Below are 114,642 nucleotides of genomic sequence, written 5' to 3'. Positions count from 1 at the left end.
CTGCCGTGGCGGGCGCGGCCGTTGCTCCTACGAGCAGCAGGCCGAACACCGCGCCGACGAGAGGCTTCTTCATGTGGGGGTCCTCTCCCGTGCTTGCTGAGACCGATGGGTGCTTGCTGAAACCGACGGAGTGCCAGTTTTGACATGTGCATTGTGGGGGTGTCGGCGTCAGCGGACAACAGTGCGTTCTGAGCGAACGCGGAGCGGTCCAGGGGGAGTCCGGAGGGGGCCGAGAAAAAACTGCGGAGTTTTTTCGGCGCCGAGCGATGAGTTCCGAGAAGGCCCCCGGTCAACCCACCGAGGAAGACCGATCCGAGGAGGACCCATGGGGCTGCCGAACATCGTCACGCGTGAGGAGTGGCTCGGCGCGCGCCAAGAACTGCTCGCCAGGGAGGAAGCGGCGGTCCGCGCCCGCGACGAGCTCAACGCCCGCCGCCGCGAACTGCCCATGGTCGAGGTCCAGAAGCTCTACGTCTTCGAAGGGCCGGACGGAAAGACGGAACTCCTCGACCTCTTCGAGGGCCGCCCCCAACTGATCGTCTACCACTTCATGTTCGGCCCCGACCAGAACGCGGGCTGCCCCGACTGCTCGGCCTTCGTCGACCAGATCGGCCACCTCGCCCATCTGCGCGCCAGGGGCACGGAGTTCGCCGCAGTGTCGCGCGCGCCGTTCACCAAGCTCCTGCCGTTCAAGGCGCGGATGGGCTGGACGGTGCCCTGGTACTCCTCATGTGCGAGCGATTTCAGCCAGGACTTCGGCTTCGCATCGGACACCGGGCCCGGCGACGACCAGCCCGGGATCAGCTGCTTCCTGCGCGACGGTGACCGCGTCTACCACACGTACTCCGCGACGGGCCGGGGTCTCGACGGCATCGGCACCACAACGAGCCTGCTCGACCTGACCGTGCTCGGCCGGCAGGAGGAGTGGGAGGAACCGCGCGGACGCGCGGCGGCCCTCGGAGCCCCGGCGGGCAGCGCCCGGGTGCGCTATCACGACGAGTACGTGGACTGAGGGCGCAGGTGAATTACGTGGCGAGGCCGCCGGGACCAAATGACGTGGCGACGCCGCCGGGACCAGAGGTCAGGCGGCGTCGGGAGCGGTTGCGCCCACCGAGCGGGACCACGCGGGCGTCGTGCCCGTGACCCGGCAGAGCGCCAGGTAGAGGGGTATCGGCGGGGTGTACGGAACCGTGCCGTCGGGCCGGTGGATGAGTCCCGGCGTGCGTCGGGCGTCCGGCACCAGGGCGCCGACGGTGTAGCGGGCGGGGGCGGGCCACTCCAGGGCCACGTCCGAGTCCGAGGGGACGATCCACCACCAGCGGTCGTCGTCCGCGTACACGCACCCCATGCGCGGCAGTCGCGCGACCATGGCGCGGCCGCAGGCCTCGGGGACCGCCACGGCGTCGCAGCCGAGCGGGGCCGTCATGCCGTCGGGGACGGCGAGCTTGACCGGAGGCGTGGCCACCGGCGTGGCCAGCGTCTTCTGGCGCTGCCGGGAGTACCGGACCAGCGCGTCGAGATCCATGGTCCGCGTCGTCACCACACCCATCCAGCTCCCGCCCCTGTACCCGTGCCGGGGCTGCCCGCAGGGCCGAAGCCGGTGCCGAACCCCGTGTCGAACTCTGATCCGAACTGCTGGGTGTCGAAGCCGGTGCTCGGGCAGCTGCCCGAGCCGGTGTCGGCTCCGAAGGCGTGAGTTCCGCCGCCGCCGAGCGGTCCCGGCACCGCGCCGAGCGGGCGGCCCTGGGCGTCCGGGCAGCCGGCGCTCTCGACGCCGGTGGTGAGGTCGCGGGCGAGGTCGGCCCAGACGAGGAGGCCGGGGCCGGTCTCCTGGGCGCCCCATGCCGTGCTCATCGCGGCCACGAGCATCAGGCCGCGGCCGTGCTCCTCCTCCGGGGCGGCTCGGCGGCCGGGCTGCGGCGCGCCGGGGACCCAGCCCTCGTCGCGCACGGCTATCCGGACCCGGTCGTGACCGTCGTGGAGCTCGCACACTATTCGGCGGCTCGCGGTATGGACGATCGCGTTGGTGACCAGTTCGGAAACGACCAGGGCGGCCGCGTCGCAGGTGTCGTCGCACACGGCCCAGTCGCGAAGGTGGGCGCGTGTGAGCTTCCGGGCCTGGGCGGCAGAACCCGGGTGGGGAGCCAGTTCGAAGCTGCTGCGGCGCACGGACGCGGCGCCGGAGCGCGCGTCGGAGTCGTTACCGAGCGTTGCTTCGCCGACTTCTGTTCCTAATGGCGCGGACGGAGTCACGCTTGCCACTATCGCCCCGTCGCGAACACTTGGCAAGAGCCACTCTGAAAAGTGCAGAGTGCAGTGTGCTGTGGCGCCCGGCCATGGCACACTGCTGACGGCGGTGTGTCACAAGGCGCCCGCCGAGGCGAAACTGCCGAAGTTCGCGGGTGAGCCGCCCGCGGCGACAGGGTGTCCGGCCTGCCCGGCCTCCCCGTGTCCCGCGGACACGCACGCGGGACACACGCGCAGGACACGCACGCAGGACACACAGCACCACAGGGAAGACTGGGAGGTAGGGGGCGTGAGCGAACCGCGGTCCGCGCCGACGGTTGGCCAGGTCGTCCTCGGCCGGCGCCTCCAGGACCTGCGCGAGCGGGCCGGACTCAAGCGCGAGGAGGCCGCGAAGGTCCTGCGCGTCGCCCCCGCCACGGTCCGCCGCATGGAGATGGCCGAAGTCGGCCTGAAGATCCCGTACCTCCAGCTCCTCCTGAAGTCCTACGGCGTCACCGAGGAGGAGGCCGACTCGTTCGTCGCGCTCGCCGAGGACGCCAACAAGCCCGGCTGGTGGCAGCGTTACCACGACATCCTGCCCGGCTGGTTCTCGATGTACGTGAGCCTGGAGGGCGCCGCGAGCGTCATCAGGTCGTACGAACCCCACTTCGTCCCCGGTCTGCTGCAGACCGAGGACTACGCGCGCGGAGTGCTGCGCTCCGGAGCCGTCGGCCGCACGCTGGTCGAGGACCCCGACGTTATAGAGCGGCACATCGCACTCCGTATGCGGCGCCAGGAGCTGATCACCCGCGAGGACGCCCCGCGTCTGTGGATGATCATGGACGAGACCGCGCTGCGCCGTCCCGTCGGCGGACCCGACGTGATGCGTGCCCAGGTCGACCGGCTCCTCGAGGCCACGGAGCTGGCCAACGTGACGCTGCAGATCGCCGAGTTCGCCTCCGGTCCGCACCCCGGCACGTACGGCCCCTTCGTGCTGTTCCGATTTGCCATGCCCGAACTGCCGGACATGGTCTACAGCGAGTACCTGACCGGTGCGGTCTACCTCGACGCGCGCCCCGAGGTGGCCACCCACCTGGAGGTCATGGACCGCATGGCGGCACATGCCGCGACCGCGAACCGCACTAAGGACATCCTCCGGGATTTCCGGAAGGAGCTGTGAATGGACCGGATCAAGGCCCGCATACGAGGTGTCGACGGAGAGCCCGTCTACAACGGGATGCCCGCCCGTGAACTCGGCACCGAAGGCTGGCACAAGCCGTGGAGCGGCGGGAACGGAGGCAACTGCGTGGAGGCGATGAAACTGGCCGACGGCCGCGTCGCGATGCGCCAGTCCGCCGACCCGGACGGCCCCGCCCTGATCTACACCCCGGGCGAGATCAACGCCTTCATCGAGGGCGCGAAGGCAGGGGTGGCGGACTTCCTCCTCTCCTGACGCCTTCACCTCACGGGGGCCTGTTTCTACGGGGGACAGGTACGGGGGGACAGGCACCGGGTGACAGGTGCTGGGTGACAGGTACTTGAGTCAGGCCGTCATCGGGCGGTCGTACGGGCCTATCGGCGCGGGAAGCCGTGTCGAACCCGTGAGCCAGCGGTCCACCGCGGCGGCCGCGGCCCGGCCCTCGGCGATCGCCCACACGATCAGCGACTGCCCGCGGCCCGCGTCACCGGCCGCGAACACACCCGGCTCCGATGTCCCGAACCGGGCGTCCCGCACCAGAGCGCCACGCCCGTCCACCTTCAGACCGAGTTCGCCGACCGGACTGCCGTCGCCCCGCTCGGGTCCCGAGAAACCGAGGGCGAGCAGCACCAGATCGGCCGGCAGCACCCGGGACGTACCGTCTTTCGGCCGCCGGCCCGCATCGACCTCCACGAGATGCAGTTCCTTCACCCGGCCCTCGTCGTCCCCCGTGAACCGGAGCGTGGACGCCGCGAACAGCCGCGCATCGGCGTGCGCCACCGGAGCCGTCCGCAGCTCTCCTGCCTCTTCGTGCGCGGCGGTCAAGCGGTAGATCTTCGGATACGTCGGCCAGGGCTCCGTCAGTTCGTCGCGCTCGGCGCCCGGCTGCGCGTAGATGTCCAACTGCGTGACGGACGCGGCCCCTTGGCGCACCGCCGTACCCAGGCAGTCGGCGCCGGTGTCCCCGCCCCCGACGATCACGACGTGCTTGCCGGCGGCCGACAGGGGAGAGACGTCGAGGTCGCCCTGGCAGGCCCGGTTCGCCAGCGGCAGGTACTCCATCGCCTGCCGTATGCCGGTCAACTCCCGCCCGGGTACGTTTAGTTCACGCCAGGCGGTGGCGCCCACCGCGAGGATCACGGCGTCGTAGCGGGACCGCAGTTCCGCCGTGGCCATGTCCCGGCCCACGTCCACCGAGGTGCGGAAGCGGACCCCCTCGGCCTCCAACTGCGCCAGCCTGCGGTCCAGATGGTGCTTCTCCATCTTGAAGCTGGGGATGCCGTACCGCATGAGCCCGCCCGGCAGGTCGTCGCGCTCGAACACCGCGACCGTGTGCCCGGCGCGCGTGAGCTGCTGCGCCGCCGCGAGCCCCGCCGGACCCGAGCCGACCACCGCGATCGTGCGGCCGGACAGCCGGTCCGGGGGCTTGGGCGGCGCGAGACCGTCCTGCCAGGCCCGGTCGGCGATCGCCACCTCGACGTTCTTGATGGTCACCGCGGGCTGGTTGATCGCCAGGACGCAGCCCGCCTCGCACGGCGCAGGGCAGAGGCGTCCGGTGAACTCGGGGAAGTTGTTCGTGGCGTGCAGCCGGTCGCTCGCCGCCCGCCAGTCGCTGCGCGAGACCAGGTCGTTCCAGTCCGGGATCAAATTCCCGAGCGGACACGCCTCGTGGCAGAACGGGACGCCGCAGTCCATGCAGCGGTCGGCCTGTGACTCGATGATCGGGAGGAGCGCCCCGGGCTCGTACACCTCGTCCCAGTCACGGACCCGGTCCTCGACAGGGCGGCGTGGCCACTCTCTGCGGGAGTGGGTGAGAAAGCCCTTGGGGTCGGCCATCGCCGTCTCCCTCTGCCCCGTGCGCGTGCGGTGCCCTTCTCGCCACGATACGTCTGTATTACCTGGTCCGCAGGGGCGCGGGGGGCTTCGGCGTGCTTCGGCGTGCTTCGGCGTGGGAGTGTGGTGGGCCGGTATCGGGGGTCGGCTCCGCTCAGGTCAGCGCGAGGATGAACGCCGCCGCCGCGGCCAGCGACGCACCGCCCCTGATGTGGTTCCACACCAGCCACTCGGACACGTAACGACGCCACACCTCGGCGCTCTCCGGGGCGGCCGGGTCGATCTTCGCGAGCGCCTCGTTGCGCGGGACGTTCGCGACGACCGTCACGCCGAACGAACCGACCAGCTGGAGCGCGCTGCCGACCAGCAGCTCAACGGTGCCCTGCTCGGGCCAGAGCACGAACGTCACGACCGCGAGCACCGCGCACAGCACCGCCGAGCCCATGAACACCAGCATGAACGCGGGCGTGACGGCGGCGATGTTGATCGCCTGCATCGCCGAGATGCCCCGCTCCGGCGGCAGCGCCGCGAGCCCCTTCATCACGAACGCCGAGAACGCGACGAAGACGCCGGCCGTCACGGCGCAGGCGAGCGCACCCAGGACGGTGAGGACGAAGTACGGTCCGTCGATCATCACAATGCCCCCCGTATGCGAGCCGTTCGGCGTCGCGCGTCAGGCCGAAGATCCTGCCGCACAGGACAGGCTGCCGCCACCGGGTAACGCCCACCAACCACTTCCGTCACGCGTCCTGCTTCACGCTTCTGGCGAGCGCCACGTCCGCAGCACGGCCTCCACCGGCCCCTCGATCCTCCGCCGCGCCTCGGCCCGCCGCACCCCGCTCATCAGCAGCGCGTCGTACGGCGTCTCCGTGTGCCGCACCCCGGCCCGGACCGCCGCCGTCACCGCGGCCTCCGACAGCGCGCGGCCCGCCGCGCTGCGCCCCACCCGGCCGCTGCCCCGCAGCGACGCGTGCGCCGCGACGGCCGCCGCCTGGTCCGGCGGGCAGCCGGGGAAGAGGCGCAGGATCTCCCGCGCGAACGCGGCCGTGAAGCGTTCGTCCCGCGCCGCCCTGCGCGCCGCGTCCCGTGCCCGGCGCCGGGCACGGGCGTCCGCGTCCGCCAGGCACCGCTCCTCGGCGCGGGCCAGCGCCGCCTCCTCGACGAGGATGCCCTGACGCTCGTAACGGCCTCGCCTGCGGTGGAAGCGGACGACCACCGCGGACAGTGAACTGCCTTCCCTGGCGCGGCGGGTGAGTGCCCAGTCGCCGCGCGGGAGGTAGACGAGATGCCCGAGGTCGGCGCAGTCCAGACAGTGCGGTGCGGCGTCTTCCATCGTCAGGAGGGAGAGGGGGCCGGTGTGGCACTCCGCGCAGAAACGGCGTTTCAGGGGCTGAATGACGACGGGGCCGGCGAGTCGGGCGTGGGGTGTTGGGGGCTGGGTCCGGGGCGGAGGGACGCGTTCGGGTTCGGCCGGGGCGGTCATACGCGGTTCATTCCCCTCGTGCGGGCGGGAACGCGTCGCGGGACCCAGGGCCGGGCGGCGACCCTGGCGGGAGGCATCATGAGGTGCGTGCGACTTGAAGCGATCACCTGGGAACGGCTCGGCGACGCCCTGGCCGAGCGGCTGCTCGAACTGGAGCCCGGAGACGGCAGCCCGTGGCCCCGGATCGCTTTCGACGGGCCTCCTGCCGCCCGCCCCGGCGACCTCGCAGAGCTGGTCGGGGAGGCGCTGCGCGTACGCGGACGGCCGTCGCTCGCCGTCGGCACCGGCGGCTTCCTGCGGCCCGCCTCGCTCCGCTTCGAGTACGGACACGAGGACGTGGAGTCGTACTACAGCGGCTGGTTCGACACGGCGGCGCTGTGGCGCGAGGTGTTCACGCCGCTCGAACCGGGCGGCACGGGACGGGTCCTGCCCGACCTGTGGGACCCGGTCGCCGACCGGGCGACGCGCAGCCCTTACGTCGAACTGCCGCCCGGCGGCGCCCTGTTGCTGCACGGGCCGCTGCTCCTGGGGCACTGGTTCCCGTTCGACCTGACCGTGCACGTGCGGCTGTCGCCGGGCGCGCTGGCGCGGCGTACCCCCGAGGGCGAACGGTGGACGCTTCCCGCCTTCGAGCGCTACGAGGCCGAGACGGATCCGGCCACCGTGGCCGACGTGGTGGTGCGGGCGGACGACCCGCGGCATCCGGCGTGGGGCGGCCTCCCGGACTGACAGGGCGGGCGCTGTCGCGCGCGGGTGCGAGCCTTGGGCGGCGCGGCGAGAATGGGTGGCGCCGGGACCTGCGGCGCCGCCGCGCCGCGCCGGCCGCCAGGCACCGGGAGGTAACCAGATGACCACCGCCGGAGACATCATGCACCGCGGTGCGCAGTGGATCCCCGCCCACGAGACCCTGGACCGCGCGGCCCAGCTCATGCGCCAGCTGAACGTCGGCGCCCTGCCCATCAGCGACGAGAACGAGCGGCTGTGCGGGATCCTCACCGACCGCGACATCGTGATCGGCTGCGTGGCCATGGGCCACGACCCCTCGAAGATCACGGCCGGTGAACTGGCCAAGGGCACGCCCCGCTGGGTCGAGGCGGATGCCGACGTCGGCGAGGTCCTGCAGGAGATGCAGGGCCACCAGATCCGCCGGCTCCCCGTCATCGAGGACAAGCGCCTCGTCGGCATGATCAGCGAGGCCGACCTCGCGGCCCACCTGACCGAGGACCAGCTCGCGGCTTGGGTGGAGAGGGTTTATGCGAAAGGTTGACCAGTGACACCCGGTGGTGCGGGTGGTGAGGTCACAGCCACCCGTTGCGCCGGAACGCGCGGTGCAGGACGAAACAGATCGACGAGACCACGCCGATGAACAGCGGATACCCGTAGTGCCATTGCAGCTCCGGCATGTGCTTGAAATTCATGCCGTACAGGCCGCAGCCCATCGTAGGCACCGCCACGACCGCGGCCCACGCCGTGATCTTGCGCATGTCCTCGTTCTGCGCCACCGACACCTGGGCGAGATGCGCCTGGAGGATCGAGTTCAGCAGTTCGTCGAAGGCCGCTATCTGCTCCCCGGCCCGCAGCAGGTGGTCGTACACGTCCCGGAAGTACGCCTGTATCTCCGGCGCCACCACCTGGAACGGGCGGCTCGCGAGCTCCTCGATCGGCCGGGCGAGCGGCACCACGGCCCGCTTCAGCTCGAGCAGCTCGCGCTTCAGCTGGTAGATGCGGCCCGGGTCGGCGCGCTCCCCGTCCTCGGAGAACACGACCTCCTCGACCTGGTCGATGTCGGCCTGCACCGCGTCGATCACCGTCAGGTAGTCGTCGACCACGTGGTCGGCGATCGCGTGCAGCACGGCGGCCGGCCCCTTGGCGAGCTGCGCCTGGTCGGTCTCCAGGCCCTCCCGTACATGGCCGAGCGAGCCGTGCCTCCCGTGCCGCACGGTGATCACGAATTCCCGGCCGACGAACACCATCAGCTCGCCGGTGTCGACGATCTCGCTGGTCGCCGTCAGCTCCGCGTGGTCCACGTAACAGACCGTCTTGAACACGGCGAACAGAGTCTCCCCGTACCGCTCGATCTTCGGCCGCTGGTGCGCGTGCACCGCGTCCTCGACGGCCAGCGGGTGCAGGTCGAACAGCTCGGCGATGTCCGCGAACTCCAGCTCCGTGGGCTCGTGCAGCCCCAGCCACACGAAGCCGTCGGAGGACTCGCGGACCCGGTGGACCGCCTCCTTCAGATCGCCGCCGGCCTCCTCGCGGACCCCGTTCCGGTACGTCACGCACTTGACGACCGCAGAACCCAGCGGTGAGCGGACGGGGTGGCTCAGGTCGACACGGGGCTTCTGCCGTCCCAGGCGCGCCACTTTCTTGAGGCCTCCGACTTTCGTCAGGCCTCCGACCTTCCGCAGGTTGCCTGCCATCGACATGCGGGGCTCCTCGCGCGGTTCGACTCGGTGCTTCGGTGCTTCGGTGCTTCGGTGTATCGGTGCTTCGTGTTTCGGCGTGCCAGTGTGCCAGGTCATTCTGAGAGGGCTCCTGCCCCTGGGGGAACGGAGCACTCCCCTTCGGAAACGCGCGGAAACTTCTTACCCGGACCAAGCCTGACAACTGGGATGATCCCGGTATGACGCGATCCGAGGGCTATCTCCTGGACAACCAGCAGCGTGAGGCGGGCCGGCGCTTCGACGCCTTCTCGACGCTCTTCGACCCCACGACGTTCCGGCACATCGAACGACTCGGCATCGGCCCCGGCTGGCGCTGCTGGGAGGTCGGCGCGGGCGGCACCTCCGTCGTGAACTGGCTGGCCAAGAAGGTCGGCCCCACCGGCAAGGTGCTCGCGACCGACATCGACATCTCCTGGCAGACGTCCTCCGCCCGCCCGCCCGTCGTGATCCGGCAGCACGACGTGGCCGCCGACGAACCGCCGATCGAGGGCTTCGACCTGGTCCACGCCCGGCTCGTCCTGGTCCATGTCCCCGACAGGGAGCGGGCGTTGCAGTCGATGCTGCGGGCGCTGCGGCCCGGCGGACGCCTGCTCATCGAGGACGCCGACCCCGCGCTCCAGCCGCTGGCCTGCCCCGACGAGCACGGCCCCGCCGAGGAGCTGGCGAACCGGGTCCGCCGAGGTTTCCGCAAGCTGCTCGCCGAGCGCGGCGCCGACCTCTCGTACGGCCGCCGGCTGCCGAGGTTGCTGCGCGAGGCGGGCCTGTGCGAGGTCGAGGCGGACGGGTACTTCCCGCTGACGTCCAGCGCGGGCGGCGCCCTGGAGACCGCCACCATTCAGCAGATCCGCGAGGCCCTGGTCCGTGAGGGGCACGCCACGGACGAGGAGATCGACCGGCACCTGGCCAACGTCGCGACCGGCACGATGGACCTGGCGACGGCACCGCTGATCTCGGCGTGGGGGCGGAAGCGGGGGGTGTAAGAGTTTGGTGGGAGTGTGCTCTCGCGGCGGCGTGCGTTCTGGGGTGGGCGTGCGTTCTGGGGTGAACGTGCGTTCTGGGACGGGCGTGCGTTCTCGATGGTTCTACGGCCGCGGGGCCGGTCGCCCTCACGGTGTCGGTGGCCGCCCGCCCACCCTCGCCACCGCCAGTGCCCCAGCGCGGCACCCCGCCTCCGCCGCCTCCCGGGGCCCGGCGCCGCCGAGCCGGGCCGCGAGGAACGCCCCGGTGAACGCGTCCCCCGCCCCCGTGGAGTCCCGCGCCACCGCCGGCACCGCGGGCACCCGCGCGCGTACCGCACCGCCCTGCGCCACGACCGCGCCCGCCGCCCCCGATGTGACGACGAGCAGCGGGAACCGGCCGCTCAGCTTCGCCGCCGCCACCTCCGCGTCCCCGGCGCCGCTCAGCAGCTCCGCCTCGTCCCTGCTCGGCAGCAGGACGTCCACGCCCTCCGCGAGCGCCAGGAACCGCTCCGGACCCAGCTCGGCGAGAAACCCCGCCGACGCCGGATCGACACTGACCGGCACCCCACGCGCGCGTGCCGACGTCAGCACCGCCTCGATCAGCTCGCGGCCCGTGCCGGAGAAGAACAGATAGCCGGACAGATGCAGCCACCCGACCCCGTCGAGGTGGTCCGGCGTCCAGTCGGCGGGGGAGAGCTCCAGCGAGGCCCCGCTGTCCGTGAGGAACGTCCGCTCGGCCCCGGCCCCCGTGTCCACCAGCGAGATCACCGTGCCGGTGGCGGCCTCCGGGTCCACGACCAGCCGGGGACGCACCCCCGCACGCGTGAGCGCCGCCTCATGCCAGGCCGCCGCATCCGCCCCGACCTGCCCGAGCAGCGCCACGTCCGGCCATCCGCAGTGGGCCGCCCAGCACGCCACGTTCGCCCCCGCGCCGCCCGGCAGCGTACGGATCTCCGCCGCCGTGTCCGTGCCCGCCGCGAGCGGGGAGGCGTGCCGGGCGAGGATGTCCGTGACCACGTCCCCGATGACCAGCAGCGTTCCGCTCACGGCCGAGCCCAGGCCGCCGCGACGCGCGCCGCGAGGCGTACGTTGCCGCGTACCGCCGCGAGGTTGGCCTCCAGGGAGGCGCCGTCCGTGTGCCGCACCAGATAGTCCAGGAGGAACGGTGTGACCGCCTGGCCGGTGATGCCCTCGGCGTCGCACGCGCGGAGGGCGTCGTCCAGTACGCGCGCGTGGAGCGCGGGATCGAGCTGCTCGCCGGCGGGTACCGGGTTCGCCAGGATCAGCGCGGCCTCGGGCCCGCCCAGCGCGTCCTGGGCCCGCATCACGGCGGCCACCTCGGCCGGGTCGTTCAACGTCCAGTCCACCGGGTGGCCCGAGTCGGCGAGGTAGAAGCCGGGGAAGCGGTCGGTCCCGTACCCCGCCACCGACACCCCCAGCGTCTCCAGGCGTTGCAGCGTCGCCGGTACGTCCAGGATTGACTTGACGCCCGCGCACACCACGGTGATCCGCGTCCGCGCGAGCAGGCCCAGGTCGGCCGACTCGTCCTGCGTCTCCGTCCACCTGCGGTGCACCCCACCGAGCCCGCCCGTCGCGAACACCCGTACGCCCGCGCGTGCCGCGAGCATCGCCGTGGCCGACACGGTCGTCGCCCCGCTGGCACCCGTCGCCACGGCGAGCGGCAGGTCGCGGTGGCTCAGCTTCCGGATGCCGTCCTCCGTCGCGACCCGCTCCAACTGGCCCTTGTCCAGGCCGATGTGGGGCTGTCCGTCCAGGACCGCGATCGTCGCCGGGACCGCGCCCTCCGCTCGCACCAGCTCCTCCAGCTCGCCGGCGACCCGCAGATTGCGCGGGCGCGGCAGCCCGTGCGCGATGATCGTCGACTCCAGGGCGACGACCGGCCGGCCCGTCGCGACCGCTTCCCGCACCTCTTCGGACACCAGCACCATGGGCTTGCCTCCTGACTGGGGGGTCTCAACTCATCCCTGGCGGGGAGCGCGTCCCGGCAAACCCTCACCGTGTCCGGGTGAACCCTTGCGGGGCCCCGGCGAATCCATGGGCCGCCCCGGCGAAGCGTGCCGCGCCCAGGCGAACCCATGAGGAGCCCTGGCACACCCTTGCGGCAGCGCGGTGCCCCCACCAGCCTGAGGGCATGACAGACCACACGGCACGTCTCGACCATGTCGTCCTCTGGGTCAGCGACCCGGTGGCCGCCGCGGACTTCTACGAGCAGGCCGTCGGCCTCGAACCGCTCAGGCTCGCCGAGTTCAAGAACGGCAGCGTCTCGTTCCCGTCCGTACGGCTCAACGCCGAGACCATCCTCGACCTCGCGCCGCTGTCGATGGCGCCCGGCATGACCATGCTGCCGGGCGCCGAGAAGAGCTCCGGCCACCCGGTGAACCACGTATGCATCGCCCTGTCCGAAGACGGCTACGACCGCCTGCGCGCCCGGCTGGAGGAGCGTGAGGTTCCGGTGTCCGACCACGCCCGCCACTCGTACGGCGCCCGCGGCCCGGCCGTCCGCAGCTTCTACTTCAACGACCCCGACGGGAACGTCTTCGAAGCGCGCCACTACGTAGAGGCCTGATACGGGCCTGAGCTCCCCCTGCGCGTGTTCTCGACGAGCCGTCCAGTCCGGGCCGTCACCGGGCTACGGGTCGTCCAGTGAAGCGTCGGCTCCGCACTGTCTAGAGTCACCGGTCATGACCACGAACGATCACGCCACCGTCGCCGATCACGCCACCGCTACCGACCAGGCCACCGCTTCCTTCGCCGTGCACGTCCCTGATGTCGAGCTCGAACCGGAACCGCTCGACCCGGCGCAGATCGTGTCGGGCGCTCCCGTCGTCACCGGCAAGGTGCTCTGGGAGTCCCCGGACGGCAAGCAGCTGCGGGGCATCTGGCAGATCACGCCGGGCGTGGTGACGGACACGGAGGCGAACGAGCTGTTCGTGGTCGTCTCCGGGCGCGCGACCGTCGAGGTCGAGGGCGGGGCGGCCTTCGAGGTGGGGCCGGGCGACGCGGCGTTCCTACGCGAGGGCGACCGTACGACGTGGACCGTGCACGAGACCCTGCGCAAGGCGTACCACATCACGCTGCCGTGATCAGTCGGTCGCGGGCCTGCGCGTGAAAAGGGCGAGCCCGGCGAGCGGCAGCAGGAGACAGGCGGCGGCGAGCGTGAGCCAGCCGTAGCTCGCCGTCGCGACGATCAGGCCCGCGGCGGCGCCGCCGACACCCGCCGCCGTGTTCATCGTCAGGTCCGACAGACCCTGCGCGGCGGCCCGCGCGGCCTGCGGCACCGAGTCGGTCAGCAGGGCCGAACCGGAGACGAGACCCGCCGACCAGCCGAGTCCGAGAAGGAAGAGGCCCGCAGCGGTCTGCCCGTGGTTGTCGCCGGCCGTGCCCGCGAGGAGCGTGGCGCAGGCGAGCAGGCCCACGGAGAGGCCGATCACCGAGAGCCGTCCGAGCCGGTCCGAGAGGCGGCCCATCACCGGTGAGAACGCGTACATGCCCGCGATGTGCCCGCTGATGACCAGGCCGATCAGGTCGATGCTCGCACCGTGGTGGCCGAGGTCGATCGGCGTCATCGACATGACCGACACCATCGCCGTGTGCGCGATGGCGACGGTCACCAGGGCGAGCCGGGCGCGCGGCGACGCGGCCACCGCGGCGAACCCGGCCCGGATCGACCGCCCGGCCGCCGATGATTCCTCCGGGGGCGCCAGCGCGCGGGCCGCCAGGAGCGGGTCGGGGCGGAGCAGAAGCTGCACCATGACGGCCGAGACGAGGAAGACCCCGGACGCCCACACGAAGGGGCCCGCCGCCGCGGGGATGCCGAGGCCCGAGACGCTGCGGCCCGCGGGCGCCGCGATGTTGGGTCCGAGCACCGCGCCGATCGTCGTGGCCCACACGACGTTCGAGATCGCCCGCGCCCGTCGCTCCGGCTCGGCCAGGTCGGCGGCGGCGAACCGGGCCTGGAGGTTGGCCGACGACGCGGCGCCGAATCCGGCCATGCCGATGAGCAGCAGCGGGAAGTTCCCCACCACGGCCGCCAGTACGACGACCCCGGCCCCGATCGCGCCGATCAGATACGCCATGACCAGGCCCGGCCGCCGTCCCCGCGAGGTCATCAGGGCCGCGAGCGGGACGGAGAGCAGTGCGGTCCCGGCGACCGTCGCGGTCGGCGCGAGTCCGGAGAGCGCCTCGTCGCCGCTGACCTGCTTGGCGAGGACGGCGGCGAGCGCGACGCCGGTCGCGACGCCGAGGCCGCCGAGTATCTGGCTCGCGACCAGCACGGCGGTGACGCGGCGGCGGAGCACGGGCAGGCTCTCGGACGTTATGGGTATCTGAGGTCGGCGGCGCGCGGCCGAATCGGGTGTGATCACGGGCGCAGTGTGTCAGCCGGTACCCGCAGCTGAACACCACGCGTTGTGGCGCGCGCTCAGAACAGCGGCTGCGGAAGGACTCCTTCCAGCGCGAGGAGCTGTCGTTTCGTCTCAAGGCCGCCGCCGAAGCCGCCGATTCCGCCGTCGCTCTCCACGACGCGGTGGCACGGCACGACGACCGGCAGCGGATTGGCGCCCATGGCCATGCCCACGGCCTGCGCCGCCCCGGGTTGGCCGACGCGTCCCGCCAGATCGCCGTACCCCACGACCGAGCCGAACGGGACGCCGGCTGCCAGCTCGCGCAGGACCTGGCGGTTGAAGCCGGAGATCAGCGACCAGTCGAGCGGGAGGTCGAAGTCGCGGCGCTCACCGGCGAAGTAGGCCTTGAGCTGACGTATGGGCTCGGCGAGCAGCGGTGAGCCGGGATCCTCGGCCGGCTCGGTCCCGAGCCGCGAACCGAGCCGCTCGACCGCCCGGTCGCGCACGGCGGGGGTGGCGTGGAAGACGACGTTCACCAGGCCGTCGTCCGTCGCGGCGAGGAGCAGCGGCCCGATGTCGGTGCTGACGACGGCCCACGCGACCGTGACCCCGGCGGCACCGTCGCCGGAGGCGCTGTCCCCGGCGGTTTCCTGCCCATTGGCGTTCATGCGGACCACCGTACGGCGGGCCACTGACAACGCCGGGCGCCGCCCGCGTCACGGGCAGCCGGACGACCCGTCGCCCATGCCGCCGCCCGCGCCATCAGCGGCAGACCCGCCCGCCGCCCGCCGCACTCGCCTCCCGCCTAGTCCCCGTACCCCGCGACCGTCGGCCTGTCGTCCACGGCCTTGCGTACGACGTCGGGGACGTTCGTGATGAGGCCGTCCACGCCGAGACGGGTCGCGCTGCGTGCGGACGCCGCGTTGTTCACGGTCCAGGCGAAGACCTTCAGCGGCTTGTGGTGCGGGCCCTTGAAGGCGTGCACCTCGGCGACGTAGGTCTCCGAGAGCGTGCCGGTGTCGGAGTTGATCCCGTCGGCGAACTTCGCGTACGTGGGCAGCTTGTTCACCGGCGGGGTGCCGAGGACGGCCGTCCTGATGTCCGGCCGGCGCTCGTGCACGGTCCGCACGCTCGCGGCGCTGAAGCTCTGGACGATCAGCCGGTCCCTGACGTGGCCGGGCGTGAGCCAGCCGGTCTGGCCGAGCACGCGCAGGATGTCGCCCTCGATGCCCGGGTAGTCGTTCGGGTTCTTGATCTCCAGGAGCAGCTTCTGGTGGTTGTGGTCGAGCCGCTTCAGGTACTGGGCCAGGGTCGGGATGCGTACGCCGGTGAACCGGGCGCCTCGCCAGCTCCCGGCGTCGAGCTTCGCGATCTCCGCGGCCGTGAAGTCGCCGACCTTCCAGGGAGCGCGGCGCGGGAAGACCTGCTCCACGTTCGTCGTGCGCTTCAGGTCCGCGTCGTGGATGACGACGAGGCGGCCGTCCTTGGTGCGCTGCACATCGTTCTCGACCCAGTCGAAGCCGAGCGCGCGGGCCTTGTCGATCGAGGCGAGGGTGTTCTCGGGCGCGTACCCGGAGGCGCCGCGGTGCGCGACGACGAGGGGCACGTCGTGGTGGTGGGCGGCCTCGGCGGCGGTCGGGACGACCAGGACACCGATGTATGCCGCCAGTGCGGCGATCGCGGCGGCGGTTCGTGCGAACACGTGTACTCCTCTACTCCTCGCGTCGAGGGGGCGACGCCTGGCTGGAGCTGCGGTCGAATGCGGAGGAAAGCGACAGTCGGCTGCCGACGGGGACAAGTTGTCGGCAATAAGGAAGAGGGAAGAGTGGGCGGTCGGGTGCCAGTGAGATGGCACGCGCCTGGCGTCGACGGGCGGCAGGCGGTCGAGTGCCCACGGAGGGCGAGCGGTCACGTGCCTACGGAGGGCATGTGAAGAGGATGACCACTCATCGGACGGAGTGGTGGGAGGACGTGGACCCCGCGGTCGGGTGTCGTGAGGCTTTGCCGGAAAATCGGTCTGGCGTTCCCCTGGAGGAGCTTTACTCTCTGCTCCAGTACGCGGCCGCTCCAGTGGCCGTCGACGGGGGGCGCACACGCAAGGACCGGGCTACACAGAGCCGGGCTACATCAGGGTGGAAGGGCTGCTGCGAATGCAGGGCACGGTCGACGGATTCAGCTACGGACTGGTCACACCGCTGGCGGCCTTCTTCATGGCCTGCCTCGGCGGGGCGCTGGGCCTGCGCTGCACCACCAGATCCCTGCTCGTCACCCAGTCATGGCGGCCCGGCTGGCTCGCACTGGGCTCCGCGGCCATCGGGTCCGGGATCTGGACGATGCACTTCATAGCGATGATGGGCTTCACGGTGCAGGGGACACCGATCCACTACGACAAGATGACGACGTTCGCGAGCCTCGCCGTCGCCGTCGTCATGGTGGGCGTCGGGATCTTCATCGTCGGCTACAGGGGAGCGACGGGCGTCTCCCTGTTCACGGGCGGCACGATCACCGGCCTCGGCGTCGCGACGATGCACTACCTGGGCATGGCCGGAATGCGCCTGCACGGGACGCTCCAGTACAACACCTTCACCGTCGCCGTCTCCGTGGTGATCGCGATGGCCGCCGCCACCGCCGCCCTATGGGCCGCCGTCCAGGTCCGCGGCTTCGCCTGGAGCGTCGGCGCGAGCCTCGTGATGGGCCTGGCGGTCACCGGTATGCATTACACGGGGATGGCCGCGCTCAGCGTCCAGGTGCACGCGCACGAGGCCGGCGGCCCCCCGGCCGGCGAGACCCCCGCCGAACTCCTCCTGCCCCTGATGATCGGCCCCCTCTGCTTCCTCCTCCTGGCCGGCGCCGTGGTCGTGCTCGACCCGATGATGCTCACGGGCCGGCCCGACCACAGGGACGCCGCCGAGGCAGCGGACAGGGCGGGCCGGGCCGCCCGCCCGCTCCGGCGGACCGGCTGACCGGTCCCGGTTGTCAGTGCGGGGTCGTACGGTGGATTCCATGCGGCCCGTATCCAAGATCGAACGCACGGTGGCGCCCTTCGAGGTCGTCAGTCCCTACCAGCCCAGCGGCGACCAGCCGGCGGCCATCGCCGACCTGGACCGGCGTATCACCGCAGGTGAGAAGGACGTCGTCCTCCTCGGTGCGACCGGAACAGGCAAGTCCGCCACCACCGCGTGGATGATCGAGAAGCTGCAGCGCCCCACCCTCGTGATGGCGCCGAACAAGACGCTGGCAGCCCAGCTGGCCAACGAGTTCCGAGAGCTCCTGCCGAACAACGCGGTGGAGTACTTCGTCTCGTACTACGACTACTACCAGCCAGAGGCGTACGTCCCGCAGTCGGACACCTACATCGAGAAGGACTCCTCGATCAACGAGGAGGTGGAGCGCCTGCGCCACTCCGCGACGAACTCGCTGCTCACCCGGCGCGACGTCGTCGTGGTGGCCTCCGTCTCCTGCATCTACGGCCTCGGCACGCCGCAGGAATACGTGGACCGCATGGTGTCCCTCAAGGTCGGCGACGAGATCGACCGGGACACCCTCCTGCGCCGCTTCGTCGACATCCAGTACACGCGCAACGACGTGGCGTTCAGCCGCGGCACCTTCCGCGTGCGCGGCGACACCATCGAGATCTTCCCGGTCTACGAGGAGCTCGCCGTCCGCATCGAGATGTTCGGCGACGAGATCGAGTCCCTCTCCACCCTCCACCCCCTCACCGGCGAGGTCATCAGCGACGACCAGTCGCTGTACGTCTTCCCGGCCACGCACTACGTGGCGGGCCCCGAGCGCCTGGAGCGCGCGGCCAACGACATCGAGAAGGAGCTCGGGGAGCGCCTCGCCGAGCTCGAGAAGCAGGGCAAGATGCTCGAGGCCCAGCGGCTGCGGATGCGCACCACGTACGACCTCGAGATGCTCCGCCAGATCGGCTCCTGCTCCGGCGTGGAGAACTACTCGATGCACTTCGACGGCCGCGAGCCCGGCTCCCCGCCGAACACGCTCCTCGACTACTTCCCCGACGACTTCCTCCTCGTCATCGACGAGTCGCACGTCACCGTGCCGCAGATCGGCGCCATGTACGAGGGCGACGCGTCCCGCAAGCGCACCCTTGTCGACCACGGCTTCCGGCTGCCCTCCGCCCTGGACAACCGCCCCCTGAAGTGGGAGGAGTTCCAGGAGCGCGTCGGCCAGACGGTGTACCTGTCGGCGACCCCCGGAAAGTACGAACTCGCGCGCGGTGACGGCTTCGTGGAGCAGATCATCCGCCCCACCGGCCTCGTCGACCCGGAGGTCGTCGTCAAGCCCACCGAGGGCCAGATCGACGACCTGGTGCACGAGATCCGCACGCGCGTCGACAAGGACGAGCGCGTCCTCGTCACCACGCTCACCAAGAAGATGGCCGAGGACCTCACCGAGTACTTCCTGGAGCTCGGCATCCAGGTGCGCTACCTGCACAGCGACGTCGACACGCTGCGCAGGGTCGAGCTGCTGCGTGAGCTGCGCGCGGGCGAGTACGACGTCCTCGTCGGCATCAACCTCCTCCGTGAGGGCCTCGACCTGCCCGAGGTCTCCCTGGTCGCGATCCTCGACGCCGACAAGGAGGGCTTCCTGCGCTCCGGTACGTCACTGATCCAGACCATCGGCCGCGCCGCGCGCAACGTGTCCGGCCAGGTCCACATGTACGCGGACAAGATCACCCCGGCGATGGAGAAGGCCATCGACGAGACCAACAGGCGCCGGGAGAAGCAGATCGCGTACAACACGGAGAAGGGGATCGACCCCCAGCCGCTGCGCAAGAAGATCAACGACATCGTCGCGTCCATCGCGCGCGAGGATGTCGACACCGAGGAGCTTCTCGGCAGCGGGTACCGCAAAGGCGCGAAGGACGGCCAGGGTGCGAAGGCGCCCGTGCCCGCGCTCGGCAAGGCGGCCGCGAAGAAGACCGGCGGCAAGGCGGCGAAGGCCAAGGCCGCTCAGCCGGTACCCACCGACCGCCCCGCGGCCGAACTCGCCGAGCAGATCGAGGAGTTGACCGACCGGATGCGGGCGGCCGCCGCCGATCTCCAGTTCGAGATCGCCGCACGGCTGCGCGACGAGGTGTCGGAGATGAAGAAGGAGCTGCGCCAGATGAAGGAAGCGGGGCTGGCCTGACCCGTCGTGCGGGGCGCGGCGAGCGCGCCCCCCCACGCCTCACGGCGCGCCGTACGGACGATGTGTTGCAAGACCGCCACAAAGCGCCGGCCGGGGTGCGTCACTGTCAGTGGCCGTGCGTAGGGTTTCCTCAACCGTCCGGACGGGCGGTGAAGAGCACAGTTCGAGAGGGGACGGACGCGTGACGGCCAACTTTTCCAAGGGTCCCGGTGTCAACCTGAGCAAGGGCCAGGCGATCAGCCTGGAGAAGCAGGGCGGCGGCACCCTCACGGCCGTGCGGATGGGACTCGGCTGGAAGGCCGCTCCCCGTCGCGGCCTCTTCGGCTCCCGCACCCGTGAGATCGACCTCGACGCCTCGGCGGTCCTGTTCGCGGACAAGCAGCCCGTGGACGTCGTCTTCTTCCGCCACCTCGTCAGCGACGACGGCTCCGTGCGCCACACCGGTGACAACCTCGTGGGCGGCGCCGGTCAGGGCGGCGACGACGAGGCGATCCTCGTCGACCTCCAGCGCGTCCCGGTCCACATCGACACGATCGTCTTCACGGTCAACTCCTTCACCGGCCAGACCTTCCAGGAGGTGCAGAACGCGTTCTGCCGCCTGGTCGACGAGACGACGGGCAGCGAGCTGGCCCGCTACACGCTCGACGGCGGCGGCCAGTACACCGCCCAGATCATGGCGAAGGTGCACCGCTCCGGCGCCGGCTGGCAGATGACCGCCGTGGGCACCCCGGCCAACGGCCGCACGTTCCAGGACCTCATGCCGGCGATCCTGCCGGGTCTGTGAGGTAGCGGGGGAGCGCGGCGCGGGCGGACGGGACGAGGGAGAGAAGGCGATGACGGCCGAGCTGGTCCGGGGGCAGAACCACCCCCTCACCCAGACCCGTCTGGAGATCCGGGTGTCGGCGGGGCGGCCCGTGCTGGCGGGCGTGACGCTCGGCGACGACCAGGGCAGGGTGCACGGCCGTGACCAGGTCGCCCACCCCGGCGCGCCCGCCCTGCCGGGGCTCGAAGTCCCCCGGCAGGCGGCGGCCGACCACCGCCTCGCCGTCGACCTGGACGCCGTACCCGAGACCGCGCACCGCGTCAGCGTCCTGCTCGCGCTGCCTCAACTCCCGGGCGGACCGGACAGGTTCGGCGCCGTCGCGGCCCCCTTCGTCGCCGTCACCGGACTCGACGGCACCGAGGTCGTCAGCTACACCGTCACCGGCCTGGACGCCGAGTCGGCGGTCGTCGCCCTGGAGCTCTACCGCCGCCAGGGCGCCTGGAAGGTACGCGCCGTGGGCCAGGGCTACGCGGGCGGCCTCGGCGCACTTCTGACGGACCAGGGGCTGCCCGACGCGGATGCCCTCTCGGGCGAGATGCACGCGGCGGTGGCGCGCGGGCTGGCGCGTACGGTGGCGGCACCTCCGCCGCGAGCGGTGTCTACTGGGGCGAGTGCGGGGGCGGCGACCGGGGCGAGCGCCTTGGCGGACGGGGGATCGGGAGCGTCCGCTTCCGCCACCCCATCGGCGGCCACTCCACCGGCAGCCAATGCCCCCTCGGCCACCCCACCGGTGGCCGCCGCGCCGTCGGCCACCCCACCGACCGACCCCCCATCCGCGAGCGCGCCCCCGCCACTGCCGGAAACCCACCCCTCGGGCCAGCCCCCAAGCCACCCCTCAGCCCACCCCTCAGCCCCCATCAACTACACCCACCCCCGCCGCCAGGCCCCCGCTCCTCCGCCGCCCGCCCCCACCGCTCCACCCGCCGCCCCCGGCAAGCCCGCCGCCCCCGTCGCCGGAGACGCGACCGGCTGGTCCATGGACGAGCGGCTCTACAACCAGGTGTGGGGCATGTTCGAGGACCTGGCCCGCACGGTCGCCGCGTACCGCAGCGCCATCGACTTCGCCGACTCCCGCATGGAGCAGGAGCTCGACAAGGCGCTGTCCGATCCCCGCAGCCGCGTCGGTGGACAGGGGGACGCCGCGCGCGAGGCTGCCCAGGCCAAGCACCGCAAGCTCGTCGAGCAGGCCAGAGAGGTCCTCGACCGTGACCTCGCGCAGCTCGCCGCCGAGTCGGCCGTCGTCGAGCCCGCGCTGCCCCCGGCCTACGCGGGCTGGGACAACCCCGTCTGGCACGCGTACCGCAGCCCCATGGAGATCCCGATGGCGATGCGCCTCGGTGACCTCCGGCTGCCGGAGACCCGCGACACGGGCCTGAGCATCCCGATGCTCGTGCGGCTGCCCCTGGAGCGCGGCATGTGGATCGACAGCGGGCGCTCTGGCGGGGACGCGATGACCGAGTCCGGCGAGCGGCGCCGGCTCGCCATGCGCAGCGCCGTCGAGCACGCGGCGCGGCTCCTCGCGGTCTATCCGGCGGGCGAGTTCGCCGTCCATGTCATCGACCCTGCGGGGTCCGCCGCGGGCGAGCTCGCCCCGCTGGTGCGGGCCGGAGTGCTCGCGGGACCGCCGGCCGCCGGGGCCGCGGGCGTCTCCGACGTACTGGCCCGGCTCACCCAGCGCGTGGACCTCGTACAGATGGCGGTCCGCGCCCGAGCGGCTGACTCGCTGCCGCCCGACCTGGACACCGCCGAACAGCTGCTGATCGTCAACGACTTCCCGCACGGATTCGACGACCGCGCGGTGACTCAGCTGCGCTACCTCGCCGACGAAGGACCCGCCGTCGGCGTCCACCTCCTGATGGTCGCCGACCGTGAGGACGCCGCCGAGTTCGGGCCGGTCCTCGATCCGCTGTGGCGGTCGCTGCTGAGACTGACCCCGGGACCCGACGACCACCTCGCCGACCCCTGGGTCGGCCACGCCTGGACCTACGAGCCACCGAGCGTCCCGCCCGGCAGCGCGATCCTGGAGCAGGTCCTCGCGGACGTCGCCCGAGCACGACGGGGGCTGGGCCTCTGAACGAGCTGGGCCTCTGAACGACGGGAGCGGAGACCCAGAGCGATGGGCGCAGAGCCCCAGAGCGATGGGCGCCAGAGCGAGGGACGCTGAGGCCCAGAGCGAGGGACGCTGAGCCCCCGAAAAGCCCCTGAGCACGGCTTTTGAACGTGCCTTTACCAAACCCTTTACGTTCCATGGGTATCTCCCGTACGCTCGATGGAGCGGAGGGGAGTACTCCCATACGCGGCGTTCCCGTCAATACGGACCGGCATCGGTCCCGGGGCGCCGGCCCGAGGCGAGCTGAGGCCGCCCGGGTGGAAGAGACCTCCGGCAGCGACGACGCTGACCAGTTGCCGTACGACGCCGGAGGCGCAATGGACGTATCGATGACCCTTTGGGTGCTGACCATTCTTGGTCTGGTCGCCCTGATCGCGGTCGACTTCTTCATCGGGCGCAAGCCCCACGACGTATCGATCAAGGAAGCGGGGATCTGGACGGTCGTCTGGATCGTGCTGGCGGCGCTCTTCGGCGTGGGCCTGCTGATCTGGGGGAGCGCGCAGGCCTCGGGCGAGTTCTTCGCCGGATTCATCACCGAGAAGTCGCTGAGCGTCGACAACCTCTTCGTCTTCATCCTGATCATGGCGAAGTTCTCGGTGCCGTCACAGCTCCAGCAGCGCGTCCTGCTGTTCGGTGTGCTGATAGCCCTGGTGCTGCGCGCCGTCTTCATCGCGGCCGGCGCGGCGGTCATCGCCAACTTCTCCTGGGTCTTCTACCTCTTCGGCGCGTTCCTCATCTACACCGCCTGGAAGCTGATTCAGGAGGCGATGTCGGACGACGAGGACGAGGAGTTCGAGGAGAACCGCCTCCTCAAGTCCATCGAGAAGAAGTTCGGCGTCGCCGACCGCTACCACGGCACGAAGCTGTTCATCCGGAACAACGGCAAGCGGATCCTGACGCCGCTGATGGTCGTGATGCTCGCGATCGGTACGACCGACGTGCTGTTCGCGATGGACTCGATCCCCGCGATCTTCGGCCTGACGCAGGACCCGTACATCGTCTTCACGGCCAACGCGTTCGCGCTGATGGGTCTGCGCCAGCTGTACTTCCTGATCGGCGGACTCCTCAGGAAGCTGGTGCACCTCAGCTACGGCCTGTCGGTGATCCTCGGCTTCATCGGCGTGAAGCTCGTCCTGCACGCGCTGCACGAGTCCGGGGTGCACGTGCCGGAGATCTCCATTCCGGTCTCGCTCGCCGTCATCTGCGGTGTCCTGGTGGTCACCACGATCACCAGCCTGATCGCCTCCAAGAAGCAGGCGGAGAAGTCGAGCGCCGTCGACGGTGACCAGACCGAGGACGCCGCCCGCAAGGACAGCATCCAGGCCTGACACTCGCTCACGACCCACACCTGACGGCGGTTCACGACACGTGGCCGCCGTCAGGCACGTCGTCCGAAGTCGCGCCCCCGCCACCCCCGGTGCACCATCAAAGGCATGATCACTGGGGTCCGAAGACTGGTCACGCAATGGACGACCGTCGTCCCCGTCCTCGCGGTCGTGCTCCTCGTCTTCACCTGGGGGCGCTCGCTGCCGGGCCCCGTCGTCGGAGTCGTCTCGCTCGTGCTCGCCGCGTCCGTGCTCTCGGCCGTCCACCACGCCGAGGTGGTGGCCCACCGTGTCGGTGAACCCTTCGGCTCCCTCGTCCTCGCGATCGCCGTCACCGTCATCGAGGTGGCCCTGATCGTCACTCTTATGGTCGACGGCGGCGAAAAAGCGGAGACGCTCGCCCGTGACACCGTCTTCGCCGCCGTCATGATCACCTGCAACGGCATCGTCGGAGTGAGCCTGCTGAGCGCCTCGTTCCGACATCGGGTGGCCGTCTTCCAGTCCGAAGGCACCGGCGGCGCGCTCGCCACGGTCGCCACCCTGGCCACGCTCTGCCTCGTCCTGCCGACCTTCACCAAGACCAAGCCCGGCCCCGAGTTCTCCACCTCGCAGCTGATCTTCGCGGCCACCGCGGCGATCGTCCTGTACGGGATCTTCGTCATGAACCAGACCGTGCGGCACCGCGACTACTTTCTGCCGGTCACCAAGCAGGGCAAGGTCATCGACGCCGACGACCACGCGCACGTGCCCACTACGCGTATCGCGCTGACCAGCCTGGGACTCCTCGGGCTCGCCCTGGTCGGCGTCGTCGGTCTCGCCAAGGGCGTGTCCCCGACGATCGAGTCCGGGGTCGAGGCCGCCGGGATGCCGCACACCGTCGTCGGCGTGATCATCGCGCTCCTCGTCCTGCTGCCCGAGACGATCGCGGCCCTCCGCGCAGCCCGCCGCGACCGGGTCCAGACGAGCCTCAACCTCGCGCTCGGCTCCGCGATGGCGAGTATCGGACTGACCATCCCGGCCGTCGCCGTCGCGTCGTTCTGGCTTTCGGGCCCGCTCGTCCTCGGACTCGGCTCGACGGAGATCGTGCTGCTCGTCCTGACGATGATCGTGGGCACGCTGACCGTCGTCCCCGGCCGCGCCACCCAGCTCCAGGGCGGCGTCCACCTGGTGGTGTTCGCGGCGTACGTGGAGCTCGCCGTCACCCCGTAGGAGCAGCGCTGATACGGCCCGACCAAGCGGGCACGCTCCGTGATAGACCGAGAGGGAGCAGCAGTCCGACGCACGGAGGTCCCCTGTGCCCCGCACCCTCGCCAACGCCCCGGTCATGGTCCTGAACGGGCCGAACCTGAACCTTCTCGGCCAGCGTCAGCCGGAGATCTACGGCTCCGACACCCTCGCCGACGTCGAGGCACTGTGCGCGAAGACGGCCGCCGCGCTCGGCGGGACCGTCGACTTCCGGCAGTCCAACCACGAGGGCGAGCTGGTGGACTGGATCCACGAGGCGCGGCAGAACCACGTCGGCATCGTGATCAACCCGGCCGCCTACTCGCACACGTCCGTCGCGATCCTCGACGCCCTCAACACCTGCGACGGCCTCCCCGTCATCGAGGTGCACATCTCGAACATCCACCAGCGCGAGGAGTTCCGCCACCACTCCTACGTGTCCCTGCGTGCGGACGGCGTGATCGCCGGATGCGGAGTCCAGGGGTATGCGTTCGCGGTGGAGCGCGTGGCCGCCCTGGCCGCACCCGGCGTCGCGACGGTCTAGGACGACGGGTTCGTGAACACGCCCGGCCCAGCCGGGCGTTCACCCATCGGCAGCTACTACCAGCCCCGCTCGCGCCACTCCGGCAGATGCGGCCGCTCGGCGCCGAGCGTCGTGTCGTTCCCGTGGCCCGGGTAGACCCACGTCTCGTCCGGGAGCGCGCCGAAGATCTTCGTCTCGACGTCGTCGATCAGGCTCGCGAAGGCCTCCGGGTCCTTCCACGTGTTCCCGACGCCGCCCGGGAAGAGGCAGTCCCCGGTGAAGACGTGCGGGTGGCCGTGCGGGTCGTCGTAGACCAGGGCGATGGACCCGGGCGTGTGGCCGACCAGGTGGCGCGCGGTCAGCGAGACGTGGCCGACCTGAATGGTGTCCCCGTCCTCGACCGGGACGTCCGTCGGCACCGGGATGCCCTCCGCGTCGAAGCGGCCCGCGTACGTGCGCGCGCCCGTGACCTCCACGACCTGCGCGAGCGCCTGCCAGTGGTCGCCGTGCTGATGCGTCGTGACGACGGACTTGATGCCGTCGGCCCCGATCAGCGTCAGCAGGGTCTCCGGCTCCGCGGCCGCGTCGATCAGGAGCTGCTCGCCGGTGTCCCGGCAGCGCAGCAGATAGGCGTTGTTGTTCATCGAGCCGACCGCGACCTTCGAGATCATCAGGTCCGGCAACTCGTGCACGTCCGCAGGTCCGCCGACCTTCACCGCTCCGCTGTACGTCATGAACTCAGCCTATAGCGGGGGTACGACAGGCAGGGGGCCGCCCGTGACGGTGAGCGCGGAGCCGTCGCGCCGTCCGCACAGCCAGCCGAGCAGTTCCGCTGAGGGTCCTGTGACGGTGACCGGGCCGGCCCCGGAGTCGCCGCCCGTCGTCCACGTACGGCCGTCGTCCGACGTCAGCCCGGTCGCCGGCATGTCCGCGTTGCCCGCGAAGCGGTCGGCCAGGAAGTCCGTCTCGCGCGTGACGAACTCCGGAGGGAGGTCCTCCAGTTCGTAGCCGATCCCGAGGTCGACGTGGTGCAGCTCCACCTCGATCCAGCGGCGGAACGGGATCCGGCCGGCCGAGTCCTTGACCCCGTTGCGCAGCTCGACCGTGCGCGTCCAGTCGGTCTGGGCCTCGGCGGCGCGATCGAAACCGCCCGCGCTCGCCCTCAGGTCGTCGAGGTGTTCGCGCAGGTCCCGCGGGGCGTCGCGGTCGATGTCGGCGTCGCGGGCCTCGGCGCTCGCGTACATCGGCCGGCCGGCGAACACGTTCTCCAGCGCGTCCGCGTTGCGGGAGAGGTGCGCGAGGACGTGACCACGGGTCCAGCCCGGAAGCCGTGACGGCTCGGCCAGAGCCGCGTTGTCCAGCGTGCCGACAGCACTGAGGAGCCGGTCGGTCGCTTCACGTACAGAGGCCAGGTCGTGCACATGATCGCTCATGGCGCCGACGATAGTCCGGCCACTCGATCGGGTGAAGGCGGCCTACCGTGGCCGAGAATCGAATGTACGTGCTATACGCTCGGATGCGGCATCGGGCATTCTTGGTGGTCGGGGTTTGTTACCAACCATGGAAACCAGTCCATCGCTGACGGTGGCCCCCTCTAGTCTCGAAAGACGGCCTCGAAGGCAGTCCTCTCGGCTTCCGGGCCCCGCCCCTTGTTGCTTCTTGCTGCTTCTTCAAGGGTTGTCTCTCTCAAGAAAGGTGCGGACCGGCGTGGCCGACCGTCTCATCGTCCGTGGCGCGCGCGAGCACAATCTCCGTAACGTCTCGCTCGACCTTCCGCGCGACTCGCTCATCGTCTTCACGGGTCTGTCGGGGTCCGGCAAGTCGTCGCTCGCCTTCGACACGATCTTCGCCGAGGGGCAGCGTCGCTACGTCGAGTCGCTCTCCTCGTACGCCCGGCAGTTCCTCGGCCAGATGGACAAGCCGGACGTCGACTTCATCGAGGGCCTCTCGCCGGCCGTCTCGATCGACCAGAAGTCGACCTCGCGCAACCCGCGCTCCACGGTCGGCACCATCACCGAGGTCTACGACTACCTGCGCCTGCTCTTCGCGCGCATCGGCAAGCCGCACTGTCCCGAATGCCGCCGGCCGATCTCGCGCCAGTCGCCCCAGGCCATCGTCGACAAGGTGCTCGACCTGCCCGAAGGCAGCCGCTTCCAGGTCCTCTCGCCGCTCGTGCGCGAGCGCAAGGGAGAGTTCGTCGACCTCTTCTCCGACCTCCAGACCAAGGGCTACAGCCGCGCCCGGGTCGACGGCGAGACCATCCAGCTCTCGGACCCGCCCACCCTGAAGAAGCAGGAGAAGCACACCATCGAGGTGGTCGTCGACCGCCTCACGGTGAAGGAGTCCGCCAAGCGCCGCCTCACCGACTCCGTCGAGACCGCCCTCGGCCTCTCCGGAGGCATGGTCGTCCTCGACTTCGTCGACCTCGCCGAGGACGACCCCGAGCGCGAGCGCATGTACTCGGAGCACCTGTACTGCCCGTACGACGACCTGTCCTTCGAGGAGCTGGAGCCGCGCTCCTTCTCCTTCAACTCACCCTTCGGCGCCTGCCCGGACTGCACCGGTATCGGTACGCGCATGGAGGTGGACCCCGAGCTGATCGTCCCCGACGAGGACCGGTCGCTCGACGAGGGCGCCATCCACCCCTGGTCGCACGGGCACACCAAGGACTACTTCGGACGCCTCGTCGGAGCGCTCGCCGACGCGCTGGGATTCCGGACCGACATCCCCTTCGCGGGCCTGCCCCAGCGCGCCAAGAAGGCCCTCCTCCAGGGCCACAAGACCCAGATCGAGGTCCGCTACCGGAACCGGTACGGCCGCGAGCGGGTCTACACGACCCCCTTCGAAGGCGCCGTCCCGTTCGTCAAGCGGCGCCACAGCGAGGCCGAGAGCGACTCAAGCCGCGAGCGCTTCGAGGGCTACATGCGCGAGGTGCCCTGCCCCACCTGTGAGGGCACCCGCCTCAAGCCGATCGTCCTCGCCGTCACGGTGATGGAGAAGTCGATCGCCGAGGTCTCCGCGATGTCGATCAGCGACTGCGCGGACTTCCTGGGCGAGCTGAAGCTCGACGCGCGCGACAAGAAGATCGCCGAGCGCGTCCTCAAGGAGGTCAACGAGCGGCTGCGCTTCCTCGTCGACGTAGGCCTCGACTACCTGTCGCTGAACCGCGCGGCCGGCACGCTCTCCGGCGGTGAGGCCCAGCGCATCCGCCTCGCCACCCAGATCGGCTCCGGCCTCGTCGGCGTGCTCTACGTCCTGGACGAGCCGTCCATCGGCCTGCACCAGCGCGACAACCACCGGCTGATCGAGACCCTCGTCCGGCTGCGCGACATGGGCAACACGCTCATCGTCGTCGAGCACGACGAGGACACCATCAAGGTCGCCGACTGGGTCGTCGACATCGGCCCCGGCGCGGGCGAGCACGGCGGCAAGGTCGTGCACAGCGGCCCGTTGAAGGAGCTGCTGTCCAACCCCGAGTCGATGACCGGCCAGTACCTGTCGCGCAAGAAGTCCATCGCGATGCCCGACATCCGGCGCCCCGTCGACCCGACCCGCCGGCTGACCGTGCACGGCGCGCGCGAGAACAACCTGCGCGACATCGACGTGTCGTTCCCGCTCGGCGTCCTGACCGCCGTCACCGGAGTCTCCGGGTCCGGCAAGTCGACGCTGGTCAACGACATCCTGTACACGCACCTCGCCCGCGAGCTGAACGGGGCGCGGAGCGTTCCCGGCCGGCACACGCGCGTGGACGGCGACGACCTCGTCGACAAGGTCGTGCACGTCGACCAGTCGCCCATCGGCCGCACCCCGCGCTCGAACCCGGCGACGTACACCGGCGTCTTCGACCACGTCCGCAAGCTGTTCGCCGAGACCACCGAGGCGAAGGTCCGCGGCTATCTGCCGGGACGTTTCTCCTTCAACGTCAAGGGCGGCCGCTGCGAGAACTGCTCCGGCGACGGCACGATCAAGATCGAGATGAACTTCCTGCCGGACGTCTACGTCCCGTGCGAGGTGTGCCACGGAGCGCGGTACAACCGCGAGACGCTGGACGTCCACTACAAGGGCAAGTCCATCGCCGAGGTCCTGGACATGCCCATCGAGGAGGCGCTCGGCTTCTTCGAGGCGGTCCCGGCCATCTCCCGCCACCTGCGCACGCTGCACGACGTCGGCCTCGGTTACGTCCGGCTCGGCCAGTCCGCGCCGACCCTCTCCGGAGGCGAGGCCCAGCGCGTGAAGCTGGCCAGCGAGCTCCAGAAGCGCTCCACCGGCCGTACGGTCTACGTGCTCGACGAGCCGACGACCGGCCTGCACTTCGAGGACATCAGCAAGCTCATCACCGTCCTGTCGGGCCTCGTCGACAAGGGCAACACGGTGATCGTCATCGAGCACAACCTCGATGTCATCAAGACGGCCGACTGGGTCGTCGACATGGGCCCCGAGGGCGGGAACGGCGGCGGCCTCGTGGTCGCCGAGGGCACCCCCGAGGACGTCGCGGGCGTACCGGCCAGCCACACCGGCAAGTTCCTGCGCGAGATCCTCGGCGCCGACCGCTTCAGCGACGCGACGGTGCCTGCGGCTCGTACGGGTACGGGCACGGCTACGGCTACGAAGAAGGCGGCGCCCAAGAAGGCTGCCTCGGCCAAGAAGGCCGTCGCCGCCAAGACGGTCGCCGCGAAGGCTCCGGCCAAGAAGGTCGCCACGGCCAACACGACGAAGGTGGCGGCGAAGAAGACCGCCACCAAGTCCACGCGGGCCCGCAAGGCCTGACGGCGAGTTCGTAAAAAACACGCGGCGCCTCACGGGAACTCCCCGTGGGGCGCCGCGCGTTCATCTGACAGCCGCCCTGACAGGAACTTTGACAACTGGATAGGGACAACTGGGCAGGGGATATAGGGGCAACAGCCCCTAGAGCGGCGGGAGTTCGGTCATGTACGGGGGTTCCGCGCCCGCCCGCGAGCACGTGACCGCCGCAGCCCGCGCGGCGAAGCGCAGCAGCCGGTGCCACGCGTCCGCACCGAGGCCCGCCACCGCCTCCACGGACAGCGCGTCCCACGCGGCGAGCCCGTGCAGCAGCGCCGCGTTCACCGTGTCACCCGCGCCGATCGTGTCCACCACGTCGACCGGCTCACCCGGCACGTCGTACCGCGCGCTGCCCCGAGTGGAGACGGTCAGACCGGCTCCGCCCCGGGTCATCACGACGGCCGCCGGACCCGAGGCCAGCCACTCCTCGGGCGTGCCGCCCAGCCACTCGGCGTCGTCCTCGGACAACTTCAGCAGACCGGTCGAGGGCAGCCAGCCCTTGAAGCGCGCCCGGTACGCGTCCGGGTCGGGGATGAGACCGGCCCGGATGTTCGGGTCGAGCGCGGTGAACACGCCCTCCGCCGCGGCCACCCGCATCAGCTCCTCGTACGCGCTGGCCCCCGGCTCCAGGACCAGCGAGCACGTACCGAACGACACCGCGCGCGTGCCGGCCGGGAGCCGGTCGGGGAGGGAGAAGAGCCGGTCGGCCGTGCCCTCGACGTAGAACGCGTAGCCGGCCGAGCCGTTCGCGTCGATCGAGGCGACGGCGAGGGTCGTCGGTTCGGCGCCCCGCTGGACGTACGACACGTCAACGCCGGCCCGCGCCAGGCCGCCGAGCAGGGCCTCACCGAACGCGTCGCGTGACACCCGTGAGCAGAAGGCGACGGGGGAGCCGAGCCGCCCGACGGCCACCGCCGTGTTGTAGGGACCGCCACCGAGTCGGGGCGCGAGCGCGGGCAGGCCACCGCCCCCGTCACCGTCTCCGCCACTGGCTCCGCGTCCGCCACTGCCGTCGGTGCCCCCGGCCTGCGGCACGAGGTCGATCAGGGCCTCTCCGGCGACGACGATCACGGGCGGGTCCTTTCGCGGGGTGGCCAGAGGGTGCGGTGAGCCGAGGTGCGGGTGAGCCAGAGGCTGTGCGTGAGCCAAAGGCTAGGCGCTCACCAGTTCCCCAGGGTCCCGGGAGGGTGTCGTCGGCTCTCCAGGGTCCCGGGAGGCGTCGTCCGGCCCACCGGTATCGTCGGACCGTTACCCGTTCCGTCACCGAATGTGCGCCCTTCCGCGCCCCACCGCCCCTTGGAGTCCTCATGTCCGGCACGCCTCCCACCCGCCGAACCGTGCTGCGGGGCGTCGCGCTCGCCGGGACCGCCGGAATCGGGATCGCCGCCTGTTCGCCCGGTGGGTCGAGCGCGCCGACCGCCGCGCCGACGGCCCCGGTCGACCTCGGCAAGGCCGACGAGGTGCCCGTGGGCGGCGCGAAGCTGTACCAGAACGAGAACGTGGTGGTCAGCCGCCCCTCCGCCGACAAGTACGCCGCGTTCAGCACGATCTGCACGCACCGGCAGTGCCCGATCACCATGCTCGAGGGCACGGAGCTGACCTGCCCCTGTCACGGCAGCAAGTTCGACGCCACGACCGGCAAGGTGCTGCACGACCCGGCGACGGTGCCGCTCGCGAAGCTGTCGGTCGAGGTGAAGAACGGCAAGATCGTCGCGGGACCGGCTGCCTGACCCGGAGCCCGCGGCCGGCAGCCCGCGGCCTGACCCGAACCGTCAGTCCCAGTCCCAGCCGATCCCGACGATGCCCGCCCGCACCTGCGGCTCCACCAGGTGCACCGAGCGGTGCAGGTCACTGAGGGGCAGGTCCCTGCGCCCGCCGCGCGGGGCGGCGGGGGAGTACTGGGCGAGGCGCTGGCAGCGCGCGGGCAGTTTCCCGTCCGCGAACCTGACCTGGAGCGCGTACTGGCCGCCCGCGGCGTCGAAGGCGTGCAGGTACTCCGACGAGGGGCCCGCCGTGCCGTCCTCGAACCCGTAGCGGAAGAGGAACGTGTCGCCCGAGCGCAGCCGGGCGTCGAAGAGCAGTTCCGCCACGACGACACCCGTCTCGCGGTGCCGGCGCACGCGTCCCGTACGGCAGTTCTCCAGGGCGCGCACCGAGATGTGGCGGGTCCGGCATCCCGGGTCGCCGTGGTGGACGGCGACATAGCGGTCCACGCCGTCCACGTGGGCGCGCACGATGTGCTGCGAGTCCAGACCGAGGAGTTCGCGGCTGACGCCGATCCGCACCCGCTCGTGCAGGCCGACGGTGCGAAGGCCGCCGTCCGGCGGCGCCCCCAGCTCGGTGAGGAACCGGTCCCGTACGGCCGACGCCTCGGCCAGGGAGCGGTAGGAGTGGGCGGCGGGCCGATGCTCTCCGGGCCTGTCGCCGAAGCCGTCCGCGCTGAGGCCGCCCTCGCCGATGCCGCCCTGGCCGATGCCGCCGACGCTGAGGGCCTCGCCGAAGAGGTCGGCGCGGATGTCGGCCAGGTCGTGAGCGAGGTCGTCGGAGAGCAGTCTGATCAGGGAATCCGCCGGCAGTTCCAGGACCGCCTCCAGGGCGCACACGGCCCGGAGCGACTCGGCGCGCTGCGGATGCCGGGCGCCGTGCTGCCAGTAGCTCAGCGTGGTGACGCAGACGGAGACGCCGTGCTGCGTCAGCAGGTGCCGCACGCGGTGCAACGGCAGCCCGCGCGCGGTGATCGCGGCCCGCAGAGCGACGTGGAAGGGCCCCGACCGAAGCGCCTTCTCCAACTCGGGCGCGCAGGTTCGCGCGTGCTGTGTGCCGTACGGCATCCAGGGCCTCCCGGTGTGCATGTCTTGGCTGCCGTCCGGGGCGTCACGGACGGCGCGGGGCGCCACCGGCGTACGGGAACAAACCCTTCCGTACGCACCAGGTGCGCGGCCCCGGTTAGTCCGGCATTGAATCCTGCCGATTTGCCCCGGACAAGACTTGGCGCACAACCGACTTGTGCGCGAGGTCCGCCGTCTGTCTCCGGGATACGCGTACGCAACATCACTGTCGGTGCCCGCAAGTAGGGTGTCTGACATGGCCGACCCCTCCAGTTACCGCCCCCAGCCGGGACAGATCCCGGACTCGCCAGGGGTGTACAGATTCCGTGACGAGCACCGCCGGGTGATCTACGTCGGAAAGGCGAAAAGCCTGCGCCACCGCCTGGCCAACTACTTCCAGGACCTGGCGAACCTGCACCCCCGCACGCGCACGATGGTCACCACGGCGTCGTCCGTGGAGTGGACCGTGGTGTCCACGGAGGTCGAGGCCCTGCAGCTGGAGTACTCCTGGATCAAGGAGTACGACCCCCGGTTCAACGTCAAGTACCGCGACGACAAGAGCTATCCGTACCTCGCGGTCACGATGAACGAGGAGTTCCCGCGCGTCCAGGTCATGCGCGGCCAGAAGAAGAAGGGCGTGCGCTACTTCGGTCCGTACGGGCACGCCTGGGCGATCCGCGACACCGTCGACCTGCTGCTGCGCGTCTTCCCCGTCCGCACCTGCTCCGCGGGCGTGTTCAAGAACGCCGCGCGCACCGGCCGCCCCTGCCTCCTCGGCTACATCGGCAAGTGCTCGGCCCCCTGCGTAGCCCGCGTCTCGCCCGAGGAACACCGCGAACTGGCCGAGGACTTCTGCGACTTCATGACCGGCCGCACCGGCACCTACCTCCGCCGCCTGGAGAAGGAGATGACGGACGCCGCCGAGGAGATGGAGTACGAGCGCGCCGCGCGCCTGCGGGACGACATAGAGGCGCTGCGCAAGGCGATGGAGAAGAGCGCCGTCGTCCTCGCCGACGCCACCGACGCCGATCTGGTCGCCCTCGCCGAGGACGAGCTGGAGGCCGCCGTGCAGATCTTCCACGTACGCGGCGGGCGCGTGCGCGGCCAGCGCGGCTGGGTCACGGACAAGGTCGAGGCCGTCACCAGCGGCGACCTCGTCGAGCACGCGCTCCAGCAGCTCTACGGCGAGGAGCGCGGCGACGCCGTGCCCAAGGAGGTCCTCGTCCCCGCGCTGCCCGAGCCCCTGGAACCCGTACAGGAATGGCTCACCCACCGCCGCGGGTCGAACGTGTCGCTGAGGATCCCGCAGCGCGGCGACAAAAAGGCCCTGATGGAGACGGTTCACCGGAACGCGCAGCAGGCCCTCGCGCTGCACAAGACCAAGCGCGCCTCCGACCTCACCACTCGCTCGCGCGCCCTCGAGGAGATCGCCGGGGCACTGGATCTGGACAGCGCCCCGCTGCGGATCGAGTGCTACGACATCTCGCACCTCCAGGGCGACGACGTCGTGGCCTCCATGGTCGTCTTCGAGGACGGCCTGGCCAGGAAGAGCGAGTACCGGCGCTTCCAGATCAAGGGCTTCGAGGGGCAGGACGACGTCCGCTCCATGCACGAGGTGATCACGCGCCGGTTCAAGCGCTATCTGGCCGAGAAGGAGAAGTCGGGGGAGTGGTCGGACGACGAGGAGACGCTGCTCGACGGCGCTTCCGGTTCGACGCTCACAGAGGACGACGGGCGGCCCAAGCGGTTCGCGTACCCGCCGCAGCTGGTCGTGGTCGACGGCGGGCAGCCGCAGGTGGCCGCGGCCAAGAGGGCCCTCGACGAGCTGGGCATCGACGACATCGCGGTGTGCGGCCTGGCCAAGCGCCTCGAAGAGGTCTGGGTGCCGGACGAGACCGACCCGGTGATCCTGCCGCGCACCAGCGAGGGGCTCTACCTCCTCCAGCGGGTCCGTGACGAGGCTCACCGGTTCGCGATCACGTACCAGCGCACCAAGCGGGCCAAGCGCTTCAAGGCCGGGCCGCTCGACGAGGTGGCAGGGCTCGGGGACACGCGCAAGCAGGCCCTGATCAAGCACTTCGGTTCGGTGAAACGGCTGCGATCCGCCACAATCGACCAGATCTGTGAGGTTCCCGGCATAGGCCGCAAGACGGCGGAGACGATCGTGGCGGCCTTCGCGCGCGCGGAGCCCGCCGCGCCGGCCGTGAACACCGCCACAGGAGAGATCATTGAAGACGAGGACCCCGCGGCCCCCGCCGCGGCGGCCTCGGACGAACGACGGGGGCAGGAGCCATGAACGAGAACGAGCAGGGCGACAAGGGAACACCAGAACCGGCCCCCGAGGAACAGACGGGCCGGGACGACGACGGAGCACAGGTGAACGCGGGTACGAACGAGGCCCCCGGGGTGCCCGAGGCGGCCATCCCCGAGCTGGTGATCATCTCCGGGATGTCCGGCGCCGGACGTTCCACGGCGGCCAAGTGTCTGGAGGACCTCGGCTGGTTCGTCGTCGACAACCTGCCGCCCGCGCTGATCCCCACCATGGTCGAGCTCGGCGCCCGCTCGCAGGGGAACGTCGCCCGGATCGCCGTCGTCGTCGACGTCCGCGGCCGCCGCTTCTTCGACGACCTGCACCAGTCCCTCGCCGACCTGGAGTCCCGTAACGTCACGCGGCGGATCGTCTTCCTGGAGTCCTCAGACGAGGCCCTGGTGCGCCGCTTCGAGTCGGTGCGCCGCCCGCACCCCCTCCAGGGCGACGGCCGCATCGTCGACGGCATCGCGGCCGAGCGCTCGCTCCTGCGCGAGCTGCGCGGCGACGCCGACCTGGTCATCGACACCTCCAGCCTGAACGTGCACGAACTGCGCGCCAAGATGGACGCCCAGTTCGCCGGCGAGGAGGAGCCCGAGCTGCGGGCCACCGTCATGTCGTTCGGCTTCAAGTACGGCCTGCCCGTCGACGCCGACCTCGTCGTCGACATGCGCTTCCTGCCGAACCCGCACTGGGTCCCCGAGCTGCGCCCCTTCACCGGCGTGAACCCGGAGGTGGCGAACTACGTGTTCGGCCAGCCCGGCGCCAAGGAGTTCCTCGACCGCTACACCGAGCTGCTCCAGCTCATCGCGGCCGGGTACCGCCGCGAGGGCAAGCGGTACGTGACCATCGCCGTCGGCTGCACGGGCGGCAAGCACCGCTCCGTCGCCATGTCGGAGAAGCTCGCCGCGCGTCTCGCGGCCGAGGGCGTGGAGACCGTGGTCGTCCACCGGGACATGGGCCGCGAATGACGGGACGTACGCTGCGGCTCACCAGCCGGCTGCGCAGCAGAAGCACACCATCGAGCCGACGCAAGGGAGCGACGCCCAAGGTCGTCGCCCTCGGCGGCGGCATGGGCCTGTCCGCGTCCCTCGCGGCGCTGCGCCGCATCACCCGTGACCTCACCGCCGTGGTCACCGTCGCCGACGACGGCGGCTCCAGCGGCAGGCTCCGTGACGAGCTGGGCGTCCTGCCGCCCGGCGACCTGCGCAAGGCCCTCGCCGCGCTGTGCGGGGACGACGACTGGGGCCAGACCTGGGCCCGCGTCATCCAGCACCGCTTCCAGTCCCAGGGCGCGCTGCACGAACACGCGGTCGGCAATCTGCTCATCGTCGCCCTGTGGGAGCAGCTCGGCGACCATGTGCAGGCCCTCGACCTGGTCGGCAGGCTCCTCGGCGCGCAGGGCCGCGTCCTGCCCATGTCCGCGGTCCCGCTGGAGCTCCAGGCCCTGGTCAAAGGGCACGACCCGCAGCGGCCCGACGACGTCGACATCGTGCGCGGGCAGGCCACGGTGGCCCTCACGCCCGGCGAGGTGCAGTCCGTGCACCTCGTTCCGCACGACCCGCCCGCCGTCCCCGAGGCCGTCGCCGCGGTGCTCGACGCCGACTGGGTGGTCCTCGGCCCCGGATCCTGGTTCTCCTCGGTCATCCCGCACCTGCTCGTCCCCGAGCTGCTCGACGCGCTGACCGAGACGAAGGCCCGCCGGGTTCTCTCGCTGAACCTCGCGCCGCAGCCCGGAGAAACCGAGGGGTTCTCACCGCAGCGTCATTTGGAGGTTTTGGGACGACACGCCCCTAAACTCGCCCTGGACGTGGTGCTGGCCGACGAGGCCGCCGTGCCCGACCGCGAGTCATTGACCGACGCCGCCAAGGAGCGCTTCGGCGCCGCGGTCGAGCTGGCGCCCGTGGCCGGGTCCGACGGGACTCCGAGGCACGATCCGGAGCTGTTGGCCGCCGCGTACGACCGTATTTTTCGGATGCATGGAAGGATCGGCCCATGGCGATGACGGCAGCGGTGAAAGACGAGATCTCCCGGCTTCCCGTCACCCGGACCTGCTGCAGAAAGGCAGAGGTCTCGGCCATCCTGCGGTTCGCGGGTGGGCTCCACCTGGTGAGCGGACGCATCGTGATCGAGGCGGAACTCGACACCGCGATGGCGGCACGACGGCTGAAGCGGGACATTCTCGAGATCTTCGGACACAGTTCGGAACTGATCGTGATGGCGCCCGGCGGGCTCCGCCGGGGCTCGCGTTTCGTGGTCCGTGTCGTCGCGGGCGGTGACCAGCTGGCCCGTCAGACGGGTCTGGTGGACGGCCGCGGCCGCCCGATCAGGGGTCTTCCGCCGCAGGTGGTCTCGGGGGCCACCTGCGATGCCGAGGCCGCCTGGCGTGGCGCTTTCCTGGCGCACGGTTCGCTCACGGAGCCCGGCCGTTCCTCCTCCCTCGAAGTGACCTGCCCGGGTCCCGAGGCCGCGCTCGCCCTGGTCGGCGCCGCCCGCCGGCTCCAGATCGCGGGCAAGGCCCGCGAGGTACGCGGGGTGGACCGCGTCGTCGTACGGGACGGGGACGCGATCGGCGCGCTGCTCACCCGCATGGGGGCGCACGAGTCGGTGCTCGCCTGGGAGGAGCGGCGGATGCGGCGCGAGGTCCGCGCCACCGCCAACCGCCTGGCGAACTTCGACGACGCCAACCTCCGCCGCTCGGCACGCGCCGCCGTCGCCGCCGGGGCCCGCGTGCAGCGCGCCCTGGAGATCCTCGCCGACGAGGTGCCCGAGCACCTGGCCGCCGCCGGACGGCTGCGCATGGAGCACAAGCAGGCCTCCCTGGAGGAGCTGGGCGCCCTCGCCGACCCGCCGCTGACGAAGGACGCCGTGGCCGGCCGTATCCGCCGCCTGCTCGCGATGGCCGACAAGCGGGCCCAGGACCTGGGCATCCCGGGTACGGAGTCGAACATCACGGAGGAGATGGCGGACAACCTGGTCGGCTGACCTGGAAGCTGTCTTACGTGACGCTGGTGCCGGCGCCCCTGTGAGGGCGTCGGCACCAGCGTTTTTCCATGCCCGCGGCGTGCCGTCGCCGCGCCCTCAGCCCCGCCCTCGGCGTGCCCCCAGCCGCACCCTCCGCCCCGCCCGCGACGCGCCCCCAGCCGTACCCTCACCCCCGCCCTCGGCCGTTCGTGGGGACCTCTTGACGCGCCTTGACGCGTTCTTGACTTGACCATGAACTGCCATGACTCTGGCGTCTGTTCGCTTTTGCGGCACACAACTGCAAGGGGGGCTCATGAGACGAAGAGTGAGATCGGTCCTCGCCACCTCGGCACTCGTGCTCGGCGGTCTGGGAGGGGCGGGCCTCGCGCCCGTGGCCCAAGCGGAGAGCGGGTCCGGCGCACACCGGACCGACGCCGATGCGGTCAAGGTCTTCCGCGCCGAGATCACGAAGGAGCAGATCCCGCTGCTCCTCGCGGCCGGCCAGGACGGGCACGAACTCGGCGAGCAGACGCGCGGCAAGCAGAAGGCCGAGGTCGAGGTCTACCTCACCGACAAGCAGGCCGAGCAGCTTCAGAAGAAGGGCGTCGACCTCGCCGAGCACACGCTCTCCGCACGGGCGAAAGCCCGCGTCGAGGCCGCCGGCGACGGGGTGTTCCGCCCCTACAGCGGCGAGGGCAATCTCCAGGAGGAGATCGTCAGGACCGGCCAGGAGAACCCCGGTCTCACCAAGGTCGTCTCCATCGGCAAGACGGTCCAGGGCCAGGACATCCTCGCCCTCAAGCTCACCAAGGGCGCCCGCACGAGCCGGGACGGCGCCAAGCCGTCCGTGCTCTACATGTCCAACCAGCACGCCCGCGAGTGGATCACCCCCGAGATGACCCGCCGCCTCATGCACCACTACCTGGACAACTACTCCAAGGACCGGCGGATCAAGAAGATCGTCGACTCCACCGAACTGTGGTTCGTCCTCTCCGCCAACCCCGACGGCTACGACTACACGTTCAAGCCCGACGGCAACCGCCAGTGGCGCAAGAACCTGCGTGACGTCAACGGCGACGGCGCCATCACGACCGGCGACGGCGTCGACCTCAACCGCAACTTCGCCTACAAGTGGGGCTACGACGACGAGGGTTCGTCCCCGCGCCCCGCCAGCGAGACCTACCGCGGCGCGAGCCCCGCCTCCGAGCCCGAGACCCAGGCCCTCGACGCCTTCGAGAAGCGCATCGGCTTCAAGTACGCCATCAACTACCACTCGGCGGCCGAACTGCTGCTCTACGGAGTGGGCTGGCAGGTGGCCACGCCGACCCCGGACGACGTGCTCTACAAAGCACTTGCCGGCACGCCCGAGAACTCCGCGATCCCCGGCTACCACCCGCAGGTGTCCTCCGAGCTGTACACCACCAACGGCGAGGCCGACGGGCACGCGGGCAACGTCAACGGCATCAGCATGTTCACGCCCGAGATGAGCGAGTGCCAGACCGCGTCCGCGATCGACCCGAACGACCAGTGGCGCCCCGAGGACTGCGAGTCCGTCTTCACGTTCCCGGACGACGAGAAGCTGATCCAGGACGAGTTCACCAAGAACATCCCGTTCGCGCTCTCCGTCGCCGAGACCGCGGCGCACCCGGACCGGCCGTCCTCCTCGGTGGGCCTCGACGCCGCCGACTTCACCCCGGCCGCCTTCACCACCTCGTACGCGCGCGGCGCCGACCAGCAGGTCTCCGTGACCGCACGCAAGTCGGTGCGCGACAAGAAGCTCAACTACCGCATCGACGGAGGCCGTACGCACGACGAGGGCCTGCGCGCCTGGAAGGGCGGCGAGACCTACGGAGGCGACGACAACCTCTACTTCGACGCCTACCGCGCCAAGATCGAGGACGCGCGTCCGGGCGCCAAGGTCGAGGTCTGGTTCACCGGACGCACCGCGCAGGGCAAGCGCACCTCCAGCGAGCACTTCACGTACACCGTCGCCGAGCGCCCCAAGGCCGACACCCTCGTCGTCGCCGAGAACGACGCCGCCGGGCAGCAGAGCCAGACCTACGTGGACGCGCTGAAGGCCAATGGGCGCACGCCACTCGTGTGGAATGTCACCACCCAGGGCGCCCCGGACCCGCTCGGGGTGCTGGCCCACTTCAAGACCGTCGTCCACTACACGGGCGCCGACCGTCCGGGTCTCGCCACCCAGCTCGCCCTGCGTGACTTCCTCAACGAGGGCGGCAAGCTGATCGAGGCCGGTGAGCAGGCCGGCGGCTCCGTCGCCATCGGCGGCACCACCACGAACGACTTCAGCCAGTACTACCTGGGCGCGTACTCGCGTACGTCGACCCCTGGCGCCAACAAGTTCGCCGGTACCGGTGTACTCAGTGGCGCGGACGCGGCTCTCGGTGACGCCCCCGGCAACCCGCTGAACATCCCGGCCAACTACCAGGCCACCTCCGACGTGCTCGCCCCGGCCCAGTACCCGCAGTTCGCGAGCGCGGGCGCGGGACAGTACGAGGGTGCCGCCAACCCGTACAGCCCGTACGAAGGCAGTTACATGGCTGCCGCCGTACACACGGACGACGGCTGGAAGCGCCTCACCCGCACCATCGACCTCACCGGTGTCACCGCCGCCGAGCAGCCCTCCCTGAAGTTCCAGCTCCTGTGGGACACCGAGCCGGGCTACGACCACGCGGTACTGGAGGCGCACACGGTGGGCGCCGACGACTGGACGACGCTGCCCGACACCGGCGGCCGGACCACGCAGAAGGTCCCCGCCGAGTGCGAGGCCGGATTCCTGATCAGGGAGCACCCCGCGCTCAAGCGCTACCTGACCCCCGGCACCGCGGGCTGCCAGGCCAGCGGCACCTCCGGCGCCTGGAACAGCTTCACGGGCGCATCGGACGGCTGGAAGCCGGTGAGCTTCGACCTGAGTCCCTACGCGGGGAAGACGGTCGAGGTCTCGCTCAGCTACATCACCGACCCCGGCAGCGGCGGCCACGGCCTCCTCGCCGACAACGCGTCCGTGAACCTCGGTGCCACCGCGAAGGAGACCGAGGGCTTCGAGACGTCACTCGGTGCCTGGAAGGCCGCCGGACCGCCTCCGGGTAGCCCCGTCGTGACCAAGGACTGGACCCGCGCCGGAGAGCTCTTCCGGACCTACGGAGCGATCAGCACCGACGACACCGTGCTGTTCGGCTTCGGCCTCGAACACGTCAACACGGAGGCTCAGCGCACCGCGCTCGTGGGTAAGGCACTGGCGTCCCTGAGGAGCTGAGAGCAGAGCAGAAAAGCGGCTAAATCGCCTGCTCACTTTTCATGAAAACTGCCAGATGAGCGCGTTTCCCGGCGGCCCCTCCGTCTACTCGACGGTATGGGCCGCCGGCCCGCGCAAAGCGTGCACTCAATGTCACTTCGGGCCCTTCGGAGAGGTAGGGTCGGAGGCGGTCGGGGACAACCCATACAACTCGCCGGCGTCGAAACCCGGCGTACCCAACGAGGAGATCGGTTTCGTGACGATCCGCGTAGGAATCAACGGCTTCGGCCGCATCGGGCGTAACTACTTCCGCGCGCTGCTCGAGCAGGGTGCGAACATCGAGATCGTGGCTGTGAACGACCTCGGTGACACCGCGACCACCGCACACCTTCTGAAGTACGACACCATTCTGGGCCGCCTCAAGGCCGAGGTGACGCACACCGCCGACACCATCACCGTCGACGGCCACACCATCAAGGTCCTTTCCGAGCGCAATCCAGCCGACATTCCCTGGGGTGACCTCGGCGTCGACATCGTCGTCGAATCGACCGGCATCTTCACGAAGAAGGCGGACGCCGAGAAGCACATCGCCGGCGGCGCCAAGAAGGTCCTCATCTCGGCTCCGGCCAAGGACGAGGACATCACCATCGTCATGGGTGTCAACCAGGACCAGTACGACCCGGCCACTCACCACGTCATTTCGAACGCGTCCTGCACCACGAACTGTGTCGCGCCGATGGCGAAGGTCCTCGACGAGAACTTCGGCATCGTCAAGGGCCTGATGACCACGGTCCACGCGTACACGAACGACCAGCGCATTCTCGACTTCCCGCACTCGGACCTGCGCCGCGCCCGTGCCGCCGCCGAGAACATCATCCCGACCACCACCGGCGCCGCCAAGGCGACCGCCCTGGTCCTTCCGCAGCTCAAGGGCAAGCTCGACGGCATCGCGATGCGCGTCCCGGTACCCACCGGCTCCGCCACCGACCTCGTCGTCACCCTTGCGCGCGAGACCACCAAGGACGAGGTCAACGCCGCGTTCAAGAAGGCTTCCGAGGACGGTGACCTCAAGGGCTTCCTGTCCTACACCGAGGACCCGATCGTGTCGTCCGACATCGTCGGCGACCCGGCCTCCTGCACCTTCGACTCCTCCCTGACCATGGTCCAGGAGGGCAACTCGGTGAAGATCCTCGGCTGGTACGACAACGAGTGGGGCTACTCCAACCGTCTCGTCGACCTCACTGTCTTCGTCGGCGGCCAGCTCTAGATCCAGAGCAGGTTTCTCGATGTGAGCAACAGGGTCCGGACGCGCGACCGCGCGCCGTCCGGGCCCTGTTGCGTGTCCCCCACCCAAAGGAGTCCAGGAGTACCACCATGAAGACGATCGACGAGCTTCTCACCGAAGGGGTCGAAGGCAAGCGGGTCTTCGTCCGCGCCGACCTCAACGTGCCCCTCGCCGGGAGCGAAATCACCGACGACGGCCGTATCCGCGCCGTCCTGCCGACGATCGCGAAGCTCGCCGAGGCCGGCGCGCGCGTGGTCGTCGCCTCGCACCTCGGCCGCCCCAAGGGCGCGCCGGACCCGGCCTTCTCGCTGGCCCCGGCTGCCGCCCGCCTGGGTGAACTCCTGGGCGCGGACGTCGCGTTCGCCACCGACACGGTCGGCGCCTCCGCCAAGGAGACGGTCGCCAAACTCGCCGACGGCCAGGTCGCGGTGATCGAGAACCTGCGCTTCAACGCGGGCGAGACCAGCAAGGACGACGCCGAGCGCGGCGCCTTCGCCGACCAGCTCGCCGAGCTCGCCGACGTCTACGTGGGCGACGGCTTCGGCGCGGTCCACCGCAAGCACGCCTCGGTCTTCGACCTGCCCGCGCGCCTGCCGCACGCCGCCGGCTTCCTCATCGCCACCGAGGTCGCCGTCCTGAAGAAGCTCACGGCCGACGTGAAGCGCCCGTACGTGGTCGTCCTCGGCGGGGCCAAGGTCTCCGACAAGCTCGCCGTGATCGACCAGCTCCTCGGCAAGGCCGACCGCATCCTCATCGGCGGCGGCATGGCGTACACCTTCCTCAAGGCCAAGGGGTACGAGGTCGGCATCTCCCTCCTCCAGGAGGACCAGATCCCGGTCGTCACCGAGTACATGGAGCGCGCCGAGAAGAACGGCGTGGAGCTCGTGCTCCCCGTCGACATCCTGGCCTCGTCCGACTTCCCGGACCTGAAGACCAAGGCCCCGGCCGACTTCGTCACCGTCGACGCGGACAAGATCCCCGCCGACAAGGAGGGCCTGGACATCGGCCCGAAGACGCGTGAGCTGTACGCGTCGAAGATCGCCGACGCCGAGACCGTGTTCTGGAACGGCCCGGTCGGCGTCTTCGAGCACCCCGACTACGCGGGCGGCACCTCGGCGATCGCGCGGGCGCTGCTCAACTGCGACGGCTTCACCGTCGTGGGCGGCGGCGACTCGGCCGCCGCCGTGCGCACGCTCGGCTTCGACGAGAATGCTTTCGGCCACATCTCGACCGGCGGCGGCGCCTCCCTCGAATACCTCGAGGGCAAGACGCTCCCCGGCCTCGCCGCACTGGAGGACTGACCCCGATGACCACCCGCACGCCGCTGATGGCGGGCAACTGGAAGATGAACCTCAACCACCTCGAGGCCATCGCCCACGTCCAGAAGCTCGCCTTCGCCCTGGCCGACAAGGACTACGACGCCGTCGAGGTCGCCGTCCTGCCGCCCTTCACCGACCTGCGTTCCGTACAGACGCTGGTCGACGGCGACAAGCTGAAGATCAAGTACGGCGCCCAGGACATCTCGTCCCACGACTCCGGCGCCTACACCGGCGAGATCTCGGGCCCGATGCTCGCCAAGCTCAAGTGCACGTACGTGGCCGTCGGCCACTCCGAGCGCCGGCAGTACCACGACGAGACCGACGAGGTCTGCAACGCCAAGGTGAAGGCCGCCTTCAAGCACGGCCTGACCCCGATCCTGTGCGTCGGCGAGGAGCTGGAGGTCCGCGAGGCGGGCAACCACGTCACGCACACGCTGACGCAGGTCGAGGGCGGCCTCACGGACATCCCGGCCGAGCAGGCCGAGACGATCGTGATCGCGTACGAGCCCGTGTGGGCGATCGGCACCGGCAAGGTCTGCGGCGCCGACGACGCGCAGGAGGTCTGCGCGGCGATCCGCGCCAAGCTCGCCGAGCTGTACTCCCAGGACCTCGCCGACAAGGTCCGCATCCAGTACGGCGGCTCCGTGAAGGCCGGGAACGTCGCGGAGATCATGTCGAAGCCCGACATCGACGGCGCCCTGGTCGGCGGTGCCGCACTGGACGCCGAGGAGTTCGTCAAGATCATCCGCTTCCGCGACCAGTGAGTCGACCAGTGAGTCGATCAGTGAGTATGCGGTAGCGGCATAACGTCGTACCCTTGCGGGGGCCGGGGGGAAATCCACCGGCCCCCGTAATAGTCCGAAATTAGTCCGATGAGAATTGCCAGGAAGTAGGGACCAGCCGTGGTTTTGGGGTTCTCGATCGCCCTGATCGTCTTCAGTCTGCTGCTGATGCTCCTTGTGCTCATGCACAAGGGAAAGGGCGGCGGTCTCTCCGACATGTTCGGTGGCGGTATGCAGTCGTCCGTCGGCGGTTCCTCGGTCGCCGAGCGCAACCTCGACCGCATCACCATCGTGCTCGGTCTGTGCTGGTTCGTGTGCATCGTGGTGCTCGGCCTGCTCATGAAGGCCAATAACTGACCTCGTCGAACCCACCGTCAGACACGTAAGGCCCCATGTACGGTACGCGCCCGCGAGCGCGGCCTATCATGGGGCTTGCGTCTGGGTGGGGGGGGTTGTAACTCCAAACACTGGACGCGCGTTGGGCCTTACGTAGACTGAGGCGCCCGCGGCGGAGCGAGACGCCGACACGTTCCGCAGCACCATCACGCAGGGAGTTACGACCGTGGCAAGTGGCAACGCGATCCGTGGAAGTCGGGTCGGGGCGGGGCCGATGGGCGAGGCCGAGCGCGGCGAGTCCGCCCCGCGTCTGCGCATCTCCTTCTGGTGCTCGAACGGGCACGAGACGCAGCCGAGCTTCGCCTCCGACGCGCAGGTGCCGGAGACTTGGGACTGTCCGCGCTGCGGATTCCCCGCCGGACAGAACCGGGAGGACCCGCCCGCACCCCCGCGCACCGAGCCCTACAAGACGCATCTCGCGTATGTGCGCGAGCGGCGCAGCGACGCGGACGGCGAGGCGATCCTCGCGGAGGCGCTCGCCAAACTGCGGGGCGAGATCTAGGACTTGAGCACCGGCCGGACACTCTCGAGTGTCCGGCCGGACTCGTTAGCCCAAGGGGCCTGTCGTCACATTCCCGTCTGCCGGGCGGCGTCTGGCACGCACTCCCCCAGCTCTCGGCTTCGCTCGAGCCGGGGGACCCCCATGCGGCGTTGCCGAAAAGCCCTAGTAGCTCCGCTACGAGGGCTCTCCGGCGCCTTGCGATCGCACGCACCAGACGCCGCCCGGCCCGCCCTCCGGGCGGACGACGGGAATGTGACGACAGGCCCCGGCGGTCAGGACAGATGCCGTATACCGGCCCCTGATCAATTAAGTTGGTCGGGCCGGCGGGGCAGAGTGCGACGCGGGTGAGTGAGAGAAGAAGGCTGAAGTCCCAGATGAACGCAGAACGCCGTACCAGGCTGAACCGGATGCCCGAGTGGAAGGCGCTCGCCGAGCACCGGGAGGAACTCGGTGAGGTGTGGCTGCGCGAGCTGTTCGCCGCTCAGCCGGGGCGCGGCTCCGACTACACGCTCGATGTCGGCGACCTGCACATCGACTACTCGAAGCACCTGGTCACGGACGAGACGCTGCGCCTGCTGCGCGAGCTCGCCGGCGCGCGCGACGTCTTCGGCCTGCGGGACGAGATGTTCCGCGGCGACCGGATCAACGCGACCGAGGGCCGCGCGGTCCTGCACACGGCGCTGCGGGCCCCTCGGGGTGCCGTGGTCGAGGTCGACGGGGAGAACGTCGTCCCGGGTGTGCACGCGGTCCTGGACAAGATGGCGGCCTTCGCGGACCGGGTGCGTTCGGGGGAGTGGACGGGCCACACCGGCCGGCGTATCAGGAACGTTGTGAACGTCGGCATCGGCGGCTCCGATCTGGGCCCGGCCATGGCGTACGAGGCGCTGCGCTCGTTCACGGACCGCTCGCTGACGGTGCGTTTCGTGTCGAACGTCGACGGTGCGGATCTGCACGAGGCGATCCGTGACCTGGATCCGGCGGAGACGCTGTTCGTCATCGCGTCGAAGACGTTCACGACGATCGAGACGATCACCAACGCGACGTCCGCGCGGCACTGGCTGCTGAGGGGCCTCGGCGCAGGTCAGGACGCCGTCGCCAAGCACTTCGTGGCCCTGTCGACGAACGCCGAGAAGGTCGCGGACTTCGGCATCGACACGGCGAACATGTTCGAGTTCTGGGACTGGGTCGGCGGCCGCTACTCGTACGACTCGGCGATCGGCCTGTCGCTGATGATCGCGATCGGTCCGGACGCGTTCCGCGAGATGCTCGACGGTTTCCACCTGGTCGACGAGCACTTCCGGACCGCGCCCGCAGAGTCCAACGTACCTTTGCTCCTTGGCCTGTTGGGCGTCTGGTACGGCAACTTCCATGACGCCCAGTCGCACGCGGTGCTTCCGTACTCGCACTATCTGTCGAAGTTCACGGCGTACCTCCAGCAGCTCGACATGGAGTCCAACGGCAAGTCCGTGGACCGTGACGGTCAGCGGGTGGACTGGCAGACGGGCCCGGTCGTCTGGGGTACGCCGGGCACGAACGGTCAGCACGCCTACTATCAACTCATCCACCAGGGAACGAAGTTGATCCCGGCGGACTTCATCGGGTTCGCCGAGCCGGTCGACGAGCTGTCCGGTGAACTGGCCGCTCAGCACGACCTGTTGATGGCCAACTTCTTCGCGCAGACGCAGGCCCTCGCCTTCGGCAAGACGCCGGAAGAGGTCCGGGCCGAAGGAGTGCCGGAGGCGCTCGTCCCCCACAAGACGTTCCTCGGCAACCACCCCACGACAACGATCCTCGCGAAGAGCCTCACGCCGTCGGTGCTCGGCCAGCTCGTCGCGCTCTACGAGCACAAGGTGTTCGTGCAGGGCGCGATCTGGAACATCGACTCGTTCGACCAGTGGGGCGTCGAACTCGGCAAGGTCCTCGCCAAGCGCGTCGAGCCCGCCCTCACCGAGGGCGCCGACGTCCCCGGGCTCGACGGCTCCACCCAGGCCCTGGTCGCCAAGTACCGCCAGCTGCGCGGCCGTTAGGACTGATGGGCCGGTCGGCTTATTTGGGATGCGCCGCCGCCTCCCGGCGGGTGACACTGCTCCGGTCGTGTCACCTGCCGGGAGGACCTCATGGACCAGCTCATGTCCGCGCTCGCCGACCCCGAACGACTGAAGCTCTACGCGCGGATCGTGCTGGACGAGCTCCCGCCCCGTGAAGAGGACTCCCCGGCCGTCCGCAAGCACCTGGGGCGCCTCGTCTCCAGCGGGCTCGTGGAGCGCCGGGCGGACGGATCGCTGAGCGCGGACCCGACCGTGTTCCGGCGCGAGCGCCCGGCGGAGATCCACCCGGCCGTGCCCCGCCGCCTCACCGGATTCTTCGCCCGCGGACGCCTCACCGCGATCCCTGTCCGCTCCTCCGTGCGCCACGAACTCCTCGTCCACCTCACGGGAACGCTCTTCGACGCCGAGCGCACGTACACCGAGGGCGAGGTCAACGAGGCGTTCCACACCGTCCACGACGACTCCTCGGCGCTGCGCAGATACTGCGTCAGCGACGGTCTGCTCGTCCGGGAACGCGACGGGAGCAGCTACCGCAGAGCACACGGGTAAGTACCCGGGTAATACGGCTGAGGCCCCGCACCGAGCACGGTGCGGGGCCTCACTGCCGTACGGAGTACGGGACCGTCAGGCGACGGCCGGCGGGTACAGCTCCGGCGGGAGCTTGGAGGCCGCCGCCGAGTCGAGCAGCCACAGCGTGCGCGAGCGGCCGTACGCGCCCGCGGCCGGGGCCTGGATCTCGCCCGCGCCCGACAGCGCGATCGCGGCCGCGTTCGCCTTGTCCTCGCCCGCCGCGAGCAGCCACACCTCGCGCGCGGCCCGGATCGCCCGGAGCGTGAGCGAGATACGGGTGGGCGGCGGCTTCGGCGCGCCGTGCACACCGACCACCGTGCGCTCGGTCTCCCGGACCGCCGGCAGCTCGGGGAAGAGCGACGCGACATGCGTGTCCGGCCCGACGCCCAGCATCAGCACGTCGAACGTCGGCACCGGACCGTGGTCCTCCGGCGTCGCGGCGGCGGCCAGTTCCGCGGCGTACATCTGGGCTGCGGCGTCCACCTCGTACGGGCCGTCCGAGGGCGGCATCGGGTGCACCCGGTCCGGGTTCAGCGGCACCGAGTCGAGGAGCGCCTCGCGGGCCTGCGTGTAGTTCCGCTCCGGATCGCCGTCCGGCAGGAACCGCTCGTCGCCCCACCACAGGTCGAGCCGCGTCCAGTCGATCGCGTCCCGGGCGGGCGCGGCGGCGAGGGCGGCCAGCAGGCCGTTGCCATTGCGGCCGCCCGTCAGGACGACGGACGCAGAGCCGCGCGCCGCCTGGGCGTCGACGATCTTCGTGATGAGCCGGGCGGCCGCGGCCTGGGCCATCAGGTCCTTGTCGCGGTGGACCACCACCTGCGCCGTCGTGGTCATCACTCGGCGGCCGCCTTCGAAGTGGACTTCCTGGCCGCGGACTTGGCGGGCGCCTTCTTGGCCGCTGCCGCCGCTGCCTTAGCCGGAGCGGCATCCTCCTCGGCAGCGGCCACCGGCTCCTCGGCCGCCTGCGCCTCCGCGCCCGCCGCCTCGCCGAGCCGGTCGACGCCGAACCGCAGCGCCGCCGCGTACGTGTCGTCCGGGTCGAGGCGCCGCAGTTCCTCCGCGATCAGCTCGGACGTCTCGCGGCGCTTGAGTGCCACCGCGCGGTCCGGCTGCCCCTGCAGGGACAGCGTGGCCAGGGACCCGTCGGGCCGGTCGAGCACGACCGGGCCGCAGTCCGTGGCCATCCGTACCGCGGTGAGGCCGGGGCCGGGCGACATGGAGCGCTTGACCGGTACGTCGAGCCGGTCCGCGAGCCACATCGCGAGCAGCTCGCAGCTCGGGTTGAACTCCTCGCCCTCCACCTCGACCGAGGTGACCTTGCAGACGACCTGGTCGAGGGCGGCGGCGAGCATGGAGCGCCACGGGGTGATGCGCGTCCAGGACAGGTCCGTGTCACCGGGCGTGTAGGCGCCGGCGCGGGCCTCCAGCTCGGCGTTCGGGTTCTCCGCCGCGTACGAGTCCGTCACGCGGCGCTGGGCGAGCGCGCCCAGCGGGTCCTTGGCCGGGTCGACCGGCGCGTTCACCGGCCACCAGACCACGACCGGGGCGTCCGGCAGCAGCAGCGGCAGGACGACCGACTGGGCGTGGTCGACGACCTCGCCGTACAGCCGCAGGACGACCGTCTCGCCGGTGCCCGCGTCGGCGCCGACCCGGACCTCGGCGTCGAGCCGCGACTGCGTGCGGTCACGCGGCGAACGCGAGACGCGCTTGATGACCAGGAGCGTGCGCGAGGGGTGCTCGCGGGACGCGTCGTTCGCGGCCCGCAGGGCGTCGTACGCGTTCTCCTCGTCGGTGACGATGACGAGGGTCAGGACCATGCCGACGGCGGGGGTGCCGATGGCGCGGCGGCCCTGCACGAGCGCCTTGTTGATCTTGCTGGACGTGGTGTCCGTGAGGTCGATCTTCATGGCCGGCGCCAGCTCCGTCCGTCTCGTGCCAGCATCTCGTCCGCCTCGGACGGCCCCCACGTGCCGGCCGGGTACTGCGCCGGCTTGCCGTGCTTGTCCCAGTACTTCTCGATCGGGTCGAGGATGTTCCAGGACAGCTCGACCTCCTCCGTGCGCGGGAAGAGGTTCGAGTCGCCGAGCAGCACATCGAGGATCAGCCGCTCGTACGCCTCCGGGCTCGACTCCGTGAAGGACTCGCCGTAGGCGAAGTCCATCGACACGTCCCGGATCTCCATCGACGTGCCCGGCACCTTGGAGCCGAAGCGGACCGTGATGCCCTCGTCGGGCTGGACGCGGATGACGATCGCGTTCTGGCCCAGCTCCTCCGTCGCCGTGTGGTCGAAGGGGGAGTGGGGCGCGCGCTGGAAGACGACGGCGATCTCGGTGACGCGGCGGCCGAGGCGCTTGCCGGTGCGCAGATAGAACGGGACGCCCGCCCAGCGGCGGTTGTCGATGCCCAGCTTGATGGCCGCGTAGGTGTCGGTCTTCGACTTGGGGTCGATGCCGTCTTCCTGGAGGTAGCCGACGGCCTTGGCGCCGCCCTGCCATCCGGCCGCGTACTGGCCCCGGACCGTGTGCGCGCCGAGGTCCTTGGGCAGCCGGACGGCGCCGAGGACCTTGGCCTTCTCGGCGACGAGCGCGTCCGCGTCGAAGGAGGCGGGCTCCTCCATGGCGGTCAGCGCCAGCAGCTGGAGCAGGTGGTTCTGGATGACGTCACGGGCGGCGCCGATGCCGTCGTAGTAACCGGCCCGGCCGCCGATGCCGATGTCCTCGGCCATCGTGATCTGCACATGGTCGACGTACGACCGGTTCCAGATCGGCTCGAACATCGTGTTGGCGAAGCGGAGGGCCAGGATGTTCTGGACGGTCTCCTTGCCGAGGTAGTGGTCGATCCGGAACACCTGGTCCAGAGCGAACACCTCGTGCACGATCGCGTTCAGTTCCTTGGCCGACTCGAGGTCGTGGCCGAACGGCTTCTCGATGACCGCGCGGCGCCACGAACCCTCGGGCGCGTCCGCGAGACCGTGCTTCTTGAGCTGCTGCACGACCTCGGGGAAGAACTTCGGGGGCACGGACAGGTAGAAGGCGAAATTGCCGCCGGTCCCCTGCGCCTTGTCCAGCTCCTGCATCGTCGACTTCAGGCGCTCGAAGGCGTCGTCGTCGTCGAAGTTGCCCTGGACGAAGCGCATCCCCTGGACGAGCTGCTGCCAGACCTCCTCGCGGAACGGCGTACGCGCGTGCTCCTTGACCGCGTCGTGCACCTCCTGCGCGAAGTCCTCGTGCTCCCACTCGCGCCGGGCGAAGCCGACGAGAGAGAAGCCCGGCGGAAGCAGCCCGCGGTTGGCGAGGTCATAGACGGCGGGCATCAGCTTTTTACGGGACAAATCGCCCGTGACACCGAAGATGACCAGGCCCGACGGCCCCGCGATACGCGGGAGCCGTCGGTCTGCGGCGTCACGAAGCGGGTTCGCTCCATGAACTGGGGTCAAGATCTCAGCCCTCCGAAGGGGCGAGGCGCTGCAGCTCCGCCTCGGTCGACTTGAGCAGGTCGTTCCACGCCGTCTCGAACTTGTCGACGCCCTCGTCCTCCAGCACCTGCACGACGTCGTCGTACGAGATGCCGAGCTTCTCGACGGCCTCGATCTCCGCGCGGGAGCGGTCGTACGTGCCCGCGATGGTGTTCCCGGTGACCTCACCGTGATCGGCGGTCGCGTCGAGCGTGGCCTCCGGCATGGTGTTCACCGTGCCCGGCGCCACCAGGTCCACGACGTACAGCGTGTCCTTGTACGCCGGGTCCTTGACGCCGGTCGAGGCCCACAGCGGACGCTGCTTGTTGGCCTGCGCCTTGTCCAGCGCGGCCCAGCGGTCCGAGGAGAAGACCTCCTCGTACGCCTCGTAGGCGAGCCGGGCGTTGGCCAGCGCGGCCTTGCCCTTGAGGGCCTTGGCCTCGTCCGTGCCGAGGGCCTCCAGGCGCTTGTCGATCTCCGTGTCCACGCGGGACACGAAGAAGGACGCGACCGAGTAGATCTTGGACAGGTCCAGGCCGGCGGCCTTCGCCTTCTCCAGACCCGCCAGGTACGCGTCCATGACCTCGCGGTAGCGCTCCAGCGAGAAGATCAGCGTCACGTTCACGCTGATGCCCTTGCCGATGACCTCGGTGATCGCGGGCAGGCCCGCCTTCGTCGCCGGGATCTTGATGAGCGTGTTCGGCCGGTCCACCAGCCACGCGAGCTGCTTGGCCTCGGCGACCGTGGCCGCCGTCTCGTGGGCGAGCCGCGGGTCGACCTCGATCGACACCCGGCCGTCCTGGCCCTGCGTCGCGTCGAAGACCGGACGCAGGATGTCGGCGGCGTCCCGGACGTCCGCCGTCGTGATCATGCGGATGGCCTCTTCGACGGTGACCTTGCGGGCGGCGAGATCCGCGACCTGCTGCTCGTACCCGTCACCGCCGGCGATCGCCTTCTGGAAGATCGACGGGTTGGTCGTGACGCCCACGACGTGCTGCTGGTCGATCAGTTCGGCGAGATTGCCGGACGTGATCCGCTTGCGCGACAGGTCGTCCAGCCAGATCGCGACGCCCTCTTCGGAGAGGCGCTTCAGTGCGTCTGTCATGGAAATTCCATCTCCTACGTGTCGTATATGAGCGTCAGCGCTGCGCCGCGGCAAGGGATTCCCGGGCGGCGGCGGCCACGGCGTCACCCGTGAAGCCGAACTCCCGGAACAGGACCTTGCCGTCGGCCGAGGCACCGAAGTGCTCCAGCGAGACGATCCGGCCCGCGTCACCGACGAAACGGTGCCACGTCAGACCGATACCCGCCTCGACCGCGACCCGAGCCTTCACCGACGGAGTCAGGACCGAGTCCTTGTACTCCTGAGACTGCTCGTCGAACCACTCGACCGACGGCATCGACACGACCCGCGTCGGGATCCCCGCGGCCTGCAGCTGCTCCCGCGCCTCGACGGCGAGCTGCACCTCGGAACCCGTACCGATCAGGATCACCTGGGCGTCGCCGCCTTCGGCGTCGAACAGCACGTAACCGCCCTTGGCCGCGTCCTCGTTCGCCTCGTACGTCGGCACGCCCTGACGGGTCAGGACCAGACCGTGCGGAGCGCCCTTGCCGAAGACCTTCGTGTAGCGCTTGAGGATCTCGCGCCAGGCGATGGCCGTCTCGTTCGCGTCGGCGGGACGCACGACGTTCAGACCCGGGATCGCACGCAGCGACGCGAGGTGCTCGACCGGCTGGTGCGTGGGACCGTCCTCACCGAGACCGATGGAGTCGTGGGTCCACACGTACGTGACCGGCAGGTGCATCAGGGCCGACAGGCGGACCGAGTTGCGCATGTAGTCGGAGAACACCAGGAAGGTGCCGCCGTAGATCCGCGTGTTGCCGTGCAGCGCGATGCCGTTCATCTCGGCGGCCATCGAGTGCTCGCGGATACCGAAGTGGATCGTGCGGCCGTACGGGTCGGCCTCCGGCAGCGGGTTGCCCTCGGGCAGGAACGACGACGTCTTGTCGATCGTCGTGTTGTTCGAGCCCGCCAGGTCGGCTGAGCCGCCCCACAGCTCCGGGATGACCGAGCCGAGCGCCTGCAGGATCTTGCCCGAGGCGGCGCGGGTCGCGACACCCTTGCCCGTCTCGAACGTCGGCACGTGCGCCTCCCAGCCCTCGGGCAGGTCGGCGGCCGCGATCCGGTCGTACGTGGCGGCACGCTCGGGGTCGGCCGTGCGCCAGGCGGCGAACGTCTTCTCCCACTCGGCACGCGCCTCACGGCCGCGGTCCAGCGCCTCACGCGTGTGCGCGATGACCTCGTCGGCGACGTCGAACGACTTCTCCGGGTCGAAGCCGAGGACACGCTTGGTGGCCGCGACCTCGTCCTCGCCGAGCGCCGAGCCGTGCGCGGCCTCGGTGTTCTGCGCGTTCGGCGCGGGCCAGGCGATGATCGAGCGCATCGCGATGAACGACGGGCGCTCCGTCTCGGCCTTCGCGGCCTGGATCGCGGCGAACAGGGCCGCCGGGTCCAGGTCGCCGTCGGCCTTGGGCTCGACGCGCTGCACGTGCCAGCCGTAGGCCTCGTAGCGCTTGACGGTGTCCTCGGAGACCGCGGTCTCCGTGTCGCCCTCGATCGAGATGTGGTTGTCGTCCCACAGCAGGATCAGGTTCCCGAGCTTCTGGTGCCCGGCCATCGAGGACGCCTCGGCGGAGATGCCCTCCTGGAGGCAGCCGTCACCGGCGATCGCGAAGATGTGGTGGTCGAACGGAGAGGCACCGGCCGGCGCCTGCGGGTCGAACAGCCCGCGCTCGTAACGCGCGGCCATCGCCATGCCCACGGCGTTCGCGACACCCTGGCCCAGCGGCCCGGTCGTCGTCTCCACACCCGTGGTGTGCCCGTACTCGGGGTGCCCCGGAGTCTTGCTGCCCCAGGTGCGGAACGCCTTCAGGTCGTCCAGCTGCAGACCGAAACCGGCCAGGTACAGCTGGATGTAAAGGGTCAGTGACGAGTGTCCCGCGGACAGCACGAACCGGTCGCGCCCGACCCAGTCGGCGTCCGCCGGGTCGTGCCGCATCACCTTCTGGAAGAGGGTGTACGCGGCCGGGGCCAGGCTCATCGCCGTACCAGGATGGCCGTTACCGACCTTCTGTACGGCGTCCGCGGCCAGGACGCGAGCGGTGTCAACGGCCCGCTGGTCCAACTCGGTCCACTCGAGGTCTGTGGTGGTCGGCTTGGTGCTCACCCTGGGTCAGGGCTCCTCTCCACATGTCGAATGCCGGTGATGATGGGCTCACCGGCTGTTGTCGAGCCTACCCCTGTGAGTACGCGCATTTTTTCGACTCGATCCAGACTGCCGGGCCGGGCAGGAATCCGCCTCCCGACAGGCATCCGCGCCACTCGGCAAGCGAACGCGGGACCGCTCTTCCGGGCTACTCACCAACACGAACCGACCCCCGCGAAGAGCGTGGGTATAGGCAACGTCTACAGTGGCGTGGTACGCGCGAGCCTTTACCGGGACTTCACATAGAGGGTCTTCTCCGGTGCTCGCTGGAGTCTCTGTCAGGGGTGTGCGTGACGGCCGTTGAATCCCGTCCTGCGGGTGCGCTCAAAACGAGCGACAGTCGGGGTCACCGGCCGCTCGGTGCCCGTGTCAAGGCGTTCGTGGCTCTGACCAAGCCGCGGATCATCGAGCTGCTGCTCATCACCACGGTTCCGGTCATGTTCCTCGCGCAGCAGGGTGTGCCCGACCTGACGCTGGTGTTCCTCACCTGCCTCGGCGGCTACCTGTCCGCGGGCGGCGCCAACGCGCTGAACATGTACATCGACCGCGACATCGACGCGCTCATGGAGCGCACGTCGCAGCGACCACTGGTCACCGGAATGGTCAGCCCGCGCGAGTGCCTCGTCTTCGGCATCTCCCTCGCGGTCATCTCCACGCTGCTCTTCGGCCTCGCCGTGAACTGGCTGTCCGCCTGGCTGTCGCTCGGCGCGCTCCTCTTCTACGTGGTCGTCTACACGATGATCCTCAAGCGCCGGACGTCGCAGAACATCGTCTGGGGCGGCATCGCCGGCTGCCTGCCGGTCCTCATCGGCTGGTCCTCGGTCACGAACTCCATGTCGTGGGCGCCGGTCATCCTCTTCCTGGTGATGTTCTTCTGGACGCCGCCGCACTACTGGCCGCTGTCCATGAAGGTCAAGGACGACTACGCGCGCGTGGGCGTGCCGATGCTCCCGGTCGTCGCCTCCAACAAGGTGGTCGCCAAGCAGATCGTCATCTACAGCTGGGTGATGGTCGCCGTCTCCCTGCTCCTGACGCCGCTCGGCTACACCGGCTGGTTCTACACCGCGGTCGCCCTGCTGGCCGGCGGGTTCTGGCTGTGGGAGGCGCACGCGCTGCAGAACCGCGCGAAGGCCGAGGTGCAGGGCGCGAAGCTCAAGGAGATGCGCCTGTTCCACTGGTCCATCACCTACGTCTCGATCCTGTTCGTGGCAGTCGCGGTGGACCCCTTCCTGCGCTGACCCCCTCACGCTCCGCCGACGGGCGGGGTACGTGGCCAAGGCCACGTACCCCGCCCGTCGCCAGTTGATCTACCTCTCAGTAGCATCGAGTGCATGGCAGACACACAAGCGGTTGACGACCCCAAGCAGGCAGCCAAGGACGAGCGCAGGGCCGCCCGGCTCGCCCGTGAGATCGGCGCGTTCGCCAAGCGGCACGGCGGCGCCGGCGGGCAGCTCGCGTACATGGGGGAGCGCGGCACGCGGATCGCGCTCGTCGGTGACGACGGCGAGTGGGGCAACCTCGTGGCGCCCTCCGACACCGTCGCCCGCAAGGCCGTCGAGAAGGCCGGCATCACGCTGCACGACGACTTCGACGGCGAGTTCGCCGCCAAGGTGAAGACCGGACGCTACGAGTGGTCCCGCATGGCGGGCATCCAGGTCGGCGGCCCGCGCAACAAGTAGCTCCACGCCCGTTCAATGCGTCAGGTGTACGAGAGCAACACCTGGCGCCGGGTTCACCCGTTAGGACCGTGAAGAGGAACAGACACGGTCCATCCACGGGAGCCCGGATGATCGACACGCCGTCCCTCGTGGACCAGTACTGCCACGGGGTACTCCGGACGGAACTCGGCCTCGGCACCTTCGAGGCCCACCTCGGCCGGGGCGACCGCCCGCCCGCCCCCGGCACGACCTTCTTCGACACCCAGACCGGCTTCGCCGTACGCCGCTGGTGTCCCCCGCTGCTCGGGCTCGAACCGCACTGCCCGCCCGCCCGCTATCTCGCGCGCCGCCGCGAGCTGGGCGTCATGGAGGCGGGCCGCAGACTCCTGCGGGGCAGCGGCATCACCACGTACCTCGTCGACACGGGACTGCCGGGAGACCTCACCGGGCCCGACGAGATGGCCAAGGCCGGGGACGCGGACGCCCGCGAGATCGTGCGCCTCGAACCGCTCGCCGAACAGGTCGCCGACACTTCGGGGACCGTCGAGTCCTTCCTCGCCAATCTCGCGGAGGCCGTCCACGCCGCTGCCGCGCACGCCGTCGCCTTCACCTCGGTCGCGGGCGTCCGGCACGGCCTGGCGCTTGCGCCGCAGCCGCCGGGACCCGGCGAGGTACGAGGAGCGGCGGGGCGCTGGCTGGCCGACAGGCCGGTGGGCGGGCCTCTGACCGACCCGGTGCTCCTACGGCATCTGCTGTGGATCGCGGTCGCCTCGGGGCTGCCGCTGCAACTCCACGCGGGACTCGGCGAACCCGGCCTGCGCCTCGACCGCACCGACCCCGTCCTGCTCACGGACTTCGCCCGCGCCACGGCCGGACTCGGCACGGACCTGATCCTGCTGCACGGCTACCCGTACCACCGGCACGCGGCGCATCTCGCGGGGATCTTCCCGCACGTCTACGCGGACCTGGGGCCGGCGCTCGCCCGCACCGGGGCCCGCGCGGCGGCCGTACTGGAGGAGATCCTGGAGCTCGCCCCGTTCGGCAAGCTGCTGTTCTCGTCCGGCGCGCACGGGCTGCCCGAGCTGCACGTGGTGGGCGCGCGCCTGTTCACGGAGGCCCTGAGCAGGGTCCTCGGCGGCTGGGCGGCCCAGGGAGCGTGGTCACTTGCGGACGCGCAGCGCGTCGCCGGAATGGTGGCCGCGGGGAACGCGGGCCGCGTCTACGGGCTGACGGCCGACAGGTGCGGGTCGATCTGAGCCGGCACGTCCGCCGCCTCCACCGGACGCTCCCGCAGCGACAGCAGCACCCGCAGGACCGCGACCCACACCAGGGCCGAACCCAGCATGTGCAGGCCGACGAGGAGCTCGGGCAGGTCCGTGAAGTACTGGACGTAGCCGATGACGCCCTGCGAGAGCAGCACCAGGAAGAGGTCACGGGTGCGGTGCAGGGGGCCCTTCGGGGCGTCGACCGCCTTGAGGACGAACCACAGGGCGAACGTCAGCGTCACCACGATCCAGGCCAGGACCGCGTGCGCCTTGCTGACGGTCTCCCAGTCGAGCGGCATCCGCGGTACGTGGCTGGAGTCGCCGGCGTGCGGACCCGAACCGGTCACGACGGTGCCCACCATGATCAGCAGCGTGGTCGCCGTGACCAGGAACCACACCAGCTGACGGACCGCCTTGCCGACCAGCGGACGCGGCTCGCCGTCACCCTCGCGGGAGCGCACCCACATGACGGTGGCGACCGCGAGCAGCGCGGTCGACAGCAGGAAGTGCGCCGCGACCGTGTACGGGTTCAGGCCGACGAGGACGACGATGCCGCCCAGGATCGCGTTGCCCATGACCAGCCAGAACTGCGTCCAGCCGAGCCGGGTCAGGCCGCGCCGCCAGGGCTTCTGCGAGCGGGCGGCGACGATGGCCCAGCCGACCGCCGCGCACAGCACGTACGTCAGCATCCGGTTGCCGAACTCGATCGCGCTGTGGTAGCCCATCTCGCTCGTCGCCGTGAGGGACTGGTCGGTGCACTTGGGCCAGGTCGGGCAGCCGAGGCCCGAGCCCGTCAGGCGCACCGCACCGCCGGTCACCACGATGACGACCATCATGACGACGGCGGACAGAGCCGCCCGCTGGACGGTCCGCTGAGCGGGGGTCCAGCGTTCGGCGATGAAGGCGAGCGGGTTGCGCACGGCTTGGGCGGCGTCGGCCCGGGTCACGTTTGGCACGGGAGCCATCGTAGGACGCCCGCTTGTGCATACCTTCACGAGGGGGCCGATCCGGGACGATTGTGACGCCCGGCACGTCGGCCTCGCGGCGCCTGCTCCCGCTTACTCCCAGCGGAAGAAGCGCGCCGCCGCGCCAAGTCCCAGGACCGCCCAGACGGCCAGGATCCCCAGGTCGCCCCACGGCATGGCCGCCCCGTGCTGCAGGACGTCCCGCAGGCCGCCGGAGAGCGCCGAGATGGGGAGCAGGCCGAGCACGGCCTGCGCCGCCCCCGGGAACTTGTCGAGCGGCACGACGACTCCGCCGCCGACCAGCAGGAGCAGGAACACCAGGTTCGCGGCGGCCAGCGTGGCCTCGGCCTTGAGCGTGCCCGCCATCAGCAGCCCGAGCCCCGAGAAGGCGGCCGTGCCGAGGACCAGCAGGAGCAGTACGGCGAGCGGGTTGCCCTGCGGGCTCCAGCCGAGCGCGAAGGCGATCACTGTCAGGAGGACCACCTGGAGCACCTCGGTGACCAGGACCGACAGCGTCTTCGCGGTCATCAGCCCCCAGCGCGGCAGCGGCGACGACGCGAGCAGCTTGAGCACGCCGTAACGGCGCTCGAAGCCGGTCGCGATGGCCTGGCCGGTGAACGCCGTCGACATCACGGCGAGGGCGAGGATGCCCGGCGCCAGGAAGTCCACGGCCTTCCCGCTGCCCGTGTCGACGATGTCGACGGAGCTGAACAGGACGAGCAGCAGCGTCGGGATGATCACGGTGAGCAGCAGCTGCTCGCCGTTGCGCAGCAGCATCTTCGTCTCGAGGACGGCCTGCGCGCCGATCATGCGGGAGAGCGGCGCGGCTCCCGGCTTCGGCGTGAACGTACCGACCGCACTCATCCGCGCAGCTCCTTGCCGGTCATTTCCAGGCTGTGTCTTCCCGGGGGACAACCCCCGGACCCCCGGCCGGAAGCCGCTCGGGCCATCGTCGTCGGCCTCATCCGCGCAGCTCCTTGCCGGTCATTTCCAGGAATACGTCTTCGAGGGTGTGGCGCTCGACCGAGATCTTGTCCGGCATCACGCCGTGCTGCGCGCACCAGGACGTCACGGTCGCGAGCAGCTGAGGGTCGACCTGGCCGCTCACGCGGTACGAGCCCGGGGTGAGCTCGGCGGCCGCGGAGTCCGGCGGGAGGGCTTTGAGGAGCGAGGCGACGTCGAGTCCGGGGCGCCCGGAGAACCGCAGCGTGTTCTCGGCGCCGCCGCGGCACAGCTTCTCGGGGGAGCCCTGCGCGATGACCCGGCCCGCGTCGATGATCGCCACGTCGTCGGACAGCTGCTCGGCCTCGTCCATGTGGTGCGTCGTGAGGATGACGGAGACCCCGTCGGCCCGCAGATCGCGTACGAGGTCCCAGGTCGCGCGGCGGGCCTGGGGGTCGAGGCCGGCGGTGGGCTCGTCGAGGAAGACCAGCTCGGGCCGGCCCACGACGGCCATCGCGAGCGCGAGGCGCTGCTGCTGGCCGCCGGAGAGCCTGCGGTACGTGGTCCGGCCGCAGCTGCCGAGGCCGAGCCGCTCGATGAGGGCGTCCACGTCCAGGGGGTGCGCGTGGAGCTTCGCCTTGTGGCGCAGCATCTCGTCCGCGCGGGCGCCGGAGTAGACGCCTCCGGACTGGAGCATGACGCCGATCCGGGGCCGCAGTTCCTCGGCCTGGGCGACGGGGTCGAGGCCGAGGACCCGGACCGTTCCGGAGTCCGGCCTGCGGTAGCCCTCGCAGGTCTCGACGGTGGTGGTCTTGCCGGCGCCGTTGGGGCCGAGGACGGCGGTGATACCGGCCAGGGCCTCCAGGTCGAGGCCGTCGACCGCGGTCTTGGTTCCGTACCGCTTGACCAGACTCTGGATCCGGACGACGGGCTCGCTTCGCATGAGCGCCAAGTCTAAGGACGCGCCGGCACTCCTCGGCGCGCGGGGCCCCGGGGCGGTCAGGCCCGCCGTCGCCCCAGCCAGTCCTCCGCGTACGCGACGGCGTCGGCGAGCGGGAACAGCAGAGCGTCGGCGGCTCCCACCCGGCCGCGTACGACCTGGCCGTCGCGCGAGAAGTCCGCCCCCAGCTCCTCGAACCCGGCGATGTCGAGGTCGACGTCGGTCACCGTCTCCCAGCGGCGCCCCTCGGGAGTGAGGACCGCGCGGCCCGTCTCGGCCCTGGGGGACGGGATGCGGTACTCGGCGAGATGGAAGCTGGTGCAGCTCGCGAACGTCGCGCCGAGGAGGAGCACGCGCGCGTGCCGCGCTTCGAGGCGGGCCAGCGGGCTGCACTCGCCCAGCGCGCAGTCCAGGGCGTGACCGTCGGTGATCTCGGCGGCGAGTGGGCCGACGGCCGCGAACGAGGTCTGGGGGTGCGCGCTGCGCAGAGCTCCGGGCCAGCGGCGCACCGTCTCCGGTATGACGCCCATGCCGGAGGTCGGCGTGAGCGCAGGCTCGTACGCGGGCATGGACGCGCGGATCTCGGGCCACCACGCCTCGGGCACCGGCGGCCTGCTCCACTCGGCCGGGTCGGAATTGCTCGCGGTGTGGGTGGGGACGGTGAGCGTCCCTTCGGGGCCAAGCACGTCGAGCAGGCCCTGGACGGCGGCGACGGCGCCTCCGCAGACCCACCCGAGTGAGCTCAGCGAGGAGTGGAGGAGGAGCGTCTCACCCGGTCGGACGCCGAGTGTGCGGAGATCCGCGGTGAGTGTGCCGCGTGTGACAAGTGGGCCGGTGGGAGCGGGTGTGGGCATGGGCGGGAGTGTCCTCGCCGGAGCGCCCGGATGCCACCGAATTGATCGATCAAAGATCGTTTCCGCAGGTCACCTTAGGTAGACCTAAGTGACGTAGGGCACCGGAGATCGTCGCGGACCGCGCTTGTCAGGCTCTGAGGAATTACGCAACAATGGCGTTGTGAAATACGTTGGCGAGGCTCAGGAGGCTCCCCAGGGAGCCCCGCAGGAGGAGATCGCGACCGGTGAGCGCTCGACGCGCAACCGGGTCGCCCGCTCCATCCTGGACCACGGCCCGTCCACCGTCGCCGACCTGGCCGGCCGCCTCGGTCTCACCCAGGCCGCCGTGCGCCGCCACCTGGACGCGCTGGCCGCCGACGAGGTCGTCGAAGCACGCGAACAGAAGATCTACGGAGCCCGCACGCGCGGCCGTCCCGCCAAGGTGTTCGCCCTGACGGACTGCGGCCGGGACGCCTTCGACCAGTCCTACGACAAGCTCGCCGCCGACGCCCTGCGCTGGATCGCCGAGCGCGAGGGCGGCGGAGAAGCCGTCGTCGCCTTCGCCCGCGCCAGGATCGCCGAGCAGGCCGGCGCGTACCGCGAAGCCGTCGAGTCCGCCGCCCCCGAAGAGCGCACCGAAGCCCTGGCGAAGGCGCTGAGCGCCGACGGGTACGCTGCTACGGCGCGAAGCGCACCGGTCGGCGAGCAGCTGTGTCAGCACCACTGCCCGGTCGCGCACGTGGCCGAGCAGTTCCCGCAGCTGTGCGAGGCGGAGACCGAGATCTTCTCCCAGCTGCTCGGCACGCACGTGCAGCGGCTGGCCACCATCGCCCACGGCGACGGGGTGTGCACGACGTTCATCCCCAAGATCGCCCCCAATTCCGATACCAACGCATCCGCAAGCACGGCCGGGAGGAACCCCGCATGACGCTCCCCATCGAGGAGACTGCCCACCCTGAACTCGAGGGTCTGGGCAAGTACGAATACGGCTGGGCCGACTCCGACACCGCCGGTGCCTCTGCCAAGCGCGGCATCAACGAGGACGTCGTCCGCGACATCTCGGCCAAGAAGTCCGAGCCGGAGTGGATGACCAAGCTCCGCCTCAAGGGCCTGCGCCTCTTCGACAAGAAGCCCATGCCGAACTGGGGCTCGGACCTGTCCGGCATCGACTTCGACAACATCAAGTACTTCGTGCGGTCCACGGAGAAGCAGGCGACCTCCTGGGAGGAGCTGCCCGAGGACATCAAGAACACGTACGACAAGCTCGGCATCCCCGAGGCGGAGAAGCAGCGCCTCGTCGCCGGTGTCGCGGCCCAGTACGAGTCCGAGGTCGTCTACCACCAGATCCGTGAGGACCTGGAGGAGCAGGGCGTCATCTTCGTCGACACCGACACCGCGCTGAAGGAGCACGAGGAGCTCTTCAAGGAGTACTTCGGCACCGTCATCCCGGTCGGCGACAACAAGTTCGCGTCGCTGAACACGGCCGTGTGGTCCGGCGGATCGTTCATCTACGTGCCGAAGGGCGTGCACGTCGAGATCCCGCTCCAGGCCTACTTCCGTATCAACACGGAGAACATGGGCCAGTTCGAGCGGACGCTGATCATCGTCGACGAGGACGCCTACGTCCACTACGTCGAGGGCTGCACGGCGCCGATCTACCAGTCGGACTCCCTGCACTCCGCGGTCGTCGAGATCATCGTGAAGAAGGGCGCCCGCTGCCGTTACACGACCATCCAGAACTGGTCGAACAACGTCTACAACCTGGTCACCAAGCGCGCCGTGGCGTACGAGGGCGCGACCATGGAGTGGATCGACGGCAACATCGGCTCCAAGGTCACCATGAAGTACCCGGCCGTCTACCTGATGGGCGAGCACGCCAAGGGCGAGACGCTGTCCATCGCCTTCGCGGGCGAGGGCCAGCACCAGGACGCCGGCTCCAAGATGGTCCACATGGCGCCCAACACCTCCTCCAACATCGTGTCGAAGTCGGTGGCCCGTGGCGGCGGCCGCACCTCGTACCGAGGCCTGGTCGAGATCGGCGAGGGCGCGGCCGGATCGAAGTCGAACGTGCTGTGCGACGCGCTGCTCGTCGACACGATCTCCCGCTCCGACACGTACCCGTACGTCGACGTCCGTGAGGACGACGTGTCCATGGGCCACGAGGCGACCGTCTCCAAGGTCTCCGACGACCAGCTCTTCTACCTGATGAGCCGCGGTATGACGGAGTTCGAGGCGATGGCCATGATCGTGCGCGGCTTCGTCGAGCCGATCGCGAAGGAGCTGCCCATGGAGTACGCCCTCGAGCTCAACCGGCTGATCGAGCTGCAGATGGAGGGCGCGGTCGGTTAATCACCGGCCCGCGGTCCCCATCAAGCCACTTACGTAAGAAAGCGAGCACGACGACAGCCATGGCTGAGGCTCAGAACATCCCGGTGGGTTCCACCACCGCCGGATCCATCGCGGTGGCCGCCGAGTCCACCGTCGCCACGCGCATGAGCGCGCCCCCGTCCTTCGACGTCGCGGACTTCCCCGTCCCACACGGCCGTGAGGAGGAGTGGCGGTTCACGCCGCTCGAGCGGCTGCGCGGCCTGCACGACGGCACCGCGGTCGCCGAGGGCGGCCTCCGCGTCGAGGTGACCGCCCCCGCGGGTGTCACCCAGGAGACCGTCGGGCGCGACGACGCCCGCGTCGGCAAGGCCGGCAAGCCGGTGGACCGGGTCGCCGCCCAGGCCTTCACGTCCTTCGAGAAGGCCTCGGTCGTGTCCGTCCCCAAGGAGACGGTGCTCACCGAGCCCATCCGGATCGCCGTGCACGGCGAGGGCGGTACCGCCTTCGCGCACCAGGTCATCGAGCTCGGCGCGTTCGCCGAGGCCGTCGTGGTCATCGACCACACCGGCGACGCGGTCCTCGCGGCCAACGTCGACTACATCCTGGGCGACGGCGCCAAGCTCACCGTCGTCTCCGTCCAGGACTGGGACGAGAAGGCCGTCCACGTCGCGCAGCACAACGCGCTCGTCGGCCGCGACGCCTCCTTCAAGTCCGTCGTCGTCACCTTCGGCGGCGACGTCGTCCGCCTGCACCCGCGCGTCAATTACGCGGGCACCGGCGGCGAGGCCGAGCTGCTCGGCCTGTACTTCACCGACAAGGGCCAGCACCAGGAGCACCGCCTCCTCGTCGACCACGACGCCCCGCACTGCAAGTCGAACGTCGTGTACAAGGGCGCCCTCCAGGGCCAGGACGCGCACGCCGTGTGGATCGGTGACGTCCTCATCGAGGCCTCCGCCGAGGGCACCGACACGTACGAGATGAACCGCAACCTCGTGCTGACCGACGGCGCCCGTGTGGACTCGGTCCCGAACCTGGAGATCGAGACCGGCGAGATCGTCGGCGCCGGCCACGCCTCCGCGACCGGCCGCTTCGACGACGAGCAGCTCTTCTACCTGCGCTCGCGCGGTATCTCTGCCGAGGACGCCCGCCGCCTGGTGGTGCGCGGCTTCTTCGCCGAGCTGGTCCAGCAGATCGGTCTCCCGGACGTCCAGGAGCGCCTGCTGGCCAAGATCGAGGCCGAGCTGGAGGCTTCGGTCTGATGGCGGCCTTCGTACGCGCCTGTGGGCTGAGCGAGCTGGAGGAGGACACCCCGAAGCGGGTGGAACTCGACGGCACGCCGGTCTCGGTCGTCCGGACCGAGGGGGAGGTGTTCGCGATCAACGACATCTGCTCGCACGCGAACGTCTCGCTCTCCGAGGGCGAGGTGGAGGACTGCCAGATCGAGTGCTGGCTCCACGGCTCCGCGTTCGACCTCCGTACCGGTAAGCCGTCCGGCCTCCCCGCGACGCGCCCCGTCCCCGTTTACCCCGTAAAGATCGAAGGGGACGACGTGCTCGTCTCCCTCTCCCAGGAGTCCTGAGGCACCCATGGCAACGCTTGAAATCAAGGACCTGCACGTCACCGTCGAGGCCGACAACTCCACCAAGGAGATCCTCAAGGGCGTCGACCTGACCGTGAAGCAGGGCGAGACGCACGCCATCATGGGCCCGAACGGCTCCGGCAAGTCGACCCTCGCCTACTCCATCGCGGGTCACCCCAAGTACACGATCACCCAGGGCACCGTCACCCTCGACGGCGAGGACGTCCTCGAGATGTCCGTCGACGAGCGCGCCCGCGCCGGCATGTTCCTCGCCATGCAGTACCCGGTCGAGGTCCCCGGCGTCTCGGTCTCCAACTTCCTGCGCACCTCGGCCACCGCCATCCGCGGCGAGGCCCCCAAGCTGCGCACGTGGGTCAAGGAGGTCAAGTCCGCGATGGAGCAGCTCCAGATGGACCCCTCCTTCGCCGAGCGCAACGTGAACGAGGGCTTCTCCGGCGGTGAGAAGAAGCGCCACGAGATCCTCCAGATGGAGCTCCTCAAGCCGAAGATCGCGATCCTCGACGAGACCGACTCCGGCCTCGACGTCGACGCGCTGCGCCAGGTCTCCGAGGGCGTCAACCGCGTCCGCGAGACCGGTGAGGTCGGCACCCTGCTGATCACGCACTACACGCGCATCCTGCGCTACATCAAGCCCGACTTCGTGCACGTCTTCTCGGCCGGCCGCATCGTCGAGTCCGGCGGCCCGGAGCTGGCCGACAAGCTTGAGTCCGAGGGCTACGAGCAGTACACGAAGGGGGGCGCATCCGCGTGACACAGCTGCCGGGCCTCCTCGACACCGAGGCGATCCGCAAGGACTTCCCGATCCTCGACCGGGTGCTCCACGACGGCAAGAAGCTCGTGTACCTGGACAACGCGGCGACCTCGCAGACGCCGCGCCAGGTCATCGACGCGCTCAGTGAGTACTACGAGCAGCACAACGCCAACGTCCACCGGGGCGTGCACGTGCTCGCCGAGGAGGCCACGGCGCTGTACGAGGGTGCCCGTGACAAGGTCGCGGCCTTCATCAACGCGCCGAGCCGCGACGAGGTCATCTTCACGAAGAACGCCTCCGAGTCGCTCAACCTCGTGGCGAACATGCTGGGCTGGGCCGACGAGCCCTACCGCGTGGACCACGAGACCGAGATCGTCATCACGGAGATGGAGCACCACTCCAACATCGTGCCGTGGCAGCTGCTCTCGCAGCGCACCGGCGCGAAGCTGCGGTGGTTCGGGCTGACCGACGACGGCCGCCTCGACCTCTCCAACATCGACGAGGTCATCACGGAGAAGACGAAGATCGTCTCCTTCACGCTCGTCTCCAACATCATGGGCACCGTCAACCCGGTCGAGGCCATCGTGCGCCGCGCCCAGGAGGTCGGCGCCCTGGTCCTGCTCGACGCCTCGCAGGCCGCCCCGCACATGCCGCTCGACGTTCAGGCGCTGCAGGCCGACTTCGTGGCCTTCACCGGCCACAAGATGTGCGGCCCGACCGGCATCGGCGTCCTGTGGGGCCGCCAGGAGCTGCTCGAGGACCTGCCGCCCTTCCTGGGCGGCGGCGAGATGATCGAGACCGTCTCCATGCACTCGTCGACGTACGCGCCGGCGCCGCACAAGTTCGAGGCGGGTACGCCCCCGATCGCCCAGGCCGTCGGCCTCGGCGCGGCCGTGGACTACCTGAACTCGATCGGCATGGACAAGATCGCCCAGCACGAGCACGCGATCACCGAGTACGCGGTGAAGCGCCTGCTCGAGGTCCCGGACCTGCGGATCATCGGCCCCACCACGGCCGAGGACCGCGGCGCCGCGATCTCGTTCACGCTGGGTGACATCCACCCGCACGACGTGGGCCAGGTTCTCGACGAGCAGGGCATCGCGGTCCGGGTCGGCCACCACTGCGCCCGCCCCGTCTGCCTGCGCTACGGAATTCCTGCGACCACGCGAGCGTCGTTCTATCTGTACTCCACGCCCGGCGAGATCGACGCGCTGATCGACGGCCTGGAGCACGTACGGAACTTCTTCGGCTGAGGGGCTGGCTGAATCGTGAAGCTGGATTCGATGTACCAGGACGTCATCCTGGACCACTACAAGCACCCGCACGGGCGCGGTCTGCGCGATGGCGACGCCGAGGTGCACCACGTCAACCCGACGTGCGGTGACGAGATCACGCTGCGCGTCAAGTACGACGGCCGGACGATCAGTGACGTCAGCTACGAGGGCCAGGGCTGCTCCATCAGCCAGGCCTCGGCCTCCGTGCTGAACGAACTGCTCGTCGGCAAGGACCTGGCCGAGGCGCAGAGGATCCAGGAGACCTTCCTGGAGCTGATGCAGTCCAAGGGCAGGGTCGAGCCCGACGACGCGATGGAGGAGGTGCTGGAGGACGCGGTCGCGTTCGCCGGTGTCTCCAAGTACCCGGCACGAGTCAAGTGCGCCCTCCTGAGCTGGATGGCGTGGAAGGACGCGACGGCCCAGGCCTTCGCGGAGGAGGCGAAGACCGTATGACTGACAGCACGGCAGTGGAGATGAAGCCGGCCTCCGAGGAGGAGGTCCGTGAGGCCCTGTACGACGTCGTCGACCCCGAGCTGGGCATCGACGTCGTCAACCTGGGCCTGATCTACGGCATCCACATCGACGACGCCAACATCGCCACGATCGACATGACGCTCACGTCCGCGGCCTGCCCGCTGACCGACGTCATCGAGGACCAGGCGAAGTCGGCCACCGACGGCATCGTCAACGAGCTCCGGATCAACTGGGTCTGGATGCCGCCGTGGGGCCCGGACAAGATCACGGACGAGGGCCGCGAGCAGCTCCGCGCGCTCGGCTTCAACGTCTGACCCGTAGTACTCGAACGCATTACGGCCCCCTGTGCTCAGGCACAGGGGGCCGTAATGCGTTCAGTCGCTGATCGCTAGCTTCCGTTGCGGGCCGCGAGCTCCAGGGTGTGGGCCAGGCCCTCCCTGCGGATGCGCTGGTCTATGTAGAGCAGCGACGTGACGAGCGGCCCGAAGACCGCGCTCACCAGCTGCACCACGAGGTTGGCGATCATGGACAGCGCCATCACGAGGCCCAGGGTCGGCATCATCGTGCGGAGCACCTCGGCGGGGTCTGGGGACGTCCCGAACTGCGACGGCGTCGGGGTCGGCATCGCGAACTGCAGCGGGACGCGCACCGCCAGCGAGATGCCGAACACGATCACGCCGGCGAGCAGGATGATGCCGAACGTACGCCACCAGGCGCCCTTCACCAGGCGTGCCGAGCGGCGCAGCGCCAGAACCGGCCCGGCCTCCTCCAGTGTCGCGGCCGCCGGGGCGAACGCGAACAGGACGTAGATCCACAGGGCCAGCGGCACGACCACCAGCATGAGGAGGAACAGCAGGCCGATCGGTGCGGCGGAGTGGCCGAGCAGCGAGGCGAAGATCGCCACGAAGTAGGCGGCGACCAGGCCCGCCGGGACCGCCGCGATCAGGCCCATCAGCAGGCCGACGCCGAGCACCGAGGGCGTACGCGACCAGGCGTGCCGCCACACCGCGCCGAAGCGGGCCGGACGGCCGAGCACTGCCTCACGCAGCACCACCGTGCACGCGGACTGGATGAACGCCATGCCGACCATGAAAAGCACCATGACGACGGCCCACACCACGCCGAACGCGACTAGTACCGGCCGCACGCGGTCCCAGGAGAAGTGGGAGCCGTCGTGCACGAGCTGCCGTACGTCGTCCGAGACTGCCAGGAAGCCGAGGAAGAACGCGGCGACGGCGAGGACGCCGAGCACCAGGTAGACGAGGAGTACGGTGCCGAAGAGCGGCTTCGCGTGACGGCGCATCGTCTTGAACGCGCCGCCGAGTATCCGGTCGACGCCGAGCGGGGCGAGCGGGATCACGCCCGGCTGCGGCGGGGGCGGAGGCGGGGTCCAGCCGCCGCCCCACCCGTAACCGCCCGGCCCCGGCCCCGGGCCGTATCGGGGCCCCTGTCCTTGTCCCCACATGTCGCTCATCTTCGCCGTGCTCCCAGGAGTCGTTCGTCCCTGTGGCCCCCCACAGTGATCGCGACACCTTAGCCGACGCCTGTATGTACGCCCGTACACATCGATGCGTACACTCGTACACATGGGATACGTACTGCTTTCCGGCGCCATCGCGGCGGAGGTGGCCGCGACGACGGCGATGAAGTACAGCGAGGGTTTCAGCCGGCTCTGGCCCTCCGTGATCACCGTCACCGGCTATCTGATCGCCTTCGCGCTGCTCGCCCAGACCCTGAAGACCGTGCAGGTCGGCACGGCGTACGCGATCTGGGCCGGCGTCGGCACGGCCGTCATCGCCGGGATCGGGATTCTCTTCCTCGGGGAGGCGATGACCCTGGCGCGGATCGGGGGGATCGTTCTCGTCATCGGGGGCGTGGTGCTGCTCAATCTGGGCGGTGCGCACTGATGGCGCGGCGGTACGACCCCGAGCGGCGGCAGCGCATCATCGACGCCGCGATCCGGGTGGTGGGCGCCAAGGGCATCGCCGGGCTCAGCCACCGCAGCGTCGCCGCCGAGGCGGACGTGCCGCTCGGCTCGACGACGTACCACTTCCGCACGCTCGACGAGCTGCTGGTGGCCGCGCTGCGGCAGGCCAACGAGGGGTTCGCGAAGGCGGTCGCGGGCAGCGCCGTCTTCGAGGTGCCACGCTCCCGGCTCGCCGCGGGCCTCGCCGCGGTCCTCGGCGAATGGCTCGCCGGCGACCGCACGGGCGTCGAGCTGGAGTACGAGCTGTATCTCGCGGCCCTGCGCAGGCCCGCGCTGCGGTCGGTCGCCGCCGAGTGGGGCGACGACCTGGCTCACCAGCTCGCCCGCCGCACCGACCCGGTCACCGCACGGGCACTCGTCGCCCTGATGGACGGCATCTGCCTTCAGGTGTTGCTGACGGATGGGGTGTACGACGAGGGGTACGCGCGGGAGATGCTGGCGCGGGTCATCGACGGGGGGCCGGGGGCCGACCCGGGGCCGGGGGCGGCCTCCGGTGTCGACACGGGGCCGTGGGAGGCCTCCGGTGTTGACCCGGGACCGGCGGAGGCCTCCGGTGCTGATCCGGGGCCGGGGGAGGCCTCCGGTGTCGACCCGGGTGGCCGGCCTGGGGAGTCGGCCGCTTAGCGGCGTACGTCCCGCCCCAAACGCCCGCCCCGCCCGGCACCTGAGACACCGGGCGTACCGGTTCGCCCCCGCGGTGCCCCTGCGGTTAGGTTTCACTCATGTCTGACTCTCCCGCCCCCGCCACCGCTCAGCGCACCACCGGCGCCGTCGCCGCAGGTCTCGCCACGCTCACCGCCGACGGCACCGTCCTCGACACCTGGTTCCCCGCGCCGTCCCTCCAGGACGCGCCGGGCCCGGCCGGCACCGAGCGGCTCTCCGCGGAGCAGGCCGCCGAACTGCTCGGCGAAGGCGCCGCGAAGGCCATCGGCACCGACGCCCGCCGCGGCGTGGAGACCGTCGCCGTCCGCACGGTCATCGCCTCGCTCGACGACAAGCCGCTGGACGCGCACGACGCCTACCTGCGCCTCCACCTCCTCTCGCACCGCCTGGTGAAGCCGCACGGCCAGAACCTGGACGGCGTCTTCGGCCTCCTCGCCAACGTCGCGTGGACCTCGCTCGGCCCGGTCGCCGTCGACGACGTCGAGAAGGTCCGCCTCAACGCCCGCGCCGAGGGCCTGCACCTCGCCGTGACGTCCATCGACAAGTTCCCGCGGATGACGGACTACGTCGCCCCCAAGGGCGTGCGCATCGCCGACGCCGACCGCGTCCGCCTCGGCGCGCACCTGGCCGAGGGCACCACGGTCATGCACGAGGGCTTCGTCAACTTCAACGCCGGCACGCTCGGCACGTCGATGGTCGAGGGCCGCATCTCCGCGGGCGTCGTCGTGGGCGACGGCTCCGACATCGGCGGCGGCGCGTCCACCATGGGCACGCTGTCCGGCGGCGGCAACGTCCGCATCACGATCGGCGAGCGCTGCCTCGTCGGCGCGGAGGCGGGCGTCGGCATCGCCCTCGGCGACGAGTGCGTCGTCGAGGCCGGCCTCTACGTCACCGCCGGCACGCGCGTCACGATGCCCGACGGCGAGATCGTCAAGGCCCGCGACCTGTCCGGCGCCTCGAACATCCTCTTCCGCCGCAACTCGGTCACCGGCGCCGTCGAGGCCCGCCCGAACAACGCGGTCTGGGGCGGCCTCAACGAGATCCTGCACAGCCACAACTGACGTTCTCCGCTTGAACGTTGAGCGCCCTTCCCCGGCCCGTGTGGCCGGGGAAGGGCGCTTTCGCGTGTTCAGCTTGTGGCGGTCAGCGCCTCGAACGCCGTGAGCAGAGTGGCGGTCGTCTCCGGGGAGGCCGGGCGTAGCGGTGCGCGGACCGGGCCCGCCGGGAGGGCGAGGGCGTTGAGGATGGCCTTCGCCGTGACTGTGCCCGGGAGGTCCGACGCCATCATCAACTCGAGCAGGGGCGCGGCCAGTTGCTGACGCCGCGCCGCTTCCCCGGTGTCGCCCGCGTCGAACGAGGACAGGACGGCACGCAGGGCGGACGGCGCCACGTTCGCGACCGTCGAGACGTAGCCCGCGCCGCCCACCGCGTACAGGGGGAGCGCGTACTCCTCGCAGCCCGCGTAGAAGGCGAGGTCGGTCGCGCCGAGGACCTTCTGCGTGCCGAGCATGTCGTACGCGCAGTCCTTGACGGCCGTGATCCGGGGGTGGGAGGCGAGGCGGATCAGGGTGGCCGGTTCGATGCGGGTGCCGGTGCGGCCCGGGATGTCGTACAGCATCAGCGGCAGTCCGGACGCGTCCGCGATCTCGCGGAAGTGGGCCTCCAGGGCATCCTGCGGCGGGCGGCTGTAGTACGGGCTGACGACCAACAGGCCGTCCGCGCCCGCCTGTTCGGCGTCGGCGGCCAGCTTCATCGTGTGCCGGGTGTCGGCGGTGCCGACGCCCGCGACGACCGGGACCCGCTCCCCGACCGCCTCCTTCACCACCCGCACGAGCGTCGCCTTCTCGTCGTCCGACGTCGTGGGGGACTCGCCCGTCGTGCCGGACAGGACGAGGCCGTCGCAGCCGTCGGCGACCAGGCGGGCCGCCAGGCGCTGCGCGCCGTCCGTGTCCAGGGCGCCGTCGGCGGTGAACGGCGTGACCATCGCGCACAGGGCGCGGCCGAAGGGCGGCGGGTGCGGGGCGCTGGAGAGGCTCATACGGGGAGTGTCGGCGCCGTGACCGTACAGCTCCACTTAATTTTCCTACGAGGTGGGGGTAAGGCTTGCTAAGAGGTCGAGGCCGGGCGGAGCACCGGCGGGAGCACTCCTGTACTGCTCCGCCCGGCCGTGAGGCGCACTACGGGCGGAACCGCAGTACCTGCGGGTCGTGGTCGCTGATCTGGTCGCTGAACTCGCTGTTGATGTGCACGCTGTCGTACGCGAAGTCGGAGCGGCGTATCGACGGGCTGATCAGGATCTGGTCGAGGACCTGGCTGTTGCCCTGGTAGTCGTACGTGTAACGCTCGCCCTTCGGCAGGGACTTGATCGCCGACCACAGCACGTCGCCGTCCTCCAGGCGCTGCGCCGTCCCCGAGAACTCGAAGTCGTTGATGTCGCCGAGGGTGACCACGTCCGCGTTCTTCTGCGTCTTGAGGATGTCCTTCACGAAGCCGTTCACCGCGCTCGCCTGCGCGTGGCGCTGCGTCTCCGAGCTGCGCGCCGGCGGCTGGAACTGTGCCGTCAGAGCCTGGTCGCCGCCCTTGGACGCGAAGTGGTTGGCGATCACGAACACGGTCTTCCCGCGGAACACGAACTCGCCCGCGAGCGGCTTCCGGCTGCTCTTCCACGCCGCGTTCGCCGGGTCGACGCGCCCCGGGGACGCCGTCAGCGCCGCCTTGCCCTCCCTCGTACGGGTCACGCCCACCGGTGTCGTGGAGTCACCGCCCGCGCGGTCGGTGAACGAGACGCGCGCCGGGTTGTAGAGGAACACCTGGCGGATGTTGCCGCCGGGCTCGCCGCCGTCCTGGTCGTTGACCGGGTCGATGGAGCGCCAGTCGTACCGCGGTCCGCCCGCCGCCACGATCGCGTCGATCAGCTTGTTCACCGTGACGTCCGCGGCGACGGTGCCGTCGTCCTTCGCGCCGTTGTTGTCCTGGATCTCCTCCAGGGACACGACGTCGGGTGACCGCAGATGGTCGACGATCGCCGACGCGTGCGCGTCGAACGTGCCGTCGCCCGGGTCCAGGTTCTCGACGTTGTACGTGGCGACGGCCAGCTCGTTGCGCTCCTGCGCACGCGTCGTCTCCCGCGCCAGGCCCCCCTTCTCCAGCGTGCCGAGGTCCCGCGCGACCAGCGTGTAACCGCCGAACTGGCTGTAGTCCAGGGGCCCTTCGGTCCGCCCCGACAGGGTGTCCCCGACGTTCGCCGTGGGGAAGCCGGCGGCCGCGCCCAGGGACTGGATCTGGAGGCGACCCGTGTTCTGGGAGTCGTACGAGCCGTAGACGGTGCCGCCGCGCGGCGCCGGGTGCTCGTCCGGCTTGACCGTGACCCACAGCTCGACGTGGGTGTCCGTCGCCGTGACGACGCGTGACGATCCGATGCGTACGTTCATGCCCTCCAGGGACTCGTAGAAGTCGAGGGCGTACTGCGAGGGGCGGAGCGGCAGGGCGTTGACCGAGCCGTTCGCCGCCGGGTCGCCCGGAGGCGCGTAGGCCGCGGGGACGGAGGCCGCGTCGATGACCGTGGCGGGCGGCAGCGCGTTGCCCGAGGAGTCGACGGTGACGACCGGCTTGGTGATCTCGGTCAGGGACTGGTTGCCCGAGGACGCGCCGCCCGGGACGTACTCCGAGACCGTGCCGGAGACCCGTACCGCGTCGCCGACGGCGACCGTCGGGGCGGAGCTGGTGAAGACGAAGACGCCCTCGCTCGTGGCGGGGTCGTCGTCGGGTGCGGTGTCCTCGAACCAGAAGCCCTTGGTCGAGCCGTAGTTCCTGACGCCCGTGACCACGCCGGCCACGTCGGTGACCGGCTTCCCGGCCAGCGGGGACGTGCGGGTCGTGCCCTGGATGTCATGGATGTGCACCGCGTCCGCGTGCGCGGGCGAGACGAGGACGACGGCGGAGACGGTGGAGCAGACGGCGGCGACGGTCAGCGCGGCGAGGCGCGACGAGTGCTTGCTCGGCAAGGGGATCCCTCCGGGGACGTGCGTGAGGCGCCGGGACGAGGGTGGAACCAGCGGGGTGCGGCCATGCAGCTCCCCGCTTCACGTGAGCGGCGGTGCCGCTCCCGTTTCTACGCGCGTAAATGTCTTGGGTGGCAAGGGGAGTTGTCAAGGTTTCGCCGCCGTCCCCTTCGTGACGGGTACATGAACCGGGCGGCACACCGTCGAATCCGTCTAGGCTGAGCGGTCGCACCACACGTCCGGAGGAGAACAAGGCGATGTCAGACAGCTCCCCCCTGCCGCCGGCCAGGCTGCACCCCGAAGCGGAGCTCGCGCGGGACGCCCTCGCCACCCCGCTGATCTCGCGCGCGGTGCGGCTGGCCCGCTGGGCGGGACCCGGGACCCGGGTCGGCGCGGGCGGCGAACTCGTCGACGAACAGCTCCCCGCCGCCGCCGTCGAGATCGGCCTCGGCGCCGACGCCGACGGGGCCGCGTACGCGAGCGAGGCCTGGCGGATCGCCGTCGACACCGGACTCGTCGAGATCGTGGACGAGGAGGAGGGCACCGTCACCGCGGGCGAGGACCTCGGCGTCGTCACCTCCGGCGGCCCCCAGGACGTCCTCGGCCTGTGGCTCACCGCCCTCGACGCGGTCCTCGCCGACGCGAGCGTGCCCGACATCGAGGACATGGCCGAACTGGTCAGCGCCATGGAGGAGGGCGGCGAGGTCGACTTCTCGCAGCTCGACTGGGACCCCGAGGGGGAGGCCGAGTTCCTCGAAGGCGTCCTCGGCAACCTCTACCTCCTCACCGTCAGCGAGGGCGCGGGCGACGACCCCGTCCCGCTGCCCGCCCTCGCCGCGTCGATGATCGTGCCGGACGACATGGGTGAGCCCACGGACGACGTCCTGGAGCAGGTCTCCGACGCGATGATGAAGCTGGACGACCAGTTCCGGCTGCTCGCCCCGGTCGGGCTCGTCGAGTACCAGCCGGTGGACGAGGCGCTGATGGCGGAACTCGACGAAGCCGCCGAGGCCGGCACCGCCGACGCGTTCGACGACTCCGACGTCACGCGCTACGGCATGGTGCGGCTCACCCCGCTCGGCCTCTACGGCATCCGCGCCCGCATGATCGAGGCGGGCGTCGACGCGCCCGCCGTCGGCGACCTCACCGACAAGGGCGCCGACACGCTGCTCGACGGCACGTCGTCGTTCCCGCAGGCCGCCGCGCAGGCCGAGATCGAGCAGTGGCTCGCCCGGCGTGAACCGCTGGTCTCCGCACGGGAGTTGCTGACCGCGGCGCGCGGCGCGGACGCGGGCGCCCCGCTGCGGCGGCTGCGCTGCCAGCAGGCGCTGTCCCTGGTGGGCCGCGAGGCGGAACCCGCTCTGCGGGAGGTCCTCGACGACGCGGAACTCGGCGGTCTCGCCCGGGTGTGGCTCGCCGAGCACGGTGCGAGTGACATTCCGGCGCCGCCGGAGTCCCTGATCTTCTGGCTCACCGTCGACACGATCGCGGCCCAGCTCGACCTCGAAGGCAACTCCGAGGAACTGCAGGGCCTCGTCGAAGGGCTCGCGGCCCAGCACAGCGGGTTCTTCGCGGCGGCGTGGAAGGTGGACCACCCGGCGACGGCGGACGTCCTGGAGGCGATGGGCCGGCTGCACCCCGACAAGAAGGTCGCCAAGGAGGCCCGCAAGGCAGCCTTCAAGGCGAGGTCGGCACAGGCCGGATAGCCGCGCTGCGGTAGGGAGTTGAGAGGGGCGGGACGCGACGGCGTCCCGCCCCTCTCGCGTACATGTCTGTGTTTCTCGCGCCGGCCGACGACCGTGAACGCGTTCGCTCTCCGCGCGTCGTACGGAGTTCAGCCGCCGTTCAGGCGTTGCGGGGAGCGTGTGGCCGGTACGGCAACAGCACCACCCGCCCGCTGCACCGTCACAGCCACCCGGTCACAGGAGACAACACCATGTCGCTCACCCGCAGGGACTTCTCGAGACGCTCCGCCGCCACCGGCGCGGGCATCGCCCTGGCCGGCACCGTAGGCGCGCTCGCGACCGCACCCGGCGCGCTGGCCGCGGAAGGCGACTTCGAGGTCGCGGGCGCCGCGATCACAGAGGGCGACCCGTCCGGTCCCGGCTACGGCCCCCTCGTGGCCGACCCGAAGGGCCTCCTCGCGCTGCCCGCCGGATTCTCGTACCGCGTGATCACGCGCACCGGCGAGACGACCCTGGAGTCCGGCGAGTCCACCCCGTCCAACCACGACGGCACCGCCACCTTCGAAGGCCCGCGCGGCGCGACGCTGCTCGTCAACAACCACGAGATCGGCGGCCCCCGCACCAAGGCCAAGTACCCGGTGCCGCTCGCCGAGGGGCTCGTCTACGACCCGGCCGCCGCCGGTGGCTGCACGGTCGTCGAGGTCCGCCGGGACGGACAGGTCGCCGAGTGGGTCGGCATCGCCGGCACCGCGACCAACTGCGCGGGCGGGCGCACCCCTTGGGACACCTGGCTCACCTGCGAGGAGACCGAGGACAAGGCCGGCACCAACGGCATGACCAAGGACCACGGCTACGTCTTCGAGGTCGACCCCGCCGACCGCCGGGCCAACCGCGAGCCCCAGCCCATCAAGGCGCTGGGCCGGTACGCGCACGAGGCCGTCGTCATCGACCCCAAGCGCGGCCACGCGTACCTGACCGAGGACGCGGCCGGCCCCAACGGCCTGCTCTACCGCTGGACCCCGCCGAAGGGCTTCGAGCACGGCCGCGGCAAGCTCCGCACCCTCGCCGCCGACGCGGGCGTCCTCCAGGCCACCAAGTGCTTCGACTCCGGCGGCCGCTTCGTCGACGACCTGTCCCGCGCCACCGAGATCGGCACGGTCTACGGCGTGGACTGGGTCGACGTCACGGACCGCGACGCCAGGACCGTCTCCGTGCGCAAGCAGTTCGCCGAGGGCGAGGTCACCCGCGCCCGCAAGCTCGAAGGCATGTGGTGGGGCGACGGCGGCGCGTACATCGTCTCCTCGTTCGCCCGCTCGGAGAGCCCCGTCCAGCACGACGGCCAGGTCTGGTTCTACGACCCCAAGCGCCGCACCCTGACCCTCAAGGTCCTGCTGGGCGTGAACGCCGACCCGGCCAAGGACGGCGCGTTCGACGGCCCGGACAACATCACCGTCTCCCCGTACGGCGGCCTCGTCATCGCCGAGGACGGCAACGGCGTCCAGCACCTGTTCGGCGCGACCGACAGCGGCCGTACGTACCCGATCGCGCGCAACGAGCTGAACATCGGCACCGAACCGGAGCCGGAGTACAGCGAGTTCACCGGCGTCACGTTCTCGCCCGACGGCCGGACCCTCTACGCGAACATCCAGACCCCGGGCATCATGCTCGCCATCACGGGGCCGTGGAAGCGGCAGCGCAAGAGCTAGTACCCGCACCGCAGAGGCGGCTCCCTTCAGTGGGGAGCCGCCTCCGCCGTGTGCCGGTCACTCCGTCGTCAGCCGCTCGGCCAGTGCCTCCTCGTGGACCTCGATGAGCGCCGCGGGCTCCGGCTCCTGCCACCAGGCCCGCGGGGTCGCCCGCGCGGCGCACCATTCGAGGACCTCGGGAACGAGGGGGCGCGCGTACGGGGACTTGGCGAGGCAGCGGGACAGGAACGCGGCCCACTCCTGGTCGGGCACGCCGAGCAGGTCCGGTTCGTCGTGCAGCGTCTGTTGCAGGACCAGCCGACCGTTGCCCGCGCCGTGCGGATTGCGCCCGGTCGAGCAGAGGGCGAGCAGCGCGCCGAGTGCGAACACGTCGGCGGGCGGCCCCGGTTCGACGGCGCCGGTGATCTGCTCGGGCGCGAGGAAGCCGGGGGAGCCGAGGCGCCGGCCGGTGTCCGTCTGCGTACCGTCGCCCGGGGCCACGGCCTTCGGGAGGCCGAAGTCGATGACCTTGGGCCCGGCCGCCGTCACGATGACGTTCGCCGGCTTGAGGTCGCGGTGCGCGAGCCCCGTCGCGTGGATCGCCGCCAGAGCCCCGGCCAGCGTCGCGCCCAGGGCGGCGAGGTCGCCGGGTGCGGGAGGCCCGAGTACGGCCACGGCCTCGGACAGCGAGGGGCCCGTGCAGTGCTCGACCGCGAGCCAGGGGACCTCGGCGTCGGGGTCCGCGTCGAGGACGACGGCGGTGGACGGGCTCCGCACGTGACGCGCCGCCGCGGCCTCCCAGCGGAAACGCTCCCTGAACCACGGCTCGGCGGCGAGGTGCGCGTGCACCGTCTTGACCACGACGACGTGCCCCGTGGGGGAGAGCGCCAGATGCGTCGCCCCCACCGCCCCGTCGCCGAGTCTGGAGACGAGGCGGTATCCCGCGAGACGCACCATGAACGGCTTCCTCCTGGAACTGCTGCGAAGCGGTACCACCGGGCGCCCAAGACCCCGGTGACCGGCGCGAACGCCGGTGATCATTGCGACGTCAGGGCGGCACCGAAGGGTTCCCGGCACTCACGTCGATGTCCAACCTTTCACGTCCGCGTCGGCGGCGCGGGCCGCCCCTGACCTGTGCAGAGAGTTCCCGTGACACCTCACAGAGTGGTGACTTCGTGCACATCGTCACCGAAGTGTGAGGACGTAAGCGTGGTGTGAGTGGGGCGGCGGGGCGCATACTCGATGAATGACAAGGCCTCCCAGCACGCGCCGCCACCTTCCGGGCAGCCCCTTCAACGTTCCGGCCAAGCCCGCTCCGCCGGTAGAGCAGTTCGAGGTGGGCGACCGGGTTTCGCACGACCAGTACGGCCTCGGCCGGATCATCGGAGTCGAAGGTGAGGAGGCCGTGCTCATCGACTTCGCCGGGCAGACGGGCAGGTTCCTGACGCCGTTCTCCAAGCTGTCGAAGCTCTGACAGCGGCACTTCCACCCGCACGCTCATGAGGCGGCCGGTGGCACGGACTCCGTGCCACCGGCCGCCTCTGCCGTGTCCTGCCGTCGATCCCGGTGAGCCCTAGAGCGCCTGCGCCGCCGGCTTCACCATGCCGCGCACCGTCCGCGACTTCGCGAAGTCACCCATCGCGGTCATGTCCCACTCGCCGGAGTACTGGCGGATCAGCTTCGCCATCATGACGCCGGTCTGCGCCTCCGCGTGCGTGAGGTCGAAGCGGACCAGTTCCTCGCCGGTCGTCGCGTCGACGAGCCGGCAGTACGCCTTGGCCACCTCGGTGAACTTCTGGCCCGAGAACGAGTTCACCGTGAACACCAGGCCCGTGACCTCCGCCGGGATCCGGCCCAGGTCGACGACGATCACCTCGTCGTCCCCGCCGCCCTCGCCCGTGAGGTTGTCGCCGGAGTGCTTGATCGCGCCCTTCAGGATGGAGAGCTTGCCGAAGTAGCAGCTGTCCACGTGGTTGCGCTGGGGGCCGAAGGCGATGACCGACGCGTCCAGGTCGATGTCCTTGCCGCGGAACGCGGGCTCCCAGCCGAGACCCATCTTGACCTGGGCCAGCAGGGGGCGGCCGCCCTTGACGAGGGACACCGTCTGGTTCTTCTGGAGGCTGACGCGGCCCTTGTCCAGGTTGATCTTCCCGGAGGGGGCGGGCGGCGCGGGGGCGGCTGCCGCCGGGGCCGCGGTAGGCGGAGCCGGGGGCGCCAGGCGCGGGTCGACCGGGGGAGTGGTCGGGGGAGCCATGGCCTGAAGCGGCGGCGCGGGCTGCGCCTGCTGGGGTGCCGGTGCCGGTGCGGCAGCGGCGGGCGCGGGCTCGTCGACGCTCACGCCGAAGTCCGTGGCGATGCCCGCCAGGCCGTTCGCGTACCCCTGGCCCACCGCGCGGGCCTTCCAGGCGCCGTTGCGCCGGTAGATCTCGACGACGATCAGCGCCGTCTCGTTGCCGAGCCGCGGCGGGGTGAACGTCGCGAGCACGGAGCCGTCGTCGGCCCCCTTGATCGTGGCCGTGGGCTCGATGCCCTGGAAGGTCTGGCCGGCCGCGTCCGGACTCGCGGTGACGACGATCTTCTCGATGCCCGGCGGCACGGCGGCGGTGTCCACGACGATCGCGTCGGGTGCCGTGCCGTTGCCCGAGCGGTAGGTCACCCCGGGCCCGGTGGGCTGGTTGTAGAAGACGAAGTCGTCGTCGGAACGCACCTTGCCGTCTGCGGTGAGCAGCAGGCCCGAGACGTCGAGCCGCACCGGGGCGGCGACATCCACCGCCACGCGGGCGGTGGTCAGCGGGATGTTCGAGCCGGGGGTCATAGCGGTCATGCCGGGGTAACGAGCGATGCCGCTTTGCCGTTCCCTTACCTCCGGGCGACTTCGCACCGACGGCCCACAGCCGATGAGTTCCCGGCGGCGCGGCGGTCTACAGAGGTGTGCACCCGAGGTGCACGGTGACTTGAGATGCCGGTGCACGCCAGGTGCGCCGGGACGTGAGGAGACCCGTATGAGCGACACGACCGACCAGAACGGCCCCGGCATTGCGATGGTGGACTTCGGCCCCCAGACCCGGATCGTCGCGCGCCTCGCGGACGGGGTGGGCGGGGACCAGCTCGGCCGGCCCACGCCCTGCCCGGACTACGCGGTACGGCATCTGCTCGGGCACATCGTCGGCCTGACCGTCGCCTTCCGCGACGCCGCACGCAAGGACCTGGGCCCCACCACCGACACGAACCCGGAGGCGTCCCTGCCCGACATCACGGACGGCTGGCGCGACGACCTGACGAAGGCGCTCGACGAACTCGCCGAGGCGTGGCGCGACCCGCAGGCCTGGCAGGGGATGACGCGGGCCGGCGGGGTCGACCTGCCCGGCGGGGTGGCCGCACTCGTCGCCCTGGACGAACTCGTGATCCACGCGTGGGACCTCGCACGCGCGACGGGCCAGGAGTACGCGCCCGACGAGGCCGCCCTGCAAGCGGCCCACGCCTTCCTCGTCCAGTCGGCCACAGGCCCACGCCCCGACATCTTCGGCCCGGTGGTCCCGGTCCCGGACTCCGCCCCGCTCCTCGACCAGGCCGTGGGCCTGAGCGGCCGCAGCCCGGACTGGACGCCGGCTTCGTGACGCGCACGCGGGGAGGCGCCTAGCCTTGAGCGGCCGCAGGCCGGACTGGACGCCGGTTTCGTGACGCGCACGCGGGGAGGCGCCTGGCCCTGAGCGGCCGCAGCCCGCACTGGACGCCGGCTTCGTGACGCGCACGCGGGGAGGCGCCTAGCCTTGAGCGGCCGCAGGCCGGACTGGACTCCGGCTTCGTGACGCGCACGCAGCCGGGCGCCTAGCCCTTGATCGCCGCCTCCATCATCGCCTTCGCTATCGGCGCCGCGAGCCCGTTGCCGCTCACCTCCGAGCGCGCCGCGTTCGACTGCTCCACGACCACCGCCACGGCGACCTCCTTGCCGGTGGAGCCGGACTTCGCGTAGGAGGTGAACCAGGCGTACGGGCTCTCGCTGTTGTTCGCGCCGTGCTGGGCCGTGCCCGTCTTGCCGCCCACCGTGGCGCCCGAGATCTGCGCGTTCGTGCCGGTGCCCTGGCTCACGACGGTCTCCATGGCGGACCGGAGCTGCGAGGCCGTCGACGTGCTCATGATGCGCTTGTCGTCGCCGTCCTTGAAGCTCTGGATCGCGTTGCCGTCGGCGTCCGTGACCTGCGAGACCATGTGCGGCGCCGCCTGCTGTCCGCCGTTCGCGATCGTGGCCGAGACCATCGCCATCTGCAGCGGCGTCGCCGTCACGTCGAACTGGCCGATGCCCGACAGGCCCGTCTGGGCGTTGTCCATGCCCGACGGGTACACGCTCTTCGAGGCCCGGACCGGCATGTCCTGCTTGTCGTTGTTGAAGCCGAACTTCTCGGCCATCGCCCTGACCTTGTCCTGGCCCAGGTCGACGGCCATCTTGCCGAAGACGTTGTTGCAGGAGTACTGCAGCGCCGTACGGATCGTGGCGTTCTCACAGGGCGCGGACGCGCTCTCGTTCCGCAGGTCCGTGGACGTGCCGGGCAGCCGGTACGGGTTCGGGCTGGACGTCTTGACGTCCACCGACGAGTACAGCCCGTCCTCCAGCGCGGCCGCGGCCACGACCAGCTTGAACGTGGAGCCCGGCGGCAGCGCCTGCTTGATCGCGCGGTTCAGCGTCGGGTTGTCCTTGTCCTGCGACAGCGCCAGCCACGCCTTGCCGCTCGCCGCGTCCGAGCCGCTGATCGTCGACGGGTCGAAGGACGGCGTCGACACGAGGCCGAGGACCTTGCCCGTCTTCGGGTCGATCGCGACGGCCGCGCCCTTCTTGCCGCCGAGCGCGTCGTACGCGGCCTTCTGCACACCGGGGTCGATCGTCGTGACCACGTCACCCGGCTTGGTCGCCTCGCCGGTGATCGCGTCGAGCGGGTTCTTGAGCCGCGGGTCCGTGCCGTCGAGGATGCCCTGGTAGATGCCCTCCAGCTGCGTCTGCCCGTACACCTGCGAGCTGAAGCCCGTCACGGCCGAGTAGAGCTTGCCGTCCTTGTACGAGCGCTGGTACGCGAGGTCGGTGCCGCCGGACGTCTTCTTCGAGTCCGTGACCGCGCGTCCGCCCACGACGATGTCGCCCAGCGGATGCGCGTACTGCTTCAACGCGTTCCGCCGGTTGTTCTTGTTGTCCGCGAGGGCCTGGCCTTCGTAGAACTGCACCCACGTCGCCCGCACCAGCAGCGCGAGCACGAGGAGCAGACAGAAGACAGAGGCGCGTCTGATCGTCTTGTTCATCCCGACGAGAAGACGAGCGGCCGGGAGGGAGGCGTTCCGTTCCGGGCCGGTTTCTCGCGTTTCTCAGCGAATCCTCATCGAAGGGTCACGCCTCGTGAGTGGTCAGAGCCGCCGCGTCGCCAGGGTCAGCCGGTCGCGGGCCTCGAACAGCGCGTCCTTCACCTTCTGCTCGTGCTCGGGCGTCAGACGCGCCACCGGCACCGAGCAGCTGATCGCGTCGCGCGCCGGGGTGCGGTACGGGATCGCGACGCCGAAGCAGCGCAGACCCAGCGTGTTCTCCTCGCGGTCCGTCGCGAAGCCCTGCTCGCGCACCGTGTGCAGCTCCTCGATGAGCTGCTCGCGGTCGGTGATCGTGTGCGCGGTGAGCGCCGGGAGCGTCTCGGGGAGCAGTTCGCGGACCTGCTCGTCGGTGTGGGTGGCGAGGAGGGCCTTGCCGAGCGACGTGGAGTGCGCGGGCAGCCGGCGGCCGACGCGGGCGAAGGGGCGCAGGTAGTGCTGCGACTGGCGGGTGGCGAGATAGACGACGCTCGTGCCGTCGAGCCGCGCCAGGTGGATCGTCTCCGTGGTGGCGTCGGAGAGCCGGTCGAGAGTGGGCCGGGCTGCGGCCACGGCCTCGTCGCCGTCGATGTACGACGTGCCGACGAGCAGGGCCCGTACGCCGATCCCGTACCGCGTGCCCGTCCCGTCCGTCTCGACCCAGCCGAGCTCGACGAGCGTGCGAAGGAGCATGTACAGGCTGGACTTGGGGTAGCCGGTCGCCTCCTGGACGGCTGCCAGGGAGTGCATTCCGGGGCGGCCCGCGAAGAACTCGAGCAGTTCCACCGTCCGTACCGCGGACTTGACCTGCGCCCCGCCGCCAGTCTCGCCAGCCGACATCGCCCTTGACCCCTTCGTTCGACCGGAATTAGTGTCCTGACTCCGTAGCGTATTCATCATCAGGGACAGCGTTCAGCATATCGAACAGATGTTGTCCGGCGTCTGTTTCCGGTGAGTCGTGTGATGGGTCGTCAGATGGGCGACGCAGATCTGGGAGGAACCCGCGGTGGCAGCAGCACCAGTCTGGAGTGTCGACCCCCGAACCGGGAAGCAGCGCGAGCAGGTCGCGGTGGAGGCCACGCCGGGCGAGGTCGACCAGGCGGTCCGCGCCGCCCGCGCCGCCGCCGGTGCCCTCGCCGACCGCACCGTGCGCGCCGCCTTCCTGCGCAGCGCCGCCGACCTCCTCGACGCCTCCAAGGACCACCTCGTCGAGGCCGCCGACGCCGAGACCGCGCTCGGCCCCGTCCGCCTCACGGGTGAACTCGCCCGTACGTGCTACCAGCTGCGCGCCTTCGCGGACGTCGTCGACGAGGGCGAGTTCCTCGGCATTGTCATCGACCACCCCGACGACACGGCCACCCCGCCCATCCCCGACCTGCGCCGCTACAAGGTGCCGCTCGGCGTCGTCGCCGTCTACTCGGCGTCGAACTTCCCCTTCGCCTTCTCCGTCCCCGGCGGCGACACCGCGAGCGCGCTCGCCGCGGGCTGCCCGGTCGTCGTCAAGGCCCACCCCGACCACCCGGCCACCTCCGAGCTCGTCGCCTCGGTGATCCGCCGGGCCGCCGCCCAGCACGGCATCCCGGAGGGCGTCCTCGGCCTGGTCCACGGCTTCGAGGCGGGCGTCGAGCTGGTGAAGCACCCGCTGGTCTCGGCCGCCGGATTCACCGGTTCCGTCCGCGGTGGGCGCGCGCTCTTCGACGCCGCCGCGTCCCGTCCGGTCCCGATCCCCTTCCACGGCGAACTCGGCTCCCTCAACCCCGTCGTCATCACGGCGGAGGCCGCGGCCGAGCGCGCCGAGCAGATCGGCGCCGGGCTCGCGGGCTCGATGACGCTCGGCGTCGGCCAGTTCTGCGTGAAGCCCGGCCTCGTGTTCGCCCCCACGGGCGCCGACGGTGACCGGCTCGTCGCCTCCCTCACCGACGCCGTCAGCGGCACCGGCGCGGGTGTCCTCCTCGACCGCCGGATGCGGGACAACTTCGTCGCGGGCGTCGCCGAGCGCGGCTCCCTCCCGGACGTGGACGCCCCCGTGACCCCGGGCGCGGGCAGCGAGTACACCGTCAGCCCCGGCTTCCTCACCGTCCCGGCCCAGCGCCTGGCCACCGAGGGCGGCGACCACGACCTCCTCCTGGAGGAGTGCTTCGGCCCGGTCACCGTCGTCGCCCGCTACGCCGAGGACGCCGAGGTCACGTCCGTACTGTCGCGGCTGCCCGGCAACCTGTCGGCCACCGTCCACCTCTCCGAGGACGAGGCCGCCGGCAAGGGGCGCGGCGCCGAGATCCTCGCCGAGCTCACCCCGCTCGCGGGCCGAGTCCTGGTCAACGGCTGGCCCACCGGCGTAGCGGTCGCCCCGGCGCAGCACCACGGCGGCCCGTACCCCGCGACGACGTCCACGTCGACGTCCGTGGGCGGCACCGCCGTCGAGCGCTGGCTGCGCCCGGTCGCGTACCAGAACACCCCCGAGGCGCTCCTGCCGCCGGAGCTGCGCGACGACAACCCGCTCGGCCTCCCGCGCCGCTACAAGGGCCGCCAGGAACTCTGAGCCTCCGGCGAGCACGCCCCCTCCACCTGGAAAACTGACGCGATGAACATCGAACTCCCCGAACTCCCGTTCCTGCTGCGCTCCTACGGTCCCGACGGGCAGTGGGCGTACGCGGACGGGGTGCTCACCGGCAAGGCCGGGCCCCGCCAGGACCGCTTCGTGCCGCCCGCCGGTACGGCCCTGGACCCGGCGTCCGACGCGCCCCGCCTGCTGGGGGCGCCGGAGGGCGACTTCCAGTTCATCGCCCGTGTCACGGTCGGCTTCACCGCCGACTTCGACGCCGGCGTGCTCTACCTGCACGTCGGCGAACGCGAGTGGGCCAAGCTCTGCCTGGAGCGCTCGCCCGCCGAGCCGACCGTGTGCACCGTCGTCACCCGGGGCCACTCGGACGACGCGAACGCGTTCGTCGTGGGCGGCGACACGGTGTGGCTGCGCATCAGCCGCACCGGCACCGCCTTCATGTTCCACGCCTCGCCCGACGGCGAGAAGTGGACGTTCGTCCGCGTCTTCTCGCTCGGCGACGAGACCTCGGCCCGCGCCGCCCTCATCGGTTTCATGACCCAGGCCCCGGCCGGAGACGGCTGCGTCGTCACCTACGACCACATCGAGCTCCGCCCGGAGGGACCGAAGGGGCAGCGGGACGGTTCCTGACGGCGCTCTGGGAATGACGGGCCCTCGCCGGACGTTGAATGACGTTCGCAGGGCACCCCCTGTGCCGTACGAATCTGGAGTTACCCCCATGCGCGTCGAGATCTGGTCCGACATCGCCTGTCCCTGGTGCTACGTCGGCAAGGCCCGTTTCGAGAAGGCGCTGGCCGCCTTCCCGCACCGGGACGCCGTCGAAGTGGTCCACCGCTCCTTCGAGCTGGACCCGACGCGCGCCAAGGGCGACAGCGGGGCCGTCATCCCGATGCTCGCGCAGAAGTACGGCATGACCGAGGACCAGGCGCGGGCCGCCGAGCGCAACCTTGGCGAGAACGCCGCTTCGGAAGGCCTCGACTACCTCACCGAGGGCCGCGACCACGGCAACACCTTCGACATGCACCGCCTCCTCCACCTCGCCAAGGAGCACGGCCGCCAGGACGAACTGATCGGCCTCCTGTACCGGGCGAACTTCGCCGAGGAGCGGTCCGTCTTCACCGACGCCGACGAGCACCTCGTGTCCCTCGCCGTCGAGGCCGGACTCGACGCCGACGAGGCGCGCGCCGTCCTCGCCGACCCCGACCGCTACGCCGACGACGTCCGCGCCGACGAGCGCGAGGCCGCCGAGCTCGGCGCGAACGGCGTGCCCTTCTTCGTCCTCGACCGCGCCTACGGCGTGTCCGGCGCCCAGCCCGCCGAGGTCTTCACCCAGGCGCTCGAACAGGCCTGGGGCAACCGCTCCCCGCTCCAGGTCATCGACGGCGGCGCCGGTGCGGAGGCCTGCGGCCCGGACGGATGCGCGGTCCCGCAGAACTGACCCGCGCCGGAGCAGCCCGTGGACCAGTACCTATAAGCATCGCTTAGGGGTACTGCGTACGGATGCGCAATGGACCGGTAGGTGGTGAGGCGGCACAGTGGGTCGCATGGACACTCTCGATCACGCGCTCGTGCGCGCCGAGTTCGCGCCCACCACGACCTATCTGAACACCGCGAGCACCGGGCTGCTCCCGGCCCGCACGGTGGCGGCCATGCAGGACGCGGTAGCCTCCGTCGCGGCCGGGCGGCCGGCCGACATGTTCGAGGACGTCGAGGCCGCCCGCGCCTCCTTCGCCCGGATCGCCGGCGTCCCGGCCGCCCGCGTGGCGGCCGGGGCCTCGGTCGCCGTCTACACCGGCGTCATCGCCGCCTCGCTCCCGGCCGGTGCCGAAGTCCTCACCGCAGAGGGCGACTTCAGCTCCACCGTGAACCCCTTCCACGTACGCGGCGACCTCAAAGTCCGCACCACACCCCTGGAGGGCATCGCCGACGCGGTGCGCCCCGGTACGGCACTGGTCGCCGTCAGCGCCGCCCAGTCCGCCGACGGACGCGTCGCCGACCTGCCCGCGATCCGTGAAGCCGCCCGCACCCATGGCGCCCGCACCTACATCGACGCCTCCCAGTCCGCAGGCTGGCTCCCCGTCGACGCGGACGCGCAGGACTTCACGACCGCCGTCGCGTTCAAGTGGCTCCTGTGCCCGCGCGGCGTCACCTTCATGACCGTCCCGGAGGACTTCGGCGGCCTCAGCCCGCTCTTCGCCGGCTGGGTCGCGGGGGAGCGGCCCTGGGACAGCTGCTACGGCCCCGTCGACGAACTCGCCCACTCCGCACGGCGGTTCGACGAGAGCCCGAGCCTCTTCTCGTACACGGGCGCACGCCACTCGCTCGCGCTCGTCGAGGAGCTGGGCGTCGACGCGATCCGCGCCCATGACCTTGCCCTGGCCGACCGCTTCCGCACGGGCCTCGCGACCCTCGGCCACACCCCGGTCCAGGCCCCCGGCTCACCCATTGTCTCCGTCCCCGGCCTAGGCGCCCGGCAACCGGAGCTGAGCCGCGCCGGCATCGAACTCTCCGACCGCGCGGGCAACCTGCGGGCGGCCTTCCACCTGTACAACACGCAGGCGGATGTGGACCGCCTGCTCGACCACCTGTCCTGACAGCAGTTGGGGCGGCCCCCTTGCGAGGACCGCCCCAACTGCCTCCTTATGAACGTCACTTCACCGGCGTGAAGTCCCGCGCCCCGATGCTGTGTCTTTCGGGGGACGACCCCCGAACCCCCAGCCGGGAACAGCGCTACTTCACCGGCGTGAAGTCCCGCGCCCCGATGAACTCGGGCCGCCGCACCGGAGCCGCGAACGGCTCCACCGCCTCGTTCTCCACGCTGTTGAACACGATGAAGACGTTCGAGCGCGGATACGGGGTGATGTTGTCCCCGGAGCCGTGCATGGCGTTGCAGTCGAACCATGTCGCCGAGCCCGCGCTGCCCGTGAAGAGCCGGATGCCGTGCCGGTCCGCGAACTTGGTCAGTGCCTCGTTCGACGGCGTCCCGGCGTCCTGCATCTGGAGGGACTGCTTGTAGTTGTCCTTCGGCGTCGCGCCCGCGCAGCCGAGGAACGTCTTGTGCGACCCCGGCATGATCATCAAGCCGCCGTTGGTGTCGTAGTTCCGGGTCAGCGCGATCGAGACGGACACGGTCCGCATGTTCGGCAGGCCGTCCTCGGCGTGCCAGGTCTCGAAGTCCGAGTGCCAGTAGAAGCCACTGGCGCCGAACCCCGGCTTGACGTTGATCCGCGACTGGTGGACGTACACGTCCGAGCCGAGGATCTGCCGGGCCCGGCCGACCACCCGCTCGTCGCGCACCAGCTTCGCGAACACGTCGCTGATCCGGTGCACCTCGAAGACGGAGCGCACGTCCTGCGACTTGGGCTCGACGACGGAACGCTCGTCGGCCTTGATCGCCGGGTCCGTCACCAGGCGCTCCAGCTCCGCCTGGTAGACGCCGATCTCGTCCTCGCCGATCAGCTCGGGGATCGCGAGGAAACCGTCCCGCTCGAACGACTGCAGGTCCGACTGGCGGATCGGACCCGAGGTGCCGGGCGCGGACCAGACCACCGGATCGACGCGGGGGGTCGCCACTTCGGACGCGCCCCGGGTCGGGTAGAGGTCGGCTGCCGACGCCTGCGTGTTCGTACCGGTCATGGCACTCAGACCCCCTCGGGCTCGGTCAGGAGCGGGTACACGCCGTTCTCGTCATGGTCCTCGCGGCCGGTCACCGGCGGGTTGAACACACAGACGCACCGGAAGTCGGTCTTGGGCCGCATGGTGTGGCGCTCGTGCCCGTCGAGCAGGTACATCGTGCCCGGCTCGATCCAGTGCTTCTCACCGGTTTCCTCATTGGTGAGTTCGGCCTCGCCCTCGACGCACAGCACGGCCTCGATGTGGTTCGCGTACCACATCCTCGTCTCGGTGCCCGCGTACAGGATGGTCTCGTGCAGCGAGAAACCCACCCTCTCCTTGGCGAGCACGATGCGCTTGCTCTCCCAGGTCCCCGACGCGGCCTTCACATGCCGGTCGGTGCCCTCGATCTCCTTGAACGAACGGACGATCACGGTGAGTTGCTGCCTTTCTGTTCCGGTGTGTTGCGTGTCAGGCGGTCTCGCGCACGGCCCTGGTGAGCGTGCGCAGCCCCTCTTCCAGCTCTTCGCGCGTGATCGTCAGCGCCGGCAGGAGCTTGACGACCTCGCCCTGGGGGCCGGAGGTCTCGACGAGCAGGCCGAGCTCGAAGGCCCGCTTGGCGACGGCGCCCGCCCGCTCGACGTCGTTGAACTCGAGGCCCCACACGAGACCCCGGCCCCGGACCTCCTTGACCGCGTCCGAGTGCTCCTCGTGCAGCGCCTTCAGGACCTGCTCGATCTGCTGGCCGCGGGCGAGCGTCTGCTTCTCCATCGCGGCGCCGTCGGTCCAGTACGCCTCGAGAGCGGCGGCGGCCGTGACGAACGCCGGGTTGTTCCCGCGGAACGTGCCGTTGTGCTCGCCCGGCTCCCACACGTCCAGCTCCGGCTTGAACAGGCACAGCGACATGGGCAGGCCGTAGCCGCTGATGGACTTCGACACGGTGACGATGTCCGGCGTGATGCCCGCCTCCTCGAAGGAGAAGAACGCGCCGGTGCGCCCGCAGCCCATCTGGATGTCGTCGACGATGAGCAGCATGTCCCAGCGCTCGCACACGTCGGCGAGCTTGCGCAGCCACTCGGCGCGGGCGACGTTGATGCCGCCCTCGCCCTGCACCGTCTCGACGATCACGGCGGCGGGCTGGTTGAGGCCGGAGCCCTGGTCCTCCAGGACGCGCTCGAACCAGATGAAGTCCGGGGTCTGCCCGTCGAGGTAGTTGTCGAACGGCATCGGGGTGCCGTGCACCAGCGGGATGCCGGCGCCGGCGCGCTTGAAGGCGTTGCCGGTCACGGCGAGCGAGCCGAGCGACATGCCGTGGAAGGCGTTCGTGAACGACACGATCGACTCGCGGCCCTTGACCTTACGGGCCAGCTTCAGCGCCGACTCGACGGCGTTGGTGCCCGTCGGGCCCGGGAACATGACCTTGTACGGCAGGTCGCGCGGGCGCAGGATGACGTTCTGGAGGGTCTCCAGGAAGGCGCGCTTCGCGGTGGTCGACATGTCGAGGCCGTGCGTGACGCCGTCCCGCTCGATGTAGTCGATCAGGGCGCGTTTCAACACCGGGTTGTTGTGCCCGTAGTTGAGCGATCCCGCGCCCGCGAAGAAGTCGAGGTACTCGTGGCCGTCCTCGTCGAACATGCGGCTGCCCTGCGCACGGTCGAAGACGGTGGGCCAACCGCGGCAGTAGCTGCGCACCTCCGACTCAAGGGTCTCGAAGACGCTCAGGTCCGGCGGGGTGATGCTCACAGCGAATCTCCTGGGAGATGGAAGTGGTGGTGCATGGGGGGAAAGCTCAGGGTGGTCAGGTCAGGGGCCCGATGCGGTGGAGCACCTCGGGCTCGTGGCCGTCGTCAGGGAAGAGGCCCGCGTCGAACAGCACGGTGTGCGCGACCTGCGCGCCGTGCCGCCGGGCGAACGAGGCGAACAGCCGCTGCGACGGGTTGTTGTCGGGCGAGACCGTCGTCTCCAGGGCGGTCGTGCCGCGCGCGGCGGCGACCTTCGCCCAGAGTCCGTCGAGCAGTGCCCCGGCCAGACCGCGCCCCCGGAACGCGTCGTCGACGGCCACCTGCCACACCACGAGGGTGCGCGGGTCATCGGGCCGGAGGTACCCGGTGATGAACCCGGCCACGGAGCCGGCGGCGTCCCGCGCCACGACGGACGTGGCGGCGAAGTCCCGGCACCACAGCAGATAGCTGTACGAGGAGTTGAGGTCGAGCACCTTCGAGTCACGGGCGATACGCCAGATAGCGGCGCCGTCGGCCACGGCCGGCCGGTCGAGCCGCAGGCTCTCGGGCATTTCCAGGAATTGCGCGGTCATGTGAATTCAACTTACCGAGCAATTTCCGGGATTGCATCGGCTGAGAGGGTTACGTGAACGCGTGCCCTGTGTTATCGCGCGGGTGGGGGCGCACACGCGAGATCCCGGCCGAATGCCCCGGTATGTGCCGGGCGAATTACGCAAATCTTCTTTACTGTGGAGTGCGTCACAGCCGCGCGACTCGTGCGCCATGCGTCCGAATTACGAGATTTCCCGTTGTTGAAATCTTAGTGTTTACGTACGGGGAAAGCGGGCAGAAGAATATGGGAAGCTGCTCCGAGAAAAGCGCGAGAATTAGCTCGGAAAATAAAATATGGCGTCCATCCCATTGAAGGGGTGGACGCCATATTTTGTGAAGACGTGATTCCGGGTTTACGCCCAGGCCGCCGTGACCGCGCGGCGCGCCGCCTCCAGGTCCACCGGCACGTCCGTCCCGTCCATCTCGGCCAGCGCACCGCCGAGCGCGGCCAGCGACGACTGCACGACACCCCGGGTGGCCTGCGGGCCGTAGTGGTTCACGCGGATCATCTCCTTCGCGAGCGCACCGCCCCCGGCCACCAGCGGCAGCGCCGGGTCCACCGCGAGCGCCCGCGCGACCAGCTCGGACGCGTCCACGCCCGCCGGGGAGCGCAGCGTCGTCGCCACCGGCGCCGCGTCCCGCGCCTCGTACACGTACGGCTCGATGCCGCCGCCCAGCGCGAGCGCGCCCGCCCGGGTGGCCGCGGCCGCCTGGGCGTGACGGGCCATCACCGCGTCCAGGCCCTCGGCCTCGATGCGCTCGACACACGCCTCCAGGGCGAGCATCTCCAGCTGCGCAGGCTGGAACAGCACCGCCTTGCGCCCGCCGTCGATCCAGCGGTGCTTCCAGTCCAGCAGCGACAGGTACGAGGCGCGCGGCGCCTGCGGGTTGGCCTCCATGCGCTCCCACGCCCGCGCGCTCACGGACACCGCGGAGACGCCCGCCGGGCCGCCCATCGCCTTCTGCGCGCCGATCACGCACAGGTCCACGCCCCACGCGTCGGGCAGGACCGGCTCGGCGCCGATCGACGCCACCGCGTCCAGGTAGAACAGCGCGCCGTGCTCACGCACCACCTCGCCGATCTCGGCGACCGGGTTCGTGTTGCCGGTCGCGGCCTCCGCGTGGACGAGCGAGACGAAGTCGATCTCCGGGTGCTCGGCGAACGCGTCACGCACCTGAGCGGCCGTCACCGCCGTGTGGAACGGCACCGCCAGGTCGTGCACCGTCGCACCGCAGTCCCGCAGCCAGTTGCCGAAGGTCTGCCCGTAGGGGCCCGTGACGATGTTCAGGGCCACCGTGCCGGGGCGGGCGGTGCCGCGGATCGCGCCCTCCAGGGGGAGCAGCGCCTCGCCCTGCATGATCACGACGTCCTGCGAGGTGCCGAGCAGCCCGGCCACCCGCCGCTCCACGGAGGCGAAGTGCTCGGCGCCGAAGGGGGGCAGGTCAAGGAAAGGGTGGGTCACGATCGCGCTCTCTTCGCTCTCTGGGCGCACGTCGTCCGTGATCTTCGGTCACGAGTTCGTACGGCGGGCTGCCGTTCCGAGCGTACCCACCGGCTCATAGGCTTCCGACATGAGTGAGCGCGCGGTGCTGCACGTGAAGGGGCGGGTCCTCGTCGGGCCCGCCGACGTCAGGGACGAGCTGTGGGTGGTGGACGGCCGCGTCACGTACGACCGGCCCGCCTCGGCCGGGCTCGACGTCACCACCGTCGACGGGTGGGTCCTGCCGGGCCTGGTCGACGCGCACTGCCACGTCGGCCTGGACACCCACGGCCCGGTCTCCGCCGACGTCGCCGAGAAGCAGGCCCTCACCGACCGCGAGGCCGGCACGCTCCTGATCCGCGACGCGGGCTCCCCGTCCGACACCCGCTGGGTCGACGACCGCGAGGACCTGCCGAAGATCATCAGGGCCGGACAGCACATCGCCCGCACCCGCCGCTACATCCGTAACTACGCCCACGAGGTCGAGCCGCCCGAGCTGGTCGCCTACGTGGCGCGCGAGGCGCAGCGCGGCGACGGCTGGGTGAAGCTCGTCGGCGACTGGATCGACCGGGAAGCGGGCGACCTCACCGCGTGCTGGCCCCGCAAGGAGGTGGAGGAGGCCATCGCCGAGGCGCACCGGCTCGGCGCCCGCGTCACCGCCCACTGCTTCGCCGAGGACTCCCTGCGCGACCTGGTCGAGGCGGGCATCGACTGCATCGAGCACGCGACGGGCCTCACCGAGGAGACCATCCCGCTCTTCGCGGAGCGCGGCGTCGCGATCGTCCCCACCCTCGTCAACATCGCCACGTTCCCGCAGATCGCCGCGGCCGGCGCGACCAAGTACCCCCGCTGGTCCGACCACCTGACCCGCCTCTACGACCGCCGCTACGACACCGTGCGCGCCGCGTACGACGCCGGGGTGCCGGTCTACGTGGGCACGGACGCGGGCGGTTCGCTGGCGCACGGCCTCGTGGCGGGCGAGGTCGCCGAGCTGCTCAAGGCCGGCATCCCCGCCGTGGACGCGCTCTCCGCGACGGCCTGGGGAGCCCGCGAATGGCTCGGCCGCCCGGGTCTCGAAGAGGGCGCCCCGGCCGACCTCGTGGTCTACGAGAGCGATCCCCGCGCCGACGTACGCGTCCTCGCGGCGCCGCGGCGGATCGTGCTGCGGGGGCGCGTCGTGGGCTGAAGCGGAACGGGCTGGAGAGCGCGTGTGCTGAACCTGGCCTGGGCGGACGCGGGTTGACGGAACGTGACGCGGTGGGGCGCCCGTTCGTTGCACACCACTCGTGTGCGCCCGGCGCGTTCGAGGCGCGTCCGTGGCACGGGTGACAAGCGAGAGACAACAGGGAACAACCGAGCCCCATTATTCGAATACAGGCTCGGAAACCTCACTTTGGAGTGAACTCACGTCAGGTTGCTGCCCGTTCACTCTGTGTGCGTAAAGATTCCTGCGTCGAGGCCGTCCGACCAACGCCCGGCGATGTCCCCCATGGCGGGGCAGGGCCAGACGGCTCCATTTCTCATGTGGGGGTCCCACCAGCATGTCCAGCACCACGTTCCGCACGCCCGCACGCCGTCTCGCGGCGTCGGCCGCCGCCACGGCCCTGGCTCTCGGCCCGGCGCTGCTCGCCACCGCCGGCACCGCGCACGCGACCGGCGGCGGCCGCGCCGGCAAGGCCGGCGCCGTCGTCCTCCGCGCCGGCCTGGACGTCTCGCTGCTCAACAAGACCGTGGACATCCCGCTCACGGCCTCGCTCAACGAGGTGCAGGCGCCTGCGAGCGCCGAGAAGACCGCGCTCACCGTCAAGCTCGACGGAGTCGACGGCGGGCAGCCCTTCAGCGTCCTGCGGGCCGACGTCGCCACCGCGAACGCCACCGTCGACGCGCACAAGGCCGAGGGCTACAGCAACCTCGCCCACGCCAAGGTGCACGTCCCCGGCCTGCCGCTGCTCTCCCTCATCGAGGTCGGGCAGGTCACGTCGAAGGCGGTCTGCGAGGTGGGCAAGCGGCCCGTCGCCGAGTCGAACGTCCTGGGCGGTGTCACGGTCCTCGGCAAGAAGGTGACCCTGTCCGCCGGGGGCACCACCGCCGTGAAGGTCCCGGGCGTCGGCGAGGTGACGCTCGACCTGTCGAAGACGAGCACCACGTCCCGTACGGCGGCGGCCTCCGCGCTTGAACTGAAGGTGTCCGTCAACCCGCTCAAGCTCAATGTGGCGGATGTGGAGGGCACGCTGACGCTGGCGGGTGCGACCTGCGAGACGCCCACGGCGGCGCCGAAGCCGGCGGAGAAGCCCCCGGCCGAGCCCGCCGACGACGTCAAGCCGCAGGGCGGCGCGGACAAGCCCATCGGCAAGCCCGCCAAGCCCGCCGCCCAGGCGGACCTGGCCGAGACCGGCGGGAACTCGGCGACGCCGTACATCGCGGGCGGCGCCTTCGTGCTGGTCGCCGCGGGAGGCGGAGCCATCGCCTACGCGCGCCGCGCACGGGCCTGACAGACACGGGTGCCGTCCGTAAGGGGATGGAGGGGCGGGGCCCGTAAGGGGGGAGCGGGTGGGTGGGAGTGGGGACTCCCATCCACCCGCCGCTAGTTACGCGTTCCTGTACTGAGCGCCTGGTCCAGGGCCTGGAGGAAGCGGCCCGTCGTCGCCCTGTCCCGCACCGCGAGGCGCAGCCACTCAGGCCCGAGGCCCGGAAACGTGTCGCCGCGGCGCACCGCGAACCCCCGCTCCCGCAACCGCGCCCGCAGCGCCACCGCGTCCGGCGCACGCATCAGCACGAACGGACCCTCCGCGGGGCCCGCCACCGACACGCCCTCCGGCGCGAACTCCGCGAGCCCGGCGACCAGATGGGCCCGGTCCGCCGCGATCCGCTCCGCCGCGTCCGACGCCTCCGCGAGGGCACGCGCAGACACACACGCCTCCGCCGCCGCAAGCGCCGGAGTCGACACCGGCCACAGCGGCTGGGCCCGTTCGAGGTCCGCGATCGTGTCCGGCTCCGCGAGCACGTAGCCGATCCGCAGCCCCGCGAGCCCCCACGTCTTCGTCAGGCTGCGCAGCACCACGAGCCCCGGCACGTCGGTGCGGCCCGCCAGGGCCTCCCGCTCGCCGGGCACCGCGTCCATGAACGCCTCGTCGACCACCAATGTCCGTCCGGGGCGGGCGAGTTGGGCGATGAGGCAGGCCGGGTGCAGGACCGACGTCGGGTTCGTCGGGTTGCCGATCACCACCAGGTCCGCGTCCTCGGGCACGGCCGCCGGATCGAGCCGGAAACCGTCCTCGGCACGCAGCAGGACCCGGTCCACCGAGTGCCCCGCGTCCCGCAGCGCCGCCTCCGGCTCCGTGAACTGCGGGTGCACGACCACCGGCTGACGGACCTTCAGGGCGCGGGCGAGGAGCACGAACGCCTCCGCCGCCCCCGCCGTGAGCAGCACCCGCTCCACGGGAAGCCCGTGCCGGCGGGCCACCGCCTCGCGGGCCGCCCGCCCGTCCGGATACGCGGCGAGCGCGCCGAGCGAACCCGCGATGTGCTCGCGCAGCCACACCGGAGGCGTGTCCGCGCGGACGTTCACCGCGAGATCGGTCAACCCGGCGCCCGCGCCGCGCACCTCCACGTCCCCGTGGTGGCGCAGATCGTGACCGTCGTCAGTGGGCATGTGAGTGCGAGTGCCCGTGCCCGTGCGAGTGGCCGTGACCGTGGTGGTGGCCGTCGTCGTCCGGGTGGAAGTGCGGCTGCTGCGGCATCCCCACCTTGTCCTCGAAGCCGGGCAGCGCGATCCGGTAGACGCAGGTGTCGCAGTTCATCCGCAGGTCACCGCGGACGGCCTCCTCGTAGCGCTCCATCACCAGGTCGATCAGCTCCGGCTCCGGGCCGATCACGTCGGCGGAGAGCACCTCGACGTCCGGGTTCGCCGCCGACCAGCCCTCGGTCTGCTGCCGCACGCGGTCCGGCAGGATGCCCGTGAACAGGAAGTACGGCAGGACGACTATGCGCCGCGCGCCGAGCTTCACGCACCGGTCGAGACCCGACGGCACGTCCGGCGCGGCCAGCGACACGAACGCCGTCTCCACGCCCGCGTAGCCGCGGCCCTCCCACAGCAGCCGCGCCGCCTTGTGCACCTCGGCGTTGGCGTCCGGGTCCGTCGAACCGCGGCCCACGAGCAGTACGGTCACGTCGGACCGGTCCTCCGGCGTCCGGGCCGAACCGCCGAGGGCCTCGTCCAGGCGCCGCTCCAGGACGGTGAGCAGCGACGGGTGCGGACCCAGCGGACGCCCGTACGTGTAGGAGATCCCCGGGTGCCGCTCCTTCTCGCGGGCGAGCGCCGCCGGGATGTCGCCCTTGGCGTGCCCGGCCGAGACGAGCATCAGCGGTACGGCGGCGAACTTGCGGACGCCACGGCCCACGAGGTCGCCGACCGCCTCGGCCAGCGGCGGCGGCGACAGTTCGATGAACCCGCCCGCCACGGGCAGGTCGGGACGGCGGCGGCCGAGCTCCTCGACGAAGGCGCGGAAGGCTTGTGCACCGGCCTCGTCGCGGGTGCCGTGGCCGGCGATGAGCAGTGCGGGAGGGGTGGGGGTGGTCACGAGGACTCCTTGAGGGTGGTGCTGGTGTTGTTGTCGCCGGCGTCGGGCACGGGGTGCTGCCAGCGGTAGCCGCGCGGGGTGACCATGCGGCCGGCGATGCGCCGGGTGGCCGTGTTGCCGACGGTCACGACGGTCATCATGTCGACCCAGGCCGGGTCGAGTTCGCCGAGCGTGGTGAGCCTGCTCGACTCGTCGGCGCGGGACGCGTTGCGCACCACGCCGACGGGCGTACCGGGCTCGCGGTGCCCGGCGAGGATGCCGAGGGCCTTGGGCAACTGCCAGTCACGGCCCCGGCTGCGCGGGTTGTAGAACGTGACGACGATGTCCGCCTCGGCGGCCGCCCGTACCCGCCGCTCGATGACCTCCCACGGCGTGTGCAGGTCGGACAGGCTGATCGACACGTGGTCGTGGCCGAGCGGTGCCCCGAGGATCGCGGCGGCGGCTAGCGCGGCCGTCACGCCCGGTACGCCGACCACGTCGATGTCGTCGGACGCCTCGGCCAGCGCGGGCGACGCCATCGCGTACACGCCCGCGTCACCGCTGCCGATCAGCGCGACGGCCTGGCCCTTGCGGGCCTCGGCGACCGCGGTGCGGGCCCGCTCCTCCTCGGCGCCGAGCCCGGACTCCAGGATCCGCGTCCCGGGCCGCAGCAGGTCCCTGATCTGGTCGACGTACTGGTCGAGGCCGACGAGGACGGACGCGGCGCGCAGCTCGTCGCGGGCGCGCGGGGTCACGAGGTCACGGGCGCCGGGGCCGAGCCCGACGACGGCGAGCCGGCCGCGCGGGGAGGTGCGCACGACCGCGCACGTGGCCATCGCAGGCTTCCCGTCGGCGCGCACCGACTTCCGCTTGGGGACGAGCAGTTCACCGCCGCCGGCCAGCGCGGCGGCCTCCGCCACGGACGGCGTGCCGACGGCTTCGAGGGGCGCGTCGGACGGGTTGGGCACGGTGATCGCGGCCAGCGTGTCGGCGTCGTACGTCACGACGGGCACGCCGAGCCGCTCGGCCGCGCCGACGATGCCCGGCTCGTCCGCCTTGGCGTCGACGGTCGCGAGGCGCGCCAGGGACGACGTCGAAAGACCGGCCTCCCGCAGCGTCTCCCGTACGAGCCCAAGCACCTCGTCCACAGGCGCGCCCTTGCTGGCGCCGACGCCCACGACGAGGGACGGCGGGCGCAGGACGACCTCGCGGACGGCGGGCTGCACGGCGCGGTCGGTGACACGAACCGTGTGCGCGGCCTCCAGGTCCGGTGCCACGTTCGCCGGGAGCGCGGGCAGCGGGTGGGGCGACTCGGCGTGCAGGGCGACCGGTTCGCCGTCGAGGATCGCGCGGGTGACCCCGGCGAGGTCGCCCTCGACGGGCAGCCCCAGCGTGTCGAGCCCGGCGATGTCCACCGCGTCCGTCGCGGTCGTCACCACCGGCTCACCGCCGAGGACGGCGGCCACGTCGCGGGCGAGCGCGTTCGCCCCGCCCTCGTGCCCGCCGAGCAGCGCCACCGCGTAGCGCCCGGCCTCGTCGACGCACACCACACCCGGGTCCACGTGCTTGTCCTTCAGCAGCGGTGCGACGAGCCGGACGACGGCGCCCGTCGCCAGGAAGCACACCACCTGCTCGCACTCCGTGAACGCGCGACGCACGGCGTCCCCGACGGGACCCTCGTACGCCCGCGTGCGCGACGGCCACGCCGACGCGAGCCGGTCGCGGGCCGCGGCACCGGCCGCCGTGGCGGAAATCAGGCCGATCACTCAACTACTCCTTCGTTCTGGGAAGTCCACGCAAGTGGCGAGGCGGCGCCCTCGGCGCCGGGCCGTTCGCCCCACACCAGGAACACCGGGTTGGCCGCGGCGTACCGCGAGACGCCGCCCGGCAGCGGCGCGAGCCGGGACGACTGGAGAAGCACCCCGTCGCACACGAACCCGGCGGCGACCAGCGTGTCCCGCACCGCGCCCACCCGGTCCACGGCCGCGACGGCCACCACCACCGCGCGCCGCGTACGCCGTGCGCACGCCGTCACGATCGCGGTCAGCTCACGCCCGCCCCCGCCGATGAACACGGCGTCGGGGTCGGCGAGATCGGACAGGACGGTGGGCGCAGCCCCGTGCACGACGCGTACGTCGACACCGTGGGCGGCGGCGTTCTCCCGGATCCGGGCCACGCCGTCCACCGTCTTCTCCACGGCGACGGTCGCCGCCCCGAACCGGGCGCACTCCACGGCCACCGAGCCGGACCCGGCCCCGATGTCCCACACCAGGTCGCCGGGGCGCGGCCCGAGCCGGGCGAGCGCGAGCGCCCGCACCTCGAACTTGGTGATCATCGAGTCGCGGTGCGTGAACTCGCTCTCGTCCAGCGCCCATCGGGCCGGCGGACGGCCGGGCCCCGCGAGCGTGCCCATCGGCGCGAGCACCCGCTCCTCGTCCAGGCACAGCACGACGCTCACCGCGTCGCCCCAGTCACGGGCGGCGGCCTCTGCGGGCGTGACCCGCTCGACGCTCTCGTGCTCGGGGTCGCCGAGCCGGGACGCGACGACGAGGACCCGCCGCGCGCCCCGGTGATGCAGCTCCGTGCCCAGCTCGGCCGGGCCCGCGCCGGGACCCGTCAGGACGGCCGTCTTGGGGTGCGCGCGGCACACGTGGATCGCGGTCCGCAGATCACGGCCGTGCGCGCTGACCACCGCCGCGTCGTCCCACGGCAGCCCCACCCGCGCGAACGCCGTCGCCACCGACGACACCCCGGGCCGCACATCGAGCGCCGACGGCCCGAACCGCTCGGCCAGCGCCCGTACGATCCCGAAGAACCCGGGGTCGCCGGAGGCGAGGACCACGACGTCCTGCCCTTTCTCCGTGTACCGCTCGACCGCGTCCAGCGCCGGGGCGAGCGGCCCGAGGACGACACGCTCGGCCCCCGGGCTCAGCAGCCCCTCCGCCAGGTCGAGATGACGCCGCCCGCCGACGACGAGACCCGCACCCGAGAGCGCCGGATCCGGGGCGAGGGCCGCCCCCGTCCCCGTACCGAAGACCGTGATCACGACTGGCCCCGCGCGGACTTCCCGGCCCGCAGCGCCGCCCGTGCCTCGGGGTCGGCCTTACGGAAACCGTGGAAGTGACCCGGGTGGTACAGATGCGAACGCGTGCCCTCGGCGTCCAGGGCCGGGCCGACCAGGAACAGCGTGTGCTTCCACAGCTTGTGCTCCTTCACGGTCTCCTCCAGGGTGCCGATCGTGCACTTCACGATCAGCTCCTCCGGCCAGGTCGCCTGGTACGCGACGACGACCGGCGTCGACGTGGGGTAGCCGCCCTCAAGCAGCTCACGCACCAGCTGGCCGCTGCGCGCCGCCGACAGGAACAGCGCCATCGTCGTACCGTGCCGGGCGAACTCCCGCACCTCCTCGCCGGGCGGCATCGGCGTCTTGCCGCCGCCGAGCCGGGTCAGGATCACGGACTGCGCGACCTCGGGGATCGTCAGCTCCCGCTGCGCCAGCGCCGCCACCGCCGAGAACGACGAGACACCCGGGATGACCTCCGTGGCGATACCGAGGGCCGCGCACCGGTCGACCTGCTCCTGCGTACCGCCCCACAGCGCCGGGTCCCCGGAGTGGATGCGCGCGACCCGCAGACCCTCGCGGTGCGCACGCTCGTACACGGCGACGACGTCCTCGAGCGACATCGTCGCCGAGTCCAGGATCTCGGCGCCCTCGCGCGCGTGGTCGAGGACCTCCTCCTGCACCAGGCTGGCCGCCCAGATGACGACATCGGCGTCCGCGATGGCGCGCGCGGCGCGGAACGTGAGCAGATCGGCGGCGCCGGGCCCGGCACCGACGAAGGTCACCTTGCCGGTGGTTGCGCCGGTGGTTGCTTCGGGCATGACTGGGGTCCTCTCGGGGATGGACGTCGTACGCGGTGGGGGAGCGGTAGGGGAGCTGTACGGGTAATTGGGAGCGGTGTCGGTATCGGACGGGTAACGGCCTGGCGCTCAGCCGCTCCCGGGAGTGCGCGGGCGGTACCGATCGGCTAGCAAAGGACCATGGCAGTCCTCGTCGCTTTCGGCTCGTTCGTGATGACACTCGTCGGCGGCTGGACCGCCCACCACGTCACCGACCGGCGCCACTTGGTGCTCGGCTTCGCCGGCGGCCTGATGCTCGGTGTGGTCGGCTTCGACCTCCTGCCGGAAGCCCTGAGCGGCGCCGGGAACGAGATCTACGGAGTACCCGCAGCGCTCCTCCTGTTCGTCGCGGGCTTCCTCGTCGCCCACGTCGTCGAGCGCCTGCTCGCCATGCGCCAGGCCCCGCACGGGGCGCAGGAAGGCGCGGAGCAGGTGCCGCAGGTCGGCCTCGGCGCGGCCTGCGCCATGGTCGGCCACAGCATCGCGGACGGCGTCGCGATCGGCGCCTCGTTCCAGGTCAGCAGCACGATGGGCCTGACCGTCGCGCTCGCCGTGATCACGCACGACTTCGCCGACGGCTTCAACACGTACACGATCACGCGCGCCTACGGGAACGACCGGCGCAAGGCCCTCGCGATGGTCGGCGCGGACGCGTTCGCCCCGGTGGTGGGCGCCGCGTCGACGCTGCTGTTCACCCTTCCGGCGGAAGCGCTCGCCTGCTACCTGGGGTTCTTCGGCGGCGTCCTGCTGTACATCGCGGCGGCGGAGATCCTGCCGGAGGCCAGCCACCACCACCCGGCGCGCTCCACGCTCCTGTGCACCGTCGCGGGCGCCGTCATCATGTGGGTGGTGATCGGCGCGGCGGGCGGCTAGCGCCGGGCCCGCCGCCCGTCGGCTCACAGTTTCCCGCCCCGTCCGCCGTCGCGCCGCGCGGGCGCGATCAGCGTCGACAGGTACGGCAGCGCGTCGTCGGCGCCCAGTTCCGACGCGGGCCGGATCGACTCCTCGGGCAGCCCGAGCGCGGACCCCCACACGGCGTCCCCGGTCCGCCCGGTCTCCGCCAGCGCCGCCGCGACCTCGCCCGCGAGCCGCCCGAACTTGTACGCCACGACGGTGCCGGGCCCGGCGAGCGCTTCCTTCAGCACTGCGGAACCGGCGGTCACGGGCACGAGCGTCAGCGGCTCGGTCCCCTCGGTGAGCACGGCGCCGGACCGGGCGGCGAGATCCTGCATGGCGGTGATCCCGGGAACGGTCCGGACGACGGTCCCCGCAACCAGCTCTCCCACGGTCTGCGCGAGATACGTGAACGTGGAGTACACGTTCGGATCACCGATCGTGGCGAACGCGACGGTCCCGTGCTCCCGCAGCAACGCGGCGACCCGCTCACCGGCCGCGTCCCAGGCGGCCTCGCGCCGGGCCCGGTCGGTCCGCTCGTTGAGCGCGAACACGACGCGTACGACCTTGTCGGCGGGCACGTAGTGCAGCACGGTCGCTTCGGCGCGGCCCGGCTCGCCGACATCTGTTCCATCGGGTGCAGCCATGACGGGTACGACGACGACCGCCGCGTCACGCAGGGCGTTCACGCCCTTCACGGTCACGAGCTCGGGGTCACCGGGACCCACGCCGACGCCGGTCAGCCGGTACGTGGTGCTGGTCATGACGAGGTGACTCCTTCGATTGCCCGCGCGACGATGCGCCGCGCCGCCGAGGGCACGGCGGCCCAGTGCACATGCAGGTACGAGGCGTGCACCCCGCCCTGCACAAATCCTTCGACGCGCCGCCCGGGGCGCGTGACGCCCCACGCGGGCGTGGCCCCGGCCCCGGGTTCGAGAACGGTGCGATGAAACTCGTGCCCGCGCACGCGCGTCCCGTTGGCGGCAACCACGTTGTCGGCCACGGCGACGGCTTCCCGATACCCGAGCGTCAGCCGCTCCGACATCCGAGCGTCGGCGTCCAGCACGCCACACATGGGTTCTCCGTCGAGTGACCGCGCCAGATAAAGCAGCCCGGCACATTCGGCGACGACGGGGGCACCGGAGAGGGCGAGCGCGCGCACGGCTTTGCGGAGGGGCTCGTTGGCGGAGAGCTGAGGGGCGTAGATCTCGGGGAATCCCCCTCCGATGACCAACGCCCGTGTCCCAGCCGGGAGTTGCTCATCGCGGAGGGGGTCGAACGTGACGACGTCAGCACCGGCGGCGGAGAGCAGTTCGGAGTGCTCGGCGTAGGAAAAGGTGAAGGCGGGGCCTCCGGCGAGGGCGATGACGGGGCGCTCCGCTTGCGCACGCGGCTTGTCCCGCACTTCCGGTGTGTCCGGCCAATCCAGCCCGTCAGGCGTTGCACCCGGCCTGTCCGGCGCCCCTTCCAGCCCGTCCCGCGTCGCACCCAGTTCGTCCGTTACACCATCCAGCCCGTCCGGCGTTTGAGGACCGGGGTCCGGGGCGGAGCCCCGGTTTCGGGAAGGGGCGGGCTTGGGGAAGAGACCGCCCACAGCCTCAGCCGCATCCCAAGCCGCACCCGCCAACGAAGGCGCACTCCGAGCGACTGCATACAGCGCGTCCAGATCACACCCCGCCCGCACAAGCTCACCCATCGCGGCAACAGCCGAAACCGCCTCAGCCCCCCGCTCCGCGACCGGCACAAGCCCCAAGTGTCGCGAGGGAGTGACCACTTCGCCGCCCCGCCGCAACACCCCGAACACAGGCACCCCGGCCTCGTCCAACGCCCCCCGCAAAACCTCCTCATGCCGCGCCGACCCCACCTTGTTCAGGATCACCCCGGCAACCCGCACTCCAGGATCGAACGACGAAAACCCATGCACGAGCGCAGCAACAGACCGAGCCTGCGACGACGCATCGACGACCAGCACCACAGGCGCCCGCAAAAGCTTCGCGACATGCGCGGTGGAAGCCAACTCCCCATACCCCGACGCCCCGTCGAAAAGCCCCATCACACCCTCGACAACGGCAAGGTCACACCCCCGAGCCCCATGCGCGAAGAGCGGAGCGACCAGCTCCTCCCCGCACAGAAACGCGTCAAGGTTGCGCCCCGGGCGCCCCGTCGCGAGCGCGTGGTACCCGGGATCGATGTAGTCGGGCCCGACCTTGTGCGGCGACACAGCGAGCCCACGCCCGGCGAACGCCGCCATCAGACCCGTGGCCACGGTCGTCTTGCCGCTGCCCGACGAGGGTGCGGCGATGACGAGCCGAGGCACCGACGTACTCACCACTCGATGCCCCTCTGGCCCTTCTGGCCGGCGTCCATGGGGTGCTTGACCTTGGACATGTCGGTCACCAGATCAGCGAAATCGACCAGCTTCTCCGGCGCATTACGCCCGGTGATCACGACATGCTGGGTACCGGGCCGATTCCGCAGGACGTCCACGACCTCATCCGTATCGATCCACCCCCAGTGCATCGGATAGGCGAACTCGTCCAGCACATAAAGCCGATACGTCTCGGCAGCAAGGTCACGCTTGACCTGCTCCCACCCCTCGCGGGCCTTCTCCTCGTTGTCCATCTGGGCGTCACGCTGGACCCAGGACCAGCCCTCGCCCATCTTGTGCCAGTCGACGGTCCCGCCCTCGCCGCTCGCGCCGAGCACGCGCAGCGCGTTCTCCTCGCCGACCTTCCACTTCGCCGACTTGACGAACTGGAACACCCCGATCGGCCACCCCTGGTTCCAGGCGCGCAGGGCGAGCCCGAAGGCCGCCGTCGACTTGCCCTTGCCGATGCCGGTGTGGACGACGACGAGCGGCCGGTTGCGCCGCTGCCGCGTAGTGAGCCCGTCGTCCGGCACGACACTCGGCTGTCCCTGAGGCATTACGCGACCTTCCTGCTCTGCGAATGCTGCTGACTCTGTACGTCCTTCACGAGCCCGGCGATGGAGTCGGCCCGCAACTCGTCGAGCGTGACCGCGGTCCCGCCCAGCTCACCGGCCAGCTTCCCCGCGAGCCCGAGCCGCACGGGCCCCGACTCGCAGTCGACGACCACCGACGCGACGCCCTCGGCGGCGAGCAGCCGCGCCGCGCGCCCCGCGAGAGCGACCGGCTCGGGCCCGCCCGTCGCGCGCCCGTCGGTCACCACGACGACGAGCGCCCGCCGCGCCGGATCCCGCAGCCGCTCGACGCGCAGCACGTCGTGCGCCTTCAGCAGCCCGGCGGACAACGGCGTACGCCCGCCCGTGGGCAGCGACTCAAGACGGACGGCAGCGGCGTCCACCGACGACGTCGGCGGCAGCGCGACATCGGCGGAGGCGCCCCGGAAGGTCACCAACCCCACCTTGTCCCGCCGCTGATAGGCATCAAGGAGCAGCGACAGGACGGCTCCCTTCACGGCACTCATCCGCTGCCGCGCCGCCATCGACCCGGAGGCGTCGACCACGAACAGGACGAGGTTCCCCTCGCGGCCTTCCCGGGTCGCCTGCCGCAGGTCGTCACGGCGCACGACGAGCCCAGGGCCCGACCGCCCGCGCGCCCGCTGGTGCGGCGCCGCGGCCTGCACGGTCGCGGCCAGGTGCAGCTTGGTGAGCGCGCCCCGGGGACGCCGCGCACCCGTCGTACGCCCGTGCTCCGTACGCGCCCGCGAGCGCCGCCCGGCCGCGCCCTCACCGAGACCCGGCACGCTCAGCATCTTTGTCCGGAACGGCTCGGAGGCCCGAGTGGCGGCCTGCTCGCCACCGCCCGCAGGAGCCTTGGAGCCCTCGGAGGTCTCGGAGGGCTCGCCCTGCGCGGGAACGTCAGCCGTCCCCTCGGACGCCTCCCCCTCGGGCCCGTCCTGCTGCGGCGGCTGCCCGCCACCACCGGGCCCGCCCCCGTCATCGTCACCGCCACCGTCGTCGTCCGGGTCAGGATCAGAGTCCTGCCCCCCGAACTCCTCCAGCGTCTCGTCGAGCTTCTCCTCGTCGAGCCCCGGCGCGTCGAACGGGTTGCGCCGCCGGCGATGCGGCAGCGCAAGCAGCGCGGCCTGCCGCACATCCTCCGCGAGCACATCCTCACGCCCCGCCCACGCGGCAAGCGCCGTAGCCGTACGCGCCATCACGATGTCCGCGCGCATCCCGTCGACCTCGAACGCGGCGCACGTGGCCGCGATCTGCCGCAGCGCACCGTCCCCGAGCCGCACCGACGGAAGCAGTTCCCGGGCAGCTACGATCCGCGCCCGGACCGCGGACTCCTCCTGCGCCCACTTCCCCGCGAACCCCTCGGGATCGTCGTCGTAGGCGAGACGCCGCTTGACGACCTCGACGCGCTGGTCGGGCTCGCGCGACGCGGCCACCTCGACGGTGAGGCCGAACCGGTCGAGCAACTGCGGCCGCAGCTCGCCCTCTTCGGGGTTCATCGTGCCGACGAGCAGGAAGCGCGCCGCGTGCCGCACGGACACGCCCTCGCGCTCCACGTACGAGGCACCCATCGCGGCCGCGTCGAGCAGCAGGTCCACCAGGTGGTCGTGCAGCAGGTTCACTTCGTCGACGTACAGGATCCCGCGGTGCGCGTCCGCGAGCAGGCCCGGCTCGAACGCCTTCACGCCCTCGGCGAGCGCCCGCTCGATGTCGAGGGCGCCGACGAGCCGGTCCTCGGACGCACCGACGGGCAGCTCGACCATGCGGGCAGGGCGCGCGACGCCACCTCCCGCCTCGTGCGGCCCGTCCGGGCACGCCGGGTCGGGGGAGCCGGGAGCGCACGAGAACCGGCACCCGGGAACGACGTCCACGGAGGGCATGAGCGAGGACAGGGCGCGTACGGCCGTCGACTTGGCCGTGCCCTTCTCGCCGCGCACGAGCACACCGCCGACGGCCGGGGACACGGCGTTCAGCAGCAGCGCCAGCCGCAGGTCGTCCTGCCCGACGAGCGCGGTGAACGGATACGGGGTACTCACTGGTCGTCGCCCTCCAAGTCGCCCTCAAGTTCCAGATATGTGGCCCGCAGGCGCTCCAGGGTCTGCTCGTCCGGCTCGGCCCACAGCCCGCGCTCGGCCGCTTCGAGCAGCCGTTCCGTGATGCCGCGCAGGGCCCACGGGTTGGACTTCTTCATGAAGTCCTGGTTCTCGCCGTCGAAGACGTACTCGGCCGACAACTTCTCGTACATCCAGTCGTCGACGACGCCGGCCGTCGCGTCGTACCCGAAGAGGTAGTCGACGGTGGCCGCCATCTCGAAGGCGCCCTTGTAGCCGTGACGGCGCATCGCGGCCATCCAGCGCGGGTTGACCACCCGCGCGCGGAACACGCGGTGCGTCTCCTCGCCGAGCGTGCGGGTCTTGACCTGGTCGGGCACGGCGGAGTCACCGACGTACGCCTCGGGGGAGGACCCGGTCAGGTGCCGCACCATGGCGACCATGCCGCCGTGGTACTGGAAGTAGTCGTCGGCGTCGACGAGGTCGTGCTCACGGGTGTCGACGTTCTTCGCCGCCACGTTGATCCGCCGGAACGCCGTCTCCATGTCGCCCCGCGCGGCCCGCCCGTCGAGCCCGCGCCCGTACGCGTAACCGCCCCACACCGCGTACACCTCGGCGAGGTCCGCGTCGGACTGCCAGTTGCGGGCGTCGATGAGCGGTAGCAGGCCGGCGCCGTACGCGCCCGGCTTCGAGCCGAAGATGCGGGCCGTGGCCCGCCGCCGGTCGCCGTGCTCGCCGGTGTCCTCGTCGACGTGGGCCCGTACGTAGTTCTGCTCGGGGCTCTCGTCCAGCGCGGCCACCGCCTGCACGGCGTCGTCGATCAGGCCCACGACGTGCGGGAACGCGTCACGGAAGAAGCCGGAGATACGGACCGTCACATCGATGCGCGGGCGGCCGAGTTCGGCCACGGGCACGATCTCGAAGCCCGTCACGCGGCGCGACGCGTCGTCCCACACGGGGCGGCAGCCGAGCAGTGCCAGGATCTCCGCGATGTCGTCGCCCTGCGTCCGCATCGCCGACGTGCCCCACACCGTCAGCCCCACCGACCGCGGGTACTCACCTGTGTCGGCCAGATAGCGCGCCACCAGCGAGTCGGCGAGCGCCTGCCCGACGTCCCACGAGAGCCGCGACGGAATCGCCTTCGGGTCGACGGAGTAGAAGTTCCGGCCCGTCGGCAGCACGTTGACCAGACCGCGCGTCGGCGACCCGGACGGACCCGCCGGGACATAACCCCCGTCGAGCGCCCGCAGGATGTGCCCGATCTCGTCCGTGGTCCGCGCGAGCCGCGGCACGACCTCACGGCACGCGAACTCCAACACCGCGACTGCGTCCGGGAGTTCGGCCTGCACGACCTCCGTTACGAGGGCCGGGACGGCGGCCGCGTCCCAGCCACGCTCCTCCATGCCCTCCGCGAGACGCCGGCACAGCTGCTCGAGGAGGTCGATCGCGTCGGCGGCGCTGCGCGCGGGACCGGACACGAGGTCCGTCAGCGCGTCCTGCACCTTCACCGGCGCGCCCGGCTCACCGAGCAGCTCCTTCTCGACGAGCCCGAAGTGCTCGGCCAGGCAGGCCCGCAGACCGGGCAGCGCGTTCGCCGCGCCGCCCCACACCTGCGAGGCGCGCAGCACCGCGAGCACCAGGTTCACGCGCGGCTCACCGACCGGCCCGCCGCCCAGGATGTGCAGACCGTCACGGATCTGCACGTCCTTGATCTCGCACAGATAGCCGTCGATGTGCATCACGAACTCGTCGAAGTCGCCGTCGTCCGGCTGCTCGTCGACGTGCAGGTCGTGGTGGAGCTCGGCGGCCTTCACCAGCGTCCAGATCTGGGCCCGCACGGCCGGAGCCTTCGTCGGGTCCAGGTCCGACACGAGCGCGTACTCGTCGAGCAGCTGCTCCAGCTTCGCGAGGTCGCCGTACGTGTCGGCGCGTGCCATCGGCGGCACCAGGTGGTCGACGACCGTGGCGTGCCCGCGCCGCTTGGCCTGCGTGCCCTCGCCCGGGTCGTTCACGATGAATGGATAGATCAGCGGCAGCTCACCGAGCACCGCGTCGGGCGCGCAACTCCCGCTCAGGCCGAGGCCCTTGCCCGGCAGCCACTCCATGGTGCCGTGCTTGCCCATGTGGATGATGGCGTCCGCGCCGAAGCTGTTGTCCAGCCAGCGGTACGCGGCCATGTAGTGGTGCGACGGCGGCATGTCCGGGTCGTGGTAGATCGCGATCGGGTTCTCGCCGAAGCCGCGTGGCGGCTGGATCATCACGACGACGTTCCCGAACTGGAGCGACGCGAGCACGATGTCGTCGCCGTCGACGTACAGGGAGCCCGGCGGCTCGCCCCACGCCTCCAGCATCCCGTCGCGCAGCTCGGGGGCCAGCTTGTCGAACCATGCCTGGTAGTCCGCCAGAGGCACCCGCGCCGGGGCCGCCGCCAGCTGGTCCTCCGTCAGCCACTCGACGTCGTGCCCGCCCGCCTCGATGAGCCGGTGGATCAGCTCGTCCCCGTTGTCCGGGTAACCGTCGACGCCGTACCCGGCGGCGCGCAGTGCGTCGAGCACGCGCACGGCCGACGCGGGAGTGTCCAGGCCCACCGCGTTCCCGACGCGCGAGTGCTTCGTCGGGTACGCCGTGAAGACGACGGCGAGCTTCTTCTCACCGTTGGGCTTGTGGCCGAGGCGCGCGTGCCGCACCGCGATACCGGCGACGCGCGCCGCCCGCTCGGGATCGGCTACGTACACGGGGACGCCGTCCGGGCCCTCCTCCTTGAAGGAGAACGGCACCGTGACGATCCGCCCGTCGAACTCGGGGATCGCGACCTGCATCGCCGCGTCCATCGGCGACAGCGCCGCGTCGGAGGCCTCCCAGGTCGCCCGCGACGACGTCAGGCAGAGGCCCTGCAGTACGGGGATGTCGAGGTCGGCGAGCGCGCCGATGTCCCACGCCTCCTCGTCACCGCCGGCCGACGCCTGCGACGCGTGCGCGCCGCCCGCCGCGAGCACGGTGGCCACGAGGGTGTCCGCCCGGCCGAGGAGTTCGTACAGCCCGGCGTCGGCGCCGCGCAGCGAACCGCAGTACACCGGAAGGGCGTTGACCCCGCGTGCCTCGATCGCGTCGCACAGCGTGTCCACGAACGCCGTGTTCCCCGACAGCTCGTGCGCCCGGTAGAAGAGCACGCCGACCGTCGGCCGCCCCTCGACGTGCGCACGGCTGCCGTGCACCCCGAACTCGGGCATCTTGCGCGGCTCGGCGCTGTGCCGCTCCTGCGCGCCGCCCGCCCGGCCGTGCCCGTTAAGCAGCACGTCCTGCACGAGGAAACGGGCCAGCTCCACGAGGTTGTCGGGCCCGCCCTCGACGAGATACCGCAGCGCCTCCGCCACCGCGCCCGCGTGCACGGTCGACTCGGCCATCAGCTCCGCGTCCGGCACGCTCTCGCCGCCGAGCAGCACCGTCGGCACACCCGACGCCCGCAGCGCCGCGAGCCCGTCCTCCCAGGCCCGCTTCCCGCCGAGCAGCCGGACGACGGCGATGTCCACGCCGTCGAGCAGCCCCGGCAGTTCGCTCTCCACGTCGACCCGCGTCGGATTCCCGATCCGGTACGGGGCGCCGGACGCCCGCGCCGCCAGCAGATCGGTGTCCGCGGTCGACAACAACAACACAGTGCTCATGCGGGCGCTCCCGGTGGAATGAAAGGCAGTCCGGACGGAGCGCCCGACTCGATGAGCCGCCAGAGCGCGTCCGTATCCGCGTGTTCTTCGATCAGGTCGCCGAGCCGGTCGAGCTGCTCCTCGCGCAGCGCGCCGAACGACGTGCCGGGCGCCGGCACGAAGCGGCGGCCCGCGTCGGCCGCCACCTCCCGCAGGAACGCACGGCGGAAGGCGTCCGACTCAAGGGAGCCGTGCCAGTGCGTGCCCCAGACGGCGCCGACCCGGCAGCCGTCCAGGAAGGCCTCTCCGCCGGTGACGTCGGCGACGCCGTGATGGATCTCGTACCCCTCGACGGGCTCGCCGAGGGCCGTGCCGACGGGCCGGGCGAGGGTCTTCTCGCGCGCGAACCGCACCCGTACGGGGAGCAGTCCGAGGCCGTCCACGGTCCCCGCGCGCGACTCGACGTCGTCCTCGATGCGCTCGCCGAGCAGCTGGAAACCGCCGCAGATGCCGAGGACCGGCCGGCCCTCCGCGGCCCGGCGCGCGAGGGCGTCGGCGAGGCCGCGCTCGCGCAGCCACTGAAGTGCCTTGACCGTGCCGCGTGTTCCGGGCACGACGACCAGGTCCGCGTCGACGAGCTCCTCGGGCCGGTCCACGAACCGCACGACGACACCCGGCTCGGCGGCCAGCGCGTCCACGTCCGTGAAGTTCGACATCAGCGGGACAGCGCACACGGCGACCCGCAGCACGTCCTCGCCGACCGGCGCCGTCGTCTGGGACTCCCGCACGGCCCCGCGCAGCGAGACCCGGAGCCCGTCCTCCTCGTCGATGCCGAGGCCGTGCTGATAGGGCAGCACCCCGTACGTCGCCCGGCCCGTGAGGTCCTTGAGCATGTCGAGCCCGGGTTCGAGGAGGGACACGTCCCCGCGGAACTTGTTGACCAGGAACCCGGCGAGCAGCGACTGGTCCTCGGCGCTCAGCAGGGCCGTCGTACCGAAGAACGACGCGAAGACGCCGCCCCGGTCGATGTCGCCCACGACCAGGACCGGCAGCCGGGCGGCCCGCGCGATCCCCATGTTGACGATGTCGGTCCGGCGCAGATTGATCTCGGCGGGAGAGCCCGCCCCTTCACAGATCACGGCGTCATAGCTGCCCCGGAGTTCCTCCAGGCATCCCACCACGGTGTCGAGCAGCGCGGCCTGCCGTCCCCCGTGGTAGCCGCGCGCGCTCAACTCGCCCACCGGCTTGCCCATGAGCACGACCTGACTGCTCCGGTCGCTCCCCGGCTTGAGGAGTACGGGGTTCATCAGGGCGCTCGGCTCCACCCGCGCGGCCTGTGCCTGCATCGCCTGCGCCCGCCCGATCTCCGCGCCCTCGCGCGTCACGAACGAGTTCAGGGACATGTTCTGCCCCTTGAACGGCGCGACCTTCACGCCCTGCCGCACCAGCCACCGGCAGATCCCCGCGGTGACCACGCTCTTCCCGGCATCGGACGTGGTCCCGGCCACCAGCAGCCCGCCACCACTCACGACTTCCCCCTCCGCAACACGGCCCGCCCGGCGACACACACGCCGAGCGCCAGCCAACCGACCCGCCGCGAAAGGCGCGCGGCCCGCTCCACATCGGCGATCTCCGCATCCCGGCCGGACGCGTTCAGCACGGGCCGGTGCTCGATGCGGCCGCCGTACGACAACGTCCCGCCGAGCCGCACGCCGAGCGCCCCCGCGAACGAGGCCTCCACGACACCGGCGTTGGGGCTCGGGTGCAGCCGCGCGTCACGCCGCCACGCCGCGAGCGCACCGCCGGGCCTGCCGCCCGCGACGGCCGCGAGTACGCCGGTGAGGCGCGCGCCGGGCCACCCGGCCACGTCGTCGAGGCGCGCGGACGCCCACCCGTAGCGGCGGTAGCGGGCCGACTTGTGCCCGACCATCGCGTCCAGCGTGTTCACCGCACGGAAGGCGACGAGCCCGGGGACGCCGGCCACGGCACCCCACACGAGGGCGCCCACGACGGCGTCAGAAGTGTTCTCGGCGACGGACTCGACGACGGCGCGCGCGATCCCGTCCGCGTCGAGGGCCTGCGGGTCACGCCCGCACAGGTGCGGCAGCCGCGCACGGGCCGCGTCCACGTCCCCGGCGGCGAGCGCGCCCCCGATGGCGCGGGCCTCACGCCCGAGCGACGTACCGCCCACAACGGCCCACGTGGCGGCGGCCGTCAGCGCGACGGAGGCGGCGGGGGAGCGGCGTACGGCACGCGCGGCGAGGCCGGCCGCGGCGGCGGCGCCCCCGGCGCACACGACAGTGTGCAGCGCGCCCCACCCGCGGTGGTCGCGCCACAGCACGCGCTCGACAACGCCCGCGGCCCGCCCGAACGCGGCGACCGGATGCCCGCGGTGGGGATCGCCGAACAGGAGGTCACCGAGCAGCCCGGCGGTGGCGCCGTACGCGAAGACTCGCGCGGCTCGCACGGTTCAGCCTGCCGCGACGGCGGAGGGAACTCTCGTACTGGTCCTGGGCGGGAGCACCCGCAACTGACAGCCCCGCATGGCGATATGTCCTCACTCAGGGTGTCCACGCCCTGGTTGGAAGAGACCGGCAACGAGAGTTCCTGGCTTCCGGGGTCTCAGGGACCTCGGTGACAGTGGCGGGACCGCGCCGGATTCACACCGGCTTCCTCTCCTGCTGCCGTAGATGGCCTGGGAAGTCCACCACGCGCCGCGAACCCCGTCAACCTGCCGCTGACCTGCGACGGGAGAGTGTGCTGAGGCCCACACGAGCGGGTGAACACGAAGGCGGGGTGGGGGGGGGGGGGGCGGGCCCGCCCCCCCCCAACGGGCGCACCCCGAAAGCCGGGA

The 114,642-nt window shown here is 71.0% G+C and carries 102 protein-coding genes, 1 pseudogene and 1 riboswitch (1 of these 104 only partly in view); of the genes and pseudogenes, 54 read left to right on the top strand and 49 right to left on the bottom strand.

The genetic code is table 11. The annotated features are described in order from the left end of the window. Positions 1-73, bottom strand: partial view of a serine protease gene (locus ABZ893_RS27780; protein ID WP_361408631.1) — the start only. 755 nt of this gene lie to the left of the window's left edge; only the first 73 of its 828 coding nucleotides appear in the window; its start codon is at positions 71-73; the stop codon falls past the left edge of the window. A 252-nt stretch (positions 74-325) separates the two neighbouring features. Between ABZ893_RS27780 and ABZ893_RS27775 the strand changes: the two genes are divergently transcribed. After that, entirely contained in the window at positions 326-1,012 is a 687-nt protein-coding gene (locus ABZ893_RS27775) for a DUF899 domain-containing protein (protein WP_361408628.1), read from the top strand. A 69-nt stretch (positions 1,013-1,081) separates the two neighbouring features. Here the strand turns inward: ABZ893_RS27775 and ABZ893_RS27770 are convergent, their stop codons facing one another. Continuing rightward, on the bottom strand, positions 1,082-1,549 hold the full coding sequence (locus tag ABZ893_RS27770; protein WP_361408625.1) for a hypothetical protein: 468 nt from the start codon (positions 1,547-1,549) through the stop codon (positions 1,082-1,084). Continuing rightward, a complete protein-coding gene (locus ABZ893_RS27765; RefSeq protein WP_361408622.1) occupies positions 1,537-2,262 on the bottom strand; it encodes an ATP-binding protein in 726 nt (241 codons plus the stop codon). The genes ABZ893_RS27770 and ABZ893_RS27765 overlap by 13 nt, the downstream gene beginning before the upstream one ends. Positions 2,263-2,536: 274 nt before the next feature. Between ABZ893_RS27765 and ABZ893_RS27760 the strand changes: the two genes are divergently transcribed. Continuing rightward, positions 2,537-3,406, top strand: a complete 870-nt coding sequence (locus ABZ893_RS27760) for a helix-turn-helix transcriptional regulator (RefSeq protein ID WP_361408619.1) — start codon at positions 2,537-2,539, stop codon at positions 3,404-3,406. Continuing rightward, the gene (locus ABZ893_RS27755; RefSeq protein ID WP_361408617.1) at positions 3,407-3,679 is read left to right on the top strand and encodes a DUF397 domain-containing protein; all 273 of its coding nucleotides are present in this window, start codon (positions 3,407-3,409) and stop codon (positions 3,677-3,679) included. 90 nt (positions 3,680-3,769) lie between these two features. Here the strand turns inward: ABZ893_RS27755 and ABZ893_RS27750 are convergent, their stop codons facing one another. From ABZ893_RS27750 to ABZ893_RS27740, 3 genes are all read right to left on the bottom strand, one after another. Beyond that, positions 3,770-5,260 carry a glutamate synthase subunit beta gene (locus ABZ893_RS27750; RefSeq protein ID WP_361408614.1) on the bottom strand — a complete coding sequence of 497 codons (1,491 nt, stop codon included), beginning with the start codon at positions 5,258-5,260 and terminating at the stop codon, positions 3,770-3,772. Positions 5,261-5,411: 151 nt separating this feature from the next. Further along, positions 5,412-5,891 carry an anthrone oxygenase family protein gene (locus tag ABZ893_RS27745; RefSeq protein ID WP_361408611.1) on the bottom strand — a complete coding sequence of 160 codons (480 nt, stop codon included), beginning with the start codon at positions 5,889-5,891 and terminating at the stop codon, positions 5,412-5,414. 120 nt (positions 5,892-6,011) lie between these two features. Next, positions 6,012-6,740, bottom strand: coding sequence for a DUF2293 domain-containing protein (locus ABZ893_RS27740; protein ID WP_361408608.1), 729 nt, complete (start codon positions 6,738-6,740; stop codon positions 6,012-6,014). Positions 6,741-6,818: 78 nt separating this feature from the next. On the opposite strand from ABZ893_RS27740, the gene ABZ893_RS27735 reads away from it, so the two are divergent. Both ABZ893_RS27735 and ABZ893_RS27730 read left to right on the top strand, forming a co-directional pair. Then, positions 6,819-7,469: a uridine kinase gene (locus ABZ893_RS27735; protein WP_361408605.1), complete on the top strand. Its 651-nt coding sequence runs from the start codon at positions 6,819-6,821 to the stop codon at positions 7,467-7,469. Between the two features lie 118 nt (positions 7,470-7,587). Further along, a complete protein-coding gene (locus tag ABZ893_RS27730; RefSeq protein ID WP_361408602.1) occupies positions 7,588-8,007 on the top strand; it encodes a CBS domain-containing protein in 420 nt (139 codons plus the stop codon). 31 nt (positions 8,008-8,038) lie between these two features. Here ABZ893_RS27730 and ABZ893_RS27725 read toward each other — a convergent pair whose 3' ends face one another. Next, on the bottom strand, positions 8,039-9,166 hold the full coding sequence (locus ABZ893_RS27725) for a magnesium and cobalt transport protein CorA (RefSeq protein WP_361408599.1): 1,128 nt from the start codon (positions 9,164-9,166) through the stop codon (positions 8,039-8,041). Between the two features lie 197 nt (positions 9,167-9,363). On the opposite strand from ABZ893_RS27725, the gene ABZ893_RS27720 reads away from it, so the two are divergent. Then, the gene (locus tag ABZ893_RS27720) at positions 9,364-10,164 is read left to right on the top strand and encodes a methyltransferase domain-containing protein (protein WP_361408596.1); all 801 of its coding nucleotides are present in this window, start codon (positions 9,364-9,366) and stop codon (positions 10,162-10,164) included. A 126-nt stretch (positions 10,165-10,290) separates the two neighbouring features. Here the strand turns inward: ABZ893_RS27720 and ABZ893_RS27715 are convergent, their stop codons facing one another. Both ABZ893_RS27715 and ABZ893_RS27710 read right to left on the bottom strand, forming a co-directional pair. Further along, entirely contained in the window at positions 10,291-11,190 is a 900-nt protein-coding gene (locus tag ABZ893_RS27715; protein ID WP_361408593.1) for a sugar kinase, read from the bottom strand. Continuing rightward, positions 11,187-12,092 carry a pseudouridine-5'-phosphate glycosidase gene (locus ABZ893_RS27710; protein WP_361408590.1) on the bottom strand — a complete coding sequence of 302 codons (906 nt, stop codon included), beginning with the start codon at positions 12,090-12,092 and terminating at the stop codon, positions 11,187-11,189. Before ABZ893_RS27710 ends, ABZ893_RS27715 begins: the two co-directional genes overlap by 4 nt. A gap of 203 nt (positions 12,093-12,295) precedes the next feature. Between ABZ893_RS27710 and ABZ893_RS27705 the strand changes: the two genes are divergently transcribed. Beyond that, positions 12,296-12,730, top strand: coding sequence for a VOC family protein (locus ABZ893_RS27705; RefSeq protein WP_361408587.1), 435 nt, complete (start codon positions 12,296-12,298; stop codon positions 12,728-12,730). A gap of 115 nt (positions 12,731-12,845) precedes the next feature. Continuing rightward, complete coding sequence (locus tag ABZ893_RS27700) at positions 12,846-13,247, top strand: cupin domain-containing protein (RefSeq protein ID WP_361408584.1); 402 nt, start codon at positions 12,846-12,848, stop codon at positions 13,245-13,247. Here the strand turns inward: ABZ893_RS27700 and ABZ893_RS27695 are convergent, their stop codons facing one another. The 3 genes from ABZ893_RS27695 to ABZ893_RS27685 all read right to left on the bottom strand — a co-directional run bounded on the left by ABZ893_RS27695 (position 13,248) and on the right by ABZ893_RS27685 (position 16,209). Beyond that, the gene (locus ABZ893_RS27695) at positions 13,248-14,528 is read right to left on the bottom strand and encodes an MFS transporter (RefSeq protein ID WP_361408581.1); all 1,281 of its coding nucleotides are present in this window, start codon (positions 14,526-14,528) and stop codon (positions 13,248-13,250) included. It lies immediately after the preceding gene. Between the two features lie 56 nt (positions 14,529-14,584). Further along, complete coding sequence (locus ABZ893_RS27690; protein ID WP_361408578.1) at positions 14,585-15,175, bottom strand: methylated-DNA--[protein]-cysteine S-methyltransferase; 591 nt, start codon at positions 15,173-15,175, stop codon at positions 14,585-14,587. Positions 15,176-15,312: 137 nt separating this feature from the next. Beyond that, entirely contained in the window at positions 15,313-16,209 is an 897-nt protein-coding gene (locus ABZ893_RS27685) for a glycerophosphodiester phosphodiesterase family protein (protein WP_361408575.1), read from the bottom strand. A 448-nt stretch (positions 16,210-16,657) separates the two neighbouring features. Here ABZ893_RS27685 and ABZ893_RS27680 point away from each other — a divergent pair, with 448 nt between their 5' ends. The 7 genes from ABZ893_RS27680 (at position 16,658) to aroQ (ending at position 25,684) form a co-directional block, all read left to right on the top strand. Continuing rightward, a complete protein-coding gene (locus ABZ893_RS27680) occupies positions 16,658-17,470 on the top strand; it encodes an MHYT domain-containing protein (protein ID WP_361408572.1) in 813 nt (270 codons plus the stop codon). 40 nt (positions 17,471-17,510) lie between these two features. Then, complete coding sequence (gene uvrB / locus ABZ893_RS27675) at positions 17,511-19,658, top strand: excinuclease ABC subunit UvrB (protein ID WP_361408569.1); 2,148 nt, start codon at positions 17,511-17,513, stop codon at positions 19,656-19,658. Positions 19,659-19,839: 181 nt separating this feature from the next. Continuing rightward, positions 19,840-20,442, top strand: coding sequence for a TerD family protein (locus ABZ893_RS27670; RefSeq protein ID WP_361408566.1), 603 nt, complete (start codon positions 19,840-19,842; stop codon positions 20,440-20,442). Positions 20,443-20,491: 49 nt separating this feature from the next. Beyond that, positions 20,492-22,555: a TerD family protein gene (locus ABZ893_RS27665; RefSeq protein WP_361408563.1), complete on the top strand. Its 2,064-nt coding sequence runs from the start codon at positions 20,492-20,494 to the stop codon at positions 22,553-22,555. Between the two features lie 353 nt (positions 22,556-22,908). Continuing rightward, positions 22,909-23,919, top strand: coding sequence for a TerC family protein (locus ABZ893_RS27660; RefSeq protein WP_361409104.1), 1,011 nt, complete (start codon positions 22,909-22,911; stop codon positions 23,917-23,919). A 105-nt stretch (positions 23,920-24,024) separates the two neighbouring features. Then, the gene (locus ABZ893_RS27655; protein WP_361408561.1) at positions 24,025-25,125 is read left to right on the top strand and encodes an ionic transporter y4hA; all 1,101 of its coding nucleotides are present in this window, start codon (positions 24,025-24,027) and stop codon (positions 25,123-25,125) included. Between the two features lie 85 nt (positions 25,126-25,210). Continuing rightward, entirely contained in the window at positions 25,211-25,684 is a 474-nt protein-coding gene (gene aroQ, locus ABZ893_RS27650; RefSeq protein ID WP_361408558.1) for a type II 3-dehydroquinate dehydratase, read from the top strand. Positions 25,685-25,740: 56 nt separating this feature from the next. Here aroQ and ABZ893_RS27645 read toward each other — a convergent pair whose 3' ends face one another. Both ABZ893_RS27645 and ABZ893_RS27640 read right to left on the bottom strand, forming a co-directional pair. Next, positions 25,741-26,397 (bottom strand): MBL fold metallo-hydrolase, encoded by a 657-nt coding sequence (locus ABZ893_RS27645; RefSeq protein WP_361408555.1) that lies wholly within the window; start codon positions 26,395-26,397, stop codon positions 25,741-25,743. A 9-nt stretch (positions 26,398-26,406) separates the two neighbouring features. Beyond that, the gene (locus ABZ893_RS27640; RefSeq protein ID WP_361408552.1) at positions 26,407-27,096 is read right to left on the bottom strand and encodes a maleylpyruvate isomerase family mycothiol-dependent enzyme; all 690 of its coding nucleotides are present in this window, start codon (positions 27,094-27,096) and stop codon (positions 26,407-26,409) included. Positions 27,097-27,370: 274 nt separating this feature from the next. Here ABZ893_RS27640 and uvrA point away from each other — a divergent pair, with 274 nt between their 5' ends. Continuing rightward, on the top strand, positions 27,371-30,430 hold the full coding sequence (gene uvrA, locus ABZ893_RS27635; RefSeq protein ID WP_361408549.1) for an excinuclease ABC subunit UvrA: 3,060 nt from the start codon (positions 27,371-27,373) through the stop codon (positions 30,428-30,430). Positions 30,431-30,568: 138 nt separating this feature from the next. On the opposite strand, the gene ABZ893_RS27630 is transcribed toward uvrA, so the two are convergent. Continuing rightward, complete coding sequence (locus ABZ893_RS27630; RefSeq protein WP_361408546.1) at positions 30,569-31,534, bottom strand: carbohydrate kinase; 966 nt, start codon at positions 31,532-31,534, stop codon at positions 30,569-30,571. A 236-nt stretch (positions 31,535-31,770) separates the two neighbouring features. Between ABZ893_RS27630 and ABZ893_RS27625 the strand changes: the two genes are divergently transcribed. Beyond that, positions 31,771-32,193, top strand: a complete 423-nt coding sequence (locus tag ABZ893_RS27625; RefSeq protein ID WP_361408543.1) for a Rieske (2Fe-2S) protein — start codon at positions 31,771-31,773, stop codon at positions 32,191-32,193. A 42-nt stretch (positions 32,194-32,235) separates the two neighbouring features. Here ABZ893_RS27625 and ABZ893_RS27620 read toward each other — a convergent pair whose 3' ends face one another. Continuing rightward, on the bottom strand, positions 32,236-33,294 hold the full coding sequence (locus tag ABZ893_RS27620; RefSeq protein WP_361408540.1) for a hypothetical protein: 1,059 nt from the start codon (positions 33,292-33,294) through the stop codon (positions 32,236-32,238). A 253-nt stretch (positions 33,295-33,547) separates the two neighbouring features. Here ABZ893_RS27620 and uvrC point away from each other — a divergent pair, with 253 nt between their 5' ends. The 12 genes from uvrC to ABZ893_RS27560 all read left to right on the top strand — a co-directional run bounded on the left by uvrC (position 33,548) and on the right by ABZ893_RS27560 (position 48,700). Next, positions 33,548-35,587, top strand: a complete 2,040-nt coding sequence (uvrC, locus tag ABZ893_RS27615) for an excinuclease ABC subunit UvrC (RefSeq protein WP_361408537.1) — start codon at positions 33,548-33,550, stop codon at positions 35,585-35,587. Then, positions 35,584-36,570, top strand: coding sequence for an RNase adapter RapZ (gene rapZ, locus ABZ893_RS27610; RefSeq protein ID WP_361408534.1), 987 nt, complete (start codon positions 35,584-35,586; stop codon positions 36,568-36,570). The genes uvrC and rapZ overlap by 4 nt, the downstream gene beginning before the upstream one ends. Beyond that, positions 36,567-37,604 carry a uridine diphosphate-N-acetylglucosamine-binding protein YvcK gene (gene yvcK, locus ABZ893_RS27605; protein ID WP_361408531.1) on the top strand — a complete coding sequence of 346 codons (1,038 nt, stop codon included), beginning with the start codon at positions 36,567-36,569 and terminating at the stop codon, positions 37,602-37,604. Before rapZ ends, yvcK begins: the two co-directional genes overlap by 4 nt. Further along, entirely contained in the window at positions 37,595-38,584 is a 990-nt protein-coding gene (gene whiA / locus ABZ893_RS27600; RefSeq protein WP_127830442.1) for a DNA-binding protein WhiA, read from the top strand. Before yvcK ends, whiA begins: the two co-directional genes overlap by 10 nt. 292 nt (positions 38,585-38,876) lie before the next feature. After that, positions 38,877-41,840 (top strand): M14 family zinc carboxypeptidase, encoded by a 2,964-nt coding sequence (locus tag ABZ893_RS27595; protein ID WP_361408528.1) that lies wholly within the window; start codon positions 38,877-38,879, stop codon positions 41,838-41,840. A gap of 235 nt (positions 41,841-42,075) precedes the next feature. Next, positions 42,076-43,086, top strand: coding sequence for a type I glyceraldehyde-3-phosphate dehydrogenase (gene gap, locus ABZ893_RS27590; RefSeq protein ID WP_361408525.1), 1,011 nt, complete (start codon positions 42,076-42,078; stop codon positions 43,084-43,086). A gap of 107 nt (positions 43,087-43,193) precedes the next feature. After that, complete coding sequence (locus ABZ893_RS27585) at positions 43,194-44,405, top strand: phosphoglycerate kinase (protein WP_361408522.1); 1,212 nt, start codon at positions 43,194-43,196, stop codon at positions 44,403-44,405. Positions 44,406-44,410: 5 nt separating this feature from the next. Continuing rightward, positions 44,411-45,187: a triose-phosphate isomerase gene (gene tpiA / locus ABZ893_RS27580; protein ID WP_361408519.1), complete on the top strand. Its 777-nt coding sequence runs from the start codon at positions 44,411-44,413 to the stop codon at positions 45,185-45,187. Between the two features lie 138 nt (positions 45,188-45,325). Next, entirely contained in the window at positions 45,326-45,562 is a 237-nt protein-coding gene (gene secG / locus ABZ893_RS27575; RefSeq protein WP_361408517.1) for a preprotein translocase subunit SecG, read from the top strand. Between the two features lie 205 nt (positions 45,563-45,767). Next, complete coding sequence (locus ABZ893_RS27570) at positions 45,768-46,103, top strand: RNA polymerase-binding protein RbpA (RefSeq protein WP_361408514.1); 336 nt, start codon at positions 45,768-45,770, stop codon at positions 46,101-46,103. A gap of 374 nt (positions 46,104-46,477) precedes the next feature. Next, positions 46,478-48,130 carry a glucose-6-phosphate isomerase gene (gene pgi / locus ABZ893_RS27565; RefSeq protein ID WP_361408511.1) on the top strand — a complete coding sequence of 551 codons (1,653 nt, stop codon included), beginning with the start codon at positions 46,478-46,480 and terminating at the stop codon, positions 48,128-48,130. Between the two features lie 90 nt (positions 48,131-48,220). After that, entirely contained in the window at positions 48,221-48,700 is a 480-nt protein-coding gene (locus ABZ893_RS27560) for a DUF2087 domain-containing protein (RefSeq protein WP_361408509.1), read from the top strand. Between the two features lie 75 nt (positions 48,701-48,775). Here ABZ893_RS27560 and pgl read toward each other — a convergent pair whose 3' ends face one another. Genes pgl through tkt form a run of 5 tightly spaced genes read right to left on the bottom strand, consistent with a single transcriptional unit; the run spans position 48,776 to position 55,402 of the window. Then, a complete protein-coding gene (gene pgl / locus ABZ893_RS27555) occupies positions 48,776-49,555 on the bottom strand; it encodes a 6-phosphogluconolactonase (protein WP_361408506.1) in 780 nt (259 codons plus the stop codon). Continuing rightward, positions 49,555-50,628, bottom strand: coding sequence for a glucose-6-phosphate dehydrogenase assembly protein OpcA (gene opcA / locus ABZ893_RS27550; protein WP_361408503.1), 1,074 nt, complete (start codon positions 50,626-50,628; stop codon positions 49,555-49,557). Before opcA ends, pgl begins: the two co-directional genes overlap by 1 nt. Further along, the gene (gene zwf / locus ABZ893_RS27545; protein WP_361408500.1) at positions 50,625-52,157 is read right to left on the bottom strand and encodes a glucose-6-phosphate dehydrogenase; all 1,533 of its coding nucleotides are present in this window, start codon (positions 52,155-52,157) and stop codon (positions 50,625-50,627) included. The genes opcA and zwf overlap by 4 nt, the downstream gene beginning before the upstream one ends. Before the next feature lie 4 nt (positions 52,158-52,161). Next, positions 52,162-53,280 (bottom strand): transaldolase, encoded by a 1,119-nt coding sequence (gene tal, locus ABZ893_RS27540; protein ID WP_361408497.1) that lies wholly within the window; start codon positions 53,278-53,280, stop codon positions 52,162-52,164. 34 nt (positions 53,281-53,314) lie between these two features. Continuing rightward, positions 53,315-55,402: a transketolase gene (tkt, locus tag ABZ893_RS27535; protein WP_361408494.1), complete on the bottom strand. Its 2,088-nt coding sequence runs from the start codon at positions 55,400-55,402 to the stop codon at positions 53,315-53,317. Between the two features lie 323 nt (positions 55,403-55,725). Here tkt and ABZ893_RS27530 point away from each other — a divergent pair, with 323 nt between their 5' ends. The 3 genes from ABZ893_RS27530 (at position 55,726) to ABZ893_RS27520 (ending at position 58,355) form a co-directional block, all read left to right on the top strand. Continuing rightward, complete coding sequence (locus ABZ893_RS27530; protein WP_361408491.1) at positions 55,726-56,679, top strand: heme o synthase; 954 nt, start codon at positions 55,726-55,728, stop codon at positions 56,677-56,679. A gap of 93 nt (positions 56,680-56,772) precedes the next feature. Further along, on the top strand, positions 56,773-57,120 hold the full coding sequence (locus tag ABZ893_RS27525) for a hypothetical protein (protein WP_361408488.1): 348 nt from the start codon (positions 56,773-56,775) through the stop codon (positions 57,118-57,120). A 107-nt stretch (positions 57,121-57,227) separates the two neighbouring features. Then, positions 57,228-58,355 (top strand): amidohydrolase family protein, encoded by a 1,128-nt coding sequence (locus ABZ893_RS27520; RefSeq protein WP_361408485.1) that lies wholly within the window; start codon positions 57,228-57,230, stop codon positions 58,353-58,355. On the opposite strand, the gene ABZ893_RS27515 is transcribed toward ABZ893_RS27520, so the two are convergent. The 4 genes from ABZ893_RS27515 to ABZ893_RS27500 form a co-directional block, all read right to left on the bottom strand. After that, on the bottom strand, positions 58,319-59,329 hold the full coding sequence (locus ABZ893_RS27515) for a COX15/CtaA family protein (RefSeq protein WP_361408482.1): 1,011 nt from the start codon (positions 59,327-59,329) through the stop codon (positions 58,319-58,321). The two genes, ABZ893_RS27520 and ABZ893_RS27515, sit on opposite strands and share 37 nt — an antisense overlap. A gap of 93 nt (positions 59,330-59,422) precedes the next feature. After that, entirely contained in the window at positions 59,423-60,193 is a 771-nt protein-coding gene (locus ABZ893_RS27510; protein ID WP_361408479.1) for an ABC transporter permease, read from the bottom strand. A 97-nt stretch (positions 60,194-60,290) separates the two neighbouring features. Further along, a complete protein-coding gene (locus tag ABZ893_RS27505; RefSeq protein WP_361408476.1) occupies positions 60,291-61,214 on the bottom strand; it encodes an ABC transporter ATP-binding protein in 924 nt (307 codons plus the stop codon). A 56-nt stretch (positions 61,215-61,270) separates the two neighbouring features. Next, positions 61,271-62,065 (bottom strand): AAC(3) family N-acetyltransferase, encoded by a 795-nt coding sequence (locus ABZ893_RS27500; protein WP_361408473.1) that lies wholly within the window; start codon positions 62,063-62,065, stop codon positions 61,271-61,273. Between the two features lie 160 nt (positions 62,066-62,225). On the opposite strand from ABZ893_RS27500, the gene ABZ893_RS27495 reads away from it, so the two are divergent. Genes ABZ893_RS27495 through ABZ893_RS27460 form a run of 8 tightly spaced genes read left to right on the top strand, consistent with a single transcriptional unit; the run spans position 62,226 to position 68,785 of the window. Further along, a complete protein-coding gene (locus tag ABZ893_RS27495) occupies positions 62,226-62,972 on the top strand; it encodes a metalloregulator ArsR/SmtB family transcription factor (RefSeq protein ID WP_361408470.1) in 747 nt (248 codons plus the stop codon). After that, positions 62,969-64,393 carry a Fe-S cluster assembly protein SufB gene (gene sufB, locus ABZ893_RS27490; RefSeq protein WP_361408467.1) on the top strand — a complete coding sequence of 475 codons (1,425 nt, stop codon included), beginning with the start codon at positions 62,969-62,971 and terminating at the stop codon, positions 64,391-64,393. Before ABZ893_RS27495 ends, sufB begins: the two co-directional genes overlap by 4 nt. Before the next feature lie 59 nt (positions 64,394-64,452). Next, entirely contained in the window at positions 64,453-65,631 is a 1,179-nt protein-coding gene (sufD, locus tag ABZ893_RS27485) for a Fe-S cluster assembly protein SufD (protein ID WP_361408464.1), read from the top strand. Continuing rightward, positions 65,631-65,951 carry a non-heme iron oxygenase ferredoxin subunit gene (locus ABZ893_RS27480; RefSeq protein ID WP_361408461.1) on the top strand — a complete coding sequence of 107 codons (321 nt, stop codon included), beginning with the start codon at positions 65,631-65,633 and terminating at the stop codon, positions 65,949-65,951. Before sufD ends, ABZ893_RS27480 begins: the two co-directional genes overlap by 1 nt. 7 nt (positions 65,952-65,958) lie before the next feature. After that, a complete protein-coding gene (sufC, locus tag ABZ893_RS27475; protein ID WP_361408458.1) occupies positions 65,959-66,723 on the top strand; it encodes a Fe-S cluster assembly ATPase SufC in 765 nt (254 codons plus the stop codon). Next, a complete protein-coding gene (locus ABZ893_RS27470) occupies positions 66,720-67,976 on the top strand; it encodes a cysteine desulfurase (protein ID WP_361408455.1) in 1,257 nt (418 codons plus the stop codon). The genes sufC and ABZ893_RS27470 overlap by 4 nt, the downstream gene beginning before the upstream one ends. Positions 67,977-67,991: 15 nt before the next feature. Further along, positions 67,992-68,450, top strand: coding sequence for a Fe-S cluster assembly sulfur transfer protein SufU (gene sufU, locus ABZ893_RS27465; protein WP_361408453.1), 459 nt, complete (start codon positions 67,992-67,994; stop codon positions 68,448-68,450). Next, on the top strand, positions 68,447-68,785 hold the full coding sequence (locus ABZ893_RS27460; RefSeq protein WP_361408450.1) for a metal-sulfur cluster assembly factor: 339 nt from the start codon (positions 68,447-68,449) through the stop codon (positions 68,783-68,785). The genes sufU and ABZ893_RS27460 overlap by 4 nt, the downstream gene beginning before the upstream one ends. Before the next feature lie 74 nt (positions 68,786-68,859). On the opposite strand, the gene ABZ893_RS27455 is transcribed toward ABZ893_RS27460, so the two are convergent. Continuing rightward, positions 68,860-69,945 carry an oxidoreductase gene (locus ABZ893_RS27455; RefSeq protein ID WP_361408448.1) on the bottom strand — a complete coding sequence of 362 codons (1,086 nt, stop codon included), beginning with the start codon at positions 69,943-69,945 and terminating at the stop codon, positions 68,860-68,862. A gap of 112 nt (positions 69,946-70,057) precedes the next feature. Between ABZ893_RS27455 and ABZ893_RS27450 the strand changes: the two genes are divergently transcribed. From ABZ893_RS27450 to dapD, 3 genes and pseudogenes are all read left to right on the top strand, one after another. Next, complete coding sequence (locus tag ABZ893_RS27450; RefSeq protein WP_361408445.1) at positions 70,058-70,378, top strand: multidrug efflux SMR transporter; 321 nt, start codon at positions 70,058-70,060, stop codon at positions 70,376-70,378. Continuing rightward, positions 70,378-70,908: pseudogene (locus tag ABZ893_RS27445) on the top strand (TetR family transcriptional regulator); the annotation flags it as partial. The gene ABZ893_RS27450 and the pseudogene ABZ893_RS27445, both read left to right, overlap by 1 nt. 272 nt (positions 70,909-71,180) lie before the next feature. Then, positions 71,181-72,182 carry a 2,3,4,5-tetrahydropyridine-2,6-dicarboxylate N-succinyltransferase gene (gene dapD, locus ABZ893_RS27440; RefSeq protein WP_361408443.1) on the top strand — a complete coding sequence of 334 codons (1,002 nt, stop codon included), beginning with the start codon at positions 71,181-71,183 and terminating at the stop codon, positions 72,180-72,182. A 68-nt stretch (positions 72,183-72,250) separates the two neighbouring features. Here the strand turns inward: dapD and dapA are convergent, their stop codons facing one another. After that, the gene (dapA, locus tag ABZ893_RS27435) at positions 72,251-73,159 is read right to left on the bottom strand and encodes a 4-hydroxy-tetrahydrodipicolinate synthase (RefSeq protein ID WP_361408440.1); all 909 of its coding nucleotides are present in this window, start codon (positions 73,157-73,159) and stop codon (positions 72,251-72,253) included. A gap of 139 nt (positions 73,160-73,298) precedes the next feature. Continuing rightward, complete coding sequence (locus ABZ893_RS27430; RefSeq protein WP_361408437.1) at positions 73,299-75,125, bottom strand: endonuclease/exonuclease/phosphatase family protein; 1,827 nt, start codon at positions 75,123-75,125, stop codon at positions 73,299-73,301. 254 nt (positions 75,126-75,379) lie between these two features. Between ABZ893_RS27430 and ABZ893_RS27425 the strand changes: the two genes are divergently transcribed. Both ABZ893_RS27425 and ABZ893_RS27420 read left to right on the top strand, forming a co-directional pair. Then, entirely contained in the window at positions 75,380-76,828 is a 1,449-nt protein-coding gene (locus tag ABZ893_RS27425) for a hypothetical protein (RefSeq protein ID WP_361408434.1), read from the top strand. Between the two features lie 230 nt (positions 76,829-77,058). Next, positions 77,059-78,513 carry an alkaline phosphatase PhoX gene (locus ABZ893_RS27420; protein WP_361408431.1) on the top strand — a complete coding sequence of 485 codons (1,455 nt, stop codon included), beginning with the start codon at positions 77,059-77,061 and terminating at the stop codon, positions 78,511-78,513. Between the two features lie 57 nt (positions 78,514-78,570). Here the strand turns inward: ABZ893_RS27420 and ABZ893_RS27415 are convergent, their stop codons facing one another. Then, positions 78,571-79,449 (bottom strand): serine/threonine-protein kinase, encoded by an 879-nt coding sequence (locus tag ABZ893_RS27415; protein WP_361408429.1) that lies wholly within the window; start codon positions 79,447-79,449, stop codon positions 78,571-78,573. Between the two features lie 289 nt (positions 79,450-79,738). Here ABZ893_RS27415 and ABZ893_RS27410 point away from each other — a divergent pair, with 289 nt between their 5' ends. Beyond that, positions 79,739-79,966, top strand: a complete 228-nt coding sequence (locus ABZ893_RS27410) for a CarD family transcriptional regulator (RefSeq protein WP_361408426.1) — start codon at positions 79,739-79,741, stop codon at positions 79,964-79,966. A 99-nt stretch (positions 79,967-80,065) separates the two neighbouring features. On the opposite strand, the gene ABZ893_RS27405 is transcribed toward ABZ893_RS27410, so the two are convergent. Beyond that, the gene (locus ABZ893_RS27405) at positions 80,066-81,307 is read right to left on the bottom strand and encodes a TerD family protein (protein WP_361409101.1); all 1,242 of its coding nucleotides are present in this window, start codon (positions 81,305-81,307) and stop codon (positions 80,066-80,068) included. Between the two features lie 187 nt (positions 81,308-81,494). On the opposite strand from ABZ893_RS27405, the gene ABZ893_RS27400 reads away from it, so the two are divergent. After that, on the top strand, positions 81,495-82,109 hold the full coding sequence (locus ABZ893_RS27400; RefSeq protein ID WP_361408423.1) for a TIGR03086 family metal-binding protein: 615 nt from the start codon (positions 81,495-81,497) through the stop codon (positions 82,107-82,109). 211 nt (positions 82,110-82,320) lie between these two features. Here ABZ893_RS27400 and ABZ893_RS27395 read toward each other — a convergent pair whose 3' ends face one another. Further along, on the bottom strand, positions 82,321-83,781 hold the full coding sequence (locus tag ABZ893_RS27395; RefSeq protein WP_361408420.1) for a penicillin-binding transpeptidase domain-containing protein: 1,461 nt from the start codon (positions 83,779-83,781) through the stop codon (positions 82,321-82,323). Between the two features lie 102 nt (positions 83,782-83,883). Further along, on the bottom strand, positions 83,884-84,657 hold the full coding sequence (locus tag ABZ893_RS27390) for an IclR family transcriptional regulator (protein ID WP_361408417.1): 774 nt from the start codon (positions 84,655-84,657) through the stop codon (positions 83,884-83,886). A gap of 166 nt (positions 84,658-84,823) precedes the next feature. Between ABZ893_RS27390 and ABZ893_RS27385 the strand changes: the two genes are divergently transcribed. The 4 genes from ABZ893_RS27385 (at position 84,824) to ABZ893_RS27370 (ending at position 88,971) form a co-directional block, all read left to right on the top strand. After that, a complete protein-coding gene (locus tag ABZ893_RS27385; protein WP_361408414.1) occupies positions 84,824-86,356 on the top strand; it encodes an aldehyde dehydrogenase (NADP(+)) in 1,533 nt (510 codons plus the stop codon). 42 nt (positions 86,357-86,398) lie between these two features. Beyond that, positions 86,399-87,007, top strand: coding sequence for a DUF1349 domain-containing protein (locus tag ABZ893_RS27380; RefSeq protein ID WP_361408411.1), 609 nt, complete (start codon positions 86,399-86,401; stop codon positions 87,005-87,007). Between the two features lie 88 nt (positions 87,008-87,095). Next, on the top strand, positions 87,096-87,815 hold the full coding sequence (locus ABZ893_RS27375) for a DsbA family oxidoreductase (RefSeq protein WP_361408408.1): 720 nt from the start codon (positions 87,096-87,098) through the stop codon (positions 87,813-87,815). A gap of 106 nt (positions 87,816-87,921) precedes the next feature. Continuing rightward, positions 87,922-88,971, top strand: coding sequence for an aminotransferase class V-fold PLP-dependent enzyme (locus ABZ893_RS27370; RefSeq protein WP_361408406.1), 1,050 nt, complete (start codon positions 87,922-87,924; stop codon positions 88,969-88,971). Between the two features lie 136 nt (positions 88,972-89,107). Here ABZ893_RS27370 and thpD read toward each other — a convergent pair whose 3' ends face one another. The 5 genes from thpD to ABZ893_RS27345 all read right to left on the bottom strand — a co-directional run bounded on the left by thpD (position 89,108) and on the right by ABZ893_RS27345 (position 93,785). Continuing rightward, a complete protein-coding gene (gene thpD, locus ABZ893_RS27365; RefSeq protein ID WP_361408403.1) occupies positions 89,108-90,013 on the bottom strand; it encodes an ectoine hydroxylase in 906 nt (301 codons plus the stop codon). A 5-nt stretch (positions 90,014-90,018) separates the two neighbouring features. Next, on the bottom strand, positions 90,019-90,423 hold the full coding sequence (locus ABZ893_RS27360; RefSeq protein WP_361408400.1) for an ectoine synthase: 405 nt from the start codon (positions 90,421-90,423) through the stop codon (positions 90,019-90,021). Positions 90,424-90,460: 37 nt separating this feature from the next. Beyond that, entirely contained in the window at positions 90,461-91,732 is a 1,272-nt protein-coding gene (ectB, locus tag ABZ893_RS27355) for a diaminobutyrate--2-oxoglutarate transaminase (RefSeq protein WP_361408397.1), read from the bottom strand. A gap of 55 nt (positions 91,733-91,787) precedes the next feature. Continuing rightward, positions 91,788-92,282, bottom strand: coding sequence for a diaminobutyrate acetyltransferase (ectA, locus tag ABZ893_RS27350; RefSeq protein ID WP_361409099.1), 495 nt, complete (start codon positions 92,280-92,282; stop codon positions 91,788-91,790). 393 nt (positions 92,283-92,675) lie between these two features. Next, the gene (locus tag ABZ893_RS27345) at positions 92,676-93,785 is read right to left on the bottom strand and encodes an aminotransferase class V-fold PLP-dependent enzyme (RefSeq protein WP_361408394.1); all 1,110 of its coding nucleotides are present in this window, start codon (positions 93,783-93,785) and stop codon (positions 92,676-92,678) included. 109 nt (positions 93,786-93,894) lie between these two features. On the opposite strand from ABZ893_RS27345, the gene ABZ893_RS27340 reads away from it, so the two are divergent. Continuing rightward, the gene (locus ABZ893_RS27340) at positions 93,895-94,989 is read left to right on the top strand and encodes an amidohydrolase family protein (RefSeq protein WP_361408391.1); all 1,095 of its coding nucleotides are present in this window, start codon (positions 93,895-93,897) and stop codon (positions 94,987-94,989) included. 355 nt (positions 94,990-95,344) lie between these two features. Beyond that, a complete protein-coding gene (locus ABZ893_RS27335; protein WP_361408388.1) occupies positions 95,345-96,295 on the top strand; it encodes an SCO1860 family LAETG-anchored protein in 951 nt (316 codons plus the stop codon). A 92-nt stretch (positions 96,296-96,387) separates the two neighbouring features. Here the strand turns inward: ABZ893_RS27335 and cobC are convergent, their stop codons facing one another. From cobC to cobM, 5 genes are read right to left on the bottom strand one after another with little or no spacing between them, the layout of a single operon-like run. Then, the gene (gene cobC / locus ABZ893_RS27330; protein WP_361408385.1) at positions 96,388-97,455 is read right to left on the bottom strand and encodes an Rv2231c family pyridoxal phosphate-dependent protein CobC; all 1,068 of its coding nucleotides are present in this window, start codon (positions 97,453-97,455) and stop codon (positions 96,388-96,390) included. Further along, positions 97,445-98,383 carry a sirohydrochlorin chelatase gene (locus ABZ893_RS27325; RefSeq protein WP_361408382.1) on the bottom strand — a complete coding sequence of 313 codons (939 nt, stop codon included), beginning with the start codon at positions 98,381-98,383 and terminating at the stop codon, positions 97,445-97,447. The genes cobC and ABZ893_RS27325 overlap by 11 nt, the downstream gene beginning before the upstream one ends. Then, on the bottom strand, positions 98,380-100,128 hold the full coding sequence (cobJ, locus tag ABZ893_RS27320) for a precorrin-3B C(17)-methyltransferase (protein ID WP_361408380.1): 1,749 nt from the start codon (positions 100,126-100,128) through the stop codon (positions 98,380-98,382). The genes ABZ893_RS27325 and cobJ overlap by 4 nt, the downstream gene beginning before the upstream one ends. Next, entirely contained in the window at positions 100,125-101,408 is a 1,284-nt protein-coding gene (cbiE, locus tag ABZ893_RS27315) for a precorrin-6y C5,15-methyltransferase (decarboxylating) subunit CbiE (protein WP_361408377.1), read from the bottom strand. The genes cobJ and cbiE overlap by 4 nt, the downstream gene beginning before the upstream one ends. Continuing rightward, the gene (cobM, locus tag ABZ893_RS27310) at positions 101,405-102,244 is read right to left on the bottom strand and encodes a precorrin-4 C(11)-methyltransferase (RefSeq protein WP_361408374.1); all 840 of its coding nucleotides are present in this window, start codon (positions 102,242-102,244) and stop codon (positions 101,405-101,407) included. Before cobM ends, cbiE begins: the two co-directional genes overlap by 4 nt. Positions 102,245-102,403: 159 nt before the next feature. Between cobM and ABZ893_RS27305 the strand changes: the two genes are divergently transcribed. Further along, a complete protein-coding gene (locus tag ABZ893_RS27305) occupies positions 102,404-103,135 on the top strand; it encodes a ZIP family metal transporter (protein ID WP_361408371.1) in 732 nt (243 codons plus the stop codon). Positions 103,136-103,158: 23 nt separating this feature from the next. Here the strand turns inward: ABZ893_RS27305 and cobI are convergent, their stop codons facing one another. Genes cobI through ABZ893_RS27270 form a run of 7 tightly spaced genes read right to left on the bottom strand, consistent with a single transcriptional unit; the run spans position 103,159 to position 114,255 of the window. After that, entirely contained in the window at positions 103,159-103,920 is a 762-nt protein-coding gene (cobI, locus tag ABZ893_RS27300) for a precorrin-2 C(20)-methyltransferase (RefSeq protein ID WP_361408368.1), read from the bottom strand. Beyond that, complete coding sequence (locus tag ABZ893_RS27295) at positions 103,917-105,485, bottom strand: cobyrinate a,c-diamide synthase (protein WP_361408365.1); 1,569 nt, start codon at positions 105,483-105,485, stop codon at positions 103,917-103,919. The genes cobI and ABZ893_RS27295 overlap by 4 nt, the downstream gene beginning before the upstream one ends. After that, the gene (gene cobO / locus ABZ893_RS27290) at positions 105,482-106,081 is read right to left on the bottom strand and encodes a cob(I)yrinic acid a,c-diamide adenosyltransferase (RefSeq protein ID WP_361408362.1); all 600 of its coding nucleotides are present in this window, start codon (positions 106,079-106,081) and stop codon (positions 105,482-105,484) included. Before cobO ends, ABZ893_RS27295 begins: the two co-directional genes overlap by 4 nt. After that, complete coding sequence (locus ABZ893_RS27285; RefSeq protein WP_361408359.1) at positions 106,081-108,132, bottom strand: putative cobaltochelatase; 2,052 nt, start codon at positions 108,130-108,132, stop codon at positions 106,081-106,083. The genes cobO and ABZ893_RS27285 overlap by 1 nt, the downstream gene beginning before the upstream one ends. Beyond that, positions 108,129-111,809, bottom strand: coding sequence for a cobaltochelatase subunit CobN (gene cobN, locus ABZ893_RS27280; RefSeq protein WP_361408356.1), 3,681 nt, complete (start codon positions 111,807-111,809; stop codon positions 108,129-108,131). The genes ABZ893_RS27285 and cobN overlap by 4 nt, the downstream gene beginning before the upstream one ends. Next, positions 111,806-113,317 carry a cobyric acid synthase gene (locus ABZ893_RS27275; RefSeq protein WP_361408353.1) on the bottom strand — a complete coding sequence of 504 codons (1,512 nt, stop codon included), beginning with the start codon at positions 113,315-113,317 and terminating at the stop codon, positions 111,806-111,808. Before ABZ893_RS27275 ends, cobN begins: the two co-directional genes overlap by 4 nt. Then, the gene (locus ABZ893_RS27270) at positions 113,314-114,255 is read right to left on the bottom strand and encodes a cobalamin biosynthesis protein (RefSeq protein WP_361408350.1); all 942 of its coding nucleotides are present in this window, start codon (positions 114,253-114,255) and stop codon (positions 113,314-113,316) included. Before ABZ893_RS27270 ends, ABZ893_RS27275 begins: the two co-directional genes overlap by 4 nt. A 113-nt stretch (positions 114,256-114,368) precedes the next feature. After that, positions 114,369-114,493: riboswitch (cobalamin riboswitch) on the bottom strand. Between the last annotated feature and the right edge of the window lie 149 nt (positions 114,494-114,642).

Source organism: Streptomyces sp. NPDC046821, assembly GCF_040645335.1.
Lineage (GTDB): Bacteria > Actinomycetota > Actinomycetes > Streptomycetales > Streptomycetaceae > Streptomyces.
Note: the sequence above shows the minus strand (reverse complement) of the source record. Positions and strands in the feature narration are given on the sequence as shown.

Coding starts and splice junctions, on each gene's coding strand:
- ABZ893_RS27775 (WP_361408628.1), top strand. CDS start 326: ATGGGGCTGCCGAACATCGTCACGCGTGAGGAGTGGCTCGGCGCGCGC.
- ABZ893_RS27770 (WP_361408625.1), bottom strand. CDS start 1,549: ATGGGTGTGGTGACGACGCGGACCATGGATCTCGACGCGCTGGTCCGG.
- ABZ893_RS27755 (WP_361408617.1), top strand. CDS start 3,407: ATGGACCGGATCAAGGCCCGCATACGAGGTGTCGACGGAGAGCCCGTC.
- ABZ893_RS27750 (WP_361408614.1), bottom strand. CDS start 5,260: ATGGCCGACCCCAAGGGCTTTCTCACCCACTCCCGCAGAGAGTGGCCA.
- ABZ893_RS27745 (WP_361408611.1), bottom strand. CDS start 5,891: ATGATCGACGGACCGTACTTCGTCCTCACCGTCCTGGGTGCGCTCGCC.
- ABZ893_RS27740 (WP_361408608.1), bottom strand. CDS start 6,740: ATGACCGCCCCGGCCGAACCCGAACGCGTCCCTCCGCCCCGGACCCAG.
- ABZ893_RS27735 (WP_361408605.1), top strand. CDS start 6,819: ATGAGGTGCGTGCGACTTGAAGCGATCACCTGGGAACGGCTCGGCGAC.
- ABZ893_RS27730 (WP_361408602.1), top strand. CDS start 7,588: ATGACCACCGCCGGAGACATCATGCACCGCGGTGCGCAGTGGATCCCC.
- ABZ893_RS27725 (WP_361408599.1), bottom strand. CDS start 9,166: ATGTCGATGGCAGGCAACCTGCGGAAGGTCGGAGGCCTGACGAAAGTC.
- ABZ893_RS27720 (WP_361408596.1), top strand. CDS start 9,364: ATGACGCGATCCGAGGGCTATCTCCTGGACAACCAGCAGCGTGAGGCG.
- ABZ893_RS27710 (WP_361408590.1), bottom strand. CDS start 12,092: ATGGTGCTGGTGTCCGAAGAGGTGCGGGAAGCGGTCGCGACGGGCCGG.
- ABZ893_RS27705 (WP_361408587.1), top strand. CDS start 12,296: ATGACAGACCACACGGCACGTCTCGACCATGTCGTCCTCTGGGTCAGC.
- ABZ893_RS27700 (WP_361408584.1), top strand. CDS start 12,846: ATGACCACGAACGATCACGCCACCGTCGCCGATCACGCCACCGCTACC.
- ABZ893_RS27690 (WP_361408578.1), bottom strand. CDS start 15,175: ATGAACGCCAATGGGCAGGAAACCGCCGGGGACAGCGCCTCCGGCGAC.
- ABZ893_RS27680 (WP_361408572.1), top strand. CDS start 16,658: ATGCAGGGCACGGTCGACGGATTCAGCTACGGACTGGTCACACCGCTG.
- uvrB (WP_361408569.1), top strand. CDS start 17,511: ATGCGGCCCGTATCCAAGATCGAACGCACGGTGGCGCCCTTCGAGGTC.
- ABZ893_RS27665 (WP_361408563.1), top strand. CDS start 20,492: ATGACGGCCGAGCTGGTCCGGGGGCAGAACCACCCCCTCACCCAGACC.
- ABZ893_RS27660 (WP_361409104.1), top strand. CDS start 22,909: ATGGACGTATCGATGACCCTTTGGGTGCTGACCATTCTTGGTCTGGTC.
- ABZ893_RS27655 (WP_361408561.1), top strand. CDS start 24,025: ATGATCACTGGGGTCCGAAGACTGGTCACGCAATGGACGACCGTCGTC.
- ABZ893_RS27645 (WP_361408555.1), bottom strand. CDS start 26,397: ATGACGTACAGCGGAGCGGTGAAGGTCGGCGGACCTGCGGACGTGCAC.
- ABZ893_RS27640 (WP_361408552.1), bottom strand. CDS start 27,096: ATGAGCGATCATGTGCACGACCTGGCCTCTGTACGTGAAGCGACCGAC.
- ABZ893_RS27625 (WP_361408543.1), top strand. CDS start 31,771: ATGTCCGGCACGCCTCCCACCCGCCGAACCGTGCTGCGGGGCGTCGCG.
- ABZ893_RS27620 (WP_361408540.1), bottom strand. CDS start 33,294: ATGCCGTACGGCACACAGCACGCGCGAACCTGCGCGCCCGAGTTGGAG.
- uvrC (WP_361408537.1), top strand. CDS start 33,548: ATGGCCGACCCCTCCAGTTACCGCCCCCAGCCGGGACAGATCCCGGAC.
- rapZ (WP_361408534.1), top strand. CDS start 35,584: ATGAACGAGAACGAGCAGGGCGACAAGGGAACACCAGAACCGGCCCCC.
- yvcK (WP_361408531.1), top strand. CDS start 36,567: ATGACGGGACGTACGCTGCGGCTCACCAGCCGGCTGCGCAGCAGAAGC.
- whiA (WP_127830442.1), top strand. CDS start 37,595: ATGGCGATGACGGCAGCGGTGAAAGACGAGATCTCCCGGCTTCCCGTC.
- ABZ893_RS27595 (WP_361408528.1), top strand. CDS start 38,877: ATGAGACGAAGAGTGAGATCGGTCCTCGCCACCTCGGCACTCGTGCTC.
- ABZ893_RS27585 (WP_361408522.1), top strand. CDS start 43,194: ATGAAGACGATCGACGAGCTTCTCACCGAAGGGGTCGAAGGCAAGCGG.
- tpiA (WP_361408519.1), top strand. CDS start 44,411: ATGACCACCCGCACGCCGCTGATGGCGGGCAACTGGAAGATGAACCTC.
- pgi (WP_361408511.1), top strand. CDS start 46,478: ATGAACGCAGAACGCCGTACCAGGCTGAACCGGATGCCCGAGTGGAAG.
- ABZ893_RS27560 (WP_361408509.1), top strand. CDS start 48,221: ATGGACCAGCTCATGTCCGCGCTCGCCGACCCCGAACGACTGAAGCTC.
- pgl (WP_361408506.1), bottom strand. CDS start 49,555: ATGACCACGACGGCGCAGGTGGTGGTCCACCGCGACAAGGACCTGATG.
- opcA (WP_361408503.1), bottom strand. CDS start 50,628: ATGAAGATCGACCTCACGGACACCACGTCCAGCAAGATCAACAAGGCG.
- tal (WP_361408497.1), bottom strand. CDS start 53,280: ATGACAGACGCACTGAAGCGCCTCTCCGAAGAGGGCGTCGCGATCTGG.
- ABZ893_RS27525 (WP_361408488.1), top strand. CDS start 56,773: ATGGCAGACACACAAGCGGTTGACGACCCCAAGCAGGCAGCCAAGGAC.
- ABZ893_RS27520 (WP_361408485.1), top strand. CDS start 57,228: ATGATCGACACGCCGTCCCTCGTGGACCAGTACTGCCACGGGGTACTC.
- ABZ893_RS27515 (WP_361408482.1), bottom strand. CDS start 59,329: ATGGCTCCCGTGCCAAACGTGACCCGGGCCGACGCCGCCCAAGCCGTG.
- ABZ893_RS27510 (WP_361408479.1), bottom strand. CDS start 60,193: ATGAGTGCGGTCGGTACGTTCACGCCGAAGCCGGGAGCCGCGCCGCTC.
- ABZ893_RS27505 (WP_361408476.1), bottom strand. CDS start 61,214: ATGCGAAGCGAGCCCGTCGTCCGGATCCAGAGTCTGGTCAAGCGGTAC.
- ABZ893_RS27500 (WP_361408473.1), bottom strand. CDS start 62,065: ATGCCCACACCCGCTCCCACCGGCCCACTTGTCACACGCGGCACACTC.
- sufB (WP_361408467.1), top strand. CDS start 62,969: ATGACGCTCCCCATCGAGGAGACTGCCCACCCTGAACTCGAGGGTCTG.
- sufD (WP_361408464.1), top strand. CDS start 64,453: ATGGCTGAGGCTCAGAACATCCCGGTGGGTTCCACCACCGCCGGATCC.
- ABZ893_RS27480 (WP_361408461.1), top strand. CDS start 65,631: ATGGCGGCCTTCGTACGCGCCTGTGGGCTGAGCGAGCTGGAGGAGGAC.
- sufC (WP_361408458.1), top strand. CDS start 65,959: ATGGCAACGCTTGAAATCAAGGACCTGCACGTCACCGTCGAGGCCGAC.
- ABZ893_RS27460 (WP_361408450.1), top strand. CDS start 68,447: ATGACTGACAGCACGGCAGTGGAGATGAAGCCGGCCTCCGAGGAGGAG.
- ABZ893_RS27455 (WP_361408448.1), bottom strand. CDS start 69,945: ATGAGCGACATGTGGGGACAAGGACAGGGGCCCCGATACGGCCCGGGG.
- ABZ893_RS27450 (WP_361408445.1), top strand. CDS start 70,058: ATGGGATACGTACTGCTTTCCGGCGCCATCGCGGCGGAGGTGGCCGCG.
- dapD (WP_361408443.1), top strand. CDS start 71,181: ATGTCTGACTCTCCCGCCCCCGCCACCGCTCAGCGCACCACCGGCGCC.
- dapA (WP_361408440.1), bottom strand. CDS start 73,159: ATGAGCCTCTCCAGCGCCCCGCACCCGCCGCCCTTCGGCCGCGCCCTG.
- ABZ893_RS27425 (WP_361408434.1), top strand. CDS start 75,380: ATGTCAGACAGCTCCCCCCTGCCGCCGGCCAGGCTGCACCCCGAAGCG.
- ABZ893_RS27420 (WP_361408431.1), top strand. CDS start 77,059: ATGTCGCTCACCCGCAGGGACTTCTCGAGACGCTCCGCCGCCACCGGC.
- ABZ893_RS27415 (WP_361408429.1), bottom strand. CDS start 79,449: ATGGTGCGTCTCGCGGGATACCGCCTCGTCTCCAGACTCGGCGACGGG.
- ABZ893_RS27410 (WP_361408426.1), top strand. CDS start 79,739: ATGACAAGGCCTCCCAGCACGCGCCGCCACCTTCCGGGCAGCCCCTTC.
- ABZ893_RS27405 (WP_361409101.1), bottom strand. CDS start 81,307: ATGACCCCCGGCTCGAACATCCCGCTGACCACCGCCCGCGTGGCGGTG.
- ABZ893_RS27400 (WP_361408423.1), top strand. CDS start 81,495: ATGAGCGACACGACCGACCAGAACGGCCCCGGCATTGCGATGGTGGAC.
- ABZ893_RS27395 (WP_361408420.1), bottom strand. CDS start 83,781: ATGAACAAGACGATCAGACGCGCCTCTGTCTTCTGTCTGCTCCTCGTG.
- ABZ893_RS27390 (WP_361408417.1), bottom strand. CDS start 84,657: ATGTCGGCTGGCGAGACTGGCGGCGGGGCGCAGGTCAAGTCCGCGGTA.
- ABZ893_RS27380 (WP_361408411.1), top strand. CDS start 86,399: ATGAACATCGAACTCCCCGAACTCCCGTTCCTGCTGCGCTCCTACGGT.
- ABZ893_RS27375 (WP_361408408.1), top strand. CDS start 87,096: ATGCGCGTCGAGATCTGGTCCGACATCGCCTGTCCCTGGTGCTACGTC.
- ABZ893_RS27370 (WP_361408406.1), top strand. CDS start 87,922: ATGGACACTCTCGATCACGCGCTCGTGCGCGCCGAGTTCGCGCCCACC.
- thpD (WP_361408403.1), bottom strand. CDS start 90,013: ATGACCGGTACGAACACGCAGGCGTCGGCAGCCGACCTCTACCCGACC.
- ectA (WP_361409099.1), bottom strand. CDS start 92,282: ATGCCCGAGAGCCTGCGGCTCGACCGGCCGGCCGTGGCCGACGGCGCC.
- ABZ893_RS27340 (WP_361408391.1), top strand. CDS start 93,895: ATGAGTGAGCGCGCGGTGCTGCACGTGAAGGGGCGGGTCCTCGTCGGG.
- ABZ893_RS27335 (WP_361408388.1), top strand. CDS start 95,345: ATGTCCAGCACCACGTTCCGCACGCCCGCACGCCGTCTCGCGGCGTCG.
- cobC (WP_361408385.1), bottom strand. CDS start 97,455: ATGCCCACTGACGACGGTCACGATCTGCGCCACCACGGGGACGTGGAG.
- cobM (WP_361408374.1), bottom strand. CDS start 102,244: ATGCCCGAAGCAACCACCGGCGCAACCACCGGCAAGGTGACCTTCGTC.
- ABZ893_RS27305 (WP_361408371.1), top strand. CDS start 102,404: ATGGCAGTCCTCGTCGCTTTCGGCTCGTTCGTGATGACACTCGTCGGC.
- cobI (WP_361408368.1), bottom strand. CDS start 103,920: ATGACCAGCACCACGTACCGGCTGACCGGCGTCGGCGTGGGTCCCGGT.
- cobO (WP_361408362.1), bottom strand. CDS start 106,081: ATGCCTCAGGGACAGCCGAGTGTCGTGCCGGACGACGGGCTCACTACG.
- cobN (WP_361408356.1), bottom strand. CDS start 111,809: ATGAGCACTGTGTTGTTGTTGTCGACCGCGGACACCGATCTGCTGGCG.